We start from the raw sequence: 115,343 nt of genomic DNA on the forward strand, positions 1-115,343 counted from the left end.
TTTTGTTAAAAAAATATATGCAGCGCCGGCTTTTCCCCCGGGAGGGCCCTAGAAAGGAGGTATTCCAGCCGCACCTTCCGGTACGGCTACCTTGTTACGACTTAGCCCTAGTTACCAGTTTCGCCCTAGGCCGATCCTTGCGGCTACGGACTTTAGGCGCCCCCGGCTTCCATGGCTTGACGGGCGGTGTGTACAAGGCCCGGGAACGTATTCACCGCGTCATTGCTGATACGCGATTACTAGCGAATCCAACTTCACGGGGCCGAGTTGCAGGCCCCGATCCGAACTGTGAGCGGCTTTGCGGGATTGGCGCCCCCTTGCGGGGTGGCTGCCCTCTGTGCCGCCCATTGTAGCACGTGTGTAGCCCCGGACGTAAGGGCCATGATGACTTGACGTCGTCCCCGCCTTCCTCTCCGCTTGCGCGGGCAGTCTGTTTAGAGTCCCCACCTTAACGTGCTGGCAACTAAACATAGGGGTTGCGCTCGTTGCGGGACTTAACCCAACACCTCACGGCACGAGCTGACGACAGCCATGCAGCACCTAGTTTCCTGTCCCGAAGGACTGGCCTATCTCTAGGCCATTCAGTAACTTTCAAGCCCGGGTAAGGTTCCTCGCGTATCATCGAATTAAACCACATGCTCCTCCGCTTGTGCGGGCCCCCGTCAATTCCTTTGAGTTTCACCCTTGCGGGCGTACTCCCCAGGTGGATGACTTAACGCTTTCGCTTGGGCGCCGGCAGTATATCGCCGGCACCGAGTCATCATCGTTTAGGGCGTGGACTACCAGGGTATCTAATCCTGTTCGATCCCCACGCTTTCGAGCCTCAGCGTCAATAGCACTTTAGCAAGCTGCCTTCGCAATCGGTGTTCTGTGGCATATCTATGCATTTCACCGCTACTTGCCACATTCCGCCTGCCTCAGGTGCATTCAAGCCCCCCAGTATCAAGGGCACTGCGACAGTTGAGCTGCCGTCTTTCACCCCTGACTTAGAGGGCCGCCTACGCTCCCTTTAAACCCAATAAATCCGGATAACGCTCGGATCCTCCGTATTACCGCGGCTGCTGGCACGGAGTTAGCCGATCCTTATTCTCACGGTACCCTCAGCTCCCCCCGCAGGGGGAGGTTTGTTCCCGTGCAAAAGCAGTTTACAACCCGTAGGGCCGTCTTCCTGCACGCGGCATGGCTGGTTCAGGGTTGCCCCCATTGACCAATATTCCTTACTGCTGCCTCCCGTAGGAGTCTGGTCCGTGTCTCAGTACCAGTGTGGGGGGCCATCCTCTCAGATCCCCTAGCCATCGTCGCCTTGGTGGGCCGTTACCCCGCCAACTAGCTAATGGCACGCATGCCCATCCTTTTCCCATAAATGTTTGACCCCTCTATGATGCCATAGCGTGGTCTTATGCGGTATTAATCCGGATTTCTCCGGGCTATCCCCCAGAAAAGGGCAGGTTGCATACGCGTTACGCACCCGTGCGCCGGTCTCTCCCGCCCGAAAGCGGGATACCCCTCGACTTGCATGTATTAGGCCTGCCGCTAGCGTTCATCCTGAGCCAGGATCAAACTCTCCATTGTATAATGTTAAGTTAGACCTGACATCTCTGTCTGTCTGTTGTTTGTTCTGTCTGTCCTCCCGGCGGAGCGCCCCCTAGAGGGGCGCCCGCCGGCGCTGCATGATATCTTTTTAAAGAACTTCCGTCCGGCGCATCCCTGCGCGGCCCTTTTTATCTTTCCCGCCCTCCCACTAAGGGAAGGCGTGTTTTCCTTGCTGTGTTCCCGCCGTTGCGGGGCGCAAACATACGGCTTTTTCTTTTCCCGGCCAAAATTATTTTTTAATTTTTTTTTCCGGCCGTCCCCTCTCTGCCTTCCCTGCCCTGTTTCCGGTCTCCCGCAGACCTTGCGTTTGCGGAGTGCAAAGGTGCGATTCTTTTTCCCTTTTTGCAAGAAGGACCGCGTTTTATTTTCAGGTTTTCGCCTTCCATTTGCTTAACAGCCTGAATGTGTGGGAGAAAAAATTTAGTTTTTTTATGCTATTGTATCTCTATGCGAAACACAAGCGTATTAAATCTCAAAAGCACCTATGGAAAGTCAAGTTTTTGCAACATCGAAAATTGGATATTTAAAATAATTCGGTTTTTAGCTAAACTTACCATCAAAACAAATACATTATATTATGCAAGCAATAGGTTTTAAAAAATCATTAGCCATTAAAGAAGAAAAAAGTTTTGAGGAGTTTGAGTTGCCGATCCCCTCGCCAGGATCAAAGGACTTATTAATAAAAATAAAGGCTATTGCCGTGAATCCTGTTGATTATAAAATCAGACAGAATAGCGCAAAAGACACAGAATTAGCCGAACCTAAAATTATCGGTTGGGATGCGGTAGGAATTGTAGAAGCTATTGGACAGGACGTTGAGCTTTTTAAAATTGGGGATGAGGTTTTTTATGCCGGAGATATCACACGACCCGGATGCAATGCGACATACCAAGTGGTAGACGAACGTATTGTTGCGCACAAACCAACATCACTTTCTGCAACTGAGGCGGCGAGTATGCCTTTAACAAGTTTAACCGCTTGGGAATTGCTGTTTGACCGAATGAACATCACAAAAGAAAAAGATGCAGGGAAAACGCTGTTAATTATAGGTGGAGCTGGCGGTGTTGGTTCTATCGCCACACAAATAGCCAAACAAGTAGCGGGTTTAAAGGTGGTGTGTACGGCATCTAGAAAAGAGACTAGTGACTGGTGTTTGAAAATGGGCGCTGACGCCGTGGCAAATCATCAGGATTTAGTAAGCGAGTGTGAAAAAGCCGGTTTTATCGCGTTTGACTACATCGTGGACTTTGTAAATCTGAACCACTACTGGGATGATATGGTTACCTTAATAAAACCGCAGGGGCACATCGGTTCAATAACCGGAAGCGACAAACCTATCGCTTTAAATAAACTGAAAAATAAAAGCGTTTCTTTTTCTTGGGAATTTATGTACACCCGCCCTATGTTTTCTACTGATGATATGATTGAACAACATCGTATCTTAAAAAACATCGCAGAATTATTAGACGACAAAAAAATCATCCCGACAACGAACACGGTTTTAAACGGGTTTACGGTAGAAAATTTAAAACTAGCGCATGAGATGTTAGAATCGGGTACTGCAATAGGTAAAATTGTGATCAGCTTTTAACGTTAACAGGATTTCAACCGAGCAGCCGGCAATTTAAAATCGCGCGAAAGCGAAGAATAAAAATCCAAAAGCATAAATTCGGGCCGATGGAAAATAAAGAGATTTCTAAGCAATTTAAGCTGTTGGGGCAGTTGATGGAGCTGAATGAGGAGAACCCGTTCAAAATTAAATCAATCAATAACGCGTCTTTCAAAATAGACAAGCTGCCCTTTAAACTTAAAGATAGGCCTTTAGCAGACTTAGAAAGCATAGAAGGAATAGGAAAAAGCACTGCACAAAAGATTGCCGAACTGCTGAGCACCGGAACGTTAAACGAGCTGGAAGTACTGAAAGACAATACGCCCGCGGGAATTTTAGAAATGCTTAGCGTTAAAGGTTTGGGTCCTAAAAAAATCAAAATTATTTGGGACCAATTAGGAATTGAGAATCTAGGCGAACTCTATTACGCCTGTAATGAAAACCGCCTGATTGAAGCGAAAGGCTTTGGCTATAAGACACAGGAAGAGATAAAAAATGCCATTGAATTTAAAATGGCAAACGCAGGACGTTATCTGTATGCTAAAATTGAAAGTATTGCAGAAAATTATCTTCAACTGTTTACAGAAAAGCTATCGGCAATAGATGCCGAAAGTAAAACCGCTTTGGCAGGAGATTTTAGACGTAAGTGCGAGATAGTAGAACAGCTGGATTATGTATTGGCTTGTAATGTTCCGCTAGAAAATGTGCTCACCTTATTTGACCCGCAACTTTTTGAAATTAGCCATGACGAAAAACGCATAAGCTTAAAAGACCATAGCGGGCTTAAGATAATATGCCATACGTGTACGGCCGACGAATTTGCGTTTACCCTATTTGAATGCACCGGAAGCGCTGCGCACGTAAATGCGGTAAAAGCCTTGTTAAGCCCAGCACAAAAGTTTAGTAGCGAAAAAGAAATTTATGAGCGCGCGGGTTTGCAATTTATTGTTCCGGAACTGCGAGAAGGTGGAGACGAAATAGCATTAGCGCAAAAACACCGCTTGCCTAAACTGATTGTTTTTGAAGATTTGCAAGGTGTTTTACACAACCACAGCACCTGGAGCGACGGTATCCATACCATTAAAGAAATGGCACTGTATTGTAGAGACGAGCTGAATTTGTCGTATTTGGGGATATCGGACCACTCAAAAACAGCCGTTTACGCCGGAGGTTTAAGTATAGAGAAGGTAATAGCGCAACATCAAGAAATTGACCAATTAAATGCAGAGCTGTCGCCTTTTAAAATTTTCAAGGGTATTGAATCTGATATTTTAAGCGATGGCAGTTTAGATTATCCGGAAGAAATATTGGCTACTTTTGATTTTGTGGTGGCATCTATCCACTCGGCCATGAAAATGGACGAAGAAAAAGCGACCGCGCGTTTGATTAAGGCGATTGAAAATCCATACACCACCATAGTAGGCCACCCCACCGGACGTTTATTGTTGAGCCGTTCCGGATACCCAGTGAATTTTAAAAAGGTGATTGATGCTTGTGCAGAGAACGGCGTGGCTATAGAGATTAACGCCAATCCGCTGCGTTTAGATTTGGATTGGCGCTGGCACCGTTACGCCCTTGAAAAAGGTGTTTTATTAACCATAAACCCAGATGCTCACCGCAACGAGGGCTTTAGGGACATGCAATACGGGGTGCACATTGGCAGAAAAGGAGGCTTAAGCGCCGAAATGTGTTTAAATTCTTTTAATTTAGCCGATATTTCTGTTTTTTTTGAGCGGAAGAAAAACATCAATAAAATCTGTCTTTAAGAGAAATTTATTGGACATCGATGTACGAAGCACTAGTAATAACACCTGTAAAAGACTCTTTGGCTACAACCTTAGATACCATTAAGGCGCTGGCAAAAAGCAGTGCTAAAATCAAACATATTGTTTTTAATGACTTTAGCACAGAAGAGACAAAGACTGTTTTAACGACCAACTCGGCCAAATATGGTTTCGAGCTTATAAATTTAGAAGATATAACCACACACCCTTCACCTAATTACAAGCTTGTACTCCAAAAAGCACAAACCCGGGCGCAAGAAGAAAATGTTCCATTAATTATAGTTGAGTCAGACGTTTGCGTAAAACCCGATACCATTCAGAAAATACTCGCATTTAGTAAAGATGCCGACAAAGCGGGAATGGTAGGGGCTGTAACAGTTGATGAATCAGGAACGGTAAATTTTCCGTATTTAAAATTTAAAACGAATAAAGTGCCGTATTTAAAAACTGAAAGAAGTTTAAGTTTCTGTTGCACCTTATTAACAACAGATTTTTTAAACGCATATTCTTTTTTAGATTTAGATGCCAGCAAAGATTGGTTCGACGTCTTTATCTCCCGCCAGTCTGTAAAAATGGGGTTTAACAATTATATTCTGTTAAACGTTCCGGTATTGCATCAGCCACACGGCAGCCGGCCGTGGAAACAGCTAAAATATACAAACCCATTAAAGTATTACTTTCTAAAGCTAATTAATAAGCGAGATAAAATATAGTAGATGACAGATTATTGCATATTTATAAATTATAGCAATTCTGTCGAATTTGCATATCCCGAAAGAGCTTTCATCTCAGAGCTTAGTAAAATATTTACTAAGGTGATTGTTACCTCTAATAATGCTATCGAACCGTCACTATTGAATGAAAACGTATCTGTTATTGTTGTTAAAAATGAAGGGTATGACTTAGGCATGTTTTACAAAGCGCTTAAAACAATCAACTTGCAAAACGCCTCGCGGATAGCTTTAATTAATAATAGCAATATTTTGTTAGGCGATTTGAAAGGTGTTTTTGAAAAAGGCGCTAAATTAAAAGCCCCGTTTTGGGGATTAATAGATTCTTACGAGAAACCTTGGTTTTCGACACACATAAACAATCACCACTTGCAAAGCCATTTTTTAGTATGGGAAAAACAAGCGATATCTTTATTACATAATTATTTAGAATCTATAAACATCCATGATTTTTTTGCAGAGCATGATCAAAAAAAATTACGCAGAAAGGTTATAAACGAATGGGAGATTGGTTTGTCTAGATACTTCGTAACACAAGGATTTATATTGAGTTCGGTTTTTGAGCATGCTGAACTTGTCAAAAATTACAAACACAAAGTGCCAAAAAATTTCACCATGGCAGATCCTGAGTGGCTGTTAAAAAACAGCTATCCTTTTTTAAAGAAGAAATTCGTGCAAAAACAAAATTTTCTTAAAACTTTGTTTCATCCTAATAAAAACTGGAAAAACTTAATCTGCACTTATAATTCGTCATCTGTAAAAACGGATGCGCTTATACATTATTTTTCAAACAAAATCTAATCTATTGAAAACTACAGAGAGGGGAAAAATATTCGTAATGTACTATAAAGCAGGCACTATCCTTCCTTTAGAAGATATGTACCTCCCCCTATTTTGTGGAACGTTGCCAATTAAAGATACTTTAGGTTTTTTGAAAGACGATACCGGTGAGAATATCTCGTCTAAAAATGAGTTTTACAGCGAACTCACCGGCACATTTTGGGTATGGAAAAACACAAACTTACCTTTCACCGGTGTCTGTCATTATCGAAGATATTTTACTGTCTCTCCAGAGCCTTGGTACTTGAAGCTGAAATACATTCTTTTTCATCCGTTTAAAACGCAGGTAGGCCCCAATCCGCTCATTTATACAAAAAATACTAAAAAGTGGATTCCTAAAATTCTAAACTTTGATCAAACCCGGCTCATCTTAGATGATTACGATGTCATCCTGCCCGTTCCTAGAAAATTCAGATATTCTATTCGCACGCACTATTCTAAATATCACGATGTCAATGATTTAAACATCCTTGAAAAGATAATAATAAAAGATTATCCCGAGATGGCGGACACTTTACAAGACGTGTTAAATGGAAATATTTTGTACGGCAACAACATGTTTGTAATGAAAGAAGCAAGATATCGTGATTTTATGCAGTGGTGGTTCGACGTACTGTTTAAGTTTGAGCAATCTGTGGATTTAGAAAGTTATAAAGGTTACCAAAGAAGAATTTTAGGTTTTATTGCCGAACGAACTCTCACACTTTGGATGATACATAATAATCTTAAAATAAAAGAGTTACAACTGATATATTTTAAAAAATTCAAAAAGGAATAATCGCATAATCTCCATTAATCAACCTTTGAAAACCCATGGCAAAACAAATTTTATTAATCCGCCACGCAAAATCCGACTGGAGCAATGGCAGTAATAGCGACTTTAACCGTCCGCTTAACCCACGTGGTTTGCGTGACAGTGTAGATATGGCTTCCCGGCTGAACATGCAGCACTTGGTCCCGCAAAAGTTGGTAAGCAGCCCTGCCTTGCGTGCGGCAACAACCTGCCAACTGATGGCGCAAACCTGGCATAGGAATTTAAGCGAAATTCAGTTTGAAGCAAGCATTTATGAGGCAAATGTAACCGCGCTGTTAGATGTTATTAACGCCTTGGATGACGAAGATGATCTCGTGGCTCTTTTTGGCCATAATAATGGCATTACCGATTTGGCTGTGTATCTAAGCGATGCCGATTTATTCAATATCCCAACCTGCGGTGTAGCTTTAATACAATTTCCTTTTGATAGCTGGGCAATGGTTAGCAAACACACGGGTAATCTTTTGATGTACGATTTCCCAAAAAACGAGGGCTAATTTAAGCGGTAAACACGCCCGGGAAGCGCAATGATTACGGCTTGCATTTCTAAATTTAACAACAGCATAGCCAGTTTGCTTTGTGGCATGTCTAACTTTATCTGTAAATCATCTATGGCTATACTTTCTGCCTGGCGGATTGTTTTTACAATAGCCTGTTCATCTTTACTTAAATCTAAAAACAGCTTTGGTGCTGCCTTTTGCTCTGCCGGCTTTTCGCTATGCCAGCCCATAATGTATTCTACATCCTCTGGCCCGGTGATTAAATTGGCGCGGTTGGTTTTAATCAAAAAGTTGCATCCTTCAGAAAACTCATCATCTATCCTACCCGGCAAAGCAAAAACATCTTTATTGTAAGAGTTGGCAATCTCCGCCGTAATTAAAGCGCCTCCTTTTTTAGCTGCTTCCACTACAATAACCGCATCGGCCATGCCAGCAATAATCCTGTTCCTTTTTGGGAAATTTTGTTTATCCGGATTGGTTTGCGAAGGAAATTCGGTTAATAAGCCACCGTTTATCAACATTTGTTCGGCAACGGGACGGTGTAACGCTGGGTAAATCCGATCTAAGCCATGCCCTAGAACCCCAATTGTGCTTTGTTTATTCTGCAGAGCAGATTTGTGCGCCGCCACATCAATACCGTAAGCTAAACCGCTTACAATTAAAGGTTGGTGTACTTTTAATCCGGCAATCAAACTTTCGCAAAATGCCCTACCGTAGGCGCTTGCATTGCGAGTGCCCACAACAGCTATAACTTTTTGATTGTTCAAATTTGCCGAACCTTTGAAATAAAGCATGGCCGGCGCATCTATACAGTTTTTTAAACGTTTTGGATAATTTGCATCGGTATAAAAAAGGGGCTGTATCTTGTATTTATCGATGAAGAGCAATTCTTCTTCTGCACGCTTAAAAGCTTGGTGACTAACAATGGCTTCCGCAGTTTTTGGCCCTATGCCTGGGATTTTTTCAAGGACGTGTTTTTTAGTGGCAAAAATCTCTTCTACCCCGCCACAATAGCTCATTAAATTTTTAATGGTAATATCGCCAATGCCTTTTATAAACGTAAGTGCAATCTGCTGTAACATTGGTTTTTTACTGAGCAGGGAAGTAAACTACATACTTGGTCTCAAAAAACTCCGATTTGAAATAATCGCTTAGGGGAAACAGTTGAATGTTTTTTAATTCAGATTCCGATAACTCTTCCTGCAAATCGCCTCCTTTAAGATAAAACACGCCATTTTTGAAGTCGCCGGTCCCGCCCTTTTTAAATTTATCTTTCACCCAAGGGTAAAAGTCTTTGAGCTTTGTAACTGCTCTGGAAACCACAAAATCAAACTTTTGATCCACCTGCTCGGCCCGGCTGTGCACAGCTTTTAAGTTTTTAAGCCCAACGGCAGTTGCCACCTCATTCACCACTTTTATCTTCTTTCCGATAGAATCTACCAGCAAAAAATTAGTTTCGGGGAAAAGAATAGCCAATGGCACACCCGGAAAACCGCCACCCGTGCCCACATCCATGACATGCTGGCCTGGTAGAAAAGAAAAAATCTTGGCAATGCCCAAAGAATGCAGAATATGGCGCTCGTACAGCTGATCTATATCTTTACGGCTAATAACGTTGATTTGCGAATTCCAAGTCTGGTAAAGTTCAAACAGCTGATCAAACTGTTGGATTTGTTGGGCACTTAAATCTGGAAAATACTGTTGGATTAAACTAGAAGTCACTTTTTTGGCTTTTTTTTCTGCGGCTTAAAATATTGGACAACAAATCTCGGCCCCTAAACAATTGTGCTTTCACGGTGCCCAATGGTAAATCCATTTGCTCTGCTATTTCTTCGTAAGATAGCTCATCAAAATATCTTAAAATAATAAGCGTGCGGTAGCGTGTGGGCAGTTTGTCAATGATTTCTTTGAGCTGTTCGGTCTGTTGCTTTTTTATGGAATGCTCTTCGGGGTTTAGCACATCGCTTTTTATCTCGTAAACTTTATCATCAGCGCCATCTGAGCCTATGCTATCAATAGATGTGGTGCTTATTTTCTTTTTTCGGATAAAATCAATGCTTCCGTTAGTGGCAATGCGAAACAGCCAAGTGCTAAAAGCAAAATCGGGCCGGTATTTATCTAAATTTTCAAAAGCCTTGGCAAAGGTAGTTACGGTAATGTCCATGGCATCGTCTTTATTATTTACCATTTTTAACACCATAAAAAAAATGGAATCCTTGTAACGTTGCATCAACTCGGCATAAGCCTTTTGGTTGCCTTCTTTGGCTTTTTCTACCAAAGAAAAGTCGTTTTTTGCATTGTCTGAGAAATTCGGATTTATTTCCATGTCGTTTTTTTAATGAAAAGCCGAGCTATGTTTACCGAGCCCAAATAAATATAGTAAAACGGATCTAATATCAGCAATATCCAAGTTAAATCTTTATAACCAAACTTAAACAAAGGTTTATAGTAGATAAATAGTTGACAAGCAAAACGGAAGCCGAAGATAGCCAGTACCACAACCAACTCAACTTTTAATATCAGGCACAAAATAAAAAAAACATAAAAGCCAATGGCAGATGTGGCCTGCAAAGTTAGATTGACTTTGTGTTGTGGCTTATACAGTTTTGATGCACCTAAATGTCGTATTTTTTGCTTCCAGTAGCTAGCCCAAGTGGTTTTTGGCTGTGTAAAAACATGCGAATCTGCACTAATTTCTATTGCGGTGTTTATGCTGTTTGCATTTTGGTTCACAAACAAATCATCATCCCCAGACGGGATGTGCATGTGCGAGGCAAAGCCTTTCCCTTCAAAAAACAAGGATTTTTTATATGATAAATTTCTGCCCACGCCCATGTACGGCATCCCGATAAGGGCAAAAGCAAAATAATTTATGGCAGTTTGGAAAGTTTCAAAACGGATGAGCGCGTTTAGCAAACCTCCAAACTTTTTATAAGGGGAATAGCCGAGAACAATTTGCGTATTCGGATTTTGATAATGTTGCACCATTTGGCTGATCCAGTTTTGGGATGCTGGCTCGCAGTCGGCATCTGTAAACAGCAAAATTTCGTTTGAAGCACCTTTGATACCTAAAGTAACGGCGAATTTTTTGGCTGTTTTAAAGCGGGGATGCTCATTAATGGTTACCACTTTTAATTGCGGATATTTAGCTTGGAAAGCCCGTAGAACATCATAAGTACCGTCTACAGAACAATCGTTTACCACAACCACCTCAAAATTGGGATAGTTTTGATGCAGCACGGTGGGCAAATATTGTTCTAGATTCTTCGCCTCGTTGCGTGCACAAATAATTACAGAAACCGGCTCGGAAAAACCGGCTTCGGCTGGCATAGATTTAAAACCTCTGAGCTTCCCTTGTACAACCACAATATAATACAGCTGTATAATAAAGCATATCTGAAAAAGGAAAAATAAAGCGTAAGCGACGTAGTTTTGTAGCAAAATTAAAAATATTGTGTGGCCACAAATTTCTTAATAATAAGCGTAGTTGCAAGTAGGATATTTTAGGTAGCGGAACAATGGTTAATGGTCAATGGTTGATGGTCGATGGACTATGGTCGATGGACTATGGTCGATGGACTACGGACTGCGGACTACGGACAATGGTCGATGGACTGGGGACTACGGACTACGGACAATGGTCGATGGACTACGGACTAAAAACTATAACCTATGATCCATGCCCAGTGCTCAGGGATTCTCTTTTATTAAATGCGCCACAAGCCCAAAGCGCCCACAAAATTAAAACCGGCTGAAAAAACAGACGAGCTAAGCGTTTATTATCCGTATCTAAACCGAAGCCGTTTATGCGGTTAGTGTACTGCGAAATATTACCCGGAAAAATAAGCACGTAAAACACCACTAAAACAATCCCAATTTTAAGCTTATGTTTGGGCAAAGCAAGTAACGAAATACCAAAAGCTATCTCTACCAAACCGGATGCTAACACCACAAAATCCATAAATGCAGGATCTGTAGGCAACCATCTAGGCACCTGTGCCCTAAATTCTTTACGAGCAAACGTCAAATGCGCAATACCGGGCAAAATCATCATTAAGCCAAGCAGCTTTCTAAAAAAATTTTGTGTTCTGGTGGTTTTTACGCGCGTGAGTTTCATAGGATTGTTTTTACTTAAATACTTTGGCAAATAACAAACCAAAACCAGCTCAACTTCTTTAATTTTTATTCAGCTCTTCTTGCTCCTCCTCTACTCTTCCGGGTTCCATCCGGCTAAAACATAGGACGGATTTCGGTACTGTTTAATTATTTCTGCATCACGCTTGGCATCTAAACGCTTTGATGCCATGTGTCTTTTGCTAAAGTCCAAAGGTTTGCCTTCCAATGTAGTGCTGTTAAATTCCCAATACCTAACATGGGTATAAGGTTCTGCTACCGTGCCCCAACCCTCCGGTTTCAGGCCTTGCAATTTGCAGTCGATTAATACCGCTTCTGCATAAGGATATTTAATGCCGTGGTTATCGGGCGCGCGTGCTATTTCTGCCAGCGAATTTCCGTCCGTTCTAAAGATGCAGTTTACAAAAACATTTCCGTGGTTCTTATCAGTATTACGCACCCATAAATGTGGCCCGCCGGTACTAATTAACTCGCAGTTTTTAAAAAATACTGCTCCGTAGCCTAGCACATTATCACCAATACCTTTAATCGTGCTGTTGGCTATATATATCCGTCCGGTAGCTTGTAGTGCATCGCCACTTCCGTCTACAAAAACGTTTTGCACATTAATTTTGTCGCCCACTAAAAGCAAAGCTTCTGCTTGCGCACCTTTATCGCCGGCCGAGCGAAAAGTGAGGTTTGCCAACTTAATGTTTGTTGCGTGCGTAACCGAAAAAACCGAGCGTATGTGATGCCTGCCACCATTTAATTTCGGGTCCGGACTTATATCCCTCATATTAAACACGCCATTATTGTAGTAGCGGATAATGGTTCCCTCACGGCTTTCGCCAATAAATGATACGTTATTGCGATGCTGAAAATTCACAATTTCATCATAAACACCATCCTCAATAAAGATGTTAATTGGCGTTTTGTTGTTCTCCGGCAAAAAATCTATTGCGCCTTGTATGGTTGTAAAATCTGCCTCGCCACTTGTAGAAACGGTGATTTTCCCTTGGCTTAGCCTAGGCCCTTGATTTTTTGTGGTGAATTTCCATTGTTGACCCTTCACTTCAAAACTGGCGCCGTTAGCTTCCTCTAACACTCCATTTTCTACTACTACGTAATAGGTTTTTCCGTAGGCAAGAGCGTTGTTGTGCAAAAAGATCTTGGCTGTTTTACCCTCTATCAAAACCGGATAAAAATGGTGGGCATCATCTTTTGTTTTCCCGCCAATATAGTTTATCTGATATCCGTCTGTGGGCGCAACATCCACCCTATTTTTATAAATAATACTATCCGAAAAACCTTTATAGTGCATTTTTTGGTAACCTTCTGGCATGCGCGTATTTTTTGGGCCTGGCGGTATAGCCATATCCAAAACATCTACCAACTCATGACTAGTGGCATCATAAACTTTAATTTTTCCTTTATTCTGCAAAACCGGTTTTTGGTCAAAACTGATAGACAAATAAGTGTCGGGGTTTACATTTCTTGCGTTTATAGCGGGGAAAAACTCGTTCGCCTGCGCTAGGTTTGCGACTGCAAAAAATACTAGAAGCGTATAGAAAAAGATTTTAGCTGGACTCATATTTTTATTGATGAGATGTATAGGTGAAATAACTTTACCAGTTGTCATTTACAAACGCCACATAAGCGTTAAAATCGAATAAATTAGAAAAAGTATAGTCGTAAATTTTAGAATCGGAATTTACAAAGCTTGTTTTAAACGCATTTTTCTTTAATGCAACATCCACCAAAGGCTGTACAGAAATCCCTAAAGTGTCGCGAAGGTTTGAGCGCGTTAATACAATCCCACTAATCACTGCGCGATACTTCCCATCTTTAAACTGTAAGGCCAACTTCCCCCCCAATGGTAGAGTTGGCAACATACCAGCCTCTACTTAATATATTGTAACCTGCGCCTTCATAGTCGGCAGAAACAAACTGAAGGCTAGCCGTAATGATATTACCGTTTATTTCTACCTCTTTAAACAAACCGTTTAAACGCAAAAGTTGCGCAATTTCTTCTTTTTGAAGATTGGTGTCATAAACTTTAGCCCAAGCTAATTGCTTATTGACAATAAAAAAATGAGGTAATTCTTGCGAAAAAGACAATTGGCTACATAGCAAACATAAAATAAAAAAGAGTTTCTTCATGGCAATGTTTTAGGGTTAGCGTAAAATAAAAAAAGGAGCGCAATTTTCATACGCTCCTTTTTCTTAATATTAAAAATTATGGGAACTCATTAAGCCTCGCAACTTACGCAGTTCACCAAATTTTGAACCACGGTTTCTTTAGAAACGCTTTGGCTGCGCTGGTAATACAGCGTTTTTACACCCAATTGCCAAGCCTCTATCATCAATTTATTTACGTCTTTAACAGAAAGGTTAGACGGGATGTTGATATTTAAGCTTTGTGACTGGTCTATATATTTTTGGCGGATGGATGCTTGCTGCACAATTTCCAACTGACTAATTTCTTTGAAAGTTTTAAAAATCATTTTTTCATCTTCGCTCAGTTGTGGCAAATGTTGTACACTGCCTTGGTTTAGCATAATGCTGCGCCAGGTTTCCTCGTTATCTATCCCTTTTTCTTCAAGCAAAGTTTTTAAATATTTGTTTTTGCGGATGAAATTCCCTTTGGATAAACCGGCCTTAAAGTAATTGCTGCTGAACGGTTCAATCCCCGGCGAGGTTTGACCCAAAATTGCAGATGAGGAGGTTGTAGGCGCAATTGCTGTTACCGTGGTGTTTCTGATGCCATAACCTTTTAATACTTCGGGTTCGCCAAAAATTTCGGCCAATTTAATGGTGGCTTCATTAGCTTCGGCTTGTATATGTGCAAATATCTTATGCGTAAGCTGTTTTGCTTGCAAGCCTTCAAATGGGATTTTGTTTTTTTGCAGATACGAATGCCAGCCCATTACACCCAGACCCACCGCACGGTGTCTTTTCGCAAAATTATTAGCGCTTTTTAAATAGTAGTTATCCTCCGTTTTGTTGATAAACTCTTGCAATACTGCGTCTAAAAAAAATATGGCCGTTTGCACCGCGTCGGTATCTTTCCACTCATCATAAAGCTCTAAATTCATAGAAGACAGGCAACAGATGAAAGATTCGTCAAAATTGGATGGCAACATAATTTCTGAGCACAGGTTGCTAGAGTTGATACGCATATTTTTGTCTTTGTAAACCTGTGGCTTGTTGCGGTTTACATTATCAGAAAACAGTACGTAAGGCATCCCTTTTTGCTGCCGCGATTCGAGGACTTTAGCCCAAACCTTACGTTTTGCCATATCTCCGTCTATCATTTCCTGCATCCAATAATCTGGCACGCACACGCCAAAAAACAGGTTTTGCAAAGGACTGCCAATGTCTTTGATATTTAAAAATTCTTCGATATCCGGATGGTCAATATCCAAATAGGCCGCAAAAGCCCCCCGCCTAACACCACCTTGCGAAATGGTGTCCATAGCCGTATCAAACAATTTCATAAATGATACCGCACCGCTACTTTGCCCATTATCGGTAACTGCAGTACCGCGGCCGCGTAACTCGCCAAAATAGCCCGACGTACCGCCGCCTATTTTGGTTTGCATGATTACCTCGCCCAGCTTGTGCGTAATGCCTTCTATATAATCGGGCACATGTACGTTAAAGCAAGAGATCGGCAAACCACGCTCGGTGCCCATATTTGCCCAAATCGGCGAACTTAGGCTCATCCAGCCTTTTTCTATGATAGCTATAAATTTCTCTTTTAATTCTGGGCGATAAAGCTGTTTACTGGCTGCAGTTGCAACGCGTTCTATTGCACCTTTTACGCTTTCGCCTTTTAACAGATAACCTCTGTTTAAAATTTGCTCACTTTCATCATTGAGCCACCAGATATCGTTCATCAGTAATAATTTTTAAGTGCTTGGGTAGGATAAAATTTTTGGCAGGCTAGTTTTTGTCCATTCACAATTTTACTTACATGGGCAAAGCTCACGTTAGCATCCTCCTTTAAAAACTCATCGGCTTTTTTAAAACAGTAGCTTAAGGTATAAGCCACCGAAATACACACCTTTTTTCCGTTTAGGGTGGCCATGCCCATGTACAAATATTCGCCTACTTTAAAGTCAGAACTGGCATTAAAAATCCGTTCTAGCTCTATACTGTTGTTGTTTTCCATAGTTTAAACCTGATAAATGTTAAAATAAGTCTTCAGCGTGAATGCTTTTATCGTGTTTAGTATAGGCTGTAGGGCGCTTAGCAAAAAAGTCGTCAAGTTCGTTGGCGAAAATCTCCTCATCAAACCACATCATGGGCTGGTACTGCGCCGCGGTGATGTTAAATAGCTTAGGGACGCCAATTTTTTGCAGAGAATCATCCACGCGGTATTTCATAAAGTTGAGCATGTCTTCTTTACTAAAAAAATCAAGCTCGCCGTATTCGTAAATCCAGTCTAACAGATCCGCTTCGTATTCGATATATTTTTTTACCTCGGTGGCTAAATTATTTTTTATTTCTTGGGTAAGATAGCCCTCGCTGTCCAATTTGTTTAGCAGGTAAACACCGGCATCAGCATGGTTTTGCTCGTCAATAGAGGTCCATGCGATAATATTCGATGTATTTTTAAGATAACCTTTAAAACGCGTGAAAGATAATACGTTAGCAAACTGTGAGAAAAGCGAGGAGTTTTCGATAACAATAGTGAAAAACAACAGTTTAGAGATTACATCACGGCCTGGGTTAAGGCTCTCCTCTATCAGCTCTAGCTTTTTTTGAAATACCGGTACGTTTACCAAATTTTCAAAATCTTTATTAAAACCCAGCACTTCCAACAAACGCGCGTAGGCTTCGCCGTGGCGCACTTCGCACTCTGCAAAGGTGGCGCCTAAATTATTTAATTCGGGTTTTGGGAAATGCCTGTACAAATCGCCCCAAAACAGTTTTACACCCACCTCAACCTGGGCAATGCTTAAAAGACTGCGTTTTACAATCTCCTGTTCCAAATCGCTTAGGTTTGCTTTAAAATCCTGGATGTCGGCGGTGAAATCAATTTCTTTATGCACCCAAAAAGAGTTGTTCATACTGTCTACAAACTGCATCACTTCGGGGTACTCAAAGGGTTTGTAGTTTAATCGTTTGTCAAAAATGCCCATTGCAAAAGCTTTAAAAATTAAACAATGGCACAAAAAAGAAGGGGGAAAACGGCAAATATTTTTCCGAACCTCGTTTTTTATGCGAAAACAAAATTCATTTGAGACTTGGCAGGTAGCCTGACTTATGGACTTTCTCTGGGTCCACTTACAGTTGCGCAACAGTTCGGGATTTGCACCCGATTCCCCTGTTTTCTGTTTAAAAAAACAGCCTAGCTCAATAACAACAAAATTAAAAAGCAAAAGCAAGAACGGACTAGAAAGCGCCACGAAGTTATGCACAGCTTTTTTTAACAAAAAGCCTGTATAACAGTAAAAATGGCGCGTGTTTTCGCACGCACCCGGCAATGTTGAAATATTCTGCACGAGCTTGCGCAGATTTAAGCTTTTTATTTAAGAAAAAGCAGTTCCCGAAAAATTTGTGGCGACAGTAAAGCTAAGCGTTAAGTAAAATGCTCTGGATACTACGTTTTCAAAAACAAACACAGTTTTTCACGAGGCATCCACTACGGAATTTCCATATCCACTACTAAAATAACAAAGACTTTGTCCAGACTTTAAAAGGACTTGATACGGAGATTATCCGGGTCAAGTCCGGGCGAAGTCCGAGTGAGGTGGGGACAAATTGTAAACAAATAACGCAAGAAAACGTTACCGAAATAAGCCTACCGGCAATTTAAACAGAAACCAATTTTATCCACTTTATAAAATAGCTCTTTGGCAAAAAATTGGGAGATCTTGGCTTTTATAGCACTAGCCTGCGTTAAATAAACCCGGGTGCAGCGGCAGCCCACAGCGCGCTTTTTTTGCGCGCGAGGACTATAGCGGAAAACGGGACTGCCGAAAAAAACAAGCAAAGCAGCACCTTTTCAAAAAAATGTTTTCATTCTGTTTACATCATCAGCAGGATGCCAAAAAGTGACTATACGTGCTTTTTCCGGTGGCTTATGACACAAAAAAGCGACATTTAAAACAACATCCTATTCATAATCAATAAATTAAATTCACTTGCATTTGTAAATTTAAAACCTTACCTTTGCGCCCTATTTAGCAATGTTGCTAAATCTTATTTATTATCATGAACCCATTCAATGAATTGGGGATCCGTCATGATATTGTTAATGCGATAACCGAGTTGGGCTTTGAGAAACCAACTCCGATACAGGAAAGTGCCATTCCGGTTTTGTTATCAGGCAGCAACGATTTTGTCGGATTAGCCCAGACAGGAACCGGAAAGACAGCAGCATTTGGTCTTCCACTTTTAGAACTAATTGACTACAAGAAAAATTTCCCGCAAGCTTTAATTCTTTGTCCAACGCGCGAACTGTGTTTACAGATCAGCAATGACATTAAGAATTTCGCCAAAAACCTACCTAATGCCAGCGTAGTTGCAGTGTATGGCGGTGCCAACATTGTTAACCAATTGCGCGATATTAAGCGCGGGGTGCAAATTGTAGTGGCTACGCCAGGAAGGATGAAAGACATCCTTAACCGTAAAGCGATTGATTTTTCGCAGGTGAACTACGTGGTTTTGGACGAAGCGGACGAGATGTTGAACATGGGTTTCCAGGAAGACATCGACGAAATTTTGTCGACCACACCAGACACCAAGAAAACTTGGCTTTTTTCTGCAACCATGCCTAGAGAGGTACGGGCTATTGCGCAGAACTACATGACAGATCCGAAGGAGCTCACTATGGGCACCAAAAACTCGGGCAACGTAAACATTGACCACGAATACTATGTGGTGAAAGCGCGTGATAAATACGCCGCTTTTAAACGTATTGTAGATTATAACCCTGATATTTTTGGGATTGTATTTTGCCGTACAAAAATTGAAACGCAAGAAATTGCCGAAGCCTTAATTAAAGACGGCTACAACGCTGATGCTTTGCACGGCGATTTATCGCAACAACAGCGCGATAAGGTGATGAAACGCTACCGCGATAGAAGCTTGCAGTTGTTAATTGCAACTGATGTTGCCGCGCGCGGTATTGATGTTAACGAGGTTACCCACGTTATCAACTACTCTTTACCTGATGAGATTGCGAACTACACCCACCGTAGCGGACGTACTGGCCGCGCCGGAAAAACCGGTGTTTCTATCGCCATTATCAACTCCAGGGAGCTGCACAAAATTCGCCAGATTGAAAAAGTAATTGGGAAGCAGTTTACAAAAACTGAAGTTCCTACTGGTTTTGATGTGGTAGAAAAACAACTTTTTGGTTTAATCCATAAAGTGAACGAGGTTGAAGTTAACGACCAGCAAATTGACCAATATTTGCCACGCATTATGGGCGAGTTTGGCGAGATGAGCAAAGAAGAACTGATTAAACGCTTTGTTTCTTTAGAGTTTAACCGCTTTTTAGAATATTACAAAGGCGCCAGAGATTTAAATGCTGACGCAACAGAAGAACGTGGCAGCAGAGACGGCAAACGTAGTGAGCGCGGTGAACGTGGCGACAGAGGAAGAGGTGCAGAAGCTGGCTTTACCCGTTTATTTATTAACCTTGGCGCGGTAGACGATTTTAGTCGTGGCGATTTGCTAGGTTATATTTGCAACAATACCGGTATCAGCGGAAAATCTGTTGGCCGTATTGACATGAAAGGTGTTTTCTCTTTCTTTGAGGTAGAAAGTGATTTGACCAACCAAGTTATTGAGGCTTTTAAACCGATTGACTACCACGGACGCGATGTGCGCATTGAAGTTTCTGGCGATGGCGGAAGCAGCAACGGCGGCGGTGAAAGACGTGGCGGCGGCGGCGAACGCAGAAGAGGTGCTGGCGGATTTGGCGGCGGCGAAAGACGCGGTGGCGAACGCAGAGAGCGTAGCGGTGGCGGTAGCGACCGTGGCGAACGCAGATCAAGAGAACGCAGTGGCGGCAGCGCTTTCCGCGATTTTTCTGGAAAACGCAGAGAAGACCGTAGAGAAGGTGGCAGCGGCCGCAGCCGTAGAAGCGACTGGTAATATTTTTTTAATTTTTTTGCCCCGGAGGAATTTTCTTCGGGGCTTTTTTTTTGCCTTAAGTTTTGCGGAAAGTTGTTTAGGTGGGATAAGGGTGAAAACCTCACAGATTTGTGGTTCTTCATGGTAAAATTTGCCAAAAAAAATCGGTGATGCTTTTTTTTAAGCCTCACCGATTATATCTGTAAAAAAAAGACCTTTTAATTGCTCTCTTTCAAATCGCCCAGCTGCTCCACATCTTTTAAATCAAAAGGCGTTTCTTGGTAAACAAAATAGTTTAGCCAGTTATTAAACAACAGGTTGGCATGGCCGGTCCAGCAAACAAGCGGTCCGTTTTTAGGGTCATCATTTTTATAGTAATTCTGCGGTACTGGCACCTCCAAACCTTTATCAACATCGCGCTGATACTCGTTATGCAAAGTTAAAGGCGAATATTCGGAATGCCCGGTAAGGTAAAACTCGCGCCCGCCACGCGAGGATGCAATAGCAATACCTGCTTCTGGAGAAACCGCTAAGACGTTAATTTCTGGCTTTGTGGCAATATCATCCAAAGAAATGGTGGTGTGCCTGCTGTGCGGAATGTAAAATTCGTCATCAAACCCACGGAATAGTGGATTTCCTTTTTCTTGCACAGCATGTTTAAATACACCGAACAGTTTCTCGTCCATCGGTACTTTTTCTACTCCGTAAAAATGGTATAAAGCAGCTTGAGAAGCCCAACAAATATACAACGTGGAAGTAACGTGCTTACGTGCCCAATCAAAAATTTCTGTCACCTCTTCCCAATAACGCACTTCTTCAAATCGGAGCATTTCCACGGGAGCACCGGTAATAATCATTCCATCATAATAATTGTTTTTAACGGCACTAAAACTTTTGTAAAACATCTCCAGATGTTCTTCTGGGGTGTTTTTTGGCGTGTGCGAATTTAAACGCAGAAACTCCACCTCTACCTGCAAAGGATTGTTAGAAAGCAGTCGTACAAAATCTGTTTCTGTAGTTATTTTGATGGGCATCAGGTTCAGAATCAAAACACGCATTGGGCGGATATCTTGAATATCAGCGCGAAGCTCGGTCATCACAAAAATATTCTCCTTTTTAAGGAGCTCTATTGCTGGAAGGTTGTTCGGAATCTTAACTGGCATCTTCTTGAATTATGCTTAATGATGGCGCAAAAATAAAAAGATTTAGGTGTAAGATTTAAATTAAAATAAGCTGTGACAATCCATAAACAAGAAAAACCGACCTTAAGCCAGCTGGGCTAAAGTTTTTTCATCGGGCTTACCTTTAAAAAACTTATCTAAAATCTGCTCGAAGACATTTGGCTTTGCTTCGTTTACTTTTGCAAATAAGGTCATGCTGGAGTGCAGTTTTAAATCATCCGGGTGACCGAAAATAGTGGTAGCGTTTTCACCAGTGTTTTGCAATAAAGCTTCGGAAATCTCGCGCAAGCGGAAACCCAAAAGCGCATCGGCAAGGTAAGCCCGCGCCTCGGCTAAGCTTTTAATGCTATAAAATTTGGAGGTTTCGCTAAATCCTAACCCTTTAATTTGCGGAAAAACAAACCACATCCAATGGCTGCGTTTTTTGCCTTCTTTAATTTCTCGTAGCGCCTGTTGATAGGTATGTTCTTGCGCTTTTGTAAAACGAGATAATTTATATAAATCCATAGGTAATGCTTTGCTAAACAAGCAACAAGGATATTGCCATTCTTCCACACATTTCAACAATTTAAAATTTGCAACAAGCTTTATGAGTGCATTTTGCGGATTTTGTTTAAAACCGGCGATAAAAGAACAGGTTGGGTGCTTGACACGCTAATAGCTCTAAACAAATATTTTCTTACTTTTGGCTTCGCCAGCACAAGTCTTAAACATGAATGTCGAATTATTTGTACCCTGCTTTGTTGATCAGCTTTACCCAGAAACGGCAAAAAACACCTATAAAATTTTACAGAAAGCAGGTTGCAAAGTAATTTATAACCCCGAGCAAACTTGTTGTGGCCAGCCCGCCTACAACGCAGGTTTTTGGGACGAAGCAAAAACCGTAGGCAGTAAGTTTTTGAACGATTTTTCGGAGCAGAACTACATCGTATCTCCATCTGCATCTTGCACCGGCATGGTTAAAAACTCGTACAACGATTTATTCTTTAACACTGCCATCCATAATAAATGCCGCAACATCCAAAGCCACATTCATGAGCTTTCCGACTTTTTAATTAACGTTTTAAAGAAAGATTACTTTGGTGCCGAGCTTTTAGGTCGTGCCGTGTTCCATGATTCTTGCAGTGGCTTGCGCGAATGTAAAATTAAAGAAGAACCCCGCCGTTTGTTAAACAAGGTTTTGGGCTTAGAACTGGTTGAGATGAAAGACAACGAGGTTTGTTGCGGCTTTGGAGGCACGTTTTCGGTAAAGTTTGATGCAATTTCTACAGCTATGGCCGAGCAAAAAGTGCAAAACGCTTTAGCTACCGGCGCCGAGTTTATCATTTCTACAGACGCATCTTGCCTACTGCAAATCCAGGCTTATATTGACAAAAACAATTTGCCCATAAAAACAATGCATTTAGCGGATGTTTTGGCTACCGGTTGGGGAAATGTGTAAACGTTTCCGATAATAAAGCATTGCCGTAATCCCAATCAAAAACAAAACGCCCAAAACAAGGTAAAGCCACGGAAAAGGCTGGTGCAGCTCTACCTGCAAATTTGCCCCGCTATAAATTAAACTATCCCAATAATAGGGCAACAGCAACATTTGGTTTGTATGCGCTGTTTGCAACCAAGCCAATTTGGTTTGTCGCATTACGCCCTGTGTGCTGCCGTTTTTTTCCAAATTTTGATAATAGCTCAACATCAAATTGGCGCCGGCTTGGTCGTTCACGTTCCACAAGCTTGATATAATGCCTTTTGCGCCTGCGGCCACAAATCCGCGCGAAAAACTGAGCACCCCCTCACCTGCTACATAAGCGCCGTCTGCGGTTTGGCAGGCACTTAAAACCACCAAAGGCGGCACTTTTGCTTTATCCGCCAGTTCTAACAAGTAAAAGCGACTTCTAAACAGTTCCAGTACCGGCTCTTGCTGTTTTAAGGTCAAATAGGCATGACTGCTGATGTGTAAAATATCTGTCTGCTTTAAAGCGCTGGTAAATGCTGAGGTGGTAGCTTGGTGATTTAGATAAAAATCTCCGCTAAACGCATTTTTTAATTTTTGATACTCTGATTTTACCGCTGCAATTTCTTCTTTTGCGGACCCTGTTTCTGATAAAAAGAAAGCGCTTAACTTTTTTAAGGTTTTTTGATAGTCGCCGTTTAAAGAATTTAATGAAAAAGCATAGCTTAAATCTGCCCTGCGAAGCAAGTAAGGCCATTCGGCTACCTTTGCAACTACATTTGCTTCGGTAATTAAGCTCTCGAAAGGTAAAAAATTAAGCATACCATCTTTAACCACTAAAAAATCAGATTGCCTTTGTTGGGGTAACTGCAAAGCTTGATATAAATGATAAGAGGATTTAACAAAGGCCTGCGGATGGTTGGCCATTTCCATAGGTCCCTGATAAAAATAGGTCTTTAAATAATTGAGTACAATGCTGTCCAGCTTCGCTGTTTCGCCCAAAAATTTAATTTCCCGCACCAATTTTTGGTCTGCAACAATTAAATAGCTGTTTTTTGGACCCGAAAAGAAAATTACAGCCTGTTTACCGGCTGGTACTTTTTTTAGCAATGGCAAAACATCATCAGCAACAGAGGGGTTTTTAAAATTCAATTGCTTTTGGATGTTGGACAGCTGGAATTGTACATCGGCAATTTGCTTTTGGAAGTTTTTGCTTTCCTGTTCCTGCGCTTGTTTTTGATAATAAGCCAAAGATTGCTTTAGCTTTTGGTATTGCGCCTGCAGCTTTTGATTCCCAAATTGCGACTGTTGTTGCGCTTGCAATTCATCAAATAAAATTCGGGATTTAGTTTTTTCGGTAAACAGCAATATCAAATTGGCATAATACGGTTTTTTAGTTTTTTGCCATAAAGCAAAGGCTTTGTTGATTAGCTCTTCTGCTAAGGTTTTTGATTCGGCTTGCAACTGTTCTTTTGAGCGTTTATAAGTAAATTCTTCGCGCAGTTTTTCCGATACGTCAAAAGCCAGTATCGATGCCTGTAAAGATTCATCGGCGAAAGCCAAAGCCTCCAGCGCAGTTGCTTTTCCGCTCAAAGCCGCTTGCAGCTTATTTTCGGCAAAAAGCTGCTTTTTATCTGGCAAAGCCGAAAGATTATCCTCCGAAAAAGCTGGCAACAACACCTTTAAAGCTTTATTGTAAAAAGCGATTGCTTGTTTATAGTTTTTTTGTTTGAGGCTTAAGTCGCCCTGTTTGCAATAAATATAGGTTAACTCGCGCTTGCGTTTGCCGGTAAGTTTTTGTTTGATAATCGCCTCTGCGAGCTTATAATAATTGTTTGCCGCACCAAACTGCAATTGATTAAAAGCGATATCGCCGGCCAGCGTGTAAGCACCGCTTAGCCAATAATTTACGGAAGCATTCGGCTTTTGTTGTTGCAGATGCCTTATCGCTAGGCCAATGTTGGTTTGAGCTACCGCGTAGGCTTTCTGTTCGTTTGCGATATCGGCCAAATTAGAAAGCAAAAGGCCGTACACGTCGCTTTTCGGATTTGCAATTTTTAATCCGGCCACAGCCGAACGCTGCGCATTTACAAAATCATTTTTAGAGCGGTACGAAGTTGATAAATTGCCATAAGCGGACGCGGCCAAATCTTTATCTTGGTTTTTCAAGGCCAAGGTGAGGCTCCGCTTTTGAATATAGATAGCTCGCTCGTAATCGCCTAAACGCGTATAATTGTTAGATAAAGGTTTTAAAATATACTCTTCAACATCTACGTTGATCCTGTGTTTTTGGAAATAGGCATAGGCATCTTCATAGGCCTTAATAGATGCTAAAATATCGCCGCTTTGGAGCTGGTAATAACCTTGATTAAGCAATAAAAATAGCCAGGCTTCTTTTTCTTGGGCACTTTTCGGCTTCCGCCAGATTTGCCCATTGGTTTGCATCAGAAAGTATAAACGTTTGTTAGGTTCTTCCAAAGCATAATTTACGCGGTTATCAATCCATTTGGCTAAACTGTCTTTAGCTTTTAAAGCATTCTGCTTTTCCTCAAATACATTTTGAGCAAAACCCTGCGCAAAGCATAAACAAAATAAAACCGTAAGTATCCGTAACAAAGCTGATTATTTAGCCTAAAATAGCTAAAATTTCCAGCTTAGATAGCTAAAAAAGCGGCCGTCGTTATAGTTTAAAGATTGGATGTAACGCAAACCTAAAGCAGGCCCTTTGCGCACCAAGCCCAACTGTAAATCTACAAAACCAGCTGTGTTTACAGATGCGAAGCTTTTTGTAAGCGATGAAACCTGTCTTTCATCTACAAATGTTTGCTCGGTCCCTGTTGCTTGCCTACCCGAAATGGTTGAAAACTGCTGAATCTTGCGCTTTTCGTTAATAGAAAGCGAGAATATCCCGCCTACACCAAGGCCCACAAAACTATTGATGTTATAACGCAACTGTAAAGGAACTACATCTAGGTTTAAACGTGTGGTTTGTGCATAGTAAGATCTGCCCGTAATTAAGTAGCCATCGCGGTTATTTATAACGGTATCGCGCATTTTAAAGTTTTGCGCTTCTCCTAAAAACTCGTTTGATGCGTTATAATATCCCAGATAAAGCTCGGCTTGGAGATACTTACGGTAAGGCGAATAGGGCGAAACGCTAAAACCCAATGAGTAATTTTTGTTGCCATAATTGTTCAGTGTTTTTTTTGTGCCTAAAAAGCCATATCCGCTAATGATACCTGGAGAAATACCCGGCTTAAACTTCCCGCGCGAGCGGTTGGTGTAGATAGGTTCGTTTTTATCAAAGACGATGGCGGCACCGCTCTCAAAAGGCAACTTTTTGGGTTTCTTCTTAAACTTAATGCTGTATTCTACAAAACCTTTGGTAGAATCGGCATCGTTAACGCCTTCCTGCTGGGTACCGGGCAAGTAAATATTGCGGAACACAAAATGCACGCTGTCTTTATTGCTGAGCGTGTCTAACACCGAACCATGGATGTAAGCCGAATCGCGCAACACAACTTCGGGCTTACTGCCTATAATTTTGATGGTAGATTTATCTAAAACATCGGGAATGCGCACGCCAACATTCACGGTTTTTGCGGGACCTTTCCCCGTGTTTTGAAAACGGACTTTATAGGTTAAACGGCGATTCTTACCTACGAAGCGATAATTCATGCTGCGGTTGCGCAACATCATTTTGTTGGGATCATGCGAGGCCACAATCTGCAATTCCAAATCAAACACGTTTACATCGGCAAGCGGATCATCAGGAATCATCATCGCAGAAAGTGTAACCACGGCGTTGGTATCTGCCAACATTTCTGGAGTTGTTTTGATACTGAAAAATATAAAACGTTCTTCGCCCTGCGCAAGGTTTTGATAGCTGTAAGCCTCTATATCGCGGTATTTAGCCAGCCGTTCTTTGAGGAGTTCGGCCTTGTTTTTTAAATCGGCCGTAAGGCTAAAAAAATTTGAAGGCCCATTGCTGGCGTAATAATTTAGACGCTGCATGTTTAGCGAGGCCAGCTGCAGGAATTTGTTCTGATCTGTTTTTGTTTCGCCGTGATAGCGCCTTACGGTATCAATCACAAAATTGTTTTTGGCAAATTCTTTATCGTTATAAAAAAGCAATAAAGCGCCTTTACCGGCTAAACTGCCCATCGCCAAGTCGTTTTTGTAACCTAAAATCAGCACCATCTCCTCTTCTGGCTTCGGCATGGCGTTGGTTTTCATGACCAAAAGCTCATCGGCTTTAAAGAAATTGTTAGTGGCTAACTTAGTGCTATTGGCTTTTTGTTTAATTTGGATAGAACCCGGGCGTCGCGGAGGTGGCTTTCCGTCATCGTAATTATTGGTAGCATAAACTATTGGGTGGTAAATACCTGTATCGGCGTAGATATGTGCTGGCGATGGTTGAAAAGAAAAATTACCGTCGCCAAATTCCCATAAATAAGTGTAAAAAGGCGCTGGCGCACCGGCAATTGCACGCAAGGGGCGCAGTTCGGCGCTATACTTTACCGTGTCGCCCCGCATCTGATATTTTATCTTCGCCGGCACCGTATCTGCCGGTAAAACCTGTGTTTGCGCTTTGGCAAAACAGAACGCTGTACAAAAAGTTACTACCGAACAAATTCTTTTAAGCATATCTAAATTTATAAAATTGTACAAATGCCACAAAAAGAAATAAAGCGGAAGATGCTTTTGTTACCGGGGTTAAAAATTAAAAAGGGAAAATTAAAAATTGAAAAACACAGTATTGGCTTTAATGCGAGATGAGAAACTCAAAAAGGGAAAATTAAAAATTAAAAAACGTGCAAACCGTTTAAACAAAAAAGCCTGCGGCTTTCCGCAGGCTATATTTTAAAAAGTGGAAAGCAGTTATTTGCTGTTTACCGCCTCCACCTCTTTGCCGTTGATAACTACGTTTTTAAAAACCATGTCTTTGGTATAATCTACCTTTACAGGGATTTCTACACCGTCTATTTTACAGTTAATGAGTTTTAAATTTTCTACCGGCGATTGCTCATAAGCATTTACCAAAACTCCGTATTTACCGCCTTTTTTGACGTTCATGTTCTCTACCACAACATTCCGGATGGTAGGCATAAAGTCTCCGGCTTCTTCATAAAACATGTTACAACGTACCGCGGCTTCTTTATAAGTACCTACTTCAATATTGCGCATATAAATATCTTCGATAACGCCACCACGCAAAGAACTGGTTTTGATCCGCAATACACGGTCCAGCTCTGGGCTGTCCATTCTTAGGTTTTGCGCAAAAATATTTTTTGCACCGCCAGAGATTTCGCTTCCAATCACCACACCGCCGTGCCCGTCTTTCATCTCGCAGCTTTCTATGATATGGTTTTCTGCCGGGCGGCCAATTTCTCTGCCATCTTCATTACGGCCCGATTTTATCGCTATACAATCGTCACCGGTGTCGAAATAACAATCTTGAATTAATACGTTTTTACACGATTCTGGGTCGCAACCGTCGTTGTTTGGGCCGTGTGTTACAATTTTAACTTTAGATACGGTAACATTCTCGCAAAGCACCGGGTTTAGATTCCACATGGGGGCGTTAATGATTTTGACATCGGCAATTAGCACGTTTTTACACAAATAAGGCTGTACAAAGGCCGGACGTAAATAATGTCCTTTTCCGTAAATACGCTTACGCGGATCCACACGGTTTTTATTTTGCTCTTTCAACAATTGGTTGTCCGCACGCTGATCTTTCATACCTTGCTTCCAACCGTACTCGGCTTTTGCCTTCCATGGCCACCAATATTCGTTGCTGGCGTTGCCATCTAAAACTCCATTTCCTGTGATGGCTATGTTTTCCTGCTCGTAAGCATAAATTAATGGCGAGTAGTTCATTAACTCCATGCCCTCCCAACGGGTAAATACCACAGGTAAAAAATCATCGGGGTTGCGGCTAAATTTTATTTTAGCACCGTCTTCCAGATGCAAATTGACGTTGCTTTTCAAATGGATTGCGCCGGTTAAAAAAGTTCCTTTAGGCACAATCACGCGTCCGCCCCCGCTTTCGTTACAAGCTTTAATGGCCTTGGCAAATGCCTGAGTAACCAGTTGCGTGCTATCATCGCCCGCACCGTAATTGCGGATGTTGAAATCTTGTTTTTTAAATGTTGGCGCTACAATCAATTTCCGTATTGAATCGGCCCGCAACCAAGGATCATTTTGCGCATTTACGTTCTTCTTTTGTGCGCACGACGTCAAAATCAATGACGTACCTAGCGCTAAACCCAGCAAAAGTTTGTTCATGTTGTCTGTTTTATGGTGTTTTATAATACGGTTTGACCGACCAAAATAGGAATTAAAACGGAGGCCTTAAGTAATAATTTCGTTTTAGAGCCTTGCATTTTTGTAACGTGTTAATATTTTATAAAATTAAGGTAGGATTGTATAAAAGCTTTTGGTGCAAAATAAGTAATTTAGCTACACAACCAAATTGAACATACAAGTTGTACAAGCTTGGCACATTCAAATTTATGGCCGTATTTGACAAAAAGGAAAACGCTTGCTTTGAAAGCTTATTTAAAAGCTACTATGCCAAGCTTATTTTTTTTGCCAATAAATATGTTAACGATTTTGAAGTTGCCGAGGAACTGGTATCTGAGGTTTATGCTAATATATGGGAGAAAAAAGACTACCATCGCATCAGCTCTTTAAAACCTTCTTTCCTTTATACATCGGTCAAAAATGCGTCTATAAGCTGGTTAAGGCATCAAAAAATAAAAAGCGAATACGTTGAATATTTACAGCGCCACCATATGGTAGAGCCTGTTTTAGACGAAGATGCTTTAGAGGAAAAAGATTTAGAACAATTTGTAAATAAAGCCATTAGTCAACTACCACCACGTTGCCAAGCTGTTTTTAAAGCAAGCAGGTTTGATAAGCGTATGAATAAAGAAATTGCCGCAGAACTCAATATTTCTGTTAAAACTGTAGAACGGCAAATCAGCATTGCTATTAGCCGGTTGCGTTTACAACTTTCCAACATCTTATCCTGGCTTATTTTGGTACTCCCTTTTTTTAAAGCCTAAAAATCAACAATATTTTTTTTTAAACGTTTTGAGGGTTTTTACTTTCTGACGCGTTATCATTTAATACCATGGATAAAAAAACGCGGAAGCTGCTATTAGCTTACATCTCCAAGACTGCAAACCAGGCAGAAATTGCCCAGGCAAAAGCATGGATTGCGCAATCTGCCGCTAATGAGCTTGCGTATATACATTTGTACCAAGCTTTTCATCATAAATTATCTCAGCAACACCGCATTATTGACGAAGATGCCGCGTTTTATCGTTTTGCAAGCGAAAGAAAATCATCAAAAAATCGCTTTATAAAACCTGCGTTGCAATTAGCTGCAAGTTTGACACTGTTTTTTGCCATCGGTTTATATTTTTATCAGAACAGCAACCGTACAAAACCCGAGACTGCGTACGTACAATTGCAGACCGCAAAGGGGCAGAAAAATAAGATGGCTTTGCCCGACGGTACTTTGGTGTACTTAAATGCGGGTTCTACGTTAAAATATGACACCAGCTTTAATAGCACTAACAGGACCGTTTATTTAGAAGGTGAAGCTTATTTTGACATTGCGAAAAGCACAAAAGACCTTCCTTTTATTGTAGATGCAGAAGGTTATGTGGTAAGAGATATCGGAACGGTATTCCGCGTTAAATCATTCAAAAACGAGAAAAAAGAGTTCGCGGTTTTAAGTGGAGCCATATCTGTTGAAAATGCCACTTTAAAGCTGAAAAAAGTGATGCTCAAGAAAAACGAGTCTTTAAAGATTGATGCCGTCTCTAAACCGAAAGCTGTAAAATCACAAGAAAAAGAACTGAGGATAGAACGTCATCCTTTAGAAGAAATACCGGTAGAAAACGCTTATGAGGAATGGCTTAGCGGAACTTTAAGTTTTGACAACACCAATTTTATTGAGCTTAGTAAACGTCTTGAGCGGGAGTTCAACGTGGAAATTGTGGCAGACCCTGTTTTAAATACCTACACCTATTCTGGCGCTTTTAAAAAGATGCATAACGTATACGAGGTTTTAAACATCATCAAACAAACTACGCCTATAAATATTGTTACCAACAGAAAGATTATTCACATTAAAAAATCAACCGATTATTAAATTTAAAATCAGTGTAAGTATGACATAGAAAAACCACCAAACAACAAACCCGCAGCACTAAGTGCCACGGGCTCTTATTTAAATAGCTAATACCCTAATGCTTGGGGAAGTATCAGTATTAACTAACTCCTAAATTATGATTTTTTCGAAAAGGAAAACCTTATTCGCCAATGTTTTTTGGCGCAAACTGCTCATGACTATGAAGCTCACTGCAATTTTAATATGCACCTGTTTAATAAATGTTTATGCAGGTGTATACGGGCAAAAGAAATTCAGTATCAACGCCAGCGATGTTACTGTGAAAGAGATGCTGAAAAAAATAGAGAAGGAAAGCGATTTCTCAATATTTTACCGTCCGGACCAGATTAACCTCAAAAAGAAGATTTCTGTACAAACAGAAGATGCCGGTATCAGCGATTTGTTGGCGCAAATACTAGTTGGGCAACCTCTAAATTACGAATTAAGCAACAACACCATCGTAATTAAACCCGAAGCTGCCGATTATACCATTAACGGTAAGGTAGTTGACGAAAAAGGTTTAGCGCTGCCGGGCGCAACTGTGAGTATTAAAGGTGGCAGCCAAAGTACATTAACCAACGAGAACGGCGAATTTAGCCTGCGCATTAGCGGAAACGCACCCGTAACATTGGTAGTTACTTATTTAGGTTTTGATACGCAGGAAGTGAGCGCAACAATGAGCAACACCAATCTAACTATTTCTTTAGTTTCGGCGTCGTCTACCTTGAATGAAGTAGTTGTAATTGGCTACGGAACAGTAAAGAAAAGAGATTTAACAGGTTCGGTATCGTCTGTAAAGGCAGAGGAAATTACATTAAATCCGGTAAGCAACCCAATAGAGGCCATTCAAGGTAGGGTTGCGGGTTTGGATATACAACGTTCAAGTGGTTCGGCGGGCTCTAGTTCGTCTGTTCTACTTAGGGGTAATAGGTCTATCACCGCAAGTGGCGATCCGTTGTATATCATCGATGGCTTTCCTGGTAGTATCAACACGCTTAATCCCAATGATATTGAGACCATCGATGTATTAAAAGACGCGTCATCAACAGCAATTTACGGCGCTTCTGGCGCAAATGGTGTAATCATCATCACCACAAAAAAAGCGAAAGAAGGCAAAGCGCAAATAACAGCGAACAGCTATTATGGCATTAACGGGTTTTCAGAATATCCAAAACCGCTTATGGGCGATGCTTGGGTGCGATATCTTAAAGATAAATACTACGCAACGAACGGTGTAGAACCAAATAGTTTGTTAGATTTAAATCTTCCGTTGGCAGTTACGCAGGCTATTGACGCTAACCAATATGTTGATTGGGTTGATGAAACGCTACAAACTGGGCAACAACAAAACCACCATGTCTCTATCAGCGGCGGAAGCGAAAAGGTAAAAGGATACCTGTCTTTAGGTTACATTAATGAAAAAGGAATTTACCCTAATGATGAGGTAGACATCTTCAATAACAGAGCCGGAGTCGACGTAACTTTCAACAAAATTGTATCTGCGGGGGTGCAGAGCACGGTAAACTGGCGTAACAGAGACCAGACTAACAGTAGGATCAACAAATCTTTCGGTATCTATCCGGTAGGTACGGTTTACAATCCCGATGGCACTATTAATTTGTTTCCTATCGGCGATGCAACAGTTTCTCCTTTAGCCAACTACGCCCCTGGTGTGTTTGTTGACAACAGTAAAAACTTAAACTTGGCGGTTAATCCTTACCTCCAACTAAATCCAATTAAAAACCTCAGCATCCGCTCAAACTTAGGAATCACGTTGTCAAATTCCAGACAAGGCACCTTCCAAAACGAACGTTCATATAACATGGCTTCCGAGTCTAGGAACACAAAGGCGGCAAGCTATGACACAGGCATAGGTTACAATTATTTATGGGAAAACATCCTAAATTATAAATTCACGCTAAACACAGATCACTCGTTTGACCTTACCGGTATCACTTCAATGGCCAAAAACCAAAGAGAAACATCATCACTATACGGAGAAGGTTTAGATTACGATGAGTTTTTGTACTATAACTTGGGAGCTGCACCCAACATTACCGGTAAAAGTACCCGCTACGAAGCTACAGAGCGTTTATCATTTGCAGGACGTGTGAACTACAGCTATAAAGGAAAGTATTTGCTTACCGCATCTTTAAGATCAGACGGTGTTTCACAACTGGTTAAAAAATGGTCCAGTTTTCCTTCGGTGGCTGCTGCATGGCGAATTAGTGAGGAAAATTTCATGGCTGATACGCGTGATTGGCTAAATAGCCTGAAACTGCGAGCAAGTTATGGTGTTGCTGGATCTGCAAATATCGGTGCATACCAAACCGCAACAGAGGTGGCTTCAAAAGATGGCACTAATATGTCTTTGGGCGGTGCTAACCCGGTGCCTATTTATGTGCTGAAATCATCATTAGGCAATCCGGATCTTACTTGGGAGAAATCGTACACCACGGACGTCGGTTTAGATATTTCGGTGTTGGACAACCGCTTGGAGTTAAGTGCGGACTATTATTCCACAGAAACTAAAGGAGTTTTATATGCGCGAAAACTGCCTTATACTTCTGGCGGATTTGATGCTAAAACCGCATATACAAAGGTTTCGAACATCGCTGATACAGAAAATAAAGGTTTCGAACTTACCGCTAGTAGCAGAAACATCGTAAACAAAAACTTCACTTGGAATACTAACCTAACCTTTAGCACTGGTAAAGAAAAGCTAAACAGCATCGATTTAGGAGGCAACGTAAGCGCTACAGATTTAATTTCTGAAGGCTTGTTTATCGGCTATCCTACCAGATCAATATACGGCTACAAAAAACTAGGGGTATGGCAGTTAGGAGAAGAGACCGAAGCGGCAAAATACGGTGCCAAACCGGGTGACCTCAAACTTGCAACAGTAGAGAAATTTGACGCAAATGGCGTGTCAGACGGCGGGGTACACCCATATTCTGCAGCAGATAGAATGGTACTAGGGCACGAGAACCCGAGCTGGAGTTTAGGTTTGCAAAACGCTTTTACGTACAAAAGTTTCGATTTAACGGTTTTTGCCGTTATGCGATACGGACAAACTATAGATGCAGACATACTAGGCTACTATAATACGGTTACCCAGCCTGCATTTTATAACTACTGGACTCCAACTAACCCCACTAATGATTATCCGCAACCGTTAACAGGCACCGGCATTAATACCACCTACAAAGCTGCCTTAAACATTGTTGACGGATCTTACTTTAAAATCAAAAATATCACACTCGGATATCGTTTGCCAACAGATTTTTCTAAGAAGGCAGGCTTTTCAAACTTTCGGATTTACGCAACTGCATATAACCCCTTTATTGTTGCCAAAAGCCACCTGTTAAAAGAGGTAGATCCGGAAACCGGAGGAACAGATAGTTTCCCGCTTTATAAGCAATTAGTGTTTGGTATTAATCTTTCTTTTTAGGTTTTAGAGCATGAAATTATCAAGGTTGAATAAGATGATTACTTCATCATCGATAAAAAACAAACAGATGAAAAATAAACATTCAAAGTATATAATCGCATGTGTACTAGCATTGGCAAGTACATTCAATGCGTGCCAGCTAGACGAGTACAATCCGAGTACAGTTTCAAAAGAAACTGCTTATGGAAATAAGAACGGATATGACGGTCTAATCAATTCGTGCTACACGGACCTTTATTATTTTTACGGCAAAATTGACATCATTGGCCCCACAGAAATGGGCACAGATTTATGGGTAAATTATGGAACAAGCGAAAGTGGTTTGGTTACCTACGACAACACATTAGGCACAGCCACCGGAACGCTAAAAACCGTTTGGAACGGGCTTTACAGCATTGTTAACTTAGCTAATACCGCAATTTATTACGGTGATGATGTTAAGGGCTACGCTAGCGATGCAGAAAGAAAGGCTAAAGTTGCAGAAGCGTATTTTATGCGCGCTTTTGCAAACTTTAATTTAGTAGAACTTTTTGGAGATGTTACCTTACGCACTACCTCGTCTGCTGTTGAAGGCGTAGACGACAAACCTAAAAGAGCAACCGAGAAAGAATTTTATGATTTGATTATATCAGACTTAAAGTTCGCCTGTGAGAATTTACCAGTTACGCAGGATTTGCGCGGTAGAGTTGCGAAAAAAGCGGCTTACGCGCTTTTATCTAAAGTGTATTTACAGCGCACGAGATTGGGCGAAAAGCAGGAGTTTGCACAACTTGCATTACAGACTGCAGAAGAATTGATAAACAATCCAGCGAAATATAACTGCGCGTTATATACAAGTGATGCCACACAGTCTGGCTATAGCAAGCTTTGGGCAGGGGCTAATAACAAGGTGAACACAGAGTTTTTATTTACCGAAGCAGTTGACCCTACTAGCGGCTACAATCCTGAAGGTTGGAACAGGGGGCGTACGCGTCAGTATTACCTCCCTGATTTGGGCGGTAGAGGTGCAGAATGGGGAACGCAAGAGAAAAGTGTGTTGTACGGTCGCTCTAACAGCAAGTACTTTAAGCCTAGTAAATATCTGCTTACCAGTGTTTTTGAACCGAGTGCTACTACCGTAGATACAAGATTCAAAGAAACCTTTACTTATAAATTTTATGCTAACAGCGATATAACTATCAGCAGCACACTGGCAACAAACTATGGCAAAGATGCATCTTTAGTTGGACATAAAATTTTGAGCACTACTGCCCAATATACCGGTCCCGAATATTTTTGGAGCTGGGGAGCAAAGCTAGAAGAAGAAAAAAACATGGAAAACGATAAAGGTTTATCTGTTTTTGTTCCTAACTGGACAATCCCTGCTAACGAGAAAAGGATGATCCCAGCATTGGTAGTAGATCCTTCAGATTTGTTTGCTACAAATGGAGACTATAAAAAACCTACGGATTTTGCGAACGGAGTTGATTTAACCAATATGTTTCCAGCATTTAAGAAATTTTCATCTAAAATGTGGGATTATACCAACCAGTATTGGATGGGCGACATCCCAATCATAAGATTAGGCGACATTTATCTGGTTGCGGCAGAAGCTGCACTTTTGACCTCAGACCCGGCGACAGCTGTTAAATACGTGAATATCATCCGCGACAGGGCAGCTTTGAGCGGCGATAAAACAGCCATAGAAGTGCCTCAATCTGCGGTTACCATTGATTTTATTTCAGATGAAAGAGCGCGTGAACTTGCCGGCGAACACATGCGATGGTTTGATTTGAAACGCATGGGCAAATTAACCAAAAGCTACCTTTCTGCCACAAATCCGCTAGTGGGAGCGAATTTCAAGGACGGTTTACACACAAAACGCCCTATCCCACAGTCTTTCTTAGATGCCATCTCAAACGCATCGGAATATGGAAGTAATGGATATTAATATTAATTTTAATTATCATTACAAAAAGGAGAGCTCATAGCTCTCCTTTTTTATGAAACCTTTGGTAGCGATCACCTTGTTTGAAAGCAGACAAGGAAACAGCTGGGTATATTTACAAGCCAGCTATCGTCACCTCCTACCCGCCTATCAGCCTTCCACAGAACCATTTTTTTCGCCAGGCCTAAAAAAAACATTGTCATAAAGCCCCGTCTTCTACCTAAACCCTTTTTATTATATTTACACATATGGAACTAGGTATCGGAATGTTTGGCGACTTGCAGCACAACCAGGCGGGGCAGATACAAGCCCCTCAAGAGCGCTTGCAAGAAATTATAGAAGAGGTAAAATTAATGGACCAGCTGGGGCTGGATTTTTTTGGCATTGGTGAACATCACCGGCCAGATTATGCCGTATCTGTCCCAGAAATCATTTTAGCCGCTACGGCAACGGTAACAAAGCGTATCAAATTGGGCAGTGCGGTTTCTGTCTTAAGCTCATCGGACCCGGTGAAGCTTTACCAGAGTTTTGCTACAATAGATTTGATTTCTAACGGCAGGGCCGAGCTTACCGCCGGCAGGGGAAGCTTTATAGAATCTTTTCCGCTTTACGGGCAAAGTTTGGACGATTATAACGAGCTTTTTGTAGAAAAGCTAAACCTGCTATTGAAAATCAACAACGAAAACCCAATTACTTGGAGTGGTAAATTTCGCCCTACGCTAAACCGCCAAAACATTTTGCCGCGCGCCCTCAACAATAACTTGGCAATATGGATTGCTGTTGGTGGCACCCCCGAATCTGTTGAACGAGCCGCGCGTTTAGGCTTGCCGGTTATTTTTGCAATTATCGGCGGAAACCCTCGCCAGTTTGAGCCTTTATTTAAGTACTATAAAGATGTGTACCGCCATTACAAACACGATGAAAGCAAAATGCAGATTGGCGTACATATGCATTCATTTTTTGGCCTAGACAGCAAAGCTGTGGCCGATTATTACTATCCGCTTTACTCGGCACAAATGGACCGGGTGGGCAAATCAAGAGGCTGGCCTCCTTACCAAAAAAATCAGTTTGATTATGGGCGAAGCGAAAACGGGGCTTTAATTATCGGCGATGTAAATGAGGCCGTAGATAAAATTTTGCAGATGCAAGAGCTGTTCGGGCTTACGCGCTTTTCGGCACATATGGATGTTGGCGGTCCATCGCATCAAGAGATGATGAAGTCTATCGAGCTTTTTGGAAGCGAAATTGCCCCGCAGGTTCGTAAAGCTTTACGGAGTTAGTTGGCTAGTTATTAGGTGGTTAGGTGGTTAGGGATTAGGGATTAGTTTGTTGGGTGTTAGGTGTTGGTCAAATCGTTTCTTCCCCCAATTGGCGGAAGAAACGCATACATATCATCTGGTGTTAGTGATATTAAAACAAACAACAAGAGTTATAAAAGTTTAATAGCCAGGCGCTAAGCCAAACTTTTCAAAATCCTTTTTATTAATCCAGGGCCTTCGTATATAAAACCGGTATAAACTTGTACTAATGATGCGCCGGCTTCCAGTTTTTCTTTAGCGTCTTTAGCGCTATGTATGCCTCCCACCCCAATAATTGGGAAAGCCCGGTTTGACTGTTGCGCCAGATAACGGATAACCTCTGTAGAACGCGCCGTTAATGGCTTACCACTTAAGCCTCCCGTTTCGGAAGTTTTGCTTTCGGGACTTTGAAGATTTTCTCTTGAAATTGTGGTGTTGGTTGCTATTACTCCGGCTATACCTGTTTCTTGTACAATCTCAACAATATCATCTAATTGCTCATTGCTTAAATCCGGAGCTATTTTCAGCAAAATGGGCCTAAACACCCCATTCTTTAAATTTCTTTTTTGCAGGGTATGCAAAATGTTTTTTAAAGGTTCTTTTTCCTGCAAAGCACGCAAACCCGGCGTATTGGGCGAACTTACGTTCACCACAAAATAATCTACCACATCAAAAAGGGCATCAAAGCATTTGATATAATCGCTCACCGCATCTTCATTAGGCGTAACTTTATTTTTACCGATGTTGCCGCCGATTAATATCCCTTCCCTTTTTACGGATTTTAGCTTTCGCGCCAGCACCTCAACCCCTTTATTGTTGAAGCCCATCCGGTTAATTAAGGCTTCGTCTGCGGGCAGGCGGAACATCCGTGGCTTATCATTACCGGGTTGCGGCAAAGGCGTTACCGTACCAACTTCAATAAATCCAAAGCCAAAATTAGCCAGCTCTTCAATAAATTCGCCGTTTTTGTCAAACCCCGCCGCTAAACCTACCGGATTTTTAAACTTTAAACCGAAAACTTCCCGCTCTAAATTTTTATCATTTACGGTGTACATCGATTTTAATAAACGTGGGAGGCCCCATATTTTTTGGGCAAATTTTAAAGTGTCCGTTACGGTGTAATGAATTTTCTCAGGATCAAACTGAAAAAAAACGGGTTTAATGAGTTTGTACATACTTTTTTTATCGGCGTTTGCGAAAGTAGCAAATAGAGGGCAAAAATGACGCATGAGCCTTATTTATTTACAGCCCCACCTATAAAAAAGCCCCCATTGTGGTGGAGGCTTTCTTTATGAAACAATATTGATTAACCTTTTAAGTGGCCAATCAGCAAATTGGCAAGTTCAACGCCAATTCTTTCTTGTGCTTCGTTGGTTGCTGCGCCAATATGTGGCGTTAATGAGATTTTTGGGTGCTGTAAAATTTCTGTGCGAGGAGTCGGTTCGTTGTCAAACACGTCTAATCCGGCGAAAGCCACTTTACCGCTGTCTAAAGCTTCAATTAAAGCCAGCTCGTCTATAGTGCCTCCTCTAGAGCAGTTTACAATACCTACGCCCGTTTTTACTTTTTCAAACTCTTCTTTGCCCAAAACCGGTTTTTCTGTAAACGGGATGTGCAGCGAAATAAAATCAGCTTCGGCTAATAAAGTATCAAAGTCTACTTTTTTAACAGGTACATCTACTTTTATACCACCAGAAAGCTCCAATGGCAAGGTAGCGGGGATATCATACAAATCATAAGCTAAAACATCCATACCGGCTCCTAAAGCCAATTTAGCGGTTTCTTTACCGATACGGCCAAAGCCGATAATACCCAATTTTTTGCCTTTTAACTCTACGCCTTTTGCATAAGCTTTTTTAAGCGCGTTAAATTTGGTATTGCCTTCTACCGGCATTTTACGGTTAGCATCGTAAACAAAACGAACACCGTTAAACAGGTGCGTAAACACCAACTCGGCAACAGATTGTGAAGAAGCTGCAGGGGTATTTTCTACCGCAATGCCTTTGCTTTTTGCATAAGCTACATCAATATTATCCATACCCACACCGCCACGGCCAATCACTTTTAAGTTAGGGCAAGCGTCAATTAAATCTTGGCGTACTTTAGTTGCGCTTCTAACGGTAATGCCATCATAAGCATTTAGCTTAGAAGCCAATTCTTCTTGTGGGATGTTGTTTGTATCTACCTCAATACCGGCATCTTCTAACAGTTTTTTACCTATCGGGTCGATACCGTCGTTTGCTAAAATTCTCATTCTTTTCTGCTTTTCCGGTGCCAGTTTCCGCCATCCGTTTTTGCGAATCAGCGAAAGCTGTACACCTATTTTTTATATGGGTTTGTTAAACGTTTTTTTCTGCAAATTCTTGCATGGCCTCTACCAAAGCATGTACGCTGGTAATTGGCAATGCGTTGTATAAAGATGCCCTGAAACCGCCAACGCTGCGGTGACCTTTAATGCCCACGCAGCCTTTTTCTTCTGCAAATTTCAAGAAAGGTTTTTCTAAATCTGGATTTTCCATTACAAAGCAAACACTCATTTTAGAGCGGTCTTCTACCGCTGCGGTGCCTTTAAACAATGGGTTCCTGTCTATCTCTGCGTAAAGCGCTTTTGCTTTTTCGTTGTTTTCTTTCTCAATTTCTGCAACGCCCCCTTTAGCTTTTAACCAGCGCAAGTTCAACATCGCGGTGTAAACCGAAAATACCGGAGGCGTGTTGTACATAGAAACTGCGTCTATTTGCTTTTGGTAATCTAGCATGGAAGGTATTTTACGGCCAGATTTCCCTAAAATCTCATCTTTCACAATCACTACGGTTGCGCCGGCTGGGCCGATGTTTTTTTGTGCACCGGCATAAATAAGGTCAAAATCTGCTACATTAATTACGCGGCTAAAAATATCCGACGACATATCGCAAACTTTGCCTACCGGTGTTTGCGGGAAGCTGTGCATTTGCGTGCCGTAAATAGTATTGTTAGAGGTGCAGTGGAAATAAGCACTATCCGCATTTACCGTGTAGTCTTTAGGGATATAGCTGTAATTTTTATCTTTTGATGAAGCAATAACTTCGGCATTGCCAATTAGGTTGGCCTCGGCGAAAGCCTTTTTAGCCCATACACCGGTTTCTAAGAAAACCGCTTTTTTATCTTCTGGCAAAAGGTTATAAGCCGTCATAGCAAACTGTAAGCTTGCACCGCCCTGTAAAAATAAAACCGAATAGCCTTCAGGAACGTTCAACAATTCTTTCACTAAACTGATGGCTTCGTCCATTACGGCCACAAATTCTGGCGCGCGGTGCGAAATTTCTAAAATAGATAAGCCAGTGTTGTTAAAATTTAAAACTCCGTGTGAAGCCTGTTTAAATACTTCCTGTGGCAAAATGCAGGGACCTGCACCAAAATTGTGTTTCATTTATTCAAAGTTTGGTATAAATAGTAAGGATTTATTTTTGCACAAGCCATTATACGCGGTAGGTATAATTTCAGCTGTGCAATGCTAGATGTCATTCTTATTTAGAATTAAGTCCCAAATTTATGATAAACATTAATCAAGTCCTAGTTTATTTTAAAATTTCACAACTAATCTTACATTCAATTGTCTTGATGTTAAATAGTTTGGGATAGCGTAGCTATGATTGTTAACGTCTGTAAGCCATAAATACGACACCGTGTTGTTAATATTTAGTAAATTAAATACCTCGGCGTACAAGATAACCGAGCTTAAATAACGCTTTAAGAAGGCGGGTGGACGTACGCTTTCTGCATCTAAAAAGTCTTTAGAAAAACCGATGTCCAAACGTTTATAAGCCGGGATGTGATAGTTTTGCTGATAGCGTTCGGAAGCCGGAGGACCTGTTGGCAAACGCGAGCCAAAAAGCAAGTTGAGGTGCACCTTATAGGTTGGGCTATTGAACAAACGGTCCTGAAAAAAGGCCGAAAAGTTTACCCGCTGGTCTGTTGGCCGTTTTAGGTAACCAGGATAAACCGTGGTGAAAGTGCCATCGCTGTTTTTTTGCTGATAGCTGTCGCCCGCAATGTCTTCGGCGGTTTTCATGATGGATAAACGGAAGGAAGACTCTAAGTCTTTCACAAACTCGCCACTGACGCGAAAATCAACGCCGGTTGCATAACCCTTAGCCTCTTGATCTGCATAATACCTAATCCTTAAATTCTCGATATCATAAGGCGTTAAATGGTACATGGATTTATAATAAGTCTCTGCCAAGAAGTTGAGTGTGGTGCCTAAACCTTTAAATTTGGTTTCTGATGACAGCACAACATGCAATGATTGTTGCGACTTTGCCTGCCGGTTAAGCAGGCCGTTGAAGTTACGTGCTTCGCGGTAAAAAGGCGGTTGCGCGTACAGCCCCGTGGCAAAACGGTAAACCTGATTAAGATGCTTGCTGGGCGTGTAGGCTAAGATGGCCCTAGGACTAAGTAGCAATTCTTTGGTAAAGGTGTTGTAGTTTAAACGCATCCCGGCGGTTAAAGCTAGCTGATGATTTAAATCTGTAGTATTTTGTAAATAAGCACTATATCTGTACGTGTTTAAACTATTACTTGCAGATGTAGATCGTGTGAGTTCAAAGTTCTGGTACTGGTTGGGCAAGGCAAAACCCGCCGAATCTATCAGCTCAAACTCCTTTAAAACATCGCTGATTTTATCGTATTGGTAACGCAAGCCACCCTCCCAAAAAGATTTGTTGCCACTATAGCTCAATTTAAGTTCTGACGCATATACATCGGCCAGCATTTGGTTACGACCAAAATTTTGGAAAGCGCCAATGCCCCTGTTTGCTTTTACCTGCCCAAAAGTACCGCTGGCAAAATCGTTCTCAATCTCGTCAAAAACATAAGTCCCTAAAATGTCGAAGTTCTCCTTTTCGGTAATCAAAAACATGGAGTTTACCCACTTAAGCCGGACACGTTCAGTTAAACGGCTGTTGAGTGTTAAAGCAGCCAAACTGTTGCTGTACTCGTCTTTCTCCTGACCTTCATAATCTACATTGAGGCGCAAAATCTCGTTTAGCGTACCAAACTCGGTAACGCGCGATTGTGGACGTAAACCAAAACGGCTAGTGTTATAAGCCCCAAAGAAGCTTAAGCTGTTATTTTTGTTAAATTGATAATTTACAGAAGCCTGAAAATCATGAAACTGTGGTTCGTAAGCCCCCACAACTGGCTGTGCATTTAAAATAAGTTTATTTTGTTTGTTCCGATAGGCCACTGCCCCATTCAGCTTTCCCCACTTGAAAAAGCCGGTTGCTGATGCGCCGTTGGTGCCAATGGCCGCCGTGTACTTTAAACTATCCGTGGTTTTGTATTGTACATCTAGTACCGATGACATTTTGTCGCCGTAGCGCGCGCTAAAGCCTCCGGCAGAAAATTTTACACTGCTTACCAAATCGGGGTTAATTAAGCTAAGTCCTTCTTGCTGACCGTTGCGCACCAAAAAAGGCTTGTAAATTTCGATATCGTTGATGTAAATAAGGTTTTCGTCAAAATTACCGCCACGCACTGCGTATTGCGAGCTTAGCTCGTTATTGGTAGAAACCCCAGGCAGTTGTTTCAGAATAGACTCGAAACTTTGCGAGATATTGGGATTGCTACTGGCCAGTTTCGCTTCTACGGAAATCATGCCCGAGTTACGCAAGCTTTGGTCCTTTACGGTAACTTGTTGGAGATTTTGCGCATCTTTCTTTAAAATTAAATTTAAAAATTCACTACCCTTTTTTAGCTCATAATCAAAAGTTTGAGATACATAACCTAAATAAGTAATTCGGATAGAATAAGTGCCTTTCTGTAAAGCTAGCGCAAATTTGCCATCGGTGTTTGTGCTTGTAGATAGGCCATGATTTAACACTGTTATGCTTACACCAGATAATGCTTCGCCTTCTGTATCCACTACTTTTCCGCTCAACCTTACGTTTTGTGCAAAAGTGACAATTGGCAGTAAAAAAAACAGGAGAAACAGCTTGCGCATGAAATTAGGCACTTAGGATATCTGGCGAGATATTTCTTAACTCGGCAATGGTATGCAATGGATCCGGAGATCCGAAGATGGCATTACCGGCAACTAACACGTTGGCGCCGGCTTTTAGCAAAGCCAAAGAATTATGGGCACTTACGCCACCGTCAACCTCAATCCATAAATCCGGATTTAGCTCATTAGCCATGGTTTTTAATTCGCGCACTTTTTGGTAGCTATGCTCAATAAAAGTTTGTCCGCCAAAACCTGGGTTAACCGTCATGATAAGCACCATATCCAGCTCGGCTAAAATATCTTTTAACAACATTACCGGCGTATGTGGGTTTAGCGCCACCCCTGCTTTACAGCCTAGCTCTTTAATGCTTTGTACCGTGCGGTGCAAATGCGTACAAGCCTCGTAATGCACCGTGATGATGTTTGCGCCAACCTCTTTAAATTCTTTAAGATAACGGTCCGGCTCTACAATCATCAAATGCACGTCTAAAGGCTTGGCTGCAAAGTTTTTTACGGCAGCAATAACCGGAAAGCCGAAAGAAATATTAGGCACAAATTGCCCGTCCATCACGTCCACATGGATCAAACCTGCTTCGCTTTGGTTCAGCATCAAAATATCATCTTCGAGGTTCGCAAAATTAGCGGAAAGAATAGATGGGGAAATTATCGGCTTCATGCTCCAAAGATAGCAATTCGGCTTTCTTTACGAAATGTTAACATCGCGCCAAGCAATGCTTTATTTGTTTATATTTAGCTTATGCGCAGGTTATTGTTTTGTGTTTTTTTGTTGGTTTGCCTTAGGGCAGATGCCCAAAATTATCAATCGGCAGAGGTGTATGTGCACTTTTTTTCGCCTGCGCCCATTGCAGATATTGAGGCTGTGAGCCAGGCCGCGAAGGCTAATTTGAATACAGATAAAAAAGAGGTACATATCGAAATCCCGATCAGCAGTTTCACATTTAAGAAAGCGATGATGCAAACGCATTTTAACGAAAAATATCTGGAGAGTGAAAAATATCCAAAAGCAAGCTTTATAGGCAAGTACAAAGATGATATCCGTTTGGATAAAGACGGAATTTACCGCATTACTTTAACAGGAAAGTTTAGCCTGCACGGGGTTACGCGCCACAAAAACATCCCCTGCAATATCACCATCAAAAACGGCCGTATTACTTTTGAAAGCAGTTTTAGCGTGCTTAGCGCCGATTATAAAATTGAAGCACCGGATATGCTTTACCGCACCGTTGGCGAAAAGGTTGATGTTGATGTAACGGGGGGTTTGGAGTAGTTGGTTATTAGTTTGTAGGTGGTTAGGAGCTAGCTGGTTAGGAGTTAGTTTTGTAGCATGCTAATCGTCTAGTGTCCCCATACAGGTCTTAGACCTTTTAATAATCTTTTTTATATTTAACCAATTGGGACAAAGTATGCAACTGGTAATTAGGAAATTGGTCGCAGCGTCCCGCTACGACCAGGCGGAAGCCGTAAAGGCGGAAAGCAAGACTGCCTACGGTTTCGGCAGCCAGCTGACTGCTGCGGACGGCAAGAAACTGGACGCCAGCTACGCCTACTACCTCCACGGCCTGCTGGCCCGGATGGAGTTGGGAGACATCAACGGAAAGGTACAGGGCGTGGACTACGCCTATACGCTACAGGGCTGGCTAAAGGGCGTTAACGGGCAATCGCTCGATGCCTCGCAGGACATGGGTCTAGACGGTAACATTATAGCCAAAGATGCATTTGCCTATTCACTGGGTTATTATAACGGAGATTACCAGCCTATCGGAGGTTCCGCAAGCAACGCCTTTGGACGGAATTACGTATCATCTACTACAGACCTAACAGGCAAAAACCTCTACAACGGCAACATTGGCAACGCTACTTATGCGATACAGAATATAAGCAGCGGGCAAACCACAGGCTATACCTACGGCTACGACCAGCTGAACAGGCTTAAGCGTATGCGCCAGCATAATCTGGGCGGAAACACCGGTAACTGGGATGCATTGAGTATAAGCAACAGCTACGCAGAGGATTTTAACTACGATGCCAATGGCAATATCCTGAACCTACAACGGAGGAATGGTACAGGAGCTTTGATGGATAACCTTAGCTACGGTTACAATTATAGTAACGGCAATTTGCAGAATAACCGGCTCAACAGCGTAACAGATGCAGCGGGTGTGGTGAACAGTATTGATATAGGAAGCTCTTCTTACAGCTATGACGCTATAGGTAATTTAACCAGTGATACACAGGCAGGGATTAGTAATATAGACTGGACAGTTTATGGCAAGATAAAATCCATTGCCAAAACCGGTGGCAATATAGCATATAGCTACGATGCCGGAGGCAACCGAGTAAGCAAAACCTTTGGCAGTATTACCACCTACTATGTGCGGGACGCACAGGGCAACCCGCTGGCAGTTTATGAGCAGGCAGGCACTACCACCACATGGAAAGAACAGCAACTGTACGGCAGTTCCCGCTTGGGGATGTGGAAGCCGGATATTGATTTGGCCACAGCTACCGGCAATAGTGTGTGGGGCTTGATTGGGACGAAGAGCTACGAGCTGACGAACCATTTGGGGAATGTGCTTGCCGTTGTCTCGGATAAGCGTGTTGCAGTAAGCGGCGGCGGTTATGAGGCGGAGGTGTTGGGGGCGAGTGATTATTACAGTTTTGGCCAAAGCCAGCCCAACCGTACGTTTGGAAATTTAGGGAGATATTCCTTTAATGGAAAAGAAGATGATTCTGAAACAGGATTCCAGGATTATGGAATGCGGATGTATGATAAGCTTACCAGCCGGTTTATTTCTGTTGACCCGTTGACAAAAAAATATCCTGAATTATCAACTTACCAGTTTGCAAGTAACAGACCTGTTGATGGAGTTGATATGGATGGTTTAGAATTCTTGTCAATAAAGAATTATAGGCTAAATACTCCTCTTACTTTGATGACTAAAGATGCAATACTTAAAAAGTCTCAATTTGATAATTCTAGTGCTGGTAAATTCACTAACGGTGCGCTAAATACTACATTTGGAGCCGTAGGCGCTTTTGGTTCAGGAAGCTATATTGCAAGTACTGATGGATTAGGTGCGGTTTTAGGCGGTACAAGTGCTCTGGTCTATTCTACAACTAAAGTTGGGGTTGGAATAGCACAAATGGCTGACGCTTTTTCAAAGCCTTCATTACAAAATACGTCTCTTCATCAATCAAGTAATTTATTTGGTTTGGTGGCATATTCAAATAACAATAAAAGTGCTGGACTAATTGATGCTGGAGCAGATGTATTATTTGGTTTAGGAACTATTTATACACGAGGAGAAGCTTTAAATAATAAACTAGGTTTTGCATCATTAGGCATTTATACAGCAAGTGAGCAAGCTATAAAAAATCCTAATTTAGGTTCTGTATTAGGTGCTTATGATTCTTTAAATTCTGTATTAGGACTGGGTAAATCTATTAAAGAACAAAAAAATTCGATTAAGTTTAATATTCCAAAATTAGATACGAAAGAATTTGATTCCGCTTTGAAATCATTAGATACATTGCCTAAAAAATAATATGGAAGAAATTAAATGCTATAAAAATAAAGAAAGTTTTGAGTCTAAAATTTTGGGATTCTCAATTTTGATAATATTCGCTTTGGGGTTTGTTTATCTTGATTGGATTTGGATAGCATCGTTTTATTCAGTGTTTATAATAATTACATTTTATAGATATCTTAGTGGTAAAAGAGTTTTAGAGGTTATTTTGTCATCCAATAAAATCACATTTTATTACTTGGATAAATTTAAAAAAAAAGAGGAATCATTCTTTTTAGATAAAGTGTCTGCTGAAAAACAAAGGAAATCTTCCTTCAAATTTAGTGAAGTTTATAACTTAAAGATATTTGTTAATTCCGAATTTAAATTAATGTTGGAGAGCCAAACTGAGTTTTCTAATACAGATTTATTGGAGATATATGAATTAATTAATAATTACGTACCCAAACGGTAGTATTACAGATTTGTTGGTGGCAATATAAAAGGTTGATAATCAATATAAAAATGAAAAAAAAGTTTTAAAGAGACAGATAAATTGGGAGGTACAAAAGAGCTACCTGCTTTCTTTTTGTTGAAAACAGCAGGCGTAAAATGCTGGGGTACAGTATAGGTGTTACAGATTTGTTGGTGGTATTACAGATTTGTTGGCGGCAATATAAAATGTTGATAATCAATACAACAATGAAAGAAAGATTTAAAGAGACAGGTAAATTGGGAGGTACAAGAGGACTACCTGCTTTCTTTTTGTTGAAAACAGCAGGCGTAAAATGCTGGGGTACAGTTTAGGTGTTACAGATTTGTTGGTGAGCTGAGGTATAAGGGTTAACCATACGGTAATTTATATGATAATATGTTTTTATGGAATGTACAATATGTAAAAACGAATGTATAAAATGGGGTACCGGTAGCGGAAAACAGCGCTATAGATGCAACGGCTGTAAAAGAACATGCTATAAAAACTATAGCTATAAAGCCTATGGTCCGCAGACAAACAGGCAGATAGCGCTTCTGTTAAAGGAAGGATGCGGTATCAGCAGTATATCAAGAATTATGGATATTTCGGCAGTTACGGTAATCAGGCGTATTCTTTCTATTGCATCGGGAATTAAGAAACCGCCAGTTGCCATGGGCAGAACCTAATTTGGTCGTAGCGAGACGATACGTCCAGTATGGGTTTCACGCTACGGCCAGCTATGTGTCTCAAATTTCACATCTCCCACCACGCATTGTCTTTACTCTTTACTCCTTCCATCCTTGTTCCAAAAAAAAGCCTCAGCGTGTGTGCTGAGGCTTTTTTTATTAAGCGTCTTGCTTCGCTGGTTCTTTTGGAGGGCGAGGCAATAGGGCTTTTCGAGAAAGCTTCAGTTTACCTTGCTTATCAATATCCAACAATTTAACGCGCACCTCATCTCCTACTTGGAAAATACCGTCCATTGTTTCAAAACGTTTCCAGTCGATTTCTGAAATGTGCAACAAACCGTCTTTACCCGGCATAATCTCTACAAACGCACCAAAAGGCATAATAGATTTCACTTTACCTTCGTACACTTCGCCAACTTCTGGTTTAGCAACGATGTTTTTAATACGGGTGGTCGCTTGGTCAATCGCTGCTTTGTTGTCCGCAAAAATCTGGATGTAACCGCGGTTGTCTTTTTCTTCGATATTGATGGTAGCACCGGTCTCGCGCTGCATCTCTTGGATAATTTTACCGCCCGGACCTATAATAGCACCGATAAATTCTTTATCAATCACCATAGAAACAATACGTGGCGCATGTGGCTTGTAATCTTCTCTTGGTTTTGATAAGGTTTTTTCAATCTCACCTAAAATATGTAAACGGCCGTCTTTTGCCTGGTCTAAAGCTTTTGATAAAACTTCGTAAGATAAACCGTTAACTTTTAAGTCCATTTGGCAAGCGGTAATCCCTTTGGCGGTACCGGTAACTTTAAAGTCCATATCGCCCAAGTGATCCTCATCACCTAAAATATCTGATAAGATGGCATATTTACCTGTATTTTCATCGGTAATTAAACCCATGGCAATACCGGTAACAGGCGCTTTAAGTTGTACCCCTGCATCCATTAAAGCCAATGTTCCGGCACAAACGGTAGCCATAGACGATGATCCGTTAGACTCTAAAATATCAGAAACTACGCGGATAGTGTATGGGTTTTCTTCATCAGAAGGCAACACTTTTTTAATGGCACGCATGGCCAAGTTACCGTGGCCAACCTCTCTACGGCCTACACCGCGGTTAGGGCGAGCCTCGCCGGTAGAGAAGGCCGGAAAGTTATAGTGCAACATAAAACGGTTGTAGCCGTTGATGAAAGCACCGTCTATCATTTGCTCATCTGCCTTAGCACCTAAAGTTACAGTTGTTAAAGATTGGGTTTCGCCACGGGTAAAAATTGCCGAACCGTGCGCAGAAGGCAGATAGCCTACCTCGCTCCAGATTGGGCGAATTTGTGTGGTAGAACGTCCGTCTAAGCGGATGCCTTCATTTAAAAGCAATGCCCTAACAGCGTCGTACTGCACATCGTGGAAATATTTTTTAGCTAAGAATTTGGTTCCTTCGCTCGCATCCTCGCCTAAAGCTTCTAAAACCTCTGTTTGGATGGCTTTAAATTGCGATGAACGGTCGTCTTTACCTAAATTAGATTTTGCAACTGCGTAAACTTTATCGTAAGTATCTTTAGTGATTTTTGCTTTTAATTCTAAATCACTGTCTTCATGGCTATACGTGCGCTTTTCGGTTTTGCCCACTAAACGGGTAAGCTCCTCTTGTGCGGCAACTTGCTTTTTGATAGCTTCGTGCGCAAATTGGATGGCTTCTACTAATTCTGCCTCAGAAATCTCGTCAGACTCGCCCTCAACCATGTTGATGTCTTTGGCAGAACCTGCCACGATAAACTCTAAGCTGGCACGCTCAAGATCTGTACGGCTAGGGTTAATTACCAACTGACCGTCAATTTTAGCTACACGCACCTCAGAAATTGGCCCGTTAAACGGGATGTCTGAAACTGCTATGGCGGCCGAAGCGGCTAAACCGGCTAAAGCATCGGGCATAATGTCTTTGTCGGACGATATTAAAGAAATCATCACTTGGGTTTCTGCGTGATAATCTTCTGGGAATAAAGGACGTAAAGCCCTATCTACTAATCTGGAAATCAGAACCTCGTAATCAGAAAGGCGAGCCTCTCTTCTTAAAAAACCTCCTGGAATACGTCCGCTTGCGGCATATTTTTCTTGATAGTCAACGGATAAAGGAAGGAAGTCGACACCTTCTTTTGCATCTTTATTACTAACAACAGTGGCTAAAAGCATGGTATCGCCTTGTTTCACGACTACTGATCCGTCGGCCTGTTTGGCCAATTTCCCAGTTTCGATCTCAATGATACGGCCTTCGCCTAAATCAATCGACTGTTTAATTACATTTAAACTCATATATTATTTTTTATCGGTGCAAAAGTACGTTTTTATCTCTGTATTTTGGGAGGCCTATAAAAAATGTTTGCGCTTTTACAAGGAGAAGGGAATTTATTTGTGTTTTGTAGGTAAATGATTTTTTTAAACGGTTCTAGCTCCAAGGGTTTGCTTGGTAACGAGTGCGTGCGGATTGTGTTAGTACGAAGATTAAACTTCCGAAGTTTAGCTACTAAACGTTTCCAGTTTTTGGATTTTAATTTTTACTTCGCTAGCGAGCGCCGGCGAGTGCCAAGAAAGAGCAAAAAAAACTGTTACTTCGGCAACAACTCCTTTAATACCTGTGGCATATTTTTAATTAGCGCCGTTGCGGGCACCACCAGCATACTTTGTGCAAGTTGCTCTCCGGCATAACCGTGGCTAAACACGGCCAGCTGTATGGCTTTTTCCACTTCGTAACCTTGCGAAATAAGGCTGGCAATGATCCCCGTAAGCGCATCGCCCATACCTCCGCTGGCCATAGCAGGCGAGCCAGATGAGTTGAAGTAACAAATACCGCCGGGCGAAAAAATCATGGTATAACGGTTTTTCAGTACTATAAAGGCCTTCAGTTCTTTTGCTTGTCGCCTAGCGGTTTCTATACGTTGCCACCAACTGTTGTGCGTACCAAATAAACGGTCGAACTCTTTCATATGCGGGGTAAAAACAGAATGCTCGGGCACCATCTGCAACAGCTCTGGGTGCTTGCTTAATAGGTTAATGGCATCTGCATCTATCACCATCGGCTTTTTAAAACCGTTTAAAATCTGTTTAAGTAAGCCTAAAGCTTCCTCGTGTGTGCCTAATCCCGGCCCAATAGCTACTACACTGTATTTTTCAAAATCCGCATCGCTTAAATCCTCGCGGTTAAAATACATGGCTTCGGGCAAACGCGTATTTAATGCTGTTAAGCCCGAAGATGGGATCATTGCCGAGGTTAAACCAGCGCCGGCTTTTACACAGGCTTCGGTGCATATGAGCGCCGCGCCCATGGTTTCCTTCGCTCCTGCCACAATTAGCGAATGTCCTAGCAGGCCTTTGTGCTCAAAAGGTTGACGCGCTTTTATAAAACGTTGCACCCCACCCTTCCAAAGCCAGTAATAAGGCGAAGGCGTGCTTTGGATATAATTCTCGTCAAGGCCGATGTTTGCTACTTTCCAATCTTTGATGTAGGGACCAGAAATAGGCAATAAGAAATTTAATTTCGGACGTTGAAATGTGACCACAAAATCCGATTTAACAATGACGGCATCTGCAAATTCCCCTTCGCATGGCATCCCGCTTGGTACATCTACGGATACTTTATAAGCCGAAAGCTGATTCATTTTTTTAACCAGTTCCCGGTATTCGCCCTGCAAGGGGCGGTTTAATCCCGACCCAAAAAGGGCATCAATCACAAAATCTGCATTGTAAGAATCTAAATCTGCCGCGTGTTTTAGGTAAAAAATGGAAACGTCTTTCTCTTGCAGGCGCTCCAAATTGAGCTCAAAATCTTCGGAAGCATTCTCGCTGAAATCGGCAATATAGGTTTGTATCTGCTGGTAACCTTCGTCAAACAACAAGCGCGAAATAGCTAAACCATCGCCTCCATTATTGCCTCTGCCACAAAAAATCAATACACTTTTTTTCCTGTCGGGAAAGCGGTCGATAAAAATTTTAACAAAGGCATGTGACGCCCTTTCCATTAATTCCGAAGATTCAATAGGCTCATTCTCAATGGTGTATCTCTCGGCTTCTCGGCTTTGCGCGGCGGTCAGTAATTTCAGCATAGTTAGCGTCAACAAGGTTTCTGATATATATCGATTTGGATTATCCCAAACCTATAATAAATTAAAATAATCAGACAATTATTTACCCAAATAAAATGCCAATATTTTGTGTAAATACAATCCATTTCGTGGACCGGTTATTTTCATAAAAGACAACCAAATTGGCTTTGTGTACGTATACACCCGCATGAAAATTAAACGTGAAGATTTTAATCTATTTGTACACCAAAAGGATGAAAAGCACAAAATCACACAAATATCGTTAGTTGCCATTACGGTGGCTGCTTTTATGGCAGTAGGCTTATTATTATTAGGACTTGCTTTACCGGCTTACAACATCATTGCGTTCTGTATAGTTGCTTCAATTGTGGCAATACTATATTTTGAAGGGAAAATTAAAGAGATAGCACTTATTAATACCATCATTGCAAATGTTTTTATCACCTCCGGGATTGTACTACATGGGCTAAAGGGTGGGGGCTACCTCTATTTTTTCGCATTTTATATGGGCCTCCCCCATATTTTTAGCACTGATAAACCTCATCAGAAAAAGCTTTTTTTCTGTTATTTACTTACAACCGTCTGCTTGCTTGGATGTTTGTTTTTTGTTCCAGAACGTAGCGTATGGGAAAATTATAACGAGGAGGTATATAAAAAATCATTTTACGTTAATTGTGTCGCTGCAATTGCTATGTGCATGGGTTTTTCTTATAAAGGAGTTGTTTTTGCTCGGCAACATGCGGCGCGTTTATTTCACCAGAAAGAGAAAGCTTTAAAACTAAATACTTTGTTAGCAGAAAAATCTGCTGAATTAAGTCGTCAAGCATTAGTTTTACAGCGTGCGAACGAAGATTTACAGGCACAATCTGAAGAGCTACAGGCCCAGGCAGAGGAGTTACAAGTGCAATCTGAAGAGTTGCAGGCGCAGACAGAGGAACTGGCCGACAAAAACGACCAACTTTTAAAAGAGCGACAACGCGCCGATGAGGCCAATGCAGCCAAGAGCATTTTTTTGGCCAATATGAGCCATGAAATCCGCACGCCCATGAACGGCATTTTGGGCATGAGCCATTTACTGAGTGATACTGCCCTTGATGATGAGCAAAGAGAGTATGTAAAAATCATCAACAGCAGTAGCGATGCACTAGTGAGTATCATCAACGATATTTTAGATTATTCAAAAATAGAATCGGGAAACCTAAAAATAGAAAGTTACCCATATCAATTACATGAGGGCATAGAGGGTGTTTTAGATTTGTTTGCCACCAAAGCTTGCGAAAAAGGTATTGATTTAGTGTACGATATTGACCCAGACGTACCTAAAACGATTGTTACAGACGGACTGCGTTTAAGGCAGATTTTAATTAATTTGGTGGGCAATGCCCTTAAATTTACTTCCAAAGGCGAGGTTTTTATAAAAGTTAGCAAAAAACCATCGGCCACGGCCGAATGCCAGATTTGCTTTGCCATCCGCGATAGCGGCATTGGTATCCCGGCCGAAAAAGTTTCACAGCTTTTTGACGCGTTTATGCAAGTGGACGCCTCTACAACGCGCAAATACGGCGGTACAGGCTTAGGATTGTCCATCAGCAAGTTTTTGATTGAACTATTAGGTGGCGAGATTGAGGTGGAGAGCAAGCTCAACGAGGGCGCAACGTTTTCGTTTTACATTAGCGCTACTGCTATTCAAGAAGAACATGAAACCGCCCCTCCCGTGGATTTACCGAATGCAGTTTTATTGGTGGACGATAATGAAACCTTGCGAGAGGTGAGCAAGAAGTGGTTTGAGGAGCTGGAGCTGAAATTAAGCACTGCCTCCAACGGCAAAGAAGCTTTGGATATTTTGGAGCGAGGCGGCGTTTTTGATTTAGTGATTACGGACAAGATAATGCTGGGGATGGACGGCGTTGAATTGCTGCAACAGATCCGCCATAAACAAACCGATCTGCCTGTCGTTTTAACCGACTATCCGCGTGCGTCAACCTCTAAAGCACAACTGGCTGCTTTTTCCGATTATTTGCCGAAACCCATTAAAAAACATCGGCTAATACATTTGCTTAAATCATTTAAGGGTACACCTATTAGGGAAAAAACAGCTGTAAAAAAAGCGTATGATGCGGATTTTTCGAAACAGCACCCCCTGGAAATTTTAATTGCCGAAGACAATTTGATTAACCAAAAACTGGCCGAGCGGGTACTACAGAAACTGGGCTATTCCCCAAAATTAGCCAATAACGGCGCCGAAGCTTTAGAAGCCTGCCGAAACAAAAATTTTGATGTGGTATTAATGGATATGCTGATGCCCGAAATGGACGGCTTAACGGCCACGCGCCTTATCAGAAATACGCTTCCGCAACAGCCAAAAATTATTGCCATGACGGCCAATGCCATGCCACAAGATCGCGAAGCTTGTTTACAAGCGGGGATGGACGACTACATTTCTAAACCTTTTAAGTTGGATGATTTAACCAACGCATTAAGCACGGCCGCAAAGGAAACTCATGAGCGCTAAACATTACTAGCTTCTGAAAATTACGTCTTGTTGACTGGCTAAACCCACGAAGCAAAAATTTAAAATTATCTTTGCAAAAATTTTAAGGGAATGAGCAAGCACGGTAGAATTTTGGTGGCCATGAGTGGCGGTGTGGACAGTTCTGTAGCAGCAGTGATGTTGCACGAGCAGGGTTATGAGGTAATTGGCCTAACCATGAAGACTTGGGATTATGCCTCAGCTGGTGCAAACTCTAAAGAAACCGGCTGTTGTAGCCTCGACTCTATTAACGATGCGCGGGCCTTAGCCGTGGGTTACGGAATGCCACATTATATATTGGATATCAGGGATGAGTTTGGCGATTTTGTGATTGACAATTTTGTGGATGAATATTTGGCCGGCAGAACCCCAAACCCTTGCGTTTTGTGCAATACCCACATTAAATGGGAAGCGCTTTTAAAACGTGCAGATAAGCTGGACTGCGAATTTATTGCCACTGGACACTACGCAAATATCCGCTTACAGGATAACGGGCGCTACGTAATTTCAAAAGGTAAGGATGAAAATAAAGATCAGTCTTACGTGCTGTGGGGCGTATCGCAAAAAAACCTGGCACGCACGCGTTTCCCTCTAGGTTCTTTTACCAAAGCAGAAATACGTCAAATGGCTTTGGATATGGGACAACAAGAGCTGGCCAACAAAAGCGAGAGCTACGAAATTTGCTTTGTGCCTGACAATGATTACCGCGCATTTTTGAAACACCGCGTGCCAGATTTAGAAGCTGAGGTTGATGGCGGAGATTTTGTGCTGACAAACGGCACCAAAGTAGGCAAGCATAAAGGCTACCCATTTTATACCATTGGCCAACGCCGTGGTTTGGGCATAGCCCTTGGCCAACCTATGTTTGTAACCCAAATTATGCCCGAGAGCAATACGGTGGTTTTAGGTACCGAGGATGAACTGCAACGCAGCGAAGCGATGGTGCGTAACTTAAATCTGATTAAATACGAAAGTATTCCCGAGCCTTTAGAGGCAATTACAAAAATCCGTTATAAAGATGCAGGTGCTATGAGCCATATCCAACAAATTGGTGAGCATATGAAAGTAAACTTTGCACATGCGGTTTATGGCGTGGCACCGGGGCAATCGGCAGTTTTTTATGAGGGGAACGATTTGCTGGGCGGCGGTTTTTTGATGTAGGAAGCCTCTCCCCCGGCCCTCTCCGGAGGAGAGGGGAGCATATTGAGTGTTAAAATAAATAACGGTTTTTGGCAGCATTCCAAGATGTTGTGGATAGGATTGAAAATCCTGATTTAAACCTATATATTTAAGGCTATATTTAATTCTGATGCGTAAATTTTTAGCTCTGGCATTTGGCATTTGCCTGTTTTGCTTTTCTTGCACCAAAGAACATAACGCGCCCCCTGTTAATTTAGAGCCGGAATTTTACCCCCTAGAGCTGGGCTGGGTGTATATTTATGATGTAGATTCGGCGAATTACGACCATTTTACTCCAGAATTTTATAAGTATCAAATCAAGGATAGCGTGGCAGATACTTTTATGGATTTAACGGGTGCCACCAATTACCGTATTGAACGCTATAAACGTTTGAACGAAAATTCGCCTTGGGCTATTCAGCAGGTATTTTCCCGAAATAAAAGCTTGCGCGCGGCAGAAGAGTTTATCGGTAATCAGCGTTTTGTAAGGCTGATTTTTCCGCCTAAAGCAGGTAGCGTATGGAACGGCAACTCTAAAAACACGCTTGGCGAGCAAGATTATGTGATTGAAGCTGAAGTTGCCCCGCTCCAGTTAAACGGATTTGAGTTTGACAGTACGGTTACCGTTAAAGAAATTGACGAATTTAATTTAATTGAGGAAGACTTAGCGCTCTCTGTTTATGCGAAACATGTTGGCTTAGTCCAAAAAACAGTTACCAGTATCGGCAAAAATATCGAGAATGGAAAAACCACTAGTGGTAAAGTGTACAGCTACAAGTTGGTTGAAATTAAAAAACCTTAACCTTTTTCGGGGTTCTTCATTTGCGTTTCTGCGTCCCAGTGCGGGTCGCTTAAATTTTGTTCTTTACCGGATATTTTAGTGACAGTAATTTCGCCATTACGTTCCATATAAACTTTATCTACCTTTTCCAAATCATCGCTTGATAAATATTTGCGTACCGTTGGCAATACATCATCTTTGTTTACCAGCGCTTTATCTAAATTTCTGTCGATAAACTTCCGGTTTTTATACAGCAGAATTTCTTTCCCCTCGGTGATATTTCTTAGCCAAGTATGATGGACCGTTACCCAAGCAAACAAGCGGTGCAATAAAACGATAAGCAAACAACTTACGATTACCGGCACAAAGGGCGAAGCGCCTACCACTCCCCTGCTTAAAATGCTTCCCAATAAAATGGAGATGATTAAATCGAGCGGGGTTTTTAAGCCAAAAGAACGCCGACCAGAAACGCGCAATAATAGCAGTGCCAAGAAAAAAACCACAAAGCTGCGGGCGCACATGTTGCCAACAGTCAAATGCTTTCCTACTCCAAATATGGCATGTAACGTTTCCATAGTGATACAAAAACGCAAATAAAATGCCATACAGCGTATTTTCCGGCTAAAGCCGAAACAGAGAATCAAAAAAAATCCCCAACCTATTTAGCTGGGGATTTACGATTATTTTAGCGCTATGTCTACTTGGTGCTAAACTTATAGATAGAGGTGGTTTTGTAAGTGTCGCCCGGTTTCAACTCTGTTGAAGGGAAATCTTTGTGATTTGGCGAATCTGGAAAATGTTGTGTTTCTAAACAAAAAGCAGTGCGATAATCGTCTTTCACGCCGTTTTTGAAAGTGTTACTGCCGTTCATAAAGTTACCAGAGTAAAACTGCAAGCCCGGTTCTTCGGTGTAAACATCCATCACAATACCCGATTTATCGCCCGTTACAGTTGCCGCGTGGTTCATTCCCATAGCTTTAGTGCCGTTTAATACGTAATTATGGTCGTAACCTTTGCCATATTTCAGTTGTTGGTTATCGGCATTTATCCTCTCGCCAATGGTTGTTGGCTTGGTAAAATCAAACGGTGTGCCTGCAACTTTTTCAATCCCGGTAGGAATTAAGCCCGAATCAACCGGTGTGTATTCATCCGCGTAAATCTGCAAGGTATGGTCTAAAATAGTTCCGCTTCCTTCGCCATTCAAGTTAAAATAAGCGTGGTTAGTTAAGTTTACGATAGTCTTTTTATCGGTTGTGGCCTCATAATCCATTTTCAACTCGTTATCATCGGTTAAACTATAAGTTACCTTCACATTTAAATTTCCAGGATAGCCTTCTTCGCCGTCTTTAGATAAATAGCTCAAAATCAAGGTATGGTCGTTTGGCTGGCTGGCATCCCAAACTTTTGTTTTAAAACCATTTGTACCGCCGTGCAAAGAGTTTACCCCGTCGTTTATATTTGCCTGATACTCTTTGCCGTCAATAGTAAATTTCCCTTTAGCTATGCGGTTCCCAAACCGTCCAATAGTTGCGCCGTAAAAACCGTCTGTAGGTTGCTGGTACGCATCGGCACTGCCAAAACCCACAACAACATCTGTTAATTTACCCGCACTATCTGGCACCATTAAACTGATGATGCGGCCTCCTAAATTGGTGAAAACCGCCTTCATGTTATTTTTATTGGTAAGGGTGTACAATTTAACTGCTTTGCCGTTAATTGTGGTATCGAATTTTGCACTATCAATGGTAACTAGGTTTACCGAATCTTGTGCGGTGTCTGTGGCGGTTTTGTTGTTGCTGCAAGCGCTCAAAACGGCCAAGCTAGTTGCCGAGGCAAATAGCAGAGATTTCATTGTTGCTTTCATTGTTTTTTTGGATTCTGATATGATTAAGGTTGTTAAAATTGTTTTATTAAATGAAGATTTATTAATTGTCGGAAATACAAGAATAATAAATTTTGGAAAGAAATGAGCGCATTTTGCCTGTTAAAACGATATATTTGATTGCTACCGCACCAAAAAGTATAAATTGCTAAGCCTTGGATAACTTTTTACAGCAGAAACTTGAGGAAAGAAAAGCCGAAAATGCTTTAAGAGCTTTGCAGCACTATCCAGAAAATTTAGCCGATTTTTTCTCTAACGATTATCTTAGTTTTGCACGTTCACCACAACATAAGCAAGCTGTTGAGCAGTTGATGGCAAGTCATCCAAATGCGAAGAACGGCGCTACCGGCTCGCGTTTGATATCCGGCAACAGCCGCTTTGCCGAAGAATTAGAGCAACATATTGCCAGTTTCCATCTCGCGGAAGCGGCCTTAGTTTTTAACTCGGGTTACGATGCCAATGTGGGCCTACTATCATGCATTGCCCAAAGAGGCGATACCATTATCTGCGACGAGTTGATACACGCCAGCCTGATAGACGGTGCACGTTTAAGCTTAGCTAACCGCTACACTTTTGCGCATAACAATTTGGCCGCCTTAGAAGAAAAACTGAAGCAAAGCAAAGGCAATATTTTTATTGTCACCGAAAGCGTTTTTTCTATGGACGGCGATACCGCTCCGTTGGCAGACTTATGCGACTTAGCCAAAAAATATAAAGCGCATCTAATTGTGGACGAAGCGCATGGATTGGGCGTTTTCGGAAATAAAGGGGAAGGTTTATGCCAAAGTTTAAATTTGCAAAACGAGATTTTTGCACGCGTTTACACTTACGGCAAAGCTTTGGGCTGCCACGGCGCGGCAGTGGTGGGCAGCAATTTGCTAAAACAGTACCTTATTAATTTTGCGCGGTCTTTTATTTATACTACCGCCCTCCCCTTCCATGCGCTAGCATGTATCTGGGAGGGCTACCGAGCTTTAGAAAAAACAGAAAATCGCTTGTTGCTGCACGAAAACATTGCTTTGTTTAAACGCTTGGTCAACGGTAAAACTTTGGCTTTTTTACCTAGTGATAGCGCCATCCATTGCATGTTGGTGCCCGGCAACGAGGCCTGTAAAAACCTGGCGGAGCGTTTACAAAAAAATGGGTTTAACGTAAAAGCGATTTTAAGCCCCACGGTGGCCAAAGGAAAAGAACGCTTGCGCATTTGCATACACGCGCATAATAGCAAAGCAGAAATTTACGAGTTAAGCAGTCAACTGAATTTATAAAAAATGAGTCAACAATATTTTGTAACGGGCATTGGGACAGAAATTGGAAAAACTTTGTGCGCAGCCGTGCTTACCGAACATTTACAAGCCGATTATTGGAAACCCATCCAATCCGGCGATTTGCACCATACAGACAGTATGAAAGTTGCGTCGTTCATCAGCAATACAAAAACCCAAATATTCCAAGAAGCTTACCGTTTGCAACAACCTTTTTCGCCGCATCACTCGGCAAATTTAGACGGTGTACACATCGATTTAGATAAAATTCAACTGCCGCAAACCAAAAAAAATTTAATTGTTGAAGGTGCCGGTGGGCTGATGGTTCCTTTAAACGGAAAAGATTTGATTATTGATTTAATTAAAAAGCTGGGGCTGGAAGTCATTTTAGTTTCTAAAAACTATTTGGGCAGCATTAACCACACGCTGCTTTCGATAGAAGCTTTGCGAAACCGCGGTATCCCAATTAAAGGAATTATCTTCAATGGCGACCGCAATGAGTCAACCGAAAGCATTATTTTAAGCCGCACACAAATTCACCTTATCGCAAACATCCCTACCGTTCAAAAAGCAGACACAGCAACGGTAAAGCATTTGGCCGAAAGCCTAAAATTTAATTTATAAAACAGCCCATATGCTCGAAAACATCGACTTAATGAACGTTTTGGTTTTAGATATTGAAACCGTTCCGCAGTATGCTAGCTACCAAGAAGTGCCCCCAACCTTAAAACATTTGTGGGAGCAAAAAACCGTTTATCAGCGAAAAGAAAATGACACTCCGGAAAGCTTTTATGGGCGCGCCGGCATTTGGGCCGAATTTGGGAAAATAGTTTGTATTTCTGTAGGGATGTTTGCCAACAAACAAAGTTTCAGGGTAAAATCTTTTTACGGTGATGATGAAAAGGCCTTGCTAGAACGCTTTTTAGGCTTACTGGCCAGCCAACCAAAAGATTTATGCCTTTGCGCACACAACGGGAAGGAGTTTGATATCCCGTACATCTGCCGGCGCTTGTTAATCAATAATCTTCCTTTAGCGCCACAACTCCATTTAAACGGTAAAAAACCGTGGGAAATTAATCATTTAGACACGCTTGAACTGTGGAAGTTTGGCGACTATAAAAACTATACTTCGCTTAATCTTTTGGCCGCCATTTTTGGTATCCCTACCCCAAAAGACGACATTGACGGCAGCATGGTAGGCGAAATTTACTGGCAGCATAAAGATTTAAATCGGATTAAAACTTACTGCCAAAAAGATGTGGTGACCACCGCGCGCATCCTACAAAAATTTAAGGCTTTGCCGGTTTTAAGTGATGAGCAGATTACGTATGCAGAATAAATACAGGCAAATCTTTGAGGTTTCAAAAATCCTGATTTTACTATACATACGGCAAGATTTTTGCACCTGATATGGCATTATGGAAAATCACATTGTAAAAATCATAGACGTTTCTCCTGTTGTATCGCACGTGTTCCGCATCCGTACAGAAAAACCGGCAGGCTACCTTTTTAGCCCGGGACAAGCCACAGAAGTTTCATTACAGTATGCGGGTTGGGAAAACGAAAAAAGACCTTTCACTTTTACCTGCTTACCTAGCGACAATTATTTAGAATTTACGATAAAAACCTACGAAGCGCACCAAGGCGTTACCAAACGTATAGCTACCGTTGCCCCGGGCGACGAATTTGAGATAGGCGACAGCTGGGGAACCATCCAGTACAAAGGTCCGGGCGTATTTATTGCCGGAGGAGCCGGCGTAACCCCCTTTTTATCTATTTTACGACACCTAAACAGCGAGGGCAATTTAGGGCATAACCAATTGATATGCTCCAATAAATATGAAGATGAGATTATTTGTTTTGACGAGCTGAAGAGTATGCTTGGTGATCGGTTTATGAATACCATTACCCAACAAAAAGATCCAGAATTGCCCAAAGGGAGAATTAATGAGGCATACTTGAAAACACATATCCAAAATTTTGACCAACCCTTTTACGTTTGCGGTCCCGAAAAATTTGTAGAGGATATTTTAAATATCTTAAAAGGTTTAGGCGCTAAGCCAGACGGTCTGGTTTTTGAACAGTAACCATGCATTTATAGCAAGGCCGGTATTTTTTTGAGCAATTTTAGTGGATCAAAACAGAATAAAGCGGGCACAATCTGTGTTAAAAAAGCCTAAATTTTGAATAATATTTATTAAAAAACCTCATAAAAGCTAAATTAGGGCAATTCAAAAACTATAATGAGTCGATTTAAAACTGCCCTTTATCTTCTTTGCCTTGTTGTTTTAGCTTTCAACAGTAGCTTTTTAAAAGCTCAAAATATCCCTTTAACAGAGTTAGCGCAAAAACAAGCACAGCTTAGCGCCGCTTTCCCGATAGAAAAAGTCCACCTCCAGTTTGATAAGCCATACTACGCTGTTGGCGATACTGCTTGGTTTAAAGCCTACGTGCTAAGCGGATTAAACATCCCTTCGCCGTATAGCAAAATATTGTATGTAGAGTTTATTAATGAGCGCGACTCTTTAATGGAAACCTTAAAATTCCCGCTCGAAAACAGCGTGGCCAGCGGAAGCTTGTTGTTTCCGTATCCGGATTTTAAAGAAGGCAATTACCACGTGCGCGCCTACACCAAATGGATGCTAAACCGCGATGCGGACTATTTTTTCTCAAAAAACATTTACGTTGGCAACGCCCTAAATAAAGAATTAAGCACCAACATTGCTTTTGACGGAAGTATAGACGATAAAGCCCAAAGGGTAAAAGCCAAAATTCTATTTAAAGACGCCAATGGCAAACCTTTAGCCAACAAAAAAGTAAGTTGGGAGGTTAACGCCGACTTTACGCGCGTAGGGCGAGGCAAAGAAACTACCGACGCTAACGGCGCCATCACCCTGGATTTTAGCAGCTCTAACAAAATAGCGCTTAATAGCGGTGTTTTAAGCACTTCTGTAGAGCTGGGCGATAAAAAAGTCGTTAATAAAAACTTCGATTTAAAAACAGCTATTTTAGAAAACGACATCCAGTTTTTTCCGGAGGGAGGCAATCTACTCAACGGCGTTGAAACAAAAATCGGTTTTAAAGCTATTAGTTCTAACGGTTTAGGCACAGCTGTTTCTGGCACGGTTAGCAACCAAAACGGGCAAAAAGTTGGCGAATTTAAAAGTCAGCATTTAGGGATGGGCCATTTTTTATTACATCCTAAGTTTGGCGAAAAATATACCGCGGACGTACTTTTTGAAAACGGCGAAAAGAAAACTTTTGCTTTACCGGCGGTTACCAATGAAGGTATAAACCTGGCCATCAGCCAAAAGGCAGACAGTTTGTACTTAAAAATTGCCACTACAGATGAATTTCTGGAGAAAAATAAAAACCAAGCCTTTTACATTGTTGCACAAAACGGAAATGCCTTGTTTTATGCGGCGCAAAGTGTATTGCGCCTAAAAGATTATACCATTGTACTGCCCGTTGACAACTTCCCGAACGGTTTATTGCAAGTTTCTATCCTTAAACCCAATTACCAGCCTTATACAGAGCGCTTAACCTTTATCCTGCGTAAAGACTTTACAAGCGTTTCTTTAAAACCGGAAACGCCCGCGTTTAACGGTCGGCAAAAAATCAAGTTCAATTTGCAGTTATTGGGCGGCGTAAACCCCGCACAAGGCAATTACTCGGTATCGGTGATCAATGCCGCCAAAGTACCTTTTGATGTAAATAAAGAAACTACCATTTACAGTAATTTACTGCTCAGCTCATACATTGCAGGCTATGTAGAACAACCTAATTATTACTTCAATACAGAAAACCCGAGCCGTTTGGAAGATTTAGATAACCTGTTGCTTACCCAAGGTTATAGCAGTTTTGCTTACGCCGATATCGCCGCTGGCAAAACACCAAAAGTTAATGTAATGCCAGAAGATGGCATCAACATCAGTGGTACCATCCGCAGAAGCGATGGGATGCCGTGGGATAAAGCGCGTTTGTTGTTTCAGATACCAGACAAACATTATAGCACCACCGCTATTACTGATAAAGACGGCCGTTTTGAATTTAAACATCTTATTTTCAAAGATTCATCCGAGGTTATTATCAATGCGCGAAACAACGTAAACAGCAAAGATATCCGCATTATGGTGGATGGCGAAAGCTATCCGGCTTTAACCCGCAACATCAACAAGGCTGATAATGTGTTGAATATGGACAGTTTTATGGAAACCTATTTGGCTAATAGCAAAATAGAACACCGCGATGCTTTTATGCTACAAGAGGTGGTGGTTAAAGCTGCGCCATCTAAAAAACCAAGTCATACCGATTATACGGCACTGGCTGGCTTAAGTATGCAGGCAGACCGGGAAATAGCTGGCGATCAGCTTGCCGGTTGCAACATTTTGACCAACTGTTTGGCAACAGCCGGACTTACTTATATTGATTATCAACTATATTTAACCAAAGCCTACACACAAGGAAGCAGAACGCCCATCGAGATTTATGTTAATGATATGCCGGTAGATGTTAACTACCTTTTGGGTTTAGATCCGAAAGGTATAGAATCTATCGAGGTGTTTAATAACGATGGATTAACCGGAATTAACCAGCGCACCAATACCTTGGGCGTGGTGGTTTTTAACATGAAAGAAATTAAGAAAACGCCGATAAGTAAAGACCAGCTAAAAGATTTATTTCCGCCGAATAATGTGCTTACGTTTAAACCCAAAGGCTACAGCACTACGCGTAGTTTTTATGTGCCAAAATATGCTGGGCCACGTACTTCGCTACAAATGCAAGATTACCGAACAACCATTTACTGGAACCCGCAGGTATTAACAGACAAAGACGGAAAAGGCAGTTTTGAATTTTACAATAGCGACGATAAAGGGCCGTACCGCGTGATATTAGAGGGTGTAGATGCCAGCGGAAATATTGCCCGAGGCGTTTATGAATATAGTCTGAAATAGCGGCGAAAAGAGGATTAAGGTTTAAGGATAAGGTTTAAGGTGTAGGGTTTAAGGGATAAGGTTAAAGCTGAAAACGTAACTACCACCGGACCTCGGAAACCGAACACCGGACAACCGAACAAACGAAAAAATGAAATACAGAAAATTAGGAAAAACAGGTTTACAGGTATCAGAAATTAGCTTAGGGACCTGGCAAGTTGGTGGGCGCTGGGGCGATGACTTTAGCAACCGAAACGCTGACGAAATATTGAACAAAGCCGTTGATGAGGGCGTTAATTTTATTGATACTGCCGATGTTTACGGCGATGGTTTAAGTGAAAAAGCAGTCGGCAGACTAATAAAAACGCGTAAAGAACAAATTTACGTGGCAAGCAAATGTGGCAGAAAACTGGACCCGCATACCGCTGATGCCTACACTCCCGCAGCACTCAGAACCTTTGTGGAAGACAGTCTGCGGAATATGGGCTTAGAAACTATCGATCTAATTCAGCTGCACTGCCCGCCTACAGACGTATTTTACAAGCCAGAGATTTTTGAACTTTTTGATAGGCTGAAAGACGAAGGGAAAATCAGATTTATGGGCGTAAGCATAGAGAAGGTGGAAGAAGGTTTAAAAGCCATGCAGTACAGCAATGTTTGCACTATCCAACTCATCTATAATATCTTTAGGCAGCGCCCCAATGAATTACTTTTTGCGCAAGCAAAGCGGAATAATATAGGTTTAATTGCGCGTGTACCTTTAGCAAGTGGACTTTTGACCGGAAAATTTGATCATCAAAGCAGTTTTACAAAAGATGACCACCGCAATTTTAACCGCAACGGCGAGCAGTTTGATAAAGGTGAAACCTTTTCTGGGGTAGACTACGATAAAGGCCTAGCAGCGGTTGAACAGTTAAAGCAGTTGTTCCCCAATGTTAATCTTCCGTCTCTGGCTTTACGTTGGATTTTGGCATCTGACGAAATCTCGTGCGTAATACCGGGTGCATCAAACGTAACACAGCTGCAAAATAACATCACCGCCGCTAATGACGGAGAGTTAAACGCCATACAAATCGAAAAAATCAAACATATTTACGAACAGTTTATTAAAGCGGAGGTTCATCAGCGTTGGTAATGCCCTTTTATTAGAAAAGCTGCAATATAATTTTGCTAAAATTTTTGCTTAGAATATTTGCCAAAACTCTATTTTGCATCAAATTCTAAACAGATGAACAAAAGACAAAACTTTACCTCGGGCTCGCCTTGGGAAGACATTATTGGCTACTGCCGTGCCGTAAAAGTGGGCAACACCATTGAAATTGCCGGAACTACAGCTTCAAAAGATGAAGCCGGAAACGCACTGACTAACGTGCACGACCAAACCAAAGCCATTTTAGAGAAACTGTCTAAAGTATTGCAAGACGCCGGCGCTTCTTTAAATGACGTGGTACGCACCCGTATGTTTTTAACAGATATTACCCAGTGGGAAGAGGCGGCCAAAGCGCACGGACATTTTTTTAAGGATATTAAACCTGTAACCACCATGGTTGAGGTCTCTAAACTAATTGACCCCGAAATTTTAATTGAAATTGAAGTTAGCGCGATAATTAGCTAGCAAAAAAGCCGAACGCTCATTCCCGCTCGGCTTTTTAATTTTCATTTTTTAATTTTCACTTGCTTAAAGCATCCCGCCACAAACACTTAAAGTTTGTCCGGTAACGTAAGCGCTCATATCAGAAGCCAAGAAAACGCAAACATTGGCAATGTCTTCTGTTTCTCCGGCGCGTTTTAATGGGATATCTTTTTCCCAGCCTTCAACCACTTTCGGGTCCAAAACTTCGGTCATTTCCGTTTTGATAAAACCCGGTGCAACCACGTTAGCCCGAATATTGCGCGAACCCAATTCTTTAGCTACAGATTTAGTGAAACCGATGATGCCCGCCTTTGAAGCCGCATAATTTGCTTGCCCGGCATTACCTTGCACGCCCACCACAGAGCTCATGTTAATAAACACGCCCTTGCGGTTTTTCATCATTATTTTAGAAGCTGCCTTGGTGGTATTAAACACCGATTTTAGGTTTACCTCAATTACGTCGTCGAAGTTTTCTTCGCTCATGCGCATCAACAAACCGTCTTTGGTAATACCAGCATTATTAACCACGATATCTAAACCTCCAAAATCTGCGACGATATTGTTAATCAATTCCTCGGCTTCCGCAAATTTAGAGGCATCGGACCGGTAGCCTTTTACCTGCGTGCCGTAGGCTTTCAGTTCTTCTTCTAAGGCCTTACCTTTTTCTACCGATGATAAATAGGTAAAAGCAACTTTAGCGCCCTGTTCGGCAAATTTTTCGGCAATTTTACGGCCTATCCCTTTGGAAGCTCCGGTAATCAGAGCAACTTTTCCTTCTAACAGTTTCATGTTTTAGTATTTAAAGCCGTGAAAATACTAATTTTTATACAACCTCAGCCGTTAGGGTGGCTCATAAAAAATTTGCTTTTTTTCTTTCTGATGCAAAATAAAAACTGTTTTCCGCGTAAATTAGAGTAAAATCCAATTACATGAAATATATTCCTTTATTAACAATTGCTGCCCTATTCTTAAGCGCTTGTAGCAGTAACAAGGCCCAGTCTTGGTTGGCGCAACAAGCATCGGCAAAAAACTTAAAACCAAAAGTTTATGCAGATGTAAATTTAACCGAGTTTAAAAAGCAGTACGCTGCCAACCCGAAAATCTGGGACGAGGCCTTTCAATTTATGCAAAACCATAATTTACAAGAACTTGCACCCGGTAAATACCCGATAGACGGCGACGAGGTGTTTGCATCGGTAACCGAAGTGGTGGACAAACCATTTGTAGAAACTAAATGGGAATCGCACCGGAAATACATCGATTTGCAGTACGTTATTAATGGCAAAGAGAAAATTGGCGAAGCTTCCTTTGAAAATCAAAAGGTAACGCGCCCTTATGATGCCCCTAAAGATGTTGCCAATTATGAAATTGATGGCGGAAAGTTTTATACAGCAGATTCTACCACCTTTTACCTGTTTTTTCCAGCGACTACACATCGACCAAACATCAAGGTAAATGATGAAAAGGTAAAAAAGCTAGTCATCAAAATTAAAGTGTCTTAAACTACACCAGCTTGTGCTCATAGGCGTATTTAATTAAACCAACGGTGGTACCGCTGTTGGTTTTCCGCATCATATTTTTGCGGTGCGTTTCTACTGTCCGTTCAGATATGTACAACTGTTGCGCTATTTCTTTACTGCTCTTCTCCTGCATAATCAGCTTCAAAACCTCCATTTCGCGGTCTGTTAAAACCGGCTCACCATCAGTTATTCCTAAACCGCGCACAATAATATTACTGATTTCATTACTCCAAAATTTACCGCCGTTGCCCACCACCGTTAAGGCAGTTAGTAGTTCTTGGTGCGCGTATTTCTTTAAAATATAGCCATCTACACCCAAATCAATCATTTCTTGCACTTTTTGGGGTTCATCATGCATAGTAAGGATAATGATTTTTAAATCGGGCCTAATTTCTTTTGCCTGTTGTACCAGCTGCAAGCCGTCCATATCCGGCATCGAGTAATCAGCAATCATCACGTCAATTGGTTCCGATTTTAGATGGCACAGCGCATAATAGCCGTTTGAGCAGCAAGCCGAAACGTGATAGTCTTCCTGCTCACGAAGTAAATTTCGCAAGCCATCCAAAAGGATAGAGTGGTCATCAACTAAAATGATCCGCATAGAATAGAATTGTCGGGTGCGTTAATACTACAGCTAATTTGCTAAAAATAATTAAGCTTGAAGCTGTTTTATAGAATTTTTGTTACAAATCTTTTTGCTTGTATAAAATGGCAATGTAAAAGCAATAAAACAGGCGGTTTAACACTGTCGTTTCAAAATAGCTTATCTTTGCGGCATTGAAAACGAGAACAGTTATTCCGGAAGACGGAACGATGCTTCCATTAATGGAAGAATTTTACACCATACAGGGCGAAGGTTATAATTCGGGGAAGGCGGCGTATTTTATTCGCTTGGGCGGATGCGATGTGGGTTGCCACTGGTGCGATGTTAAAGAAAGCTGGGACGCCGATATGCACCCATTAACGGCCACCCAAACCATTGTTGAGCACGCAGATCAATTTCCGGGAAAAGCGGTTGTGGTAACCGGAGGCGAGCCTTTGCTTTACAATTTAGATGAGCTAACAAAGCAGTTGAAAGCGCGTGGCATTGCTACTTTTATTGAAACTTCTGGCGCTTATCCTCTGTCGGGTTTTTGGGACTGGATTTGTTTATCGCCAAAGAAATTTAAGGCGCCACGTAAAGATATTGCACCTTTTGCTAATGAGTTAAAAGTAATTGTGTTTAACAAAAGCGACTTTGCTTGGGCAGAAGAACATGCCAAACTGGTTTCTTCGGACTGCAAACTATACCTACAGCCCGAGTGGTCAAAAGCAGCAGAAATGACACCGCTGATTATAGATTATGTGATGAATAACCCTAAATGGGAGATTTCTTTACAAACGCATAAATTCTTGAATATTCCATAAATTTTATAGATTTAGCCTATAAACCAATCCGGATGAAACGCCTCCTCTCTCTTTTATTTTTGTTGATGGCTTTCCAAATTGGTTTTGGGCAAGAAAAGTACACTACCAACAGCCGTAACGCCATTAAAAGCTACGAAAAAGCGCGTTACCTCTTAGATTTAAACGAGTTTAAGCAAGCGGCCGATGAGCTAAACGCTGCCATTAAACAAGATGATAAATTTATTGAAGCTTATTTGCTTTTGGCCGATGTTTACCGCGTAACTTTCGACCAGCTAAAGGCGAAGGAAAGCTATCGTAAAGCTTTTGCTATTGCCCCCAACTTTGCGCCAGACCGCTATTATTATTTGGCCGAAAGCGAGCTAAAAACAGGCGATTACCAGCAAGCTTTAGAACATTACAAAATTTACAAACAGCGTGGCAATCCTTCTATAGAAAGAATTGTGTTAGCAGATAAATACATTTTAGATTGTGAATTTGCGCTGAATGCCATTAAAAACCCCGTGCCATTTAAACCAGAAAATTTAGGTCCAAATGTAAACACTGCCGACCAGGAATACTTAGCCGCCTTAACTACAGATGAAAGCGTATTGATTTTTACGCGCCAGATAAACCGTAACGAAGATTTTTACCGCAGCTATAAAAAAGGCGAAAGCTGGACAAAAGCCGAATACCTGAGTTCGAACATCAATACGCCATCTTATAATGAGGGTGCGCAATGTTTATCGCCAGACGGGCAGTTCTTGTTTTTTACCGGTTGCAACCGTCCGGATGGCCTAGGCCGATGTGATATTTATGTTTCTAAAAAAGAAGGTGATAATTGGAGCAAGCCGGTAAACTTGGGTTTCCCTATTAATACCAAAGGTTGGGAATCTCAGCCTTCTTTATCTGCCGATGGCAAAACCTTGTTTTTTGTGAGCGACAGACGGGGCGGTATTGGCAGCTACGATATTTGGAAAAGTACCTTAGGTGATGACGGACAGTGGACCGCTCCCGTGAATTTAGGTTCAAATGTAAACACGCCTTATGATGAGCAATCGCCGTTTATACACCCCGATAATCAGACGCTCTATTTTTCATCAAACGGTTGGCCGGGATTGGGCAATAAAGATTTGTTTGTAACACGCTTAGACAGCGCCGGAAACTGGTCCACACCAGAAAATTTAGGTTACCCGATTAACACTTATGGCGAAGAAAGCGGTTTAACCATAAACGCCAGTGGCACTAAAGCCTTTTTCTCGTCTAACAATTTTAGCGGTTATGGCGGTTTTGATATTTACGCTTTCCCGCTGCCCGAAAAGATACGCCCCATTGCTGTTAACTATGTAAAAGGGGTTGTTTTTGATGCAGAAAGCAAAGCGCCATTAGGTGCAATAGTGGATATTATAGATTTGAAAGAAGACCGATCCATACATACTTCATACTCGGACAAGGTGGACGGGACTTTTTTAGCTACGCTTTCGAACGGTAAAGAATATGTTTTAAACGTGTCTAAAGACGGCTATCTGTTTTACTCGGAAAACTTTTCCGTTGAAAAAAACCAGATTGGGAAGCCCATTTTGTTAGAAGTGCCACTGCAAAAAATTGCGGTGGGCAAAAAGGTGGTACTAAAAAACATTTTCTTTGATAGCAATAAATATGACTTAAAAAGTCATTCGAAAATTGAACTCCAAAAACTAATTGAGTTTTTAAAGGAAAATCCGCTGACGGAAATACAGATTAGTGGCCATACAGATGATGTTGGCGATGATAAATCGAACTTAGTTTTGTCGCAGAACCGATCAAAAGCGGTTTACAATTATTTGATAGCGCACGGCATTGCCGAAAAAAGACTTAGCTACAAGGGTTACGGAGAAGCATCGCCGATTGCAGACAACACCACCGAAGAAGGCCGCGCAAACAACCGCCGCACCGAGTTTATTATTACCAGTGTAGGTAGGTAAGCGTACAATAGCAACATTACAACTTGATTACATTTTGATATAAATTTGTAATCAAACAGTTTAACAAATTTTACCATGGAAATTACATTAAAAATAGACAAGCGAAGTAAACAAGCAAAAGCGTTTTGTGAGTACATCTAAACACTTCCGTTTGTTGAACTCGAAGAACCACGGTATAACAACAAAACTGAAAAAGCAATAAAAGAAGCCAAAACAGGCAAAGTTAGCCGAATCAGTCTTGAAAATTTTAGAAAAGATATATATTCCTGATGTAATACATTGAACAAACAGGAAAATTCAGAAAAGACATCAAACTTGCTAAAAAGCGAGGTTTGGATATGCGGTTACTTGATGAGGTAGTAACACATTTGGTCGAAAAAGGCACAATTCCGCAAAACATAAGCCTCACAAACTTACCGGAATGTATAAGGGATTTTGGGAGTGTCACATCCAACCAGATTGGTTATTAATTTGGCAACAGGATGATTCGATACTTCTCGTAACTTTGGTAAGAACTGGAGCACATAGCGACTTGTTTTAAAAACGCCATCGCCATTCTTCACACTAAACGCATCCAGAGCTACCCCAAAAACGGAGAGAAGACATCTAAGCTGTATTGAATGCTTTTCTTCGTTTAGTTATACAACATCACCGCCGGCACTTCCAATTTCACGCCATCCGTTCCTTTTACAGATAGCTTCAATGTCGACCCTGGTCCATCGTCAAAATAAACCACTTTGATGCGGTGCAAACCCGCTTCTAAAGCTACCCCTGCTGCCTTCTCAAAGCGTGCATGTTTACCATCATTGTTTATCACCAATTCATCGTCAATATATAAACGGCTACCATCATCGCTGTAAAGCGAAAACTCAAAAGTCGCATCCTCATTCACGTTAACATAACCCGTAAAAACCAAACCGTACTCGCGGGCCTTATTTGGGATTTTGTAAATGGATATTTGTGAAGCAATGCCTTTTTGCGTTGCAAGCAAAGTGTCTATTTCTGTGGTGCTGCTAAATTTACCGGGAACGTAAAAATAACGCAAACCGCCGGGTTTAACATTAGGCGAACTTTTATCCGCCTTTAAAGTCTCAAAGTTTCGTAACATAGTAGTGGTAACTGCACTGCGTTTACCAGTTGGTGTTATTACTACAAATTTAACTGGCCTATACTCGCCTTTGGGCACTTTTATCTCAAAAGCACCAGTGTATAACGTGGTGGTTTCATTTGGCTCGTAACCGTCAATGCTGTAATAAATTTTTGCGCCAACCACAGACGGCGAAAGCTCAAACCTGTACGATCCGTTTACATTGATAATGGTATCTGTTGCACCAATTGGCCCTGGCACGCGATAAAGTGTATTTTTTTCTTTGTCTAACCAACTTAGGTGTAAAGGCACTTTTTCTTCCGTAAAAGATTTAAAGTCTTTATTTTCTACGTTGGCCCAGGCAATTTCGGAAAGCGCAAACAAACGTGGAAAAAGCATATATTCTACTTTTTTTGGTGTGGTTATGTACTCTGTCCACATGTTTGCCTGCACACCTAAAATATATTGTTGTTGCGCCGGAGTCAAAGTTTGCGGCGTTGGATTATAGTTGTAAATTTTCTGGATTCTGCCGTCGCCACCAATACCTACGGGTTCAAATAAGGATAAACCCTGCGTATGGTCTAAATACAAGCCATCTGTGCTTGGAGTCATGATGACGTTATGGTGTTGCTTGGCGGCCGCAATTCCGCCTTGCACCCCTCTCCAGCTCATCACGGTAGCATTTGGCGCTAAACCTCCTTCCAAAATTTCATCCCAACCAATGATGGATCTTCCTTTCTTATTCACAAACTTTTCTATGCGATGGATAAAATAAGATTGCAGTTGCTCTTCATTTTTTAAACGTTCTTTTTTAATTCGCTTTTGGCAAAACGGACAGGTTTTCCAAACAGTTTTTGGGGCTTCATCACCACCGATATGTATCAATTTGGATGGGAAAAGTTCCATCACCTCTGTTAGCACATCTTCTAAAAATTCGAAAGTATGGTCTTTGCCCGCGCAAAAAATATCAGGGAAAACGCCCCATTTTTCTTCTACTTTATAAGGTCCAGGATTATTGCCACAGCCTAATTCTGGATAAGCGGCCAAAGCTGCCATGGCGTGTCCCGGCATTTCGATCTCCGGAATTACATTGATGTATTTTTTTGCTGCATAGGCCACAATTTCTTTAATTTCTTCTTGCGTATAAAAGGCGCCGTAAGGTTCGCCATCAAACCATTGTGGCATCCTATCATGATAATTCCCTACTAAAGTTTGTGCGCGGTAAGCGCCTACCTCGGTTAGTTTAGGGTATTTTTTGATTTCGATACGCCAACCTTGGTCGTCTGTTAGGTGCCAATGAAAGTTATTTAGCTTGTACATCGCCATCAAATCCAGGTACTTTTTAATAAAGTCGAGCGGAAAATAATGCCTGCAAACATCTAAATGCAAGCCTCTGTAAGCGTAACGTGGTTCATCTGCAATAGCACATTGTTGAATTTCGCCATTATCTGAAGCTAAGTAAAGTTGCATTAAACTCTGGGTTGCATAAAAAACACCTTGCGCCGTACCTTTTAGTTGTATGTTTTTAGACGCTACGTTTACCGTGTAAGCCTCTTTTAGCGCGTTTGCGGTGTTAGCGGAGTTGAATGAAATCATGGATTCCGGCGCTTGCACAAAGTTTTTAGCCAGTACCAAATCAATTCCCTGCCTTTGCTTAACCAACTCTTTAAAAAGCTCGGCACTTTGCCTGTCAGCATCCGTTTCGTACTGCAAAGCCGTTTTTTCTGTAATTTTAAAGAAGCCTTGGTTTATGGTAGCAGATTTAGGCGCTGGAATTATGGGCAACCTAGCAGGTATATTTTGGGCAAATACAGAAATGCTAAAAAACACACAAAAAGCCGTGATAAAATTCTTCATGTTAAAGAGAACTGGTTGTAATTGGCAAATAATAAAAAAGCCTGTGTTTCCACAAGCTTTTCGTAAATCTATTCTGTTAAAATTATTCTTGGTATTCTTTTGCAGCCAAATAACGCTCGGCCTCTAGGGCGGCCATACAACCCGTTCCGGCGGCTGTTACCGCTTGGCGATATATTTTATCCTGCGCATCGCCACATACAAAAACACCTTCTATATCTGTGGCTGTGCTATCCGGATGGGTGATAATGTAGCCCACCTCGTCCATTTTTAGCCAATCTTTAAAAATATCAGTATTTGGTTTGTGGCCTATAGCTACAAAGAATCCCGTTGCGGGAATTTCCTGCTCTTCTTTGGTAAGGTTATTATACACTTTAACAGCAGTCACGGTTTGGCCGTTGCCGATAATTTCTTTGGTTTCTGTATTATATAAAATTTCGATGTTTGGCGTGTTTAAAACGCGGTGAACCATCGCTTTTGATGCTCTAAACTCGTCTCTGCGCACCAACATGGTTACTTTGGTACAAAGTTTTGCCAAATAGGTAGCTTCTTCTGCTGCGGTATCGCCGGCACCAACAATCACTACTTCTTGGTTTTTAAAGAAGAAGCCGTCGCATACCGCACATGCCGAAACACCAAAGCCATTATATTTTTCTTCGGACGGTAGGCCTAACCACTTTGCGGATGCGCCGGTAGAAACAATCACGGTATCGGCTAAAATGGTTTTGTTTTCGTCAACTACTACTTTATGTACCGGACCGCTAAAATCTACGGATGATACGTATCCAAAACGAATATCTGTACCAAAACGTTCTGCCTGTTTGCGGAAATCTTCCATCATCTCCGGACCCATCACGCCGCCTGGGTATCCAGGGAAATTTTCTACGTCGGTTGTGGAGGTAAGTTGGCCACCCATTTGCATACCCGTAATCATTACAGGTTTTAAATCGGCCCTAGCCGCATAAATTGCCGCGGTATAACCTGCCGGTCCGGACCCTATAATTAAGCACTTAACGTGTTCTAATTCTTCTGCCATTTTAATATTAATGTTTGGCCAAATTTAGTATTCGCAAGTGCCATTGTCAAATGCTTAACGCTTATATCGCGATAGAAATAAATTATTAATGGTTTAGCTACCGTGAAGCTTATTCACATCTTTTGATAGCTGAACATAAATCTCATCTGCTTCGGCCTTATCAAAATCATGGTCTTGACGCTTTTTTACGCCCGAGTCAGACAATTTAACGTGCATATCGGGCTGTATACCGTGGTTATTTAAACATGCCTTTGCACAAGCAAGCGGGCAACCATCAATCACCACAATAGGTCTTTCACTTTTAGCGGTTTTAACCAAAGCTTTCACATTACCACCTACACCGGCAATGCAAGACATCTCTGCAATTTTATTTCTGTTTAGTTGCAAAGCCAGATAGTTGGCCATTTGCGCAGCATCCGAACATCCCGAGCACGAATAAACTAAGGGCTTTTTCGACTTTTCCATTACGTTGGCCAATGTAAAAGCTAGTGAAATAACGGAACATGATATGTATCATATTTTTAAAACTTTTTTCTCATACCACAGCCCAAATTCGGCAGATAATTTAGCGCCGTTAACATCCATCGGTATCAAAATTGCTGCAAAACAATTTGCTGCCGAAGCAAAATTCGTTAACTTGTGTAATCATTTTAATCAAATGCTAATTTTCTATCATCAATTACCTAAAAATCAATCTAAATGAAAAGTCCAAAAAAGTTATGGCTAACCTTTGGCTTAGTCATCGGTTTATCTTTTGCCGTGCTACTCTATTACGGCGTTGAAATTTATCAAAATGCACCACCTATCCCCGAAAAAGTAGTTTCATCTGACGGAAAGATTTTATTTACCGGAGAAGAAATTTTAGACGGGCAAAACGTGTGGCAAAGTATCGGTGGGCAAGAAGTAGGTTCAATATGGGGCCACGGAGCGTATGTTGCGCCAGATTGGACAGCGGATTACTTGCATCGCGAGGCATTATTCATTTTGGATGCTTGGGCAAACGCAGATTACGGCATGCCGTATGAGAAAATTCCGGATGAGCAAAAAATGGTTTTGCAATCCCGGTTAAAAAAAGAAATGCGGAAAAACACCTTTGATGCATCTACAAAAACGCTTACCATCTCCCCTATCCGCGTACAAGCTTTTGAATATTTAAATCGCTATTATTCTGATATTTTTGGCAACAATGCTGATTATGACCAATTGCGCGATCAATACGCGATAGCGAAAAACGCGATTAAAGATCCGCAAAGGGCACGACTGATGAATATGTTTTTCTTTTGGGCGAGCTGGGCATGCGTTACCGAACGTCCCGGAGAAACGGTTTCTTATACACACAACTGGCCAAATGATGAATTAATTGGCAACGTGGCCACCGGCGATTTAATGCTGTGGACTGGCTTTAGCATCATTATTTTACTCTTAGGAATAGGCATTTTAGCTTTTTACAATGCACAAAATACCGAGGAAGAGCCAAACGATGACGAGATTCCATTGGAAGACCCATTACTTTCTATAAAGCCAACGCCATCTATGCGGGCTACCATCAAATATTTTTGGGTAGTAACCGCGCTAATTTTGGTGCAGGTAATTTTGGGTGTGGTAACTGCCCACTATGGTGTAGAAGGCAGTGCTTTTTACGGTTTCCCACTGGCAGATTACATGCCTTATTCGCTAAGCAGAACATGGCACGTGCAGATTGCCATATTTTGGATTGCTACCTCTTGGTTAGCCACCGGATTGTACATTGCACCAGCGGTAACCGGCTACGAGCCGAAATATCAGAAGTTAGGCGTTAACTTTTTGTTTATCTGCTTGCTAATAATTGTTGGCGGAAGCATGATAGGCCAATGGTATGCTATTATGCAACGGCTGGGTTTTGTAGAAAACTTTTGGTTTGGCCACCAAGGATATGAGTATGTGGATTTGGGCCGTTTTTGGCAAGCGTTCTTGTTAATTGGCTTGGTGCTTTGGCTGGTATTGATGGTGCGGGCAATTATGCCGGCCTTACGTAGCCGCGATAACAGCAGGCATTTGCTAACCATGTTTATCATCTCTTCTATCGCCATTGCGGTATTTTACGCTGCCGGTTTAATGTGGGGACGTAGAAGTAACTTAGCTATTGCCGAATATTGGCGCTGGTGGGTTGTTCACCTTTGGGTGGAAGGCTTCTTTGAAGTTTTTGCTACCGTGGTGATGGCTTTCATTTTTACGAGGATGAAATTGCTGAACGAGAAATTTGCGACGCTTAACGTATTGTTCTCCACCATCATTTTCTTGGCCGGTGGTATTTTAGGGACTTTCCATCACCTTTATTTTTCTGGCACGCCAACAGCAGTTTTAGCGGTAGGCTCGGCTTTTAGCGCCTTGGAAGTTGTTCCTTTGGTTTTAATAGGTGTTGAGGCTTATCACAACTATAAAATCAGTAAACTAAAACCTTGGATACAGGCTTATAAATGGCCAATATATTGTTTCATCGCCGTTGCATTTTGGAATTTTTTGGGTGCAGGGATCTTCGGTTTCCTAATTAATCCTCCAATTGCTTTGTACTATATGCAAGGTTTAAACACTACACCTTTGCACGGCCACGCGGCGTTGTTTGGTGTTTACGGTGTTTTAGGAATTGGCTTAATGTTGTTTGTGCTTAAAGGCCTTTACCGCCAAAACGTTTGGAAAGATACTTGGATTGCCATTGCATTCTGGAGTATCAACATCGGTTTAATGTTAATGTTGCTTTTAAGCTTATTGCCGATAGGTTTATTGCAGACCATTGCTAGCGTAAACCACGGAATGTGGTGGGCGCGTTCGGCAGAGTTTATGCAACAACCGCTGATGAACACGTTACGCTGGATGCGCCTTTGGGGCGATACCATTTTTGCCCTCGGCACCATTGCTTTAGCAATATTTGTAGTTGGATTGGCTACCGGATGGAGCTACGTTAAAGACAAGTATGACTTAAAGAAAGTGGACAAGAAATAAGAGTGGTTCACCAACAAAAAAATCCTTCGGAGAAATTCGAGGGATTTTTTTTGCGAAAAATGAATTAGATAAAAAACATAAGCGCCACGGACGAAACGACGCTGCCGGAAATTTTAAGCAATAAAGTTTGTATGCCCAGCTTTTTGGGCAACAGCTTAAACGGCAATTTCACTAAAAACGAAGCCAGCCAAAGAAAAATGCCCAGAAAGAAAAATTACTGCTCTCCGAAAAATTGAATTGCTCATCAATTAGTGAAGAAAATTCTTGAAGTTCTCTGCACATAAAAAACGTTATTTATGGAAGCAATATATCTATTTTTGAACTAAAAACCAAATCGGTATAACTGTTACTATGATTAAATTTTAAGAGTTTTTAATTCCCTTATTACGCCTACTTAATTTGTAACTTAGCGGCGCCATTACTCTTATGGCTGTAACGGTACTGTGTAGTATTTGTTCCTAAAAAGAAACACTAATGGCATCTTAAATGCTAAAAAAACGCAAAGCCGTTTTAAAACGCAAAAAACAAACAAAAGATAAATGAAAGTAATTGCAGTTGGCAGAAATTATGCCGAACACGCTAAAGAATTAAATAACCCAATACCCGAAAAACCTGTTTTGTTTCTGAAACCGGATACCGCGGTGCTTAAAAACAACAAGCCTTTTTATATCCCAAAATTTTCTGAAGATATCCACTACGAGCTGGAAATTGTGCTGAAAATTGCCAAAGAAGGCAAGTTTATTGCAGAAAAGTTTGCACATAAATACTATGAGGAGCTGAGCGTGGGCATTGATTTTACTGCACGGGATATCCAAAAACAGCAAAAAGAGAAAGGCTTGCCCTGGGAAATTGCAAAATCTTTCGACAATTCTGCGCCGGTGGGCCAGTTTATGGCGAAAAGCGAAATACCGGATCTGCAAAATTTGGAATTTCAGTTGTTGATTAATAACGAACAACGCCAAAAAGGCAATACAGCGCACATGCTGAACAGTTTTGACCAGCTGATTAGCTACGCCTCGCAATATTTCACTTTAAAACAGGGCGATTTAATTTTTACCGGCACACCGGCAGGCGTTGACAAAATTAAAATTGGCGACCAGCTCCGAGGTTTTTTAAACGGCACCGAATTGTTCAATTTTGAAATTAAATAGCTAATGAAGTTGAAGCGCTTGCAAGCCTTGCTTGCTTTTTTGTTTTTTATTGCAAAGATGGGAATGGCGCAAGACACCAGTTTGCCTCCAATTCCAGCAGATTATTACCGTAATCCCTTAGATATTTCTTTATATCTGGCGGGCAATTTTGGCGAGATCCGCAGCAACCATTTCCACTCTGGTTTAGATATTAAGACCAACCAACGCGAGGGCTATCCGGTTTACGCAGTGGCTGATGGCCATGTTTCACGCTTACGCGTACAGGTTGGCGGTTTCGGAAATGCTTTATATATCGACCATCCAAACGGCACAACCAGTGTATATGCGCATTTGCAACGCTTTAGCCCCGAGATTGCCGCACGCGTGAAGGCTATGCAGTACGAACAAAAGAGCTTCGCGGTTGATTTTATGCTTACCCCGATAGAAATCCGTTTAAAACAAGGCGATTTAATTGCCTATTCTGGCAATACCGGAAGTTCTGGCGGTCCGCATCTACATTTTGAACTGCGCAATACCAAAACAGAAGAAACCATTAACCCTATTTTACTGGGCATTAAAATCAAAGACACGCTAAAGCCACAACTTAACGCACTGTATTTATACAAAACCAATAAATATTCATTTACCGAAAGTACACCCAAACAATACTTCGCCGTCAGCGGAGGAAATGGCAATTACACTTTAGGAAACATTGGCGTAATACAAGTTAACGGCGAATTTGGATTCGGCATTTCGGCTTTTGACCAACAAAATGGCAGTGCCAACCACAACGGAATCTACAGCACTGTTTTAAAATTGGACGGAGAAACTATTTTTGAGTCAATAATAGACCGCTTTGCGTTTGAAAACTCGCGTGCGGTGAACGCTTATATCGATTATCCAAGTAAAATTAGCTCGGGGCGAGTAATTCAAAAAAGCTTCTTATCCGCAAACCCGAAAGTGCGTTTTGTGAAAAAAGCGCTCAATAATGGCTTTATCCAGCTCAAAGACCAAAACGTGCACGATGTGGAATATGTAGTGAGCGACATTGAAGGGAACAGCTCCGTTTTACGCTTTAAGGTTAAAAACAATCCGGCTCTACCTTTGTATCAGGCCAAAAACACAGGTCAATTGATGTTTTGGGACAAAGAGAATAAGTTGGAGAATGAAAATATCAAAATGATTTTGCCAGCGGGTATCCTGTACGATAATTTGCACTTTGATTATGTCGAAAAATCGAAACCTAGCTGGGGCGCTAGCAAAATTTTTCAGCTACATAACCGCCTGACGCCATTGCACAGCAACTATTCTCTCGCAATAAAAGTAGATTCGTCTCAGTTGGCAAACACCGACAAACTGATTATTTTCCAACAAGAAAGCGGTTCGCAAGGTGGTGTTTTTAAAGATGGCTACGTGTGGGCACAACCTAAAACATTCGGAAACTTTTACCTACGGGCAGATGTTACACCGCCTAGCATTGTGCCGTTGAACATTAAAGAGGGTGCAAATTTATCCACCCAATCCAACATCGCATTTAAAATTTCCGATGCGCTCTCGGGCATAAAAAGCTTTAATTTGTATATTGATAATCAATGGGTGCTGGCAGAGTTTGATGTGCGCAACGGCCGTTTGTGGCATACGTTTGATGAAAAAACCGGTTTTGGGAAACATCTTTTGAAACTAGTTGTTACAGATATGAAAGACAATGAAAAAACTTACGACATAACCTTTTACAGATAATTATGGCAACTTTAAAAGTAGGCGATATGGCGCCAGATTTTACCGCAAACAATCAAAATCAAGAGCAGATTAAACTATCCAGCTACCGCGGAAAAAAAGTGATCTTGTACTTTTATCCAAAAGATAATACTCCGGGCTGTACGGCAGAAGCATGCAGTTTTAGAGATAATTATCAAAGCTTGCAAAGCCAAGGTTTTGAAGTTTTAGGAGTAAGTGTAGATGATGAAAAATCGCACAAAAAGTTTGAAAGCAAATTTGATTTACCCTTTAACTTGATTGCAGATACCGACAAAACAATTGTGGAAGCTTATGGCGTTTGGGGCGAAAAAAGCATGTACGGAAAAACTTATATGGGCACTACGCGCAAAACTTTTGTGATAGATGAAGAAGGCAAAATAGCGCTGGTTGTAGATAAGGTAGACACCAAAAATTCTTCTCAACAGCTTTTAGACCTACTTAATAACTAAACTGTTAATATTTAAGGCCGTTTTACATCACAAAGACGGCCTTAATTTTACATGGAACGGAACAGCGCGTTGCTCAATTTTATTGTTTAGGATAAAATCGGCAGTCATGGTGCCCATTGCCACAAAATCTGTTGAGATGGTGGTAATTCCTTTTAAAATGAGCTTTTTTAAAGGCGTTTCATTGTAAGATATTACGCCCACATCTCGGCCTAGCGTTAGATGTTCTGATACAATCCGCTCTATCAGCACCACTAAATCATCCTCCATCAAATTAATATACACCTCTCCTTTTGCCAAAGGTTCTGTAGTAATATCTTCCACAATGGCGTGGTTAAATGCAAACTGACGGCAAAAACGTTTAAATCCGCTCAAAATTTCTTTAGGGAAATAGCTTTTTTTAGGGAAAATGATTTTCAAGGTATCATATTTTGCCAAGCGGCTTTTTGCTTCATTTAAGGCGCCATAAATATCCTCTTCAAAATTCTCGTATATAGAAGCATATTCGCCTCTTATGCCCGCCAACTGCTTATCTAATAAAATAAGTTTATCTTTTGGTAAGGTATTGATAATTTCGTGCGCATTGTTGCCGCCTTCTAAAAAGTGCGGTACAATTACATAGTGCGTATAATCTGCACGGCGGTTTTGGATGGTTTTTTTAAACAGCGCGTAATCATTGTTATAGATGTAAAAATCAATCACCGCATCTGGCCCCAAAGAGCTTACTAAGCTATCGTAAATGATTTTTTTATGTGCCGAAAGCTTATTGAAAAGCAAAAACACCTTTATTTTTTTATCGAAATTTGTTTTGGAAACAAAAAATCCACGTCCCGGAACAGAAACGATAACGCCAATTTTTTTAAGGTATTTGTATCCTTTTTCGGCCGTGTCGCGCGAAATTTCGAGCATAAAACTCAACTCATTGATAGAGGGCAGAATGTCATCCTGTTTTAGGTTTCCGCTTTCTATAGCCGCAATAATTGAATTTACCAGTTGCAGATACTTCGGCGTAGCTGCATAATCATCAATATGGATGATTTTCAAAAAGTCGTTGGGCTTCATTGTTTCAAACAAATATCAAAAAGGGCTATTCAAAAGCTATGATTAACCAATAGCTAATGAACAACCCTTAAAACTGCCTATTTATTTTCGAATTTAAAAACGTGTCCCAATTTCTCATCAGAGTTGGATGACACTTTTAAATCTGTAATAATTCCGGTTTCAAGACTATACGCCCAACCGTGTACGCTAAGTTGGTGACCGTTTTTCCAGGCATTTTGCACCGTATTGGTTTTGCATAAGTTATAAACGTTTTCAATCACGTTTAGTTCTACCAAACGGTTACCTCGTTCTTTCTCATCCTGCATCATATCCAACTCAAAAGCATAGGTACGGTAAATATCTTTAATGTGGCGTAACCAGTTATCAATTAAACCAAATTGTTTCTGGCTCATAGCGGCCAACACACCACCGCAGCCGTAGTGCCCACATACTACCACGTGTTTTACTTTTAGCACGCTTACCGCATAATCCAGCACGCTTAACATGTTCATATCCGTATGGATAACCATATTGGCAATGTTACGGTGTACAAAAATTTCGCCCGGCTTTGTTCCGGTAATTTGGTTAGCCGGCACACGACTATCCGCGCAACCAATCCATAAAACAGGCGGCGTTTGCCCTTGTGATAGTTTTTTGAAGTAATCTTTGTCCTCCTTTAGCGTGTTAGAAACCCATTCCTTGTTCCATTTCAACAGGTTTTCATAGGTTATTTCTTCTCCGTTGGCATTTAGGTAGGTGTTTGGATTTACTACACCTTGCTTTTTGTTTTCAGGTTGTTGAGACATTTTTGTGTTGAGTTTTAATGATCAATTCTTTTAGTTCTGGTAGCTCGTAATGGGGTTTAATGTTTACAAGCTCTACCTTGATTTTTTTGGCTTTCGCGTTTTTTTCAAAATCGTAAATGGCAGCTAACACATCTTTATCAATAAAAAGTGAATGGCTTCCATCTATCACAACAGATTTGTTCCGAGGGATGTTAGCTAGTGTGTATTGGATAGTGCCTTTGTTGAGAAACGAGACTTCCTGTGCCAATTTGATTTTGATTAAATCGCTATTGTTGCTTTGGTCAACGCTGTAAAAATACGGGTTTCTGTAATTAGTTCGCAATAAAAATATAATTGCTACCGCTAAACCTATACCTACGCCCATTAATAAATCGGTAAAAACCACCGCCAAAACCGTTATCATAAAAGGAAAAAACTGATCTTTTCCGTCTTTCCACATTTTTTTAAATAGCGATATTTTAGCGAGTTTGCATCCTACCGAAATTAAAATAGCAGCTAAACAGGCTAAGGGGATTTGGTTAATGATGCCAGGAAAAACCAGTACCGCCAAAATCAGCAAAAAGCCATGAAAAATGGCCGATATTTTTGTGCGTGCACCAGAGTTGACGTTTGCGGAGGAGCGCACAATTACGGCCGTCATTGGCAAGGCGCCCAATAAACCGGCAACTGTGTTTCCTATGCCTTGCGCAACAAGCTCGCGATTTGTTGGCGACACGCGCTTGATTGGGTCTATCTTATCCACCGCTTCTAAGCTCAGCAATGTTTCTAAAGATGCCACAATGGCGATAGTAATGGCCACCGTCCAAACCTGCGGATTGGTAATCTGAGAAAAATCTGGCGCAATAAACAAGGCTTTAAAGTCTGCAAAACTGCTTACCGTAGGTATTTGCACCAAATGGTTGGGCAACAAAGAGAAAGTTGTTCCGCTGAAAAATTGAGCCATAAGCACTCCTAAAACCACCACCATCAATGGCGCAGGTATTAAAGCCAACTTTTTAAATTTTGGCCAAAAAACCAGCACCAGCATAGATGTTACCGCGATAATTACCGCTCCAATATTAATTTTTGCAAGCGCCGCGCTAATGGCCGCTAAGGTTTGGCCCGAGTTGGCGGCAGAGAACACATGCTCTACCTCAAAATTGCCCTGGTAGCCCAACGCATGCGGAATTTGTTTTAAAACTAAAATAATCCCGATAGCGGCCAGCATGCCCAAAATAACGCTGTTAGGGAAGTAGTTGCCAATGGTACCGGCTTTTAAAATACCCAATATTACCTGCATGATACCGGCAATAAAAATGGCCAGCAAAAAGATGTCAAATGCGCCAAGTTCTGTAATTGCGTTTAATACGATCACGGTTAAACCCGCTGCCGGTCCACTAACACTCAGTTGCGAACCGCTGAAACTTGCTACCACTATACCGCCAATAATACCGGCTAAAATACCCGAAAACAGCGGTGCGCCCGACGCTAATGCGATACCCAAACACAAGGGTAAAGCCACTAAAAAAACCACCACACCAGCCGGCAAGTCTTTCTTTAGATTTTTTATATGATAATATTTTCCAATGCCCTCAGCATTGAAAGATTCTTTGTGATCCATTCATCTAAAATTTTTGTTAAACAATAAAATGTATAAGCTAAATTTTAGGCGCGGTTTGGAGGAGGAGTAGGTATAGAAGGGTAGTAAACGTTTAAATATTTTTTAGAATAGCGGTGAAAAGGCATAAAAAGCTGGTTCACCGAAAAATTTGCACGTGCATATCCGCAGATAAGGTTGTTTACAGTGTAAAGCTTACCGCTATCTTTTGCACCGTCTTTGGTTTCGTTTTCCAGCTCGAGCTGCATAATTGCAGAATTTACTAAACCTTTGTCGAAATTGAATACTACAGGCGCAACGGCAACAAACATCTTCACGGTGAAGATGAAGAGGAACAAATTTCCGTAAAACAATATCCTTCTTTGCCTGCTCAAATGTGCTTGTTTAGAGTTTCAAAAATAAATAAAGCTATTTTTTATGCAAATTCACGTGATTATTTTTATCAAATCCATCTAAAAAGTGACATTCACTTGAAACGTTCGCTTAAGATGAATTGTTTTCACAATAAAATTTGTCAAAATTGTTTTTATGCAAAATATAGAACAAATTCCGCCAGAATTAACTTTAAAATTAAGGCAAAAAGAACTTTACCCGAATTTAGATTTAGAGAAAGCTAAATTATCCGAGGATGATAATGGAACTCACTTAGGTTTGTTTCACGAAAACCGTTTGATTACCGTGGTTTCTTTATTTATCACAGGAAAATCGCTTCAGTTTAGAAAGCTAGCCACAGACAGTCGTTACCAAAAGCAAGGATTTGGCACACAGATGATCAAGTACATCATCAATTTCGCCCGCGAGGAGCAACTGAACAAGATTTGGTGCAACGCCCGCGAAAGCGCCGAAGGTTTTTACAGCAAGCTCGGCTTTAAAGCAACAGACGAAAAATTCATCAAAAACGGCATTCCTTATCTTATCATGGAAATGGAATTAGATTAACCATATTTTACAGGTAAAGCGCTCTTTTTGTATCTTCATGCCATGAATGAAAATTTGGACCCTAACGCCGAGCGATTAAGCAGTGCCGACAAGGAAATGGAAAAGGTTTTGCGGCCGCAAGAGTTTGAGGACTTCACCGGACAGGAGAAAATTTTAGAAAACCTTCGGATTTTTGTGCAGGCGGCCAAACTGCGAGGCGAGGCGCTTGACCACGTTTTGCTGCACGGGCCTCCCGGTTTAGGAAAAACTACCTTATCGCATATTATCGCAAACGAGATGGGCGTGGGCATTAAGGTAACCAGCGGTCCAGTATTGGATAAACCTGGCGATTTAGCCGGTTTACTCACCAATTTAGACGAAGGCGACATTTTATTTATTGATGAAATTCACCGTTTAAGTCCTTTGGTAGAGGAATACCTCTACTCGGCCATGGAAGATTTTAAAATAGACATCATGCTAGAAACGGGTCCGAATGCGCGCTCGGTGCAAATATCGTTAAGTCCATTTACCTTGGTGGGCGCTACTACACGCTCGGGCTTGCTAACTTCGCCTTTACGTGCACGTTTCGGCATTAACTCCCGCCTACAGTATTACGACGCTAAGCTACTTACCACCATTGTGATGCGGTCCGCACATATTTTAAACACGCCGATAACAGAAGAAGGCGCATTTGAAATTGCCCGTCGAAGCCGCGGTACGCCACGTATTGCCAATGCGCTTTTACGCCGCACAAGAGATTTTGCCCAAATTAAGGGCAACGGAGAAATCGAAACAGAAATTGCAAAATATGCGTTAAACGCTTTAAATGTTGACGAGCATGGCTTAGATGAAATGGACAACCGTATTTTATCGGCCATTATAGATAAATTTAAAGGAGGACCGGTTGGCTTAAAAACCATTGCTACCGCCGTTGGCGAAGATGAAGGCACTATTGAAGAAGTGTACGAGCCTTTTTTGATCCAAGAAGGCTATTTGATGCGCACATCCCGCGGACGCGAAGCCACAGAAAACGCATACCGGCATCTGGGTAAATTAAAATTGGGAGGCACTGGCACTCTTTTTTAATTTTGACAAATGATTATATTCGAATTATGACAGCACACAATTTCGACGTAGATATTACTACTCCATCAACCAAGCAACAAGTTAAAATAAACAAAGATTCTATTTCCGTTAATAATCAGCAAATTAACTGCGCAGATGTTAAGGCGGTACGTTACGGCGTTTCTTTACTGGGCGGCGCTAAAAATCCAAACGGAAAAGAATATATTATTGATATTTTAGGCGATAACGGAAAAACCTTAAACATCCGCTTCAAATCAGATAAAGTTGGCGATCTGCTTGAAGAAGATCATACCTACTACTACATTATGTCGGGTTTATGGCAGTATGTAAAAAAACAGCTTATCAACCATTTTATTGAGGAACTAAACAACAAAAAGGAAATCACTATTGCCGATACCCACATCAACAACCAAGGTTTTGTGATGAAGTACAACAGCGGTTTCTTATTTTGGAAAAAACAAAAAACCGAGCTGGTGCCTTGGAACAATTTGAAATACTATTTATCTAAAGGTGTGTTGCACGTAGAAAGCATCAGCGAAAGCAAAAAACATGCGACTTTTAGCTTGCATAACGATTGGAATGCAGTGGTGTTAAACACGATGATGCACTATTTGTGGCAGGACCAACGCAAGGAAAAACTGGCTAAGGGGCAGGCGATTTAGACGGAAGAGTTTACCCAAAAAAGAACATCATCTGGAGATTTAATTCGTAACAAATTACGCCAAAATCTCCAGATGAGGTTCTTCATTTTATTCGAGGAAAAGATGCGCTTCTTAACCGTTTACAATTGTTCCGCCGTTAGGATGTAATACCTGCCCGCTTATGTACGATGCGTCATCCGAAGCTAAAAACACATAGCATCCGGCAACTTCTTCGGGTTGGCCAGGACGCCCCATAGGCGTATCTTTCCCAAAGTTTTTTACTTTTTCTTTATTGAAAGTCGCCGGGATTAAGGGTGTCCAAATTGGACCCGGCGCAACTGCATTTACACGGATTTTCTTCTCTGATAAGGATATGGATAAAGAACGGGTGAAAGCCACAATAGCGCCTTTTGTTGCAGAATAATCTAACAATTGCGGACTGCCGTGATATGCTGTTACAGATGCGGTATTGATGATGCTGCTCCCCTCTTTCAAAAATGGCAATGCTGCTTTTACCAAATAAAAGTGAGAGAAGATATTAGTGGCGAAAGTTTTCTTTAGCTGTTTATCGCTAATGTCTAAAATAGATTTTTGTGGAAACTGCATTGCCGCGTTATTCACTAAAATATCTATTTGTCCAAAATTGTCTAAAGCTTGTTCCACTACTTTTTTGCAATGGTCTTCTGCGCTAACGTCGCCTTTAATTAGCTTGCACTTTACGCCGTATTCCTCTACCTCTTTTTTTGTTTTTTTTGCGTCTTTGGTTTCATCTAGGTAGGCAATTAAGATGTTGGCACCTTCTTTTGCAAAAGCAACGGCAACTGCCCTGCCAATACCGCTATCGCCACCGGTAATAATCGCCACCCTATCTTTTAGTTTGGGATGAGGTCCGCTAGTACCCTTATACTGTGGCTTTTCTTTCATCTCATGCTCTTTGCCCGGTTGCTTAACCTGCGGTTTTTTTTGTGTTTTCATAGTTTCTGATGCTTATATATTTATTGGAATAATTTAACCCAATGCAGGCGGAGCGTACATCATCACAATCACTAGCCCGAAAATTACGTGGCCTAAAATCAGCTGTAATAAATAATTAGCTACATGCGTCTCCATAAAATTTTTGTAAACGCGAATAACCGCATACCATATTAGCGCGCCCAAAATACCGTTGGCCAAACCCAGAAAAATGCCGTTATACCAAGCGGGGGTTAAAATGCGGTAAAACCACAGATGTGCCTCCGCAAAAATGTATCCGGTAAAAAAGTGGATGATTGTTCCTAACGTAACGTTTAACCAAGTTGGCGCATCTTTAAGGTAGTGGCCAATAATTTTACCCAGCAGCACGGGTTCCACAAAATTCTTTTTAGCTAAAGACGAAACTAAAATGCTGAAAAAGGTAAAAGCCATAGTGGCTAATAAAGAAATAAGCAAGGCATTTGAGCTGTTGTTGCTCACTTCTGCCATCAACAGTATTGAAGTAAAGGTTGCCATAGAAATAAGATGTTGCTTTATAAAAACAACAACCATTCCATATTGCTAAAGGCTTCCGTTTTTAATTTTTTCTTTGTCCTTTTCGGGCATGTTTACCCAGGTTTCAAAGGCTTTCATACTTTCTGATGGTAGTAAACGATGAAATTTTAGCGCTCGTTCGGCAATAGGTTTAGCAAGTTCATCGTAAATAAATTCGTCGCTAAAACCTGCCCATTTTGCGTCTTCTTTTAAGTTTCCGTAATAAACCTCAGCAATATTTGCCCAATAAATAGCGCTAAGGCACATGGGGCAAGGTTCGGCGCTGGTGTATAACGTGGCGCCTTTTAAGTCGGACTGTTTCAACTTTTTGCAGGCTTGGCGGATAGCATTTACTTCGGCATGTGCTGTTGGGTCATTATCCTGGTTAACGGTGTTGGCCGCTGCGGCAATTACTTTCCCATCTTTTACAATCACAGTCCCAAAGGGACCACCGGCAAAAGTTTCTAAATTTTTCTCGGCCAAAGCTATGGCTTGGCGCATGTGCTTTTCATGTTTCTCCATAATTTTAAGTTAACAAATGCCCTTCCACTTTTCTGCGTTGTTGTTCTTGCTTTATCAGTTTTAGTTCGCGTCCTACCTGTCCGGCAATAGAAGTATTTTCTTTTGCCCGCCTAAACAGATAGGGTAGCACCTCTTTTACAGGCCCATATGGCACATATTTATTGACGTTAAAGTTGCAATGTGCTAAATTAAAAGTGATATGATCGCTCATACCTAAAAGCTGGGCAAAGTAAATCCGCGGATGCTTACGGTCAACTTTCTGCTGTTCCATTTTTTCTGCCAAAAAACGGCAGCTCTCCTCGTTATGCGTAGCTAAAACCATTGCCACCTTATCCAAATTATCTAAGCAAAAAGCAGCGGCAGCGTTAAAATCTCGGTCGGTGCTGGCTTTGTCTGCATGTATTGGCGATGGATAATTGTAGCGCAAAGCCCTTTTGCGTTCTTTTTCCATATACGCACCACGCACCAACTTAGCGCCCAAAACAAAATTTGCGGTGTAGGCCCGGGTCACATCGGCAATTAAAGCCTCCAACTTGTTTGTGCGGTAAAGCTGATAGGTGTTATACACAATGGCTTTTTGTTGGTTGTATTTTCGCATCATCACCATCACAATATCATCAATAGCCGGCTGTATCCAGCTTTCCTCGGCGTCAACCATCACCATTTGGTGACAAACAAAGGCCTTTTCACAAATTTGGTTAATGCGCACGAGGGCTTTATCCCACTCCAATTTTTCGTATGCTTTTAGCACAGCGCCATTGGCTATTTTTTCGAGTAAAGAAAAACGGGCCAAACCCGTTATTTTAAACACACAAAACGGAACGGCATCTGGCATAGCTACAGCCTTATCTATACAAGCCATTATTTGCTTCGCGGTATCGTCAAACATCTCTTCGCGCTTGGCACCTTCTACCGCATAATCCAAAATGCTTCCCACCCCGTTTGCCTGAAGTTTTAAGATTGTTTTGGTGCTGTCCTCTATCGTCTCGCCACCGCAAAACTGCTTAAAGATGGTGTTCTTTATCAAACTATTAATTGGCAAACCCAAGCCTAGCGCAACGTTGGTGAGCCAGGGACCGGCATTGGCCAGCAGGCGGATGTTGATTAAACGGAACAAACGGAGCGCCGCCCTAAGTTGTTTGTTAGATAAATGTTTGAAACCCTGTTTGGTATTTTTGAAAGATAAATCACACGGAGGGCGAAGGTTTTGCATGGCGGATGGTTTAAACAAAAATAAAAAAATCGCCGACCATATAATTAGCCACAACAACGCTTTTTTGTAAGTTTGTTGCTATGATTAAATTTACGCTCGAGGGCGATTTTATACAGTTGATTCAGCTATTAAAAGCTACCGACCTGGTTTCGTCTGGTGGCGAAGCACAAACCGTAGTTACAAACGGATTGGTAAAATACAACGGAACAGTAGATTACCGCAAAAGATTAAAAGTAAAAAAAGGCGATAAAGTAGAATTTAACGGCCAAACCATCAGCATTATATGAAGCCTATCCAAAACAATAATTACAAGGTATATTTTGATAACAGCCTGAACACGTTGACAGAAGTGCTGGCGCAGAAAAATTATTCGAAGGTTTTTATCCTTACGGATGAGGTGACAGGCGAGCTATGTTTGCCAGTACTGCGAGAAAAGCTTCCGGATTTGGATAACTTCGACTTAATTGAAGTGCCAAACGGCGAGGAAAACAAAAACATCGATTTCTGTATCGGGATTTGGCGCACTTTATTGGATTTTGAAGCTGATAGAAACGCCATCTTAATAAACTTAGGCGGTGGTGTAGTTACCGATATGGGAAGTTTTGCGGCATCGACCTTTAAACGAGGGATTGATTTTTTGCAGATTCCCACTACCCTACTTTCGCAAGTTGATGCCTCTGTGGGTGGCAAAACAGGTATTGATATGGACGATGTAAAAAACATCATCGGCACCTTTGCGCAACCCCAAGCGGTAATTATTTCGACTGATTTTTTAAAGACATTATCAGACAGGCAAATGACTTCTGGTTTTGCTGAAGTGATTAAACACGGCATTATTGCCGATGAGAATTTCTTTAACGAAGTTGCTGTTTTAGATAATGCACGGGAAGTTAGCGAGGCGCAGATTTACCACTCGGTGCATATCAAAAACGTTGTAGTTACCGAAGACCCTTACGAGCGCGGGTTGCGGAAAACGCTTAATTATGGGCACACCATCGGCCACGCGGTAGAATCCTGGTCGCTCTCAAACGAGAAAAATCCGTTATTGCACGGTGAAGCAATTGCCATCGGGATGATTTGCGAAGCGTATTTGGCGCATAAATTAGCTGGACTTTCGGCGGATGATTTAGAAGTTATAAGCCAAACTTTTCTTAAATTTTATGGCAAATACGAAATACGCGGTGGCATTGAGCGCGCACTTTTAGAGGTGATGAAAAACGACAAGAAAAATACCGCCGGAAAAATCAGCTTTTCTTTGCCAGATAAAATAGGGCATTGTTTGTTTGATATTTTTGTTGAAGAAAATTTGATATTAGAAGGTTTAGATTATTACCGCGGTTTATCGCGCTAAAAAACTTCTACAATTAAAATAATTTTAAAAAATTTTGTGCTTTGTTTGAAAAACTCAGGAAAAAAGTTACATTTGCCTCCACAAAGAAAAAATGAACATTAACACTACATATTACTTCGGTTACTTTTATTTTAGAAATAAGAGCCGGGTAGCTATGTCTTAGTTTATATAAGAAATTTGAACCCGGCTCATTCAGCCGGGTTTTTTTTTATCAAAAAATGAGCAGTAAAAAACGCGTTGCAATACAAGGTATCAAAGCTTCTTTCCATGAGGAAGCGGCATTTAAATTTTTTGGAGAAGACATAGAAACAGTTGAATGCAACTCGTTTAAAGAAACTTTCCAAAAGCTAAGCGCCGGCAAAGCCGATTATGTGGTGATGGCTATTGAAAACAGTATTGCCGGAAGTTTACTGCCCAATTACAGCTTATTGCGCGAGTATAATTTCCCGGTTATCGGTGAAGTTTATTTGCCCATTAAACTGCACCTAATGGCGTTGCCGGGCGTTAAGTTTGAAGATATCCGCACGGTAACTTCGCACCCGATTGCAATACGCCAATGTGGCGATTTTTTAGATGATTTTCCGCAGATTAAAGTAGTTGAAAGTAGCGATACCGCCGCCTGCGCAAAAAAAATCCGCGATGAACAGCTGACGCACACCGCCGCAATCGCCAATAGTTTGGCCGCCAAGTTATACGGTTTAACCGTGCTGGAACGCAGCATCGAATCAAACAAAAAAAATTATACCCGTTTTTTGATTTTAACCGATAAGCATATCGAAATCAAAAATCCTAATAAAGCTTCTATCTGTTTCCAGGTGAGCAATGAAGCTGGCGCTTTGGTAAAAGTGCTGAATATTTTAGCCGAGCTAAACATTAATATGAGTAAAGTACAATCAATGCCGGTTTTAGGAAGGCGTAACGAGTACAATTTTTACGTGGATATTGAATGGGAAGGTGCAAACAATTTTGATGATGCGATAAATAGAATGGTGAAACACACCATCAATTTTAGCATTATGGGCGAGTACGTTAAAAACGATGCGGTGTAAAGAAGTTCATTGAGTTGGTTCATTAGTGAATTAATCAATGGCAGAGTAGTAAGTGGTGAGTAGAATTTAAAATTAAAAAATATCAATATAGAAATGTGAAATGTATTCAATCCTCAAAATTCAGAATTAACAAGGATTCAATCATTCTCTCATCCAATCATTCAAAATTAAATAACAAAAAAGATGAAACTGAACTTAAACATAGAACCATTAAGCAACTGGGCACCGGTTAGCAATGGCCCCCTAATTATTTCTGGACCTTGTAGTGCAGAAACCGAAGAACAATTATTGGCTACCGCCCGTTTGCTAAAACAAACCGGAAAAGTGCATGTATTACGCGCCGGAATTTGGAAACCGCGTACACGTCCGGGCGAATTTGAAGGCATTGGCGCCGTTGGTTTAGAGTGGTTAAACAAAGCTAAAGCAGAAACTGGCTTTCCTATAGCGGTGGAAGTGGCCAACGCTAAACACGTAGAAGAGGCTTTAGCCGCAAAAGTTGATATTTTGTGGATTGGCGCGCGCTCTACCGTAAACCCTTTTACTGTGCAAGAAATTGCTGACGCTTTAAAAGGTGTTGATATTCCGGTAATGGTTAAAAACCCGATTAATCCAGATTTATCTTTATGGATTGGTGCTTTAGAACGCATTAACGGTGCAGGCATCACCAAAATTGCAGCTATCCACCGCGGTTTTTCTTCTTTTGAAAAAACAGCTTTCCGTAACGAACCGATGTGGGATTTGGCAATCAACCTTAAAACTTTATTGCCAGAGTTACCAATCTTGAACGACCCATCGCATATCTGCGGATCTCGCGAGTTAATTCCGTTTATCTCTCAAAAAGCTTTGGATTTAGATATGCAAGGTTTGATGATTGAAGCGCACATTGACCCAACCGTGGCCTGGACAGATGCTAAACAACAAGTTACTCCGGCCGCATTATCAGAAATTATCGATGGTTTTATTTTACGTAAAGCAGAATCAAAAAACCCAGAGTTTACTGATAAATTAGCTGGCTTGCGCGAAAAAATCGACAAAATTGACGATCAGATTTTCCAAAAACTAGCTGAACGTATGAAAGTTGTAGAGCAAATTGGCGAATTTAAACGCGATAACGACGTTACTATTTTACAAGTTAGCCGTTGGGACGAGATTCTACAAAAAAGAGTTTCATACGGTTCTGTTTTGAATTTAGATAAAGATTTTAGTGCCAAAATTTTAGAATTGATCCATAACGAGTCTATCCGCAGACAAACCGCGATTATGAACTCGGCAAAAGCTGATTTAGGATAATGAGTTTATCTTTTTTGGTCAAAAAGGGAAGTCTAAAAACCGAAGAGGAAATTAGGCTAACTGGCTCTAAAAGCGAAAGCAACAGAGCTTTGATATTGGCTGCTTTAAGCAACGGAAAGGTTAAAATAAACAACCTTTCCATTGCGGCAGATACGGTTACGTTAAACCACATCATAAATCAACAAATTAAAAACAACCAAACCGTAGTTGATGTTGGTCCAGCAGGCACAGCCATGCGCTTTTTAACTGCCTATTTAGCATTGCGCGGAAAAGCGGTAGAAATTACCGGCACCGAGCGGATGAAGCAAAGACCAATCGGTATTTTGGTAGATGCACTGCGTGATTTGGGCGCAGCTATTTCTTATAAAGAAAAAGACGGTTACCCTCCTATTTTAGTTGATGGCAAGTTTGAGCAAAAAACCAACCACATCGCCGTGCCGGGCAATATCAGTTCGCAGTTTTTAACCGCGCTTTTGCTCATTGGAAGCTCGTTACCGCAAGGCTTAGAGCTGGAAATTGTAAATGAGCTGACGTCGAAACCTTATGTGGATATGAGTTTAGCGATGTTAGCGCAATGTGGCATCAGCTACGCTTGGAACGGGCAAACCATCACAATTGAGGCGCAAGAGTTTGCAGACAGTACGTTAACGATTGAACCGGATTGGAGTGCAGCCTCGTACTGGTACAGTGTGGTTGCCTTATCTGAAAACACGAAAGTACACTTGCCAAATCTTCGCGAAAACAGCCTTCAGGGCGATAGCGCCATTGCCGAAATTATGGCTTTGTTTGGCGTAAAAACCACCTACACTACGCAGGGTATCACCATTGAAAAGGCAGGTGGCGAGATAAATCCGCAATTGTTAGATTTTAAGAAATGTCCGGACCTCGCACAAACCGTTGTGGTTTGCGCAGCGGCTTTAGGCAAAGAATTTAGCTTCACAGGCTTAGAAACTCTGAAAATTAAGGAAACCGACCGGATTTTAGCCCTACAAACCGAGCTGTCGAAAATGGGCGTGACTTTCTTAGAAACCGAAGCAGGTGTATATCAGCTAAACTGCGAAAAACTGCTTTTTCCGAAAAGTATGGATGTTTCCACCTACGAAGACCACAGAATGGCCATGGCATTTGCACCTTTAGCATTACGAATTGATGAACTGGTGGTAGAGGAAGCAATGGTGGTAGAAAAATCGTACCCACATTTTTGGGAAGATTTAGAAAAAATTGGAATAGAAGTAAAACGTGGGTAAAGACATAAGTAGCAAGACACAAGTAGTAAGACGCTTATCGCAACCAGTCAGCTCCTAATACTTAACACTTGATACTCCGTACTTGATACTCAATACTCGATACTAAAAAAGAAAAACATGGCAGGAAATTCATTTGGTCAGCTTTTTAAGATTACAACCTTTGGCGAATCGCACGGCGTGGCCATTGGCGTAATTGTGGACGGCTGTCCTTCAAATATCCAAGTTGACCTAGAGTTTATTCAGCAAGAGCTGGATAAACGGAAACCTGGGCAATCAAAAATTACTACACAGCGGAAAGAATCTGATACCGTGCAAATTTTATCGGGAGTTTTTGAAGGCAAAACCACCGGCACGCCGATAGCGATGCTTATCCCGAATGAAGATCAAAAATCTAAAGATTACGATCATAACAAAGACACTTTCAGGCCTTCTCATGCCGATTTTACCTATCAAAGTAAATATGGCATTAGAGACCATCGTGGCGGTGGACGTTCATCGGCACGTGAAACTGCAGCGCGTGTTGCAGCAGGTGCGCTGGCGAAGCTTTTTTTACAGCAAAAAGGCATTGATGTGGTTGCACATGTAAGCAGCGTAGGTTTTATTGATGCGCCAAAAGCGGAAGTTTTGGATGTCGCAAAATTTGTAACACAACGCGAAAGCAATATCGTCCGCTGTGCGGATGCCGCCACGGCCCAAGAGATGATCCACTTGATTGATACCGTGCGTAAAGAAGGCGACACCATTGGCGGTAAAGTAACTTGCTTTATCAAAAACTGCCCTGTTGGTTTGGGAGAACCGGTTTTTGATAAGCTGCACGCAGACTTAGGTAAGGCCATGCTGAGCATTAATGCTGTACATGGTTTTGATTATGGTTCTGGCTTCGATGGCTCAACCATGCGCGGATCGCAACATAATGACATTTTCTTAAACGACGAAAACGGGAAAGTAATCACCAGAACAAATTATTCGGGCGGCATTCAGGGCGGCATTTCTAACGGAATGGACATAGATTTTAGGGTTGCGTTTAAACCGGTGGCCACCATTATGACCAACCAAGAAACCGTTAACGCTGCCGGGGAAGCCGCGGAGATTAAAGGAAAAGGCAGACACGACCCTTGCGTTGTACCAAGAGCCGTTGCTATTGTTGAAGCTATGGCGGCTTTAGTCATTGCGGACCATTTGTTGCGTAACGAAGTTTATCATTAAGCTAATCGCAAGGCCTTAACTGATCATTATAGATGCCCTAACCTTAAAAAGTTGGGGTATTTTGGTTTATTTACATTTGCTTTAGACGGGTATAAAAGTTGAGGATAACACAGCTCATTATCAATAAAAGCTTGGGGCTTAATTTTGTTTAATGATAAAGAACAATCAAACACAAAGGCCGTTGTTTAAACACGTTGGCACATTTGAAGGCGTGAGTATTTACGAAACTAAACTCATAAAAACTCATCATGAGCTGTGTTTGCCAAATATCGGGATTTTTGTTTCTGAGGGAGCCTTTTCTGCCGGGCGTGAGTTACCTGTTCTAAAACACGAGTTTGGCCACGTATTGCAATATCAGAAGCTGGGGCTGGTGAAGTTTTATTTGAAGATTGGTGTTAGTAGTCTGTTTAGCGCGATACGCAGTCGGTTTTTTAAACATTATCATCACCAAAACCACTGTGTAGAGGTAGAAGCTAACCGGCTTGCATTCGATTATTGTAATAAGCCACCAGATTGGGATTTTAAAAACTTTCCCGTGGAAATATAGAAAATGCCAATCGTAAAATTGGGCTGGCTTATAAAATGTTGGGCCAGCTTATATTCTTAAATGCGCAAACCATTGCGCAACTGATTTTAATGGCATTGCATTTGCTTTTTCTTAATTAAAAAACAAGCCATGACAAGAAATTATTTATACTTAGCAACTTTAAGTTTTGCAATGCTTGCAGCAAGCGCCTGCAATAACGAAAAAAAGACAGAAGACCACAGAGATACCGTTGTGGTAGAAAAAGAAACAACGCAAGACTCGCCCACACCAAGCCATAATGCGGCAACAGAACCCGCTACCAACGTCACCGTTGATAAAAACGGAGCCAAGGTTGAAACTAAAAACACCGGAGTAAGCGTATCTAAAGACAGCGTTGCGTTTAAGACGAGGTAGTTGGGGTGGCTTCGCCCTCTCTATAGAACGCAGTATCCATATGTATAAGTCATGTCCGAGATACCTGTTAGCCATTCCCTTGCCTGTTGAGGAAACACCTGTGGATGTTGCTAAAATCCTAACGCTTCTTCCTTCGATAAATTTGTTATTATTGTAAAATTTTTGGTTGTTTGTAACAACAAAATAAAACACAAAATCGTGTTGACCTCCAAGGATGAAAATAGGGATACTAGGTGCTGGTATATCCGGGCTCAGCATAGGCAAATTGTTAAGTTCTCAACATGAAGTTGAAATACTTGAGAGGCATATGGAACCCGGTGGGATTGCGAAAACCAAAAATTTCGATGGGATACCCTATCATACAGTTGGGGGACATTGCTTTAACTCTAAGCATTTAGACGTTTTAGCTTTCGTTTTTTCCAAGATACTACCCGAAGAAAAGTGGGATTTAATCCAAAGAAAATCTTCCATTCAATTTAAAAACAGAGAAATATCTTATCCAATTGAGTTTGCAGTACGAGAAATTCATGCTTTTAATCCAGAGCTGGCGTATAAAATTATAGAAGATTATCTTATAGCCCAACAAGACTTATCAAACGTTCACAACTTAGAAGACTGGTTTGTATCCAGTTTCGGTAAGACTTTAGCCGAAGAATATTTTATTCCTTACAATCGTAAGATATGGAATATTGAGCCAAAAGAAATGTCGCACGAGTGGGTAAAAGAAAAGCTCCCAATTCCTGACCGCAAAGCTTTCATGCAAAGTCTTTTTAACGAATTAAAAGACAACATGAGTCACCGACTGTTTTATTACCCAAAGAATAATCAAACGAATACATTCATCAAAGCTTTGGCAGACGGACTAAAAATATTATTCGGTTATAATGTTTTTTCGATAAGATACAGTAATAGGAATAAAAAATGGATTATTAATGACACACAACATTATGATTTAATCATAAACACACTACCGCTGAATATTGTACCCTCTCTGATAGAAAACTGTCCCCTAGAAATTGTTGATGAAGCGCAAAAACTGAGATACAACAGAATAACCACAATGTTATGGGAATCTGCACAAACATCGAACACATGGACATATATACCTGAGCCTGAATCGATTTTTCATCGATACATTCATATTAGCAATTTTGCTGGGAGTCAAAAAAGCTACACGATAACTGAAGCCGTCGGAGAAAGGAGCTACGATGAGATGGCGAACTGCGGACGAAAAGATCCGTTTTTAAAAACTCCCCTTGATCATAATGTTTCGGACCATGCCTATGTTGTCTTTGATAAAAATTATAATACGAGCAAAGACACTATATTAAAGTATCTAAAGCAGATTGGCATCTATACACTAGGTCGATTTGGCGAATGGGACTATTACAACATGGACATTTGTATAAAAAAAAGCTTAGAATTATATAAATTACTACAAGATGAGCATTAGAAAAAACATTATAAGCAATGTTTTGCTGTCGTCTTCAAAAATTATTTTTCCTCTATTCACCTTTCCGTACATCACAAGAACACTTTCGGTTGAAAGCTATGGTTCTGTGCTCTTTATAGATGCTTTCACACAATACTTCATAATTTTTTCAGCTTTAGGCGTTCCTTTTTATGGTATAAGGGAAATCTCTAAAATCAAACATAAACCAGAACTAAGATCAAAATTAGTGTTGGAATTAATTTCAATTAAATTATTGCTCGCAATTTGTTTTTCACTGATATTTTTGTTGTTAAAATTCTTTGTTCCAGAGCTTAAAAACAACACCGACTTAATAAAACTTGGGTGCATAAGTATTATAAGTTCATCTTTTTTGATAGAATGGTTCTATCAAGGAATGGAACTTTACGCATACATCACCAAGCGTTCTGTATTGATTAAAACTCTAAGCGTGATTTCAGTGTTTTGGCTAATTAAAGCAAACGATGACAAGCTTGTCTACTATTTTATTTTAGTTTTTGCCAACGTAACCAATGCATTTATCAACTTCGCTTATTACTTAAGAAAATACCATAGTCCAGTCTGCTCAAAACTTGAACTAACAAAGCATTTAAAACCTCTTGCAATCTTGTTTCTTATAAACATCGCGGTAAGCGCTTATACCTTGTTGAATACGATAATTCTCGGAGTATATACAGACGTTACACAAGTAAGCTATTACGAAGCCAGTTTAAGAATAAGTAAAATTGTCACTGTATGCATTGTTTCTGTGGGCGCAGTATTAATTCCGCGAATTACAAGTCTCGGCACAATTGGAAACAAAAACAAAATTAAAGATTTGATGAACATGTCTTGTAGCATCGTTTTGTTGACTACAATTCCTTTTTGTTGTTTTTGTATGTTGTTTCCGGAGGAGATTCTAAACATTGTGGTTGGAAAAAATTACGGAGATACTGAAAATGCCCTCCGGATTTTGTCTCCTTTACCTCTGATTATCGGTTTATGCAATGTATTCGGAATTCAGTTTCTTATGCCCATTGGAAAAGAAAAAAAGATATTTCTGGCAACGCTTATGGGTTTTGTGATAAGCTTAATTCTGAACTTTATTCTAACACCGAAAATTGGATATATTGGCGCTAGTATAGCCTGTCTCTGTGCAGAGTTTACTGTATTCGCAATCGTTTATCAAAACGCACGTCGCGAAATTGAGATTACACTAGACTACGGCTTATTACAACTCATAATATACAGTTTGGCCATATCTTACTGTATAACTATACCGCTACACAACTTGGTCAGCCGTTTTTTTCAATTATGGGTAATGATAATTTCTTTTGTAACTTGTCTCCTGCTTTTAAACAGCTATATTAAAAACACATCGTTGTTAAAAATCCTGACTCTTCAGATAAGATGAAAGAAGTTGCACTAGTAATAATTTTTAATCATAATTATACCGCCAACATAAAACCCTTAACACTTTTGTATGGTAACAGGTTTAAGAATATATTTTTTGTGATCCCATTTTACAATGGCAATCTACCGAATGTAATTAACGTATTTGAAAAATCCTGCTTCTTTCAAGGTTATATCTCATCAGCACTCAACCAAATAAAAAAAGAAGGTTTTAAATACTATTTAATAATCGGAGACGATGTATTTTTAAACCCTAGTATAGAAGAAACTAATTTCAAAAACTTTTTTAATGTTAATGAAGACACAGCGTTTATTCCCGGTCCTTTCCTCTTATCCGACCCCTCCGAAACAAGACCCTCGAGACCCTATGCTCCATATTGGAATAGTATTGCCGACGCCCAAAAATTCGATGTTATCCAATTTGGTTTTCATTCAGAAAAATATTTACCGTCCAAATCTGAAGCGAAGATGCTATTAAATAGACATGGTTTTGACTTTTCCTATAAGATACCGAGGCGCATGTTTTTTCCAAAACCGATGATAAGATTTAAAGAAGGCATAAGACATAATTTACAGGGCATTAAACTTTTACTAAAAAACATACCCAATTTAGTATATCCGAAACCTTTAAAATATCCTCTAATCGGTTCTTATTCCGACGTAATTGTTATCTCGGCAAAACATCAAGAAAACTTCATTAGTTACAGTGGAGCTTTCGCTGCTTTAAATTTGTTTGTCGAACTCGCACTGCCGACATCAATCGCTTTTGCTTATCCGAAGATAGTTTCAGAAATCGACACCAAATACAAAGGTGAAACATATTGGTACTATAGTCACAATGAATGCGAGAAAAAATATAAAAAATCACTACTTTACCTAACAGAAAATTTCCCAATCGACACACTTTATGTCCACCCTATTAAGCTTTCAAAATGGAAATAGCGCCGTGAATATTTTAAAGTTTACCGGATTGTTGTGTTTCCTTTTTGCCATCACTATATATAATAAAGCTTATGCTCAATCAATTTATGGCAATGAATGGTTACACGCTGGGCAATCTTATGCGAAAATTAGAATTAGCGAAAAAGGCATCTACAAAATAACCTACACTCAACTTCAAAATATTGGTTTTTTCGACAAAAGCACTTCTACCGTTGGAATCCAAATCTTTTATCTCGGAAAAGAAATTCCTTTGCACATTATAGGGGATGAAGACAATGATTTCAATGAAAACGACTATATCCTTTTTTACGGAAATCCTGACAATAGTAAAATTGATAGCGATTTATACAAACCTGGCGAACAACCTAATCCAGAAGTGAGTTTATTTGATGATGTTGCAAGCTATTATATTACCAATAGTTCTAAAAATGCCGGAAAGCGTTATCAGAACCTGAATTTAAGTTCCGCTGGAATTTCGCCGGAAAATGAAATTATCTACACGGTCTCGAAAAATTTTTCGAGCCAATACTATCCAGGACAATATGTTTTAGATGTAATGACTTTTTCTGACTACATTGAAGGCGAGGGATATTTAGGTGAAACTTTCAGTATAGGAACCAGCCAAACCCATACGCTCAGCACACCAAATTTCAACTCATCTAGCACATTTAAACCTGTTTTTGAAAGCTTTGTTGCAGGCAGATCAAACGCGTCTTCTACGGATCCTTCTGGAAATAACCATCATTTAAAGGTATCTGTAGACAATCTTGTTGTGAAAGACACAAAATTTAAAGGCTACAAAACTGTGCGGATAGCGGAGGCGCTTACTACAGTGCTTAATCAAAATACAAACGTCACTTTTAGTTCGATAAACGACATTGGGGCAGTTACAGACTTCCAAGCGCCATCTTATATTAGGTTGACATACCCGCGAACGCTTAACGCACAGGAAGTAAACTTCTTAGAATTCAAACTAAACAGCAGTAATACAAACTGTGTTTTAAACTTTACAAACACAGATACGTGGATCAGTAGCTTTGTCATTAACCCCGCTTCTTCTGAGATATATGCTGGTATCAAAAATGCCTCATCCACTACGTTTACAGTTAAAAACACTTCTAATACATACATAGTTTTTGATGCTTCCGCTATACGTGCCACCAATCTTGAGGTCTTACAAATAAATTTGGTAAATCCAAATACAACAGACGCTAAAATGCTAATTGTAACACACCCTTCTTTGGTAGAAAGTTCAAAAAAAATAGCTGCGTATAAGACAACTAGAGGAACAAATACATCTGTAATCAGCACTGAAGAGCTTTATAACCAATTTGGATATGGAGTCCACAGCGCTATAGCAATTCGTAATTACTGCAGGTTTTTATTGGAGAAAGCGGAAACAAAACCAGAGTTTTTGTTTCTGGTAGGTAAAGGATACGAATATGTAAAACAAAATCTAGAAGATGACTTAGTGCCTACTTTTGGATTTCCTGCTTCTGATATCGGGATTACCTCAAAACTGGAAGACGACAATTTGGCTCCTGCACTTGCCACCGGCAGGCTTCCTGCTAAAAACAGTGCAGACGTTGAGAACTACTTAGAGAAAATTAAAATTTTCGAACAGCAACCAAGCGAGCTATGGAGAAAGACAATTATAAATATTACAGGTGGTGGAAACAGTGGTGAAGATACACAATTCTCTGCATATTTGAGAAATCTTTCAAAGATATCCGATAAAGAATATTTCGGCTCGCATACCATCACATATTACAAAACTGTCACAGATCCAATTACGGATAATCTCACTGAAAAAATCAACAATACGATTGCAACCGGTGCTAGCTTGGTTACTTTTCTGGGTCATGGTAGTACTACTGGAACGGCAGTATCAGTAGGACGAGCAAAAGATATAGAAAAAGTGTTATTTTATTACATTAACGGTTGCAGCACAGGGAACGCATTTACTAGTGCTTCTTTAGGCGAAGAGTTTATTTTAGAAAAACAGCGTGGTGCAATCGGATGGATTGGCACAAGCAGTGAAGGTGTGGCCTCATATTTATCAGGTTTGGCAAATGCGTTTTATCAAAAAACATTTAAAACCAATTACGGACAATCAGTTGCTTCAAATCTCTCAGCCGGCATTCGTAATTATCAAAATCCAACTGATAATCTTAATAAAATTCATTGTCAACAAACAATCTACCTAGGGGATCCTTCACTAAGTTTTTACGCACCTACTAAACCCGACTATGAAATCTCACCGAACAATATTTCAATGGTCGAAAGTAATGCAACGGCAAGTTCGCCATCTTTTACATTATCATTAATAGTCAAGAACATTGGAAAAGCATTACCAGATTCTGTTAAAGTGGAAGTAATTAGAACACTAAGCGATAATACGATTATTAAGTATCCATATCAATCTTTCAACAATCTATACAATACGGATACGCTTCATTTCAACATCCCTAATAGTCTTGCGAACGCTTCCGGCAACAATAGGTTTACGATAAAAATAGACCCGGAAAATGAGATATCAGAATTGAATGAATTAAATAATGTCGCCGATTTTTCAATCTATCTTGCTTCGAACGGAATAAGTATCATATCGCCTATTCCTTACAGTATTTTGTCCAAAGATAATCTTGAACTAAAAGTACAATCTAATAACTTGTTTACAAAAACAGCTGTCTACTTGTTTGAAATCGACACAGTAGGTACTTTTGACAGTAACTGGAAAAAAACATCTGGAAAAATTAGCTCCAACTTATTCGCAAGCTGGAAGCCCGATGTGTCACTTGAGGCAAACAAAGTATACTATTGGAGAGCAAAACTTGATGCAGAAATAACCGATGGAGGTCAGTGGCAGAATAGCTCATTCACATATATTCCTGATAGTGAAGAAGGTTGGATCCAAGCTCACCATCATCAATTTTCGGGTATTACTCTAAAAAATATTACAGCCGATTTTAAATTTACAAATACTGTTTTTCCTATCAGGCTTAGCACCCGTGGACAAAATTCTACGACTACCGCAGAAAGACGCATTCGGGTAGGAGGAAGCAATGCTTCACCCTCGTACAATGGCTCGGAGTTCAATGGTCTTGCTATTATGGCGATTGATTCGACAAATAGCACAAAGATTTTAAACTATCCGAGCCCCTATAATTTTAAAAACGATGGTATAAATGGTTCAGGCGTCTTCTATTTTGACACTAATAACTTGACAGATGTCGATTCACTTGTCCGATACATCAATAACATTCCTCTCAACTACAATGTTTTTGGTGTAAGCGGCCTGAACTTCGCACCCAAAATGTTACCCGAGATCGCGAAATTTGCTCTAAAAAATTTAGGCTTGTCTTTATTTGAAAGCGTAAACAATGGTGAACCGTATGTTTTCGTGGGCAAAAAAGGTGTACCACAAAATAGCGGCTCTATTAGAGAACTAAGTGCAAGTGCAACCGAAGATATCCTATTTTTGTACGACATCCCATATCCCTGGAGTAACGGGACCTATACGTCTGAGAAAATTGGCCCGGCCAAAAAGTGGTATAAGTCAACTGTCGAATTCAATATCTCGCCAAATGATATTGTTAAAGCCAATGTTATCGGAGTAAAAAGAGATGGGATAGAAGAGATACTTAAATCGGGTCAAATGTTCACTTTCGACTTAACAGATGTAGACGCAAACGAATACCCTTTTATCAAGATTAGAGCGGAAATATCAGACAATGTGGAGTTTACCGCTCCAACCTTAAATTTTTGGAAAACCATATATGAAGGATATCCGGAAACTTCATTTAATCCGCAGGTTGAAAACTATTTTTATTCAAAACAAATTAACGAGGGTGATTCAATAAAAATAGGTGTGGGTATCAGTAATTTAAAAGAAATATTGAGTGATTCTTTAGATCTTTATTATAAGGTCACCAAACAAGATAGATCTATAATAAACGGAAAAATTCTTACCGTTTCCCCAATTCTAGCAAAAACAGATGCCAAAGCCCAGTTTTCACTTCCAACCCTTGGCTTAGCCGGGAACAACATTTTGCAACTACACCTTATTCCCAGAAATCAGAAAGATCAATTTGACTTTAATAATTATATAAATTATGACTTCAAGGTAATTGCAGATAATAAAAACCCATTGGTAGATGTTCTTTTTGACGGCAAACATATTATCAACGGTGAGGTTGTATCCCCGAATCCAAATATAAGTGTCTCTTTAGTTGATGAGAATAAATTTTTGATAATGCGCGACACAGGACTAGTCAAAATATTTCTCAAGAAACATGACGCAGGCGATTACAAAAGATTGTTTTTCGGCACAAATGAAATAAGTGTGCAAACCGAAGCTACCACTGAGGAAAACAACATGACATATCTGGTTAGAACGGGGCTTCTATCGGACGGTGAATATTCCCTAAAAATCAGTTCACGGGATGTCACTGGCAATAAAAATGAAATGGATCACGTTACCAACTTTACTGTTGTGAACGAACAAAGCGTCACCGATATACTTCCGTATCCAAACCCAGTTGTAAATAGTGCTCGATTTGTTTTTAAAGTTACTGGCGCTAAAGTACCTGACAACTTCTTTATTCAAATATTCAATTCGTCGGGTAAAGTTGTTAAAGAAATAAACAAAGATGAATTAGGAAATATTAAAATTGGAAATAATATATCTGATTATGTTTGGGATGGTACGGATAATTTTGGTGATAGGTTGGCAAACGGAGTTTATTTTTATAAGGTAACAATTGAAAATAACGACGGAAGCGCCATGAAAAGGAGGTACGAAGCAAACACTTCAAGGTTTTTCAAAAAAGACATCGGAAAAATTTATCTATTGAGGTAGTTTATTTTAATAATTCCTTATAGAGGTCCGCTGTTTTTTTTCCGATTGTTGTATAACTGAAATTCTCGATTGCTTGGGAGGAAATCATTGCTTTGTTGTAAAAAGTTGGATTTCTAACCATTTGAAGCATAGCGTTTTGAAGCTCCACCGGACTTCTTTTGTTAATTAATATTCCATTTTCATTATTTATTACTTCTGCAACACCCCCTACTTTGGTAGAAATAACGGGAAGTCCACAACACAAAGCCTCTAAAATAACACAAGGCATGTGTTCATAATCACTATTTAAAACAAATGCATCAGCAGACCTCATCAATTCTGCAACTTTATTATAAGCAACATGCTTAGATACAATAACGTATTTTTTAATATTTTGATTTTCAAAAAGATATTCATCTATAGAATCTTGATGTCCACCTATTAGCAGGAGCTTTGCAGTAATATTGTCGTTTGACAATAATAAATGAAATGCCTTTAAAATATCCAAAGTGTTTTTTTGTTTTGCAAAACTGGAAACGTGGATAAACGTGAAGTCAGTTTCTGAGTTTTCTTTAACTTGACAATAAAATAATGAAACGTCAACGACATTTGGCATTGTATAATGTCTACAAGCTTTTCTTGTCCACTTTGCGACAGAGTTGGTTAAACCTTCAGAAACACCTATAACAAGATCAAATTTCTTAAGAATAAGCCTGTAAACAAGCTTTTTAAAGATACTTTGCTTCCTAAAATTATAAGCAGCATTCTCTGCTTCATTGAACAAAGACCAATGTTCTGTTAAAACCAGTTTGAGATTGTATTTCCATTTAAGGTATAACGAAAATATACCAGATGGAAAAAACACATAATTATGTACTAATTTCGGCAGACCGTATTTTTTAAAAACAATTTTAAAAACAGCCAAATAATTAATTATCAAATTAACGCCGTTAACTATGTCTAATCGAGAATTTGGAAAATAACGCTTAAATGTGATGACATTTTCATTCACAAAATGTTCATCAGTCGAAAGCTGACTTCCTTTTTTAGTAGCAACGTAAATTACAATTTGTTTCTCATATGGTGCGACTGCATTTACCCATCTTTCATTAAAATCACCATTAGATATACTTAATTTACTAGGATACCAACTAGGCAAAACCAAAATATAATCAGAACCTTTCTGTCTCATGTCGTAGATCAATATTCCAAATTTTTTATAAAAAAAGCTCGAACAAACGCTTTTAGTTCATTCAAAAATTTCTTACCGTTTATTGTATGCTTTACAATATAATAAGGTTTTAATGTCGGATTATACCTGGCCTTAAATTCGGCAATACTTCTCATATTAGCGCCCATATAATCTAGGATCTCTATCCCATTTGCATTTAACCATTTTAAAACTTTAATGTATACAAAAGCATTTATCTCCTTTTTAAATTGATTTTGTGGTATTAAACGCAATATAAAATAAGCGGTACAGTCAAGCCCTTTTAAGCTCAGTATCCCAAACGTCTGTAGAAACCTCTTTAAACATTAGCTTTTAATTGAAACTACCATCCGTTTCTATGGAAGCTTGTTTAATATATATCCTTTAGCTAAATACAATTTATTAAACACAACTTTCCATTTAGATTTTAGATAACCTGTAAACGGGCGATATGAAATTATAAAATACATCTTCAAATCTGTATTGAAAAAAGACTTAAATATTGATATACCTCGGATGTTGGCTCCACACAAGTCAACCTCCGTAAATCCGTTCTCATAGCACCAGTTAATCTGGTTATAATACAAAAGTGTATGGCTAAACTTTTCGTTTGTCTTCGCATTATTTAAAAGTATGGTGTAAACTTTCTTTTTCGGATAATCAAATAAAACTAAATTTGAAGCTATAAGCTCCCCTTTTTTATACAAATTAAATGCTTTTAAATAGCCACTTTTCGACCATCCATTTATCAGTTGTTTGTAATGATGGATATGAGACGGACTGCTTCCTAAAGCTTTTAAAAAGTTAAGATTAATATCGACAGATTTTTCAGACGTATCCTCTGCAACAAATTCAAACTCATATAAATCGATTTTAGAAAGATTTTTATTTATACTATAGTGAGGAGCTAGGCTATTGTTTTTTATATGTGTGTACCTTACTTCAATCTTGAAGTTATTCCAGATAAATGGTCTTAGATCAAAAAAATCAACTTCTAACTTAAAGCAAATCTTTTTAAAATCTGACTTAAGATTAACAATTAAGCTATCGCATATACCAAAATAGATCTGTTCCGCTATTCCTTTTTCTATATAAAATGGTGAGTATGAAAATCCTTCAGGGATTATAATATCTTTCCCCTTAGAAAAAAAGGATATAAAAGATAAATAATCACCTTTTGATTTATACCCCATAAGGTTTATTTTTAAATTATAAGTAGTCGAGATTGTTTCTAGGTAATCATACTTGTAAAATATAGTGGTGTTTTTCTTAACAGTTATCTCTTCCCATTCGCTAATACTCAGTGTTTTCCACATATTGTTTAAATTCCTTATAAATTAAATGAGCCGCTTATTTTACAATAAGCGGCTCCTAAAATTAACAACATTTATCAACTCTCCTACTGCATCCTAAAAACAACGGGCATAATATAACTTACCCTAACCGCCCGGCCGTTTTGTATCCCCGGTTTCCAAAATGGCGATTTCTTAATCACCCGCATAGCTTCTTCATCGCAACCGCCGCCAATGCCCCTTACAACTTTTAAATTACTGATTTCACCATTCCTTTCCACCACAAAGGAAACAAGCACCCTACCGCTAATTCCAGCCTCTGCTGCAGCTGCTGGGTAACGCAGGTTTTTAGTGAGAAAGTTGCTCCAAGCCGCCATGCCACCGGGAAATTCGGGCATCATCTCCAAAAAAGCCGTGCCAACTGGCGCATCTTCGCTGCCAAGGCCCGTGCCTGCTCCAGCTCCGTCCGACCCGCTATTTGCAATCCCGTTTTCACCGCTGGTGGCCAAAGTGCCTTTCACATCATCCGCACCAATTAGGCTTTGCGCTATTTGCGCGGCTGTTGGCACCTCTGCTGTTACTAAATTGTCCTCAACCGGTTTTGCATTGCCTGCAAAATTAACTTGCTGTACATCCTCCACGGTTTTTGGCGATGCCTCTTCTCCCTTCGGTTGTGTAGTTTGCTCTTCTTGTATAGGTATGATAGGGATATCATCCAAAACCATAGGTCGCTCGAGCGGAGCTACACCCGGGACAAAATTCCCTTGCTTAGGAGAGAAAACAAACGACAACAGAATGCCTGTACCAAACAAACAAAATGTAAACAATAATGCTTTAAGGAGATAGTTGCCCGAATCTCTCCGTAAAATGTAGGCGCCGTAAGATTGATTGCGGTTTTCGAAAACAAGGTTGAGCCACTCCACCCTGTTAACATCAGTTTTTGGGAATAACATAGCTTTAAATTTAGAATTGGTTTTCTCTTATAACGATAGATATTTTACTAAATTATCTTTAGGGAGATTTATTTTTTCCGAAAATTCATTCCATAAAAAAACCCGCCTGAATATTCAAGCGGGCTTTTATGCGAATTAAAAAGCTAAAATGCATAAACTAAAGCTAGTGACAGTTGCGACGCGGTTTTAGTCGCCGTGCCATCTGATTTCACAAAGCCAAAAGTATTCGTTTTTGAGTTGTCCAATCTAAGTTCTGGAATAAAGCGCAAACCACCTGCTTTTAGGTTAGCTGTGAGGGTAAATGCGGTTATGCTTTCCCCCTCCACTGCGCCAACATCTTTATATTTAAAATATTCGCCGCGCAAACCCAATGCAAAATTATCGGTAAAACTATACTGAGGATAAATTGCTAGGCCAGAATACTCGGTTCCGTCTGGCGTGCTCGTCCCCTGATCGTAATCTGCGGCGTTTAATCCTACCATAACTTTTTCCGTAATCTGGTAAGTAGTAGTTAAATCTAGCACAGTGCCAGAACCGTAAGTCCCTTTTCCGCTGGCAGAAGTTCCGGTAAGCACATTCAAATACGCCGACCAACCCTCTACCGGCGAAATAAATACCTGTGCACCAAAAGATGAAACGCCATTTAGGTCTTGGTACACATTCCAATCGTTAAACAAGCCGGCCATCACGCTAAACCTGTCCGAAAAACGGTAATTTGCTTTAATACCGGCATTTTGGAAAGGTCCGTTCGCAAATAAGTACGAGGTAGAATAATTGAAATTAGGCACCGGCGATATCACTTCATAGCCTACAAATGTGCCCATGTAACCGGCAGTCATGCTAAATTGATCCGTAAAAGCGTAAGAGGCGTATAAATTTTGGATATGGAAATTACCTACGGGAATAGAAGACTCGCTACGCGGTCCAAAAGAAAGTTCGCCCACAAAAGAAGCTTTACCGGTAGTTTTCTTTAAGGCCACATCTATCATCCCTAAGGAAATGGAATTCTGCTCGTTTACGAAACTGGTCGGGATGTTGCTTGTTTTTGCAAAATCATATTTAAAATAGGTATCTATAGAACCTGATATTTCGAGTGGTGTTGATGTAGAGTCGGTTTGTGCGTTGGCAATATAACCAGTGAACAAAATAGCGATTATGGTGTAAATTATTTTTTTCATATTTTTTGTATTAAGTATTTAAATGGATTTAAAAGAAGTTTAACTGTAATTGCTTAAAGTTCTTCGTCGTGTTGAGAAAGATCTAGACCCGCCAGCTCTTGTTCGGCATTTACTCTTAAAGGAATAATAGCATTGGTAACTTTAAGCAGAATATAAGAGCCTACAAATGCGAATACAGAAACGGCAACTAGCGCAAGCAAATGGGTGAAAAACAGGTGAGTTTCGCCGAAGAACAGGCCATTGCCAGTGGTGTTAGCTGGGTTTACATTTTGACTTGCAAATACGCCGGTTAATAGCATACCCACCATACCTCCCACTCCGTGACAAGGGAACACATCTAAAGTATCATCTATATTAGTTTTTGAACGCCAGATAACAACCAAGTTGCTAACCACCGCAGCTACAAAACCTATTAATAAAGAACTTGTGATACTTACAAAACCTGCTGCGGGAGTGATGGCCACCAAACCTACCACCGCGCCAATACAAGCGCCAACGGCCGAAGGTTTTTTGCCACGTAAAATATCAAAGAAAATCCAGGCTATGGCCGCGCCTGCCGATGCAGTGGTAGTAGTTGCTAAAGCTGTTGCCGCCAAAACATTGGCGCCGCCGGCAGAACCCGCGTTAAAACCAAACCATCCGAACCACAATAAACCTGTACCTAATATGACGTAACTGATACGCGCTGGCGTATGCTCTTGCGCACTGCGTTTCTTAAAAAATAAGGCTGCAGCCAATGCTGCCCAACCTGCCGACATGTGCACTACAGTACCGCCAGCAAAATCTAGCACGCCATAATTGAATAATAAACCATCTGGGTGCCAGGTAGCATGAGCCAATGGCGCATAAATAAATATCACAAACAGCGTGATAAAAATTAGATACGCGTTAAACCTAACACGTTCTGCAAATGCGCCCGTAATTAAAGCCGGAGTAATTACCGCAAACTTGAGCTGAAACATCGCAAAAAGAACAAGAGGTACGGTAGGCATTAAAGACCAAGAGGTAAGACCCAGCGTATCTTTCATCATAAAAAACGTACGCGGATCGCCAATTAAGCCACCGATATCTTTACCAAATGCCAAACTAAAACCAAATACCACCCAAAGAATAGTTACCAAGCCCATGCAAACGAAGCTTTGCAACATGGTAGAGATAACATTCTTTTTGCGCACCATACCACCGTAAAAGAAGGCCAGTCCCGGAGTCATTAATAAAACCAGCGCTGTAGAAACTAGCATCCAAGCGGTATCACCTGTATCCAGTTGTAAATCTTTAATATTCTGCACAGCATCGTTAGGAACCACCAAACAACAGACAGAAATTAGAATTAGGAATAAAAACGGAATAATTCTTTTCATTTTTTGTGTTTTTTAGAGTTGTTAAACAAAAATTACCTGATAAAATCAAAAATTTACAGTAAAAACTTATAAATTATAATATTTATACCGTTTTTGACACACGCAATTTCAATATTTCGCTAAAAACACAAAAATATTTTACATATTAACCATAATTTTTATAAAAAAATCAAAAATTAACAGGAATTACCAACTTAAATCATTCATATTTTTAAAAAATAAACCAATTTGCTGTTATTTTTTAAATATTTAGCGACAGGAAATGGTTTTAAAATATTGTATTTTTGAAATGAAAAGACCTAAAAAACTTATAAAAATTCTTAAAAACACAAAAAAGGTCGATGACAACACCTCTCTTTTCACGGATTTTGAACAAAAAACACCTATTTATAATATTTTTATTTAAAAAAATTTGAATTTATACCATAAAACAACATAATTTTACGGCGTTGATTTAAAAAAAACAGAAAATCACTAAAAAAATCTCATAAAAATGGCAATAATCAGATTTCAAGCACTTCAATCCGTATTGGGAAGATCAATACCAGAAGTAAAAGCTCCGTCCACCAAAATCTCAGATTACTTCGGACAAAACGTTTTCGACAAATCGAAAATGAAAGCTTACATGTCTAAAGAAGCATTTCAGGCAATTGTAAGCGCTGGCGAAAACGGCACGCCTATAGAAAGAGATATTGCGGAGCATATTGCGGCCGCTATGAAATCTTGGGCCATGAGCAAAGGTGTAACACATTACACGCACTGGTTTCAGCCTTTAACCGGCACCACCGCAGAAAAACACGATTCGTTTTTTGAACCCGCACCAGACGGTTCACCGCTCGAAAAATTCTCTGCAGATGCCTTGGTACAGCAAGAGCCCGATGCTTCTAGCTTCCCTAACGGCGGTATCAGAAGCACCTTTGAAGCGCGCGGCTATACCGCTTGGGACCCAACTTCGCCAGCTTTTATATTCAGAGGAACGCTTTGCATCCCAACTGTATTTGTTTCTTATACCGGAGAAGCACTAGATTTTAAAGCACCTTTATTAAAGGCTATCTCGATAATAGATAAAGCAGCCGTAGACGTTTGCAACTACTTTGATAAAAGCGTAACAAAAGTAAACGCGTCTTTAGGGATAGAGCAGGAGTATTTTTTAGTGGATTTAGCCTTGTTTAATGCCCGCCCAGACTTACTACTTACCGGCCGTACGCTGTTAGGACAGTCTTCGGCAAAAAACCAACAGTTGGAAGACCATTATTTCGGCTCAATTCCGGAGCGTGTGGTGGCTTACATGCAAGATTTTGAAATTGAGGCTTTGCAATTGGGCATTCCTTTAAAAACTCGCCATAACGAGGTTGCACCTTCGCAATTTGAGTGCGCGCCATTATATGAGGAAATGAATTTGGCTATCGACCACAACCAATTGCTGATGGATTTGATGGATAAAGTGGCTAAAAGACATAATTTTAAGGTTTTATTACATGAAAAACCTTACGCAGGCGTAAACGGATCGGGCAAACACAACAACTGGTCTTTAATTACAGATACCGGCAAAAACCTGTTGGCACCTGGAAAAACGCCTAAGAACAACCTGATGTTCTTGACATTTTTCATCAACACCATCAAGGCTGTTCATGAGCATTCGGACCTTTTAAGGGCATCTATCGCTTCGGCAACAAACGATCACCGCTTGGGCGCCAATGAAGCACCGCCGGCAATCATGTCTATCTTCTTAGGAAGCCAGCTTAATGATGTTTTAGATGAAGTAGAAAGTGCAAAAATTGCAAAAAAGGTAAAAGAGGAAGAGCTAATGTGGCACGGAATCCCTAAAATCCCGACCATCTTATTTGACAATACAGACAGGAACCGCACCTCGCCATTTGCCTTTACAGGCAATAAATTTGAGCTGAGAGCGGTTGGTTCTTCTGCAAACTCGGCCAACGCCATGACTATCTTGAACACCATCGTGGCAGATCAGTTGGTGAAATTTAAAACAGACGTAGATAAACTGATCAAAAAAGGCGAGAAAAAAGACCTAGCCATCGTTAACGTACTGCGCAAATACATCAAAGAATCCAAAAATATTCGTTTTGAGGGTAACGGCTACAGCGATGAGTGGGCCGCAGAAGCAGAAAAACGCGGTTTATCAAACATTAAAACCACACCAAAAGCTTTAGATGCTTTAATCAGCGAAAAATCTATCAAAGTTTTTAAAGATACCGGCGTTTTCACCGAACGCGAAGCACATGCCCGTCATGAGATTTTGTTGGAAGAATACCACAAAAAACTTCAAATTGAGGGCCGTGTAATTGGCGAGTTGGTGACCAACGTAGTTATCCCGGCTGCGGTAAATTATCAAAACAACTTAATCCAAAACGTTAAAGGTTTAAAAGATTTAGGCTTGCCTAAAGATACTTACAGCGCTCAGCTGTTAATTATCGAGGAAATATCTAAGCACGTAAACTTTATTAAAGACAACGTACACGCGATGATTGAGGAGCGCAAAATTGCCAACAAAATGGACGATACACGCGAAAAAGCAATCGCATATGACGAGAAAATCAAATCGTACTTTGCGCCAATACGTTACCATGTAGATAAATTAGAGT

General features: G+C 40.8%; 93 protein-coding genes, 1 rRNA gene, 1 pseudogene and 1 riboswitch (1 of these 96 running past the window's edge). Of the genes and pseudogenes, 51 read left to right on the forward strand and 44 right to left on the reverse strand.

Annotated features, from left to right (window positions below; genetic code table 11):
* Positions 1-52 precede the first annotated feature (52 nt).
* A 16S ribosomal RNA gene (locus BCY91_RS02205) occupies positions 53-1,572 on the reverse strand.
* A 598-nt stretch (positions 1,573-2,170) separates the two neighbouring features.
* Between BCY91_RS02205 and BCY91_RS02210 the strand changes: the two genes are divergently transcribed.
* The 6 genes from BCY91_RS02210 (at position 2,171) to BCY91_RS02235 (ending at position 7,868) form a co-directional block, all read left to right on the forward strand.
* On the forward strand, positions 2,171-3,184 hold the full coding sequence (locus BCY91_RS02210) for a zinc-binding alcohol dehydrogenase family protein (protein ID WP_120180402.1): 1,014 nt from the start codon (positions 2,171-2,173) through the stop codon (positions 3,182-3,184).
* 86 nt (positions 3,185-3,270) lie between these two features.
* Entirely contained in the window at positions 3,271-4,968 is a 1,698-nt protein-coding gene (locus BCY91_RS02215; RefSeq protein WP_120180403.1) for a helix-hairpin-helix domain-containing protein, read from the forward strand.
* Between the two features lie 20 nt (positions 4,969-4,988).
* A complete protein-coding gene (locus tag BCY91_RS02220) occupies positions 4,989-5,699 on the forward strand; it encodes a glycosyltransferase (RefSeq protein ID WP_120180404.1) in 711 nt (236 codons plus the stop codon).
* 3 nt (positions 5,700-5,702) lie between these two features.
* Positions 5,703-6,518 (forward strand): rhamnan synthesis F family protein, encoded by an 816-nt coding sequence (locus BCY91_RS02225; protein WP_120180405.1) that lies wholly within the window; start codon positions 5,703-5,705, stop codon positions 6,516-6,518.
* Positions 6,519-6,522: 4 nt separating this feature from the next.
* Entirely contained in the window at positions 6,523-7,335 is an 813-nt protein-coding gene (locus tag BCY91_RS02230) for a DUF4422 domain-containing protein (protein WP_182995285.1), read from the forward strand.
* Between the two features lie 35 nt (positions 7,336-7,370).
* On the forward strand, positions 7,371-7,868 hold the full coding sequence (locus tag BCY91_RS02235; protein ID WP_120180407.1) for a SixA phosphatase family protein: 498 nt from the start codon (positions 7,371-7,373) through the stop codon (positions 7,866-7,868).
* Here BCY91_RS02235 and dprA read toward each other — a convergent pair.
* From dprA to BCY91_RS02295, 11 genes are all read right to left on the reverse strand, one after another.
* Positions 7,865-8,953 (reverse strand): DNA-processing protein DprA, encoded by a 1,089-nt coding sequence (gene dprA, locus BCY91_RS02240; RefSeq protein ID WP_120180408.1) that lies wholly within the window; start codon positions 8,951-8,953, stop codon positions 7,865-7,867. The genes BCY91_RS02235 and dprA overlap by 4 nt on opposite strands.
* A gap of 7 nt (positions 8,954-8,960) precedes the next feature.
* Entirely contained in the window at positions 8,961-9,593 is a 633-nt protein-coding gene (rsmG, locus tag BCY91_RS02245) for a 16S rRNA (guanine(527)-N(7))-methyltransferase RsmG (RefSeq protein ID WP_120180409.1), read from the reverse strand.
* Positions 9,583-10,197 carry an RNA polymerase sigma factor gene (locus tag BCY91_RS02250; protein ID WP_120180410.1) on the reverse strand — a complete coding sequence of 205 codons (615 nt, stop codon included), beginning with the start codon at positions 10,195-10,197 and terminating at the stop codon, positions 9,583-9,585. Before BCY91_RS02250 ends, rsmG begins: the two co-directional genes overlap by 11 nt.
* Complete coding sequence (locus tag BCY91_RS02255; RefSeq protein WP_245988982.1) at positions 10,188-11,312, reverse strand: glycosyltransferase; 1,125 nt, start codon at positions 11,310-11,312, stop codon at positions 10,188-10,190. The genes BCY91_RS02250 and BCY91_RS02255 overlap by 10 nt, the downstream gene beginning before the upstream one ends.
* A gap of 229 nt (positions 11,313-11,541) precedes the next feature.
* Complete coding sequence (locus tag BCY91_RS02265; RefSeq protein ID WP_120180413.1) at positions 11,542-11,988, reverse strand: DoxX family protein; 447 nt, start codon at positions 11,986-11,988, stop codon at positions 11,542-11,544.
* Between the two features lie 90 nt (positions 11,989-12,078).
* Positions 12,079-13,575: a pectinesterase family protein gene (locus BCY91_RS02270; protein ID WP_182995286.1), complete on the reverse strand. Its 1,497-nt coding sequence runs from the start codon at positions 13,573-13,575 to the stop codon at positions 12,079-12,081.
* Between the two features lie 34 nt (positions 13,576-13,609).
* On the reverse strand, positions 13,610-13,846 hold the full coding sequence (locus BCY91_RS02275; protein WP_120180415.1) for a hypothetical protein: 237 nt from the start codon (positions 13,844-13,846) through the stop codon (positions 13,610-13,612).
* A complete protein-coding gene (locus tag BCY91_RS02280; protein WP_120180416.1) occupies positions 13,830-14,144 on the reverse strand; it encodes a hypothetical protein in 315 nt (104 codons plus the stop codon). The genes BCY91_RS02275 and BCY91_RS02280 overlap by 17 nt, the downstream gene beginning before the upstream one ends.
* Positions 14,145-14,233: 89 nt before the next feature.
* Positions 14,234-15,883 carry a ribonucleoside-diphosphate reductase subunit alpha gene (locus BCY91_RS02285; protein ID WP_120180417.1) on the reverse strand — a complete coding sequence of 550 codons (1,650 nt, stop codon included), beginning with the start codon at positions 15,881-15,883 and terminating at the stop codon, positions 14,234-14,236.
* Positions 15,883-16,158 (reverse strand): hypothetical protein, encoded by a 276-nt coding sequence (locus BCY91_RS02290; RefSeq protein ID WP_120180418.1) that lies wholly within the window; start codon positions 16,156-16,158, stop codon positions 15,883-15,885. Before BCY91_RS02290 ends, BCY91_RS02285 begins: the two co-directional genes overlap by 1 nt.
* 19 nt (positions 16,159-16,177) lie before the next feature.
* Positions 16,178-17,131 (reverse strand): ribonucleotide-diphosphate reductase subunit beta, encoded by a 954-nt coding sequence (locus tag BCY91_RS02295; RefSeq protein WP_120180419.1) that lies wholly within the window; start codon positions 17,129-17,131, stop codon positions 16,178-16,180.
* A 90-nt stretch (positions 17,132-17,221) separates the two neighbouring features.
* A riboswitch (cobalamin riboswitch) is annotated at positions 17,222-17,359 on the reverse strand.
* A gap of 847 nt (positions 17,360-18,206) precedes the next feature.
* Between BCY91_RS02295 and BCY91_RS02305 the strand changes: the two genes are divergently transcribed.
* A complete protein-coding gene (locus BCY91_RS02305) occupies positions 18,207-20,096 on the forward strand; it encodes a DEAD/DEAH box helicase (RefSeq protein WP_120180421.1) in 1,890 nt (629 codons plus the stop codon).
* A gap of 197 nt (positions 20,097-20,293) precedes the next feature.
* Here BCY91_RS02305 and metA read toward each other — a convergent pair whose 3' ends face one another.
* Together metA and BCY91_RS02315 are read right to left on the reverse strand one after the other, a co-directional pair.
* A complete protein-coding gene (gene metA, locus BCY91_RS02310; protein WP_120180422.1) occupies positions 20,294-21,238 on the reverse strand; it encodes a homoserine O-acetyltransferase MetA in 945 nt (314 codons plus the stop codon).
* 102 nt (positions 21,239-21,340) lie between these two features.
* Positions 21,341-21,763, reverse strand: a complete 423-nt coding sequence (locus tag BCY91_RS02315; RefSeq protein ID WP_120180423.1) for a DUF1810 domain-containing protein — start codon at positions 21,761-21,763, stop codon at positions 21,341-21,343.
* Between the two features lie 205 nt (positions 21,764-21,968).
* Here BCY91_RS02315 and BCY91_RS02320 point away from each other — a divergent pair, with 205 nt between their 5' ends.
* Positions 21,969-22,697, forward strand: coding sequence for a (Fe-S)-binding protein (locus BCY91_RS02320; protein ID WP_120180424.1), 729 nt, complete (start codon positions 21,969-21,971; stop codon positions 22,695-22,697).
* On the opposite strand, the gene BCY91_RS02325 is transcribed toward BCY91_RS02320, so the two are convergent.
* The 3 genes from BCY91_RS02325 to BCY91_RS02335 form a co-directional block, all read right to left on the reverse strand.
* Entirely contained in the window at positions 22,659-25,319 is a 2,661-nt protein-coding gene (locus tag BCY91_RS02325) for a CHAT domain-containing protein (protein ID WP_120180425.1), read from the reverse strand. The two genes, BCY91_RS02320 and BCY91_RS02325, sit on opposite strands and share 39 nt — an antisense overlap.
* Positions 25,320-25,343: 24 nt before the next feature.
* Positions 25,344-27,350, reverse strand: a complete 2,007-nt coding sequence (locus BCY91_RS02330) for a DUF7849 domain-containing protein (protein WP_120180571.1) — start codon at positions 27,348-27,350, stop codon at positions 25,344-25,346.
* Positions 27,351-27,584: 234 nt separating this feature from the next.
* Positions 27,585-28,994 carry a glycoside hydrolase family 28 protein gene (locus BCY91_RS02335; protein ID WP_120180426.1) on the reverse strand — a complete coding sequence of 470 codons (1,410 nt, stop codon included), beginning with the start codon at positions 28,992-28,994 and terminating at the stop codon, positions 27,585-27,587.
* Between the two features lie 227 nt (positions 28,995-29,221).
* Between BCY91_RS02335 and BCY91_RS02340 the strand changes: the two genes are divergently transcribed.
* The 5 genes from BCY91_RS02340 (at position 29,222) to BCY91_RS02360 (ending at position 37,549) form a co-directional block, all read left to right on the forward strand.
* Positions 29,222-29,776 carry an RNA polymerase sigma-70 factor gene (locus BCY91_RS02340; protein ID WP_147387889.1) on the forward strand — a complete coding sequence of 185 codons (555 nt, stop codon included), beginning with the start codon at positions 29,222-29,224 and terminating at the stop codon, positions 29,774-29,776.
* A 68-nt stretch (positions 29,777-29,844) separates the two neighbouring features.
* On the forward strand, positions 29,845-30,873 hold the full coding sequence (locus BCY91_RS02345; RefSeq protein ID WP_120180428.1) for a FecR family protein: 1,029 nt from the start codon (positions 29,845-29,847) through the stop codon (positions 30,871-30,873).
* A gap of 136 nt (positions 30,874-31,009) precedes the next feature.
* Complete coding sequence (locus BCY91_RS02350) at positions 31,010-34,342, forward strand: TonB-dependent receptor (RefSeq protein ID WP_120180429.1); 3,333 nt, start codon at positions 31,010-31,012, stop codon at positions 34,340-34,342.
* Positions 34,343-34,409: 67 nt separating this feature from the next.
* The gene (locus tag BCY91_RS02355) at positions 34,410-36,272 is read left to right on the forward strand and encodes a RagB/SusD family nutrient uptake outer membrane protein (protein WP_182995287.1); all 1,863 of its coding nucleotides are present in this window, start codon (positions 34,410-34,412) and stop codon (positions 36,270-36,272) included.
* A gap of 245 nt (positions 36,273-36,517) precedes the next feature.
* Positions 36,518-37,549: an LLM class flavin-dependent oxidoreductase gene (locus BCY91_RS02360; RefSeq protein ID WP_120180431.1), complete on the forward strand. Its 1,032-nt coding sequence runs from the start codon at positions 36,518-36,520 to the stop codon at positions 37,547-37,549.
* Positions 37,550-37,722: 173 nt separating this feature from the next.
* Here the strand turns inward: BCY91_RS02360 and BCY91_RS02365 are convergent, their stop codons facing one another.
* The 5 genes from BCY91_RS02365 to rpe all read right to left on the reverse strand — a co-directional run bounded on the left by BCY91_RS02365 (position 37,723) and on the right by rpe (position 44,221).
* Entirely contained in the window at positions 37,723-38,742 is a 1,020-nt protein-coding gene (locus tag BCY91_RS02365; RefSeq protein ID WP_120180432.1) for a quinone-dependent dihydroorotate dehydrogenase, read from the reverse strand.
* A 131-nt stretch (positions 38,743-38,873) separates the two neighbouring features.
* Positions 38,874-39,821, reverse strand: coding sequence for a D-2-hydroxyacid dehydrogenase (locus tag BCY91_RS02370; protein WP_120180433.1), 948 nt, complete (start codon positions 39,819-39,821; stop codon positions 38,874-38,876).
* An 85-nt stretch (positions 39,822-39,906) separates the two neighbouring features.
* A complete protein-coding gene (gene serC / locus BCY91_RS02375) occupies positions 39,907-40,974 on the reverse strand; it encodes a 3-phosphoserine/phosphohydroxythreonine transaminase (RefSeq protein WP_120180434.1) in 1,068 nt (355 codons plus the stop codon).
* A 153-nt stretch (positions 40,975-41,127) separates the two neighbouring features.
* Entirely contained in the window at positions 41,128-43,545 is a 2,418-nt protein-coding gene (locus tag BCY91_RS02380) for a TonB-dependent receptor (RefSeq protein ID WP_120180435.1), read from the reverse strand.
* Between the two features lie 4 nt (positions 43,546-43,549).
* Positions 43,550-44,221 carry a ribulose-phosphate 3-epimerase gene (gene rpe, locus BCY91_RS02385; protein WP_120180436.1) on the reverse strand — a complete coding sequence of 224 codons (672 nt, stop codon included), beginning with the start codon at positions 44,219-44,221 and terminating at the stop codon, positions 43,550-43,552.
* Between the two features lie 81 nt (positions 44,222-44,302).
* On the opposite strand from rpe, the gene BCY91_RS02390 reads away from it, so the two are divergent.
* The 4 genes from BCY91_RS02390 (at position 44,303) to BCY91_RS02410 (ending at position 48,233) form a co-directional block, all read left to right on the forward strand.
* Positions 44,303-44,833 carry a YceI family protein gene (locus tag BCY91_RS02390; protein ID WP_120180437.1) on the forward strand — a complete coding sequence of 177 codons (531 nt, stop codon included), beginning with the start codon at positions 44,303-44,305 and terminating at the stop codon, positions 44,831-44,833.
* A gap of 136 nt (positions 44,834-44,969) precedes the next feature.
* Positions 44,970-47,111 carry an RHS repeat domain-containing protein gene (locus tag BCY91_RS02395; protein WP_120180438.1) on the forward strand — a complete coding sequence of 714 codons (2,142 nt, stop codon included), beginning with the start codon at positions 44,970-44,972 and terminating at the stop codon, positions 47,109-47,111.
* A gap of 1 nt (position 47,112) precedes the next feature.
* Positions 47,113-47,547, forward strand: coding sequence for a hypothetical protein (locus BCY91_RS02400; protein WP_120180439.1), 435 nt, complete (start codon positions 47,113-47,115; stop codon positions 47,545-47,547).
* Positions 47,548-47,951: 404 nt separating this feature from the next.
* Positions 47,952-48,233 carry an IS1 family transposase gene (locus BCY91_RS02410; protein WP_120180441.1) on the forward strand — a complete coding sequence of 94 codons (282 nt, stop codon included), beginning with the start codon at positions 47,952-47,954 and terminating at the stop codon, positions 48,231-48,233.
* Between the two features lie 159 nt (positions 48,234-48,392).
* Here BCY91_RS02410 and pnp read toward each other — a convergent pair whose 3' ends face one another.
* Positions 48,393-50,537, reverse strand: a complete 2,145-nt coding sequence (pnp, locus tag BCY91_RS02415; RefSeq protein ID WP_120180442.1) for a polyribonucleotide nucleotidyltransferase — start codon at positions 50,535-50,537, stop codon at positions 48,393-48,395.
* A gap of 293 nt (positions 50,538-50,830) precedes the next feature.
* Positions 50,831-52,324: an NAD(P)H-hydrate dehydratase gene (locus tag BCY91_RS02420; protein WP_120180443.1), complete on the reverse strand. Its 1,494-nt coding sequence runs from the start codon at positions 52,322-52,324 to the stop codon at positions 50,831-50,833.
* Between the two features lie 187 nt (positions 52,325-52,511).
* Here BCY91_RS02420 and BCY91_RS02425 point away from each other — a divergent pair, with 187 nt between their 5' ends.
* From BCY91_RS02425 to BCY91_RS02435, 3 genes are all read left to right on the forward strand, one after another.
* Positions 52,512-54,836 (forward strand): response regulator, encoded by a 2,325-nt coding sequence (locus BCY91_RS02425; protein WP_147387890.1) that lies wholly within the window; start codon positions 52,512-52,514, stop codon positions 54,834-54,836.
* A 90-nt stretch (positions 54,837-54,926) separates the two neighbouring features.
* Complete coding sequence (gene mnmA, locus BCY91_RS02430) at positions 54,927-56,015, forward strand: tRNA 2-thiouridine(34) synthase MnmA (RefSeq protein WP_120180445.1); 1,089 nt, start codon at positions 54,927-54,929, stop codon at positions 56,013-56,015.
* A gap of 148 nt (positions 56,016-56,163) precedes the next feature.
* Entirely contained in the window at positions 56,164-56,835 is a 672-nt protein-coding gene (locus BCY91_RS02435; protein ID WP_120180446.1) for a hypothetical protein, read from the forward strand.
* Here BCY91_RS02435 and BCY91_RS02440 read toward each other — a convergent pair.
* Together BCY91_RS02440 and BCY91_RS02445 are read right to left on the reverse strand one after the other, a co-directional pair.
* A complete protein-coding gene (locus BCY91_RS02440) occupies positions 56,832-57,389 on the reverse strand; it encodes a DUF421 domain-containing protein (RefSeq protein WP_147387891.1) in 558 nt (185 codons plus the stop codon). The genes BCY91_RS02435 and BCY91_RS02440 overlap by 4 nt on opposite strands.
* Positions 57,390-57,511: 122 nt before the next feature.
* Complete coding sequence (locus tag BCY91_RS02445; RefSeq protein WP_120180448.1) at positions 57,512-58,678, reverse strand: aldose epimerase family protein; 1,167 nt, start codon at positions 58,676-58,678, stop codon at positions 57,512-57,514.
* Positions 58,679-58,851: 173 nt separating this feature from the next.
* Here BCY91_RS02445 and BCY91_RS02450 point away from each other — a divergent pair, with 173 nt between their 5' ends.
* The 7 genes from BCY91_RS02450 (at position 58,852) to BCY91_RS02480 (ending at position 66,510) form a co-directional block, all read left to right on the forward strand.
* Positions 58,852-59,964: an aminotransferase class I/II-fold pyridoxal phosphate-dependent enzyme gene (locus BCY91_RS02450; protein ID WP_120180449.1), complete on the forward strand. Its 1,113-nt coding sequence runs from the start codon at positions 58,852-58,854 to the stop codon at positions 59,962-59,964.
* Between the two features lie 3 nt (positions 59,965-59,967).
* Complete coding sequence (gene bioD, locus BCY91_RS02455; protein WP_120180450.1) at positions 59,968-60,585, forward strand: dethiobiotin synthase; 618 nt, start codon at positions 59,968-59,970, stop codon at positions 60,583-60,585.
* A gap of 10 nt (positions 60,586-60,595) precedes the next feature.
* Positions 60,596-61,300, forward strand: coding sequence for a 3'-5' exonuclease (locus BCY91_RS02460; protein WP_120180451.1), 705 nt, complete (start codon positions 60,596-60,598; stop codon positions 61,298-61,300).
* A 79-nt stretch (positions 61,301-61,379) separates the two neighbouring features.
* The gene (locus BCY91_RS02465; RefSeq protein ID WP_120180452.1) at positions 61,380-62,048 is read left to right on the forward strand and encodes a ferredoxin reductase domain-containing protein; all 669 of its coding nucleotides are present in this window, start codon (positions 61,380-61,382) and stop codon (positions 62,046-62,048) included.
* A 156-nt stretch (positions 62,049-62,204) separates the two neighbouring features.
* Positions 62,205-64,916, forward strand: coding sequence for an Ig-like domain-containing protein (locus BCY91_RS02470; RefSeq protein WP_120180453.1), 2,712 nt, complete (start codon positions 62,205-62,207; stop codon positions 64,914-64,916).
* Between the two features lie 130 nt (positions 64,917-65,046).
* Entirely contained in the window at positions 65,047-66,030 is a 984-nt protein-coding gene (locus BCY91_RS02475; protein ID WP_120180454.1) for an aldo/keto reductase, read from the forward strand.
* Positions 66,031-66,123: 93 nt separating this feature from the next.
* Complete coding sequence (locus BCY91_RS02480; protein ID WP_120180455.1) at positions 66,124-66,510, forward strand: RidA family protein; 387 nt, start codon at positions 66,124-66,126, stop codon at positions 66,508-66,510.
* A 63-nt stretch (positions 66,511-66,573) separates the two neighbouring features.
* On the opposite strand, the gene fabG is transcribed toward BCY91_RS02480, so the two are convergent.
* Positions 66,574-67,317: a 3-oxoacyl-[acyl-carrier-protein] reductase gene (gene fabG, locus BCY91_RS02485; RefSeq protein ID WP_120180456.1), complete on the reverse strand. Its 744-nt coding sequence runs from the start codon at positions 67,315-67,317 to the stop codon at positions 66,574-66,576.
* Between the two features lie 140 nt (positions 67,318-67,457).
* Here fabG and BCY91_RS02490 point away from each other — a divergent pair, with 140 nt between their 5' ends.
* The gene (locus tag BCY91_RS02490; protein ID WP_120180457.1) at positions 67,458-68,030 is read left to right on the forward strand and encodes a YhcH/YjgK/YiaL family protein; all 573 of its coding nucleotides are present in this window, start codon (positions 67,458-67,460) and stop codon (positions 68,028-68,030) included.
* A gap of 1 nt (position 68,031) precedes the next feature.
* Here the strand turns inward: BCY91_RS02490 and BCY91_RS02495 are convergent, their stop codons facing one another.
* Entirely contained in the window at positions 68,032-68,649 is a 618-nt protein-coding gene (locus tag BCY91_RS02495) for a response regulator (RefSeq protein WP_120180458.1), read from the reverse strand.
* 224 nt (positions 68,650-68,873) lie between these two features.
* On the opposite strand from BCY91_RS02495, the gene BCY91_RS02500 reads away from it, so the two are divergent.
* The 3 genes and pseudogenes from BCY91_RS02500 to BCY91_RS17820 form a co-directional block, all read left to right on the forward strand.
* A complete protein-coding gene (locus BCY91_RS02500) occupies positions 68,874-69,455 on the forward strand; it encodes a 7-carboxy-7-deazaguanine synthase QueE (RefSeq protein ID WP_120180572.1) in 582 nt (193 codons plus the stop codon).
* Positions 69,456-69,520: 65 nt separating this feature from the next.
* Positions 69,521-71,395, forward strand: a complete 1,875-nt coding sequence (locus BCY91_RS02505) for an OmpA family protein (RefSeq protein WP_245988983.1) — start codon at positions 69,521-69,523, stop codon at positions 71,393-71,395.
* Positions 71,396-71,795: 400 nt separating this feature from the next.
* Positions 71,796-71,936: pseudogene (locus tag BCY91_RS17820) on the forward strand (type II toxin-antitoxin system YafQ family toxin); the annotation flags it as partial.
* Positions 71,937-72,029: 93 nt separating this feature from the next.
* Here BCY91_RS17820 and BCY91_RS02515 read toward each other — a convergent pair.
* From BCY91_RS02515 to BCY91_RS02525, 3 genes are all read right to left on the reverse strand, one after another.
* Positions 72,030-74,339, reverse strand: a complete 2,310-nt coding sequence (locus BCY91_RS02515) for a family 20 glycosylhydrolase (RefSeq protein ID WP_120180460.1) — start codon at positions 74,337-74,339, stop codon at positions 72,030-72,032.
* A gap of 82 nt (positions 74,340-74,421) precedes the next feature.
* Positions 74,422-75,372: a thioredoxin-disulfide reductase gene (gene trxB / locus BCY91_RS02520; RefSeq protein ID WP_120180461.1), complete on the reverse strand. Its 951-nt coding sequence runs from the start codon at positions 75,370-75,372 to the stop codon at positions 74,422-74,424.
* Positions 75,373-75,465: 93 nt separating this feature from the next.
* Entirely contained in the window at positions 75,466-75,837 is a 372-nt protein-coding gene (locus BCY91_RS02525) for a putative zinc-binding protein (protein ID WP_120180462.1), read from the reverse strand.
* A 234-nt stretch (positions 75,838-76,071) separates the two neighbouring features.
* Here BCY91_RS02525 and BCY91_RS02535 point away from each other — a divergent pair, with 234 nt between their 5' ends.
* The 4 genes from BCY91_RS02535 (at position 76,072) to bcp (ending at position 81,688) form a co-directional block, all read left to right on the forward strand.
* Positions 76,072-78,351 carry a nitric-oxide reductase large subunit gene (locus tag BCY91_RS02535; protein ID WP_120180464.1) on the forward strand — a complete coding sequence of 760 codons (2,280 nt, stop codon included), beginning with the start codon at positions 76,072-76,074 and terminating at the stop codon, positions 78,349-78,351.
* Between the two features lie 539 nt (positions 78,352-78,890).
* The gene (locus tag BCY91_RS02540; protein WP_120180465.1) at positions 78,891-79,502 is read left to right on the forward strand and encodes a fumarylacetoacetate hydrolase family protein; all 612 of its coding nucleotides are present in this window, start codon (positions 78,891-78,893) and stop codon (positions 79,500-79,502) included.
* Positions 79,503-79,505: 3 nt separating this feature from the next.
* Entirely contained in the window at positions 79,506-81,221 is a 1,716-nt protein-coding gene (locus tag BCY91_RS02545) for a M23 family metallopeptidase (RefSeq protein WP_120180466.1), read from the forward strand.
* A 2-nt stretch (positions 81,222-81,223) separates the two neighbouring features.
* Entirely contained in the window at positions 81,224-81,688 is a 465-nt protein-coding gene (bcp, locus tag BCY91_RS02550; RefSeq protein ID WP_120180467.1) for a thioredoxin-dependent thiol peroxidase, read from the forward strand.
* A 27-nt stretch (positions 81,689-81,715) separates the two neighbouring features.
* Here bcp and BCY91_RS02555 read toward each other — a convergent pair whose 3' ends face one another.
* The 4 genes from BCY91_RS02555 to BCY91_RS02570 all read right to left on the reverse strand — a co-directional run bounded on the left by BCY91_RS02555 (position 81,716) and on the right by BCY91_RS02570 (position 85,503).
* A complete protein-coding gene (locus tag BCY91_RS02555; protein ID WP_120180468.1) occupies positions 81,716-82,747 on the reverse strand; it encodes a GntR family transcriptional regulator in 1,032 nt (343 codons plus the stop codon).
* Between the two features lie 77 nt (positions 82,748-82,824).
* Positions 82,825-83,532: a carbonate dehydratase gene (gene can / locus BCY91_RS02560; RefSeq protein WP_120180469.1), complete on the reverse strand. Its 708-nt coding sequence runs from the start codon at positions 83,530-83,532 to the stop codon at positions 82,825-82,827.
* Entirely contained in the window at positions 83,516-85,132 is a 1,617-nt protein-coding gene (locus tag BCY91_RS02565) for a SulP family inorganic anion transporter (protein WP_120180470.1), read from the reverse strand. The genes can and BCY91_RS02565 overlap by 17 nt, the downstream gene beginning before the upstream one ends.
* Before the next feature lie 44 nt (positions 85,133-85,176).
* Positions 85,177-85,503, reverse strand: coding sequence for a hypothetical protein (locus BCY91_RS02570; RefSeq protein WP_147387892.1), 327 nt, complete (start codon positions 85,501-85,503; stop codon positions 85,177-85,179).
* 154 nt (positions 85,504-85,657) lie between these two features.
* Here BCY91_RS02570 and BCY91_RS02575 point away from each other — a divergent pair, with 154 nt between their 5' ends.
* The 3 genes from BCY91_RS02575 to BCY91_RS02585 are packed head-to-tail and all read left to right on the forward strand — an operon-like array spanning position 85,658 to position 87,795.
* Positions 85,658-86,068: a GNAT family N-acetyltransferase gene (locus BCY91_RS02575; protein WP_120180472.1), complete on the forward strand. Its 411-nt coding sequence runs from the start codon at positions 85,658-85,660 to the stop codon at positions 86,066-86,068.
* 42 nt (positions 86,069-86,110) lie between these two features.
* On the forward strand, positions 86,111-87,133 hold the full coding sequence (gene ruvB / locus BCY91_RS02580; protein ID WP_120180473.1) for a Holliday junction branch migration DNA helicase RuvB: 1,023 nt from the start codon (positions 86,111-86,113) through the stop codon (positions 87,131-87,133).
* A gap of 26 nt (positions 87,134-87,159) precedes the next feature.
* Positions 87,160-87,795, forward strand: a complete 636-nt coding sequence (locus BCY91_RS02585; protein ID WP_120180474.1) for a hypothetical protein — start codon at positions 87,160-87,162, stop codon at positions 87,793-87,795.
* A gap of 111 nt (positions 87,796-87,906) precedes the next feature.
* On the opposite strand, the gene BCY91_RS02590 is transcribed toward BCY91_RS02585, so the two are convergent.
* Genes BCY91_RS02590 through BCY91_RS02605 form a run of 4 tightly spaced genes read right to left on the reverse strand, consistent with a single transcriptional unit; the run spans position 87,907 to position 91,015 of the window.
* On the reverse strand, positions 87,907-88,749 hold the full coding sequence (locus BCY91_RS02590) for an SDR family oxidoreductase (RefSeq protein ID WP_120180475.1): 843 nt from the start codon (positions 88,747-88,749) through the stop codon (positions 87,907-87,909).
* Between the two features lie 33 nt (positions 88,750-88,782).
* A complete protein-coding gene (locus BCY91_RS02595) occupies positions 88,783-89,298 on the reverse strand; it encodes a hypothetical protein (protein ID WP_120180476.1) in 516 nt (171 codons plus the stop codon).
* Between the two features lie 9 nt (positions 89,299-89,307).
* Complete coding sequence (locus BCY91_RS02600) at positions 89,308-89,802, reverse strand: nucleoside deaminase (protein ID WP_120180477.1); 495 nt, start codon at positions 89,800-89,802, stop codon at positions 89,308-89,310.
* 4 nt (positions 89,803-89,806) lie between these two features.
* Positions 89,807-91,015, reverse strand: coding sequence for a proline dehydrogenase family protein (locus BCY91_RS02605; protein WP_120180478.1), 1,209 nt, complete (start codon positions 91,013-91,015; stop codon positions 89,807-89,809).
* 80 nt (positions 91,016-91,095) lie between these two features.
* Between BCY91_RS02605 and BCY91_RS02610 the strand changes: the two genes are divergently transcribed.
* From BCY91_RS02610 to porU2, 12 genes are all read left to right on the forward strand, one after another.
* Positions 91,096-91,302, forward strand: coding sequence for an RNA-binding S4 domain-containing protein (locus BCY91_RS02610; protein ID WP_120180479.1), 207 nt, complete (start codon positions 91,096-91,098; stop codon positions 91,300-91,302).
* Positions 91,299-92,366 carry a 3-dehydroquinate synthase gene (aroB, locus tag BCY91_RS02615; RefSeq protein ID WP_120180480.1) on the forward strand — a complete coding sequence of 356 codons (1,068 nt, stop codon included), beginning with the start codon at positions 91,299-91,301 and terminating at the stop codon, positions 92,364-92,366. The genes BCY91_RS02610 and aroB overlap by 4 nt, the downstream gene beginning before the upstream one ends.
* Positions 92,367-92,584: 218 nt before the next feature.
* The gene (locus tag BCY91_RS02620) at positions 92,585-93,415 is read left to right on the forward strand and encodes a prephenate dehydratase (protein ID WP_120180481.1); all 831 of its coding nucleotides are present in this window, start codon (positions 92,585-92,587) and stop codon (positions 93,413-93,415) included.
* A 183-nt stretch (positions 93,416-93,598) separates the two neighbouring features.
* Positions 93,599-94,705 (forward strand): chorismate mutase, encoded by a 1,107-nt coding sequence (locus BCY91_RS02625; RefSeq protein WP_120180482.1) that lies wholly within the window; start codon positions 93,599-93,601, stop codon positions 94,703-94,705.
* On the forward strand, positions 94,705-95,952 hold the full coding sequence (aroA, locus tag BCY91_RS02630) for a 3-phosphoshikimate 1-carboxyvinyltransferase (protein ID WP_120180483.1): 1,248 nt from the start codon (positions 94,705-94,707) through the stop codon (positions 95,950-95,952). Before BCY91_RS02625 ends, aroA begins: the two co-directional genes overlap by 1 nt.
* 117 nt (positions 95,953-96,069) lie before the next feature.
* Entirely contained in the window at positions 96,070-97,158 is a 1,089-nt protein-coding gene (gene aroC / locus BCY91_RS02635; RefSeq protein ID WP_120180484.1) for a chorismate synthase, read from the forward strand.
* A gap of 151 nt (positions 97,159-97,309) precedes the next feature.
* Complete coding sequence (locus BCY91_RS02640; protein WP_120180485.1) at positions 97,310-97,705, forward strand: hypothetical protein; 396 nt, start codon at positions 97,310-97,312, stop codon at positions 97,703-97,705.
* Positions 97,706-97,834: 129 nt separating this feature from the next.
* Positions 97,835-98,098 (forward strand): hypothetical protein, encoded by a 264-nt coding sequence (locus BCY91_RS02645; RefSeq protein ID WP_120180486.1) that lies wholly within the window; start codon positions 97,835-97,837, stop codon positions 98,096-98,098.
* A gap of 214 nt (positions 98,099-98,312) precedes the next feature.
* Entirely contained in the window at positions 98,313-99,551 is a 1,239-nt protein-coding gene (locus BCY91_RS02650; RefSeq protein ID WP_120180487.1) for a protoporphyrinogen/coproporphyrinogen oxidase, read from the forward strand.
* Entirely contained in the window at positions 99,541-100,962 is a 1,422-nt protein-coding gene (locus tag BCY91_RS02655) for a flippase (RefSeq protein WP_120180488.1), read from the forward strand. Before BCY91_RS02650 ends, BCY91_RS02655 begins: the two co-directional genes overlap by 11 nt.
* The gene (locus BCY91_RS02660) at positions 100,959-101,903 is read left to right on the forward strand and encodes a hypothetical protein (RefSeq protein WP_120180489.1); all 945 of its coding nucleotides are present in this window, start codon (positions 100,959-100,961) and stop codon (positions 101,901-101,903) included. Before BCY91_RS02655 ends, BCY91_RS02660 begins: the two co-directional genes overlap by 4 nt.
* Before the next feature lie 4 nt (positions 101,904-101,907).
* Positions 101,908-106,764, forward strand: coding sequence for a putative type IX secretion system sortase PorU2 (gene porU2 / locus BCY91_RS02665; RefSeq protein WP_182995288.1), 4,857 nt, complete (start codon positions 101,908-101,910; stop codon positions 106,762-106,764).
* Between the two features lies 1 nt (position 106,765).
* On the opposite strand, the gene BCY91_RS02670 is transcribed toward porU2, so the two are convergent.
* The 5 genes from BCY91_RS02670 to BCY91_RS02695 all read right to left on the reverse strand — a co-directional run bounded on the left by BCY91_RS02670 (position 106,766) and on the right by BCY91_RS02695 (position 112,737).
* On the reverse strand, positions 106,766-107,935 hold the full coding sequence (locus tag BCY91_RS02670) for a glycosyltransferase (RefSeq protein WP_120180491.1): 1,170 nt from the start codon (positions 107,933-107,935) through the stop codon (positions 106,766-106,768).
* A 374-nt stretch (positions 107,936-108,309) separates the two neighbouring features.
* Positions 108,310-109,269, reverse strand: a complete 960-nt coding sequence (locus BCY91_RS02680) for a GNAT family protein (protein ID WP_120180493.1) — start codon at positions 109,267-109,269, stop codon at positions 108,310-108,312.
* An 83-nt stretch (positions 109,270-109,352) separates the two neighbouring features.
* Positions 109,353-110,198, reverse strand: a complete 846-nt coding sequence (locus BCY91_RS02685; protein WP_120180494.1) for an energy transducer TonB — start codon at positions 110,196-110,198, stop codon at positions 109,353-109,355.
* Between the two features lie 143 nt (positions 110,199-110,341).
* Complete coding sequence (locus tag BCY91_RS02690; RefSeq protein ID WP_120180495.1) at positions 110,342-111,376, reverse strand: porin; 1,035 nt, start codon at positions 111,374-111,376, stop codon at positions 110,342-110,344.
* A gap of 53 nt (positions 111,377-111,429) precedes the next feature.
* Complete coding sequence (locus BCY91_RS02695) at positions 111,430-112,737, reverse strand: ammonium transporter (RefSeq protein WP_120180496.1); 1,308 nt, start codon at positions 112,735-112,737, stop codon at positions 111,430-111,432.
* A 493-nt stretch (positions 112,738-113,230) separates the two neighbouring features.
* Here BCY91_RS02695 and BCY91_RS02700 point away from each other — a divergent pair, with 493 nt between their 5' ends.
* Positions 113,231-115,343, forward strand: the 5' portion of a protein-coding gene (locus BCY91_RS02700; protein WP_120180497.1) for a glutamine synthetase III family protein. Its footprint extends 62 nt past the window's final position; only the first 2,113 of its 2,175 coding nucleotides appear in the window; it begins with the start codon at positions 113,231-113,233; its stop codon lies off the right edge, out of view.

Source organism: Pelobium manganitolerans (assembly GCF_003609575.1).
GTDB classification, from domain to species: domain Bacteria; phylum Bacteroidota; class Bacteroidia; order Sphingobacteriales; family Sphingobacteriaceae; genus Pseudopedobacter; species Pseudopedobacter manganitolerans.

What these genes read in the sequence shown, in the direction of transcription:
- BCY91_RS02690 (WP_120180495.1), bottom strand. Translation starts at nt 111,376, where the DNA reads ATGAAAAAAATAATTTACACCATAATCGCTATTTTGTTCACTGGTTAT.
- BCY91_RS02210 (WP_120180402.1), top strand. Translation starts at nt 2,171, where the DNA reads ATGCAAGCAATAGGTTTTAAAAAATCATTAGCCATTAAAGAAGAAAAA.
- BCY91_RS02440 (WP_147387891.1), bottom strand. Translation starts at nt 57,389, where the DNA reads ATGGAAACGTTACATGCCATATTTGGAGTAGGAAAGCATTTGACTGTT.
- BCY91_RS02525 (WP_120180462.1), bottom strand. Translation starts at nt 75,837, where the DNA reads ATGGAAAAGTCGAAAAAGCCCTTAGTTTATTCGTGCTCGGGATGTTCG.
- BCY91_RS02225 (WP_120180405.1), top strand. Translation starts at nt 5,703, where the DNA reads ATGACAGATTATTGCATATTTATAAATTATAGCAATTCTGTCGAATTT.
- BCY91_RS02610 (WP_120180479.1), top strand. Translation starts at nt 91,096, where the DNA reads ATGATTAAATTTACGCTCGAGGGCGATTTTATACAGTTGATTCAGCTA.
- BCY91_RS02410 (WP_120180441.1), top strand. Translation starts at nt 47,952, where the DNA reads ATGGAATGTACAATATGTAAAAACGAATGTATAAAATGGGGTACCGGT.
- serC (WP_120180434.1), bottom strand. Translation starts at nt 40,974, where the DNA reads ATGAAACACAATTTTGGTGCAGGTCCCTGCATTTTGCCACAGGAAGTA.
- BCY91_RS02585 (WP_120180474.1), top strand. Translation starts at nt 87,160, where the DNA reads ATGACAGCACACAATTTCGACGTAGATATTACTACTCCATCAACCAAG.
- BCY91_RS02490 (WP_120180457.1), top strand. Translation starts at nt 67,458, where the DNA reads ATGAAATATATTCCTTTATTAACAATTGCTGCCCTATTCTTAAGCGCT.
- mnmA (WP_120180445.1), top strand. Translation starts at nt 54,927, where the DNA reads ATGAGCAAGCACGGTAGAATTTTGGTGGCCATGAGTGGCGGTGTGGAC.
- BCY91_RS02390 (WP_120180437.1), top strand. Translation starts at nt 44,303, where the DNA reads ATGCGCAGGTTATTGTTTTGTGTTTTTTTGTTGGTTTGCCTTAGGGCA.
- BCY91_RS02465 (WP_120180452.1), top strand. Translation starts at nt 61,380, where the DNA reads ATGGAAAATCACATTGTAAAAATCATAGACGTTTCTCCTGTTGTATCG.
- BCY91_RS02400 (WP_120180439.1), top strand. Translation starts at nt 47,113, where the DNA reads ATGGAAGAAATTAAATGCTATAAAAATAAAGAAAGTTTTGAGTCTAAA.
- bcp (WP_120180467.1), top strand. Translation starts at nt 81,224, where the DNA reads ATGGCAACTTTAAAAGTAGGCGATATGGCGCCAGATTTTACCGCAAAC.
- BCY91_RS02535 (WP_120180464.1), top strand. Translation starts at nt 76,072, where the DNA reads ATGAAAAGTCCAAAAAAGTTATGGCTAACCTTTGGCTTAGTCATCGGT.
- aroB (WP_120180480.1), top strand. Translation starts at nt 91,299, where the DNA reads ATGAAGCCTATCCAAAACAATAATTACAAGGTATATTTTGATAACAGC.
- BCY91_RS02645 (WP_120180486.1), top strand. Translation starts at nt 97,835, where the DNA reads ATGACAAGAAATTATTTATACTTAGCAACTTTAAGTTTTGCAATGCTT.
- trxB (WP_120180461.1), bottom strand. Translation starts at nt 75,372, where the DNA reads ATGGCAGAAGAATTAGAACACGTTAAGTGCTTAATTATAGGGTCCGGA.
- can (WP_120180469.1), bottom strand. Translation starts at nt 83,532, where the DNA reads ATGTCTCAACAACCTGAAAACAAAAAGCAAGGTGTAGTAAATCCAAAC.
- BCY91_RS02335 (WP_120180426.1), bottom strand. Translation starts at nt 28,994, where the DNA reads ATGAACAAACTTTTGCTGGGTTTAGCGCTAGGTACGTCATTGATTTTG.
- BCY91_RS02655 (WP_120180488.1), top strand. Translation starts at nt 99,541, where the DNA reads ATGAGCATTAGAAAAAACATTATAAGCAATGTTTTGCTGTCGTCTTCA.
- BCY91_RS02640 (WP_120180485.1), top strand. Translation starts at nt 97,310, where the DNA reads ATGATAAAGAACAATCAAACACAAAGGCCGTTGTTTAAACACGTTGGC.
- BCY91_RS02360 (WP_120180431.1), top strand. Translation starts at nt 36,518, where the DNA reads ATGGAACTAGGTATCGGAATGTTTGGCGACTTGCAGCACAACCAGGCG.
- bioD (WP_120180450.1), top strand. Translation starts at nt 59,968, where the DNA reads ATGAGTCAACAATATTTTGTAACGGGCATTGGGACAGAAATTGGAAAA.
- BCY91_RS02660 (WP_120180489.1), top strand. Translation starts at nt 100,959, where the DNA reads ATGAAAGAAGTTGCACTAGTAATAATTTTTAATCATAATTATACCGCC.
- aroA (WP_120180483.1), top strand. Translation starts at nt 94,705, where the DNA reads ATGAGTTTATCTTTTTTGGTCAAAAAGGGAAGTCTAAAAACCGAAGAG.
- BCY91_RS02220 (WP_120180404.1), top strand. Translation starts at nt 4,989, where the DNA reads ATGTACGAAGCACTAGTAATAACACCTGTAAAAGACTCTTTGGCTACA.
- BCY91_RS02470 (WP_120180453.1), top strand. Translation starts at nt 62,205, where the DNA reads ATGAGTCGATTTAAAACTGCCCTTTATCTTCTTTGCCTTGTTGTTTTA.
- BCY91_RS02515 (WP_120180460.1), bottom strand. Translation starts at nt 74,339, where the DNA reads ATGAAGAATTTTATCACGGCTTTTTGTGTGTTTTTTAGCATTTCTGTA.
- BCY91_RS02620 (WP_120180481.1), top strand. Translation starts at nt 92,585, where the DNA reads ATGAGCAGTAAAAAACGCGTTGCAATACAAGGTATCAAAGCTTCTTTC.
- BCY91_RS02285 (WP_120180417.1), bottom strand. Translation starts at nt 15,883, where the DNA reads ATGAACGATATCTGGTGGCTCAATGATGAAAGTGAGCAAATTTTAAAC.
- BCY91_RS02355 (WP_182995287.1), top strand. Translation starts at nt 34,410, where the DNA reads ATGAAAAATAAACATTCAAAGTATATAATCGCATGTGTACTAGCATTG.
- BCY91_RS02625 (WP_120180482.1), top strand. Translation starts at nt 93,599, where the DNA reads ATGAAACTGAACTTAAACATAGAACCATTAAGCAACTGGGCACCGGTT.
- BCY91_RS02505 (WP_245988983.1), top strand. Translation starts at nt 69,521, where the DNA reads ATGGCTTTCCAAATTGGTTTTGGGCAAGAAAAGTACACTACCAACAGC.
- BCY91_RS02270 (WP_182995286.1), bottom strand. Translation starts at nt 13,575, where the DNA reads ATGAGTCCAGCTAAAATCTTTTTCTATACGCTTCTAGTATTTTTTGCA.
- BCY91_RS02215 (WP_120180403.1), top strand. Translation starts at nt 3,271, where the DNA reads ATGGAAAATAAAGAGATTTCTAAGCAATTTAAGCTGTTGGGGCAGTTG.
- BCY91_RS02445 (WP_120180448.1), bottom strand. Translation starts at nt 58,678, where the DNA reads ATGAAAGCAACAATGAAATCTCTGCTATTTGCCTCGGCAACTAGCTTG.
- BCY91_RS02340 (WP_147387889.1), top strand. Translation starts at nt 29,222, where the DNA reads ATGGCCGTATTTGACAAAAAGGAAAACGCTTGCTTTGAAAGCTTATTT.
- BCY91_RS02555 (WP_120180468.1), bottom strand. Translation starts at nt 82,747, where the DNA reads ATGAAGCCCAACGACTTTTTGAAAATCATCCATATTGATGATTATGCA.
- BCY91_RS02590 (WP_120180475.1), bottom strand. Translation starts at nt 88,749, where the DNA reads ATGAAAACACAAAAAAAACCGCAGGTTAAGCAACCGGGCAAAGAGCAT.
- BCY91_RS02475 (WP_120180454.1), top strand. Translation starts at nt 65,047, where the DNA reads ATGAAATACAGAAAATTAGGAAAAACAGGTTTACAGGTATCAGAAATT.
- BCY91_RS02395 (WP_120180438.1), top strand. Translation starts at nt 44,970, where the DNA reads ATGCAACTGGTAATTAGGAAATTGGTCGCAGCGTCCCGCTACGACCAG.
- BCY91_RS02605 (WP_120180478.1), bottom strand. Translation starts at nt 91,015, where the DNA reads ATGCAAAACCTTCGCCCTCCGTGTGATTTATCTTTCAAAAATACCAAA.
- BCY91_RS02320 (WP_120180424.1), top strand. Translation starts at nt 21,969, where the DNA reads ATGAATGTCGAATTATTTGTACCCTGCTTTGTTGATCAGCTTTACCCA.
- BCY91_RS02595 (WP_120180476.1), bottom strand. Translation starts at nt 89,298, where the DNA reads ATGGTTGTTGTTTTTATAAAGCAACATCTTATTTCTATGGCAACCTTT.
- metA (WP_120180422.1), bottom strand. Translation starts at nt 21,238, where the DNA reads ATGCCAGTTAAGATTCCGAACAACCTTCCAGCAATAGAGCTCCTTAAA.
- BCY91_RS02345 (WP_120180428.1), top strand. Translation starts at nt 29,845, where the DNA reads ATGGATAAAAAAACGCGGAAGCTGCTATTAGCTTACATCTCCAAGACT.
- BCY91_RS02500 (WP_120180572.1), top strand. Translation starts at nt 68,874, where the DNA reads ATGGAAGAATTTTACACCATACAGGGCGAAGGTTATAATTCGGGGAAG.
- BCY91_RS02350 (WP_120180429.1), top strand. Translation starts at nt 31,010, where the DNA reads ATGATTTTTTCGAAAAGGAAAACCTTATTCGCCAATGTTTTTTGGCGC.
- BCY91_RS02295 (WP_120180419.1), bottom strand. Translation starts at nt 17,131, where the DNA reads ATGGGCATTTTTGACAAACGATTAAACTACAAACCCTTTGAGTACCCC.
- BCY91_RS02305 (WP_120180421.1), top strand. Translation starts at nt 18,207, where the DNA reads ATGAACCCATTCAATGAATTGGGGATCCGTCATGATATTGTTAATGCG.
- BCY91_RS02330 (WP_120180571.1), bottom strand. Translation starts at nt 27,350, where the DNA reads ATGCTTAAAAGAATTTGTTCGGTAGTAACTTTTTGTACAGCGTTCTGT.
- BCY91_RS02695 (WP_120180496.1), bottom strand. Translation starts at nt 112,737, where the DNA reads ATGAAAAGAATTATTCCGTTTTTATTCCTAATTCTAATTTCTGTCTGT.
- BCY91_RS02280 (WP_120180416.1), bottom strand. Translation starts at nt 14,144, where the DNA reads ATGAAGAAACTCTTTTTTATTTTATGTTTGCTATGTAGCCAATTGTCT.
- BCY91_RS02420 (WP_120180443.1), bottom strand. Translation starts at nt 52,324, where the DNA reads ATGCTGAAATTACTGACCGCCGCGCAAAGCCGAGAAGCCGAGAGATAC.
- aroC (WP_120180484.1), top strand. Translation starts at nt 96,070, where the DNA reads ATGGCAGGAAATTCATTTGGTCAGCTTTTTAAGATTACAACCTTTGGC.
- BCY91_RS02650 (WP_120180487.1), top strand. Translation starts at nt 98,313, where the DNA reads ATGAAAATAGGGATACTAGGTGCTGGTATATCCGGGCTCAGCATAGGC.
- BCY91_RS02600 (WP_120180477.1), bottom strand. Translation starts at nt 89,802, where the DNA reads ATGGAGAAACATGAAAAGCACATGCGCCAAGCCATAGCTTTGGCCGAG.
- BCY91_RS02670 (WP_120180491.1), bottom strand. Translation starts at nt 107,935, where the DNA reads ATGAGACAGAAAGGTTCTGATTATATTTTGGTTTTGCCTAGTTGGTAT.
- pnp (WP_120180442.1), bottom strand. Translation starts at nt 50,537, where the DNA reads ATGAGTTTAAATGTAATTAAACAGTCGATTGATTTAGGCGAAGGCCGT.
- BCY91_RS02495 (WP_120180458.1), bottom strand. Translation starts at nt 68,649, where the DNA reads ATGCGGATCATTTTAGTTGATGACCACTCTATCCTTTTGGATGGCTTG.
- BCY91_RS02380 (WP_120180435.1), bottom strand. Translation starts at nt 43,545, where the DNA reads ATGCGCAAGCTGTTTCTCCTGTTTTTTTTACTGCCAATTGTCACTTTT.
- dprA (WP_120180408.1), bottom strand. Translation starts at nt 8,953, where the DNA reads ATGTTACAGCAGATTGCACTTACGTTTATAAAAGGCATTGGCGATATT.
- BCY91_RS02265 (WP_120180413.1), bottom strand. Translation starts at nt 11,988, where the DNA reads ATGAAACTCACGCGCGTAAAAACCACCAGAACACAAAATTTTTTTAGA.
- BCY91_RS02460 (WP_120180451.1), top strand. Translation starts at nt 60,596, where the DNA reads ATGCTCGAAAACATCGACTTAATGAACGTTTTGGTTTTAGATATTGAA.
- BCY91_RS02365 (WP_120180432.1), bottom strand. Translation starts at nt 38,742, where the DNA reads ATGTACAAACTCATTAAACCCGTTTTTTTTCAGTTTGATCCTGAGAAA.
- BCY91_RS02425 (WP_147387890.1), top strand. Translation starts at nt 52,512, where the DNA reads ATGAAAATTAAACGTGAAGATTTTAATCTATTTGTACACCAAAAGGAT.
- BCY91_RS02290 (WP_120180418.1), bottom strand. Translation starts at nt 16,158, where the DNA reads ATGGAAAACAACAACAGTATAGAGCTAGAACGGATTTTTAATGCCAGT.
- BCY91_RS02680 (WP_120180493.1), bottom strand. Translation starts at nt 109,269, where the DNA reads ATGTGGAAAACACTGAGTATTAGCGAATGGGAAGAGATAACTGTTAAG.
- BCY91_RS02540 (WP_120180465.1), top strand. Translation starts at nt 78,891, where the DNA reads ATGAAAGTAATTGCAGTTGGCAGAAATTATGCCGAACACGCTAAAGAA.
- BCY91_RS02565 (WP_120180470.1), bottom strand. Translation starts at nt 85,132, where the DNA reads ATGGATCACAAAGAATCTTTCAATGCTGAGGGCATTGGAAAATATTAT.
- BCY91_RS02235 (WP_120180407.1), top strand. Translation starts at nt 7,371, where the DNA reads ATGGCAAAACAAATTTTATTAATCCGCCACGCAAAATCCGACTGGAGC.
- BCY91_RS02370 (WP_120180433.1), bottom strand. Translation starts at nt 39,821, where the DNA reads ATGAGAATTTTAGCAAACGACGGTATCGACCCGATAGGTAAAAAACTG.
- fabG (WP_120180456.1), bottom strand. Translation starts at nt 67,317, where the DNA reads ATGAAACTGTTAGAAGGAAAAGTTGCTCTGATTACCGGAGCTTCCAAA.
- rpe (WP_120180436.1), bottom strand. Translation starts at nt 44,221, where the DNA reads ATGAAGCCGATAATTTCCCCATCTATTCTTTCCGCTAATTTTGCGAAC.
- ruvB (WP_120180473.1), top strand. Translation starts at nt 86,111, where the DNA reads ATGAATGAAAATTTGGACCCTAACGCCGAGCGATTAAGCAGTGCCGAC.
- BCY91_RS02435 (WP_120180446.1), top strand. Translation starts at nt 56,164, where the DNA reads ATGCGTAAATTTTTAGCTCTGGCATTTGGCATTTGCCTGTTTTGCTTT.
- BCY91_RS02315 (WP_120180423.1), bottom strand. Translation starts at nt 21,763, where the DNA reads ATGGATTTATATAAATTATCTCGTTTTACAAAAGCGCAAGAACATACC.
- BCY91_RS02545 (WP_120180466.1), top strand. Translation starts at nt 79,506, where the DNA reads ATGAAGTTGAAGCGCTTGCAAGCCTTGCTTGCTTTTTTGTTTTTTATT.
- BCY91_RS02575 (WP_120180472.1), top strand. Translation starts at nt 85,658, where the DNA reads ATGCAAAATATAGAACAAATTCCGCCAGAATTAACTTTAAAATTAAGG.
- BCY91_RS02250 (WP_120180410.1), bottom strand. Translation starts at nt 10,197, where the DNA reads ATGGAAATAAATCCGAATTTCTCAGACAATGCAAAAAACGACTTTTCT.
- BCY91_RS02685 (WP_120180494.1), bottom strand. Translation starts at nt 110,198, where the DNA reads ATGTTATTCCCAAAAACTGATGTTAACAGGGTGGAGTGGCTCAACCTT.
- BCY91_RS02480 (WP_120180455.1), top strand. Translation starts at nt 66,124, where the DNA reads ATGAACAAAAGACAAAACTTTACCTCGGGCTCGCCTTGGGAAGACATT.